The organism is Microbispora siamensis, from assembly GCF_016863095.1.
Taxonomy (GTDB): Bacteria; Actinomycetota; Actinomycetes; order Streptosporangiales; family Streptosporangiaceae; genus Microbispora; species Microbispora siamensis.
Genome location: NZ_BOOF01000002.1, coordinates 1 through 112515, shown reverse-complemented (window position 1 = coordinate 112515; position 112515 = coordinate 1). Strand labels below are relative to the sequence as shown.

Annotated in this window: 113 protein-coding genes and 2 riboswitches (1 of these 115 only partly in view); of the genes, 72 read left to right on the top strand and 41 right to left on the bottom strand. The window is 72.2% G+C overall.

Annotated elements, in window-relative coordinates:
- On the bottom strand, positions 1-1055 hold the 5' portion of the coding sequence (locus Msi02_RS02295) for a bifunctional adenosylcobinamide kinase/adenosylcobinamide-phosphate guanylyltransferase (protein ID WP_204046830.1). The gene continues 7 nt to the left of window position 1, outside the view; the window shows 1055 of its 1062 coding nt (coding positions 1-1055); the start codon lies at positions 1053-1055; its stop codon lies off the left edge, out of view.
- A gap of 165 nt (positions 1056-1220) precedes the next feature.
- Between Msi02_RS02295 and Msi02_RS02290 the strand changes: the two genes are divergently transcribed.
- A complete protein-coding gene (locus Msi02_RS02290; RefSeq protein ID WP_079313380.1) occupies positions 1221-1427 on the top strand; it encodes a hypothetical protein in 207 nt (68 codons plus the stop codon).
- Between the two features lie 104 nt (positions 1428-1531).
- Here the strand turns inward: Msi02_RS02290 and Msi02_RS02285 are convergent, their stop codons facing one another.
- The gene (locus Msi02_RS02285; RefSeq protein WP_204046829.1) at positions 1532-2530 is read right to left on the bottom strand and encodes an aldo/keto reductase family protein; all 999 of its coding nucleotides are present in this window, start codon (positions 2528-2530) and stop codon (positions 1532-1534) included.
- Between the two features lie 64 nt (positions 2531-2594).
- Here Msi02_RS02285 and Msi02_RS02280 point away from each other — a divergent pair, with 64 nt between their 5' ends.
- Positions 2595-3764, top strand: a complete 1170-nt coding sequence (locus Msi02_RS02280; protein WP_204046828.1) for an SMI1/KNR4 family protein — start codon at positions 2595-2597, stop codon at positions 3762-3764.
- Positions 3765-3792: 28 nt separating this feature from the next.
- Here Msi02_RS02280 and Msi02_RS02275 read toward each other — a convergent pair whose 3' ends face one another.
- A complete protein-coding gene (locus tag Msi02_RS02275; RefSeq protein WP_204046827.1) occupies positions 3793-4428 on the bottom strand; it encodes a DUF3043 domain-containing protein in 636 nt (211 codons plus the stop codon).
- A gap of 147 nt (positions 4429-4575) precedes the next feature.
- Here Msi02_RS02275 and Msi02_RS02270 point away from each other — a divergent pair, with 147 nt between their 5' ends.
- The 5 genes from Msi02_RS02270 to Msi02_RS02250 are packed head-to-tail and all read left to right on the top strand — an operon-like array spanning position 4576 to position 7871.
- Positions 4576-5376, top strand: coding sequence for a PspA/IM30 family protein (locus Msi02_RS02270; RefSeq protein ID WP_204046826.1), 801 nt, complete (start codon positions 4576-4578; stop codon positions 5374-5376).
- On the top strand, positions 5373-5651 hold the full coding sequence (gene pspAA, locus Msi02_RS02265) for a PspA-associated protein PspAA (protein WP_204046825.1): 279 nt from the start codon (positions 5373-5375) through the stop codon (positions 5649-5651). The genes Msi02_RS02270 and pspAA overlap by 4 nt, the downstream gene beginning before the upstream one ends.
- On the top strand, positions 5651-6541 hold the full coding sequence (gene htpX / locus Msi02_RS02260; RefSeq protein ID WP_079313361.1) for a zinc metalloprotease HtpX: 891 nt from the start codon (positions 5651-5653) through the stop codon (positions 6539-6541). Before pspAA ends, htpX begins: the two co-directional genes overlap by 1 nt.
- 13 nt (positions 6542-6554) lie before the next feature.
- Entirely contained in the window at positions 6555-7103 is a 549-nt protein-coding gene (gene pspAB, locus Msi02_RS02255; protein ID WP_204046824.1) for a PspA-associated protein PspAB, read from the top strand.
- A 15-nt stretch (positions 7104-7118) separates the two neighbouring features.
- Complete coding sequence (locus tag Msi02_RS02250; RefSeq protein ID WP_204046823.1) at positions 7119-7871, top strand: maleylpyruvate isomerase family mycothiol-dependent enzyme; 753 nt, start codon at positions 7119-7121, stop codon at positions 7869-7871.
- Positions 7872-7933: 62 nt separating this feature from the next.
- On the opposite strand, the gene Msi02_RS02245 is transcribed toward Msi02_RS02250, so the two are convergent.
- Positions 7934-8377: a nuclear transport factor 2 family protein gene (locus tag Msi02_RS02245; protein ID WP_204046822.1), complete on the bottom strand. Its 444-nt coding sequence runs from the start codon at positions 8375-8377 to the stop codon at positions 7934-7936.
- A 235-nt stretch (positions 8378-8612) separates the two neighbouring features.
- On the opposite strand from Msi02_RS02245, the gene Msi02_RS02240 reads away from it, so the two are divergent.
- Both Msi02_RS02240 and Msi02_RS02235 read left to right on the top strand, forming a co-directional pair.
- Positions 8613-8786, top strand: a complete 174-nt coding sequence (locus Msi02_RS02240) for a helix-turn-helix domain-containing protein (RefSeq protein ID WP_204046821.1) — start codon at positions 8613-8615, stop codon at positions 8784-8786.
- A 71-nt stretch (positions 8787-8857) separates the two neighbouring features.
- On the top strand, positions 8858-9607 hold the full coding sequence (locus Msi02_RS02235; protein ID WP_204046820.1) for a LysR substrate-binding domain-containing protein: 750 nt from the start codon (positions 8858-8860) through the stop codon (positions 9605-9607).
- On the opposite strand, the gene nadA is transcribed toward Msi02_RS02235, so the two are convergent.
- Entirely contained in the window at positions 9604-10758 is a 1155-nt protein-coding gene (gene nadA, locus Msi02_RS02230) for a quinolinate synthase NadA (RefSeq protein WP_204046819.1), read from the bottom strand. The two genes, Msi02_RS02235 and nadA, sit on opposite strands and share 4 nt — an antisense overlap.
- Positions 10759-10953: 195 nt before the next feature.
- Between nadA and erpA the strand changes: the two genes are divergently transcribed.
- Together erpA and Msi02_RS02220 are read left to right on the top strand one after the other, a co-directional pair.
- Positions 10954-11307 carry an iron-sulfur cluster insertion protein ErpA gene (erpA, locus tag Msi02_RS02225; protein ID WP_079313357.1) on the top strand — a complete coding sequence of 118 codons (354 nt, stop codon included), beginning with the start codon at positions 10954-10956 and terminating at the stop codon, positions 11305-11307.
- A 179-nt stretch (positions 11308-11486) separates the two neighbouring features.
- Positions 11487-12473, top strand: a complete 987-nt coding sequence (locus Msi02_RS02220) for a carbohydrate kinase family protein (protein WP_204046818.1) — start codon at positions 11487-11489, stop codon at positions 12471-12473.
- Positions 12474-12483: 10 nt separating this feature from the next.
- Here the strand turns inward: Msi02_RS02220 and Msi02_RS02215 are convergent, their stop codons facing one another.
- Together Msi02_RS02215 and Msi02_RS02210 are read right to left on the bottom strand one after the other, a co-directional pair.
- Positions 12484-12798, bottom strand: a complete 315-nt coding sequence (locus Msi02_RS02215) for a sulfurtransferase TusA family protein (RefSeq protein WP_139578195.1) — start codon at positions 12796-12798, stop codon at positions 12484-12486.
- Complete coding sequence (locus Msi02_RS02210; RefSeq protein ID WP_204046817.1) at positions 12798-13931, bottom strand: cysteine desulfurase family protein; 1134 nt, start codon at positions 13929-13931, stop codon at positions 12798-12800. The genes Msi02_RS02215 and Msi02_RS02210 overlap by 1 nt, the downstream gene beginning before the upstream one ends.
- A gap of 187 nt (positions 13932-14118) precedes the next feature.
- On the opposite strand from Msi02_RS02210, the gene ctaC reads away from it, so the two are divergent.
- From ctaC to Msi02_RS02190, 4 genes are all read left to right on the top strand, one after another.
- Entirely contained in the window at positions 14119-14949 is an 831-nt protein-coding gene (gene ctaC / locus Msi02_RS02205) for an aa3-type cytochrome oxidase subunit II (protein ID WP_079313355.1), read from the top strand.
- Positions 14946-16610, top strand: coding sequence for an aa3-type cytochrome oxidase subunit I (gene ctaD / locus Msi02_RS02200; protein WP_239108040.1), 1665 nt, complete (start codon positions 14946-14948; stop codon positions 16608-16610). Before ctaC ends, ctaD begins: the two co-directional genes overlap by 4 nt.
- Positions 16607-17002 (top strand): cytochrome c oxidase subunit 4, encoded by a 396-nt coding sequence (locus Msi02_RS02195; protein WP_079313353.1) that lies wholly within the window; start codon positions 16607-16609, stop codon positions 17000-17002. Before ctaD ends, Msi02_RS02195 begins: the two co-directional genes overlap by 4 nt.
- A gap of 141 nt (positions 17003-17143) precedes the next feature.
- Entirely contained in the window at positions 17144-18313 is a 1170-nt protein-coding gene (locus Msi02_RS02190; protein WP_239108039.1) for a L,D-transpeptidase, read from the top strand.
- 97 nt (positions 18314-18410) lie between these two features.
- On the opposite strand, the gene Msi02_RS02185 is transcribed toward Msi02_RS02190, so the two are convergent.
- From Msi02_RS02185 to ctaE, 6 genes are all read right to left on the bottom strand, one after another.
- Positions 18411-19601, bottom strand: a complete 1191-nt coding sequence (locus Msi02_RS02185) for an acyltransferase family protein (protein ID WP_239108038.1) — start codon at positions 19599-19601, stop codon at positions 18411-18413.
- On the bottom strand, positions 19591-20661 hold the full coding sequence (locus tag Msi02_RS02180; protein WP_239108037.1) for an alpha/beta hydrolase: 1071 nt from the start codon (positions 20659-20661) through the stop codon (positions 19591-19593). The genes Msi02_RS02185 and Msi02_RS02180 overlap by 11 nt, the downstream gene beginning before the upstream one ends.
- A 186-nt stretch (positions 20662-20847) precedes the next feature.
- Positions 20848-22479, bottom strand: a complete 1632-nt coding sequence (qcrB, locus tag Msi02_RS02175) for a cytochrome bc1 complex cytochrome b subunit (RefSeq protein WP_204046816.1) — start codon at positions 22477-22479, stop codon at positions 20848-20850.
- Complete coding sequence (qcrA, locus tag Msi02_RS02170; protein ID WP_204046815.1) at positions 22476-23555, bottom strand: cytochrome bc1 complex Rieske iron-sulfur subunit; 1080 nt, start codon at positions 23553-23555, stop codon at positions 22476-22478. Before qcrA ends, qcrB begins: the two co-directional genes overlap by 4 nt.
- Positions 23552-24361, bottom strand: a complete 810-nt coding sequence (gene qcrC / locus Msi02_RS02165; protein ID WP_079313377.1) for a cytochrome bc1 complex diheme cytochrome c subunit — start codon at positions 24359-24361, stop codon at positions 23552-23554. The genes qcrA and qcrC overlap by 4 nt, the downstream gene beginning before the upstream one ends.
- Before the next feature lie 17 nt (positions 24362-24378).
- A complete protein-coding gene (ctaE, locus tag Msi02_RS02160) occupies positions 24379-24996 on the bottom strand; it encodes an aa3-type cytochrome oxidase subunit III (protein ID WP_079313376.1) in 618 nt (205 codons plus the stop codon).
- 162 nt (positions 24997-25158) lie between these two features.
- Here ctaE and Msi02_RS02155 point away from each other — a divergent pair, with 162 nt between their 5' ends.
- The 3 genes from Msi02_RS02155 (at position 25159) to Msi02_RS02145 (ending at position 27758) form a co-directional block, all read left to right on the top strand.
- Complete coding sequence (locus Msi02_RS02155; RefSeq protein ID WP_079313344.1) at positions 25159-25554, top strand: response regulator transcription factor; 396 nt, start codon at positions 25159-25161, stop codon at positions 25552-25554.
- 252 nt (positions 25555-25806) lie between these two features.
- Positions 25807-26856 (top strand): anthranilate phosphoribosyltransferase, encoded by a 1050-nt coding sequence (trpD, locus tag Msi02_RS02150; protein WP_204046814.1) that lies wholly within the window; start codon positions 25807-25809, stop codon positions 26854-26856.
- Positions 26857-26954: 98 nt separating this feature from the next.
- Complete coding sequence (locus Msi02_RS02145) at positions 26955-27758, top strand: sensor histidine kinase (RefSeq protein ID WP_204046813.1); 804 nt, start codon at positions 26955-26957, stop codon at positions 27756-27758.
- An 18-nt stretch (positions 27759-27776) separates the two neighbouring features.
- On the opposite strand, the gene Msi02_RS02140 is transcribed toward Msi02_RS02145, so the two are convergent.
- From Msi02_RS02140 to Msi02_RS02130, 3 genes are all read right to left on the bottom strand, one after another.
- On the bottom strand, positions 27777-28064 hold the full coding sequence (locus tag Msi02_RS02140; protein ID WP_079313341.1) for an Lrp/AsnC family transcriptional regulator: 288 nt from the start codon (positions 28062-28064) through the stop codon (positions 27777-27779).
- A gap of 66 nt (positions 28065-28130) precedes the next feature.
- Entirely contained in the window at positions 28131-29858 is a 1728-nt protein-coding gene (locus Msi02_RS02135) for a DEDD exonuclease domain-containing protein (protein WP_204046812.1), read from the bottom strand.
- 72 nt (positions 29859-29930) lie between these two features.
- Positions 29931-30500: a GNAT family N-acetyltransferase gene (locus Msi02_RS02130; protein ID WP_204046811.1), complete on the bottom strand. Its 570-nt coding sequence runs from the start codon at positions 30498-30500 to the stop codon at positions 29931-29933.
- 331 nt (positions 30501-30831) lie between these two features.
- Between Msi02_RS02130 and Msi02_RS02125 the strand changes: the two genes are divergently transcribed.
- Positions 30832-32148 carry an NYN domain-containing protein gene (locus Msi02_RS02125; RefSeq protein ID WP_204046810.1) on the top strand — a complete coding sequence of 439 codons (1317 nt, stop codon included), beginning with the start codon at positions 30832-30834 and terminating at the stop codon, positions 32146-32148.
- 149 nt (positions 32149-32297) lie between these two features.
- Positions 32298-33260, top strand: a complete 963-nt coding sequence (locus Msi02_RS02120) for a C40 family peptidase (protein ID WP_239108036.1) — start codon at positions 32298-32300, stop codon at positions 33258-33260.
- Positions 33261-33351: 91 nt separating this feature from the next.
- Here the strand turns inward: Msi02_RS02120 and Msi02_RS02115 are convergent, their stop codons facing one another.
- Complete coding sequence (locus tag Msi02_RS02115) at positions 33352-33534, bottom strand: hypothetical protein (RefSeq protein WP_204046809.1); 183 nt, start codon at positions 33532-33534, stop codon at positions 33352-33354.
- 40 nt (positions 33535-33574) lie between these two features.
- A riboswitch (cyclic di-AMP (ydaO/yuaA leader) is annotated at positions 33575-33729 on the top strand.
- 74 nt (positions 33730-33803) lie between these two features.
- Here Msi02_RS02115 and Msi02_RS02110 point away from each other — a divergent pair.
- The 3 genes from Msi02_RS02110 to Msi02_RS02100 all read left to right on the top strand — a co-directional run bounded on the left by Msi02_RS02110 (position 33804) and on the right by Msi02_RS02100 (position 36636).
- On the top strand, positions 33804-34376 hold the full coding sequence (locus tag Msi02_RS02110; RefSeq protein ID WP_239108035.1) for a C40 family peptidase: 573 nt from the start codon (positions 33804-33806) through the stop codon (positions 34374-34376).
- A gap of 103 nt (positions 34377-34479) precedes the next feature.
- On the top strand, positions 34480-35394 hold the full coding sequence (locus tag Msi02_RS02105; RefSeq protein ID WP_204046808.1) for a gluzincin family metallopeptidase: 915 nt from the start codon (positions 34480-34482) through the stop codon (positions 35392-35394).
- A 132-nt stretch (positions 35395-35526) separates the two neighbouring features.
- Complete coding sequence (locus tag Msi02_RS02100; RefSeq protein ID WP_204046807.1) at positions 35527-36636, top strand: glycosyltransferase family 4 protein; 1110 nt, start codon at positions 35527-35529, stop codon at positions 36634-36636.
- 12 nt (positions 36637-36648) lie between these two features.
- On the opposite strand, the gene Msi02_RS02095 is transcribed toward Msi02_RS02100, so the two are convergent.
- From Msi02_RS02095 to Msi02_RS02080, 4 genes are all read right to left on the bottom strand, one after another.
- Positions 36649-37947 carry an Nramp family divalent metal transporter gene (locus tag Msi02_RS02095; RefSeq protein ID WP_239108034.1) on the bottom strand — a complete coding sequence of 433 codons (1299 nt, stop codon included), beginning with the start codon at positions 37945-37947 and terminating at the stop codon, positions 36649-36651.
- A 219-nt stretch (positions 37948-38166) separates the two neighbouring features.
- A complete protein-coding gene (locus Msi02_RS02090; RefSeq protein ID WP_204046806.1) occupies positions 38167-39066 on the bottom strand; it encodes a manganese catalase in 900 nt (299 codons plus the stop codon).
- A gap of 252 nt (positions 39067-39318) precedes the next feature.
- Positions 39319-40152 (bottom strand): SAM-dependent methyltransferase, encoded by an 834-nt coding sequence (locus Msi02_RS02085; RefSeq protein WP_204046805.1) that lies wholly within the window; start codon positions 40150-40152, stop codon positions 39319-39321.
- A 303-nt stretch (positions 40153-40455) separates the two neighbouring features.
- Positions 40456-42255 carry an AMP-dependent synthetase/ligase gene (locus Msi02_RS02080; RefSeq protein WP_204046804.1) on the bottom strand — a complete coding sequence of 600 codons (1800 nt, stop codon included), beginning with the start codon at positions 42253-42255 and terminating at the stop codon, positions 40456-40458.
- Positions 42256-42492: 237 nt separating this feature from the next.
- On the opposite strand from Msi02_RS02080, the gene Msi02_RS02075 reads away from it, so the two are divergent.
- The 7 genes from Msi02_RS02075 (at position 42493) to Msi02_RS02045 (ending at position 48470) form a co-directional block, all read left to right on the top strand.
- The gene (locus Msi02_RS02075; protein ID WP_204046803.1) at positions 42493-43260 is read left to right on the top strand and encodes a metallophosphoesterase family protein; all 768 of its coding nucleotides are present in this window, start codon (positions 42493-42495) and stop codon (positions 43258-43260) included.
- A gap of 14 nt (positions 43261-43274) precedes the next feature.
- Positions 43275-43712 carry an SRPBCC family protein gene (locus Msi02_RS02070; RefSeq protein ID WP_204046802.1) on the top strand — a complete coding sequence of 146 codons (438 nt, stop codon included), beginning with the start codon at positions 43275-43277 and terminating at the stop codon, positions 43710-43712.
- The gene (locus Msi02_RS02065) at positions 43709-44869 is read left to right on the top strand and encodes an ArsA family ATPase (protein ID WP_204046801.1); all 1161 of its coding nucleotides are present in this window, start codon (positions 43709-43711) and stop codon (positions 44867-44869) included. Before Msi02_RS02070 ends, Msi02_RS02065 begins: the two co-directional genes overlap by 4 nt.
- On the top strand, positions 44866-45303 hold the full coding sequence (locus tag Msi02_RS02060; protein WP_204046800.1) for a DUF5304 family protein: 438 nt from the start codon (positions 44866-44868) through the stop codon (positions 45301-45303). The genes Msi02_RS02065 and Msi02_RS02060 overlap by 4 nt, the downstream gene beginning before the upstream one ends.
- Positions 45304-45429: 126 nt before the next feature.
- Positions 45430-46371, top strand: coding sequence for an ROK family glucokinase (locus Msi02_RS02055; protein WP_204046799.1), 942 nt, complete (start codon positions 45430-45432; stop codon positions 46369-46371).
- Positions 46349-47128, top strand: coding sequence for an endonuclease/exonuclease/phosphatase family protein (locus tag Msi02_RS02050; RefSeq protein ID WP_239108033.1), 780 nt, complete (start codon positions 46349-46351; stop codon positions 47126-47128). The genes Msi02_RS02055 and Msi02_RS02050 overlap by 23 nt, the downstream gene beginning before the upstream one ends.
- 142 nt (positions 47129-47270) lie before the next feature.
- Entirely contained in the window at positions 47271-48470 is a 1200-nt protein-coding gene (locus Msi02_RS02045; protein ID WP_204046798.1) for a beta propeller repeat protein, read from the top strand.
- A gap of 93 nt (positions 48471-48563) precedes the next feature.
- On the opposite strand, the gene Msi02_RS02040 is transcribed toward Msi02_RS02045, so the two are convergent.
- Positions 48564-49073 (bottom strand): hypothetical protein, encoded by a 510-nt coding sequence (locus tag Msi02_RS02040; protein WP_204046797.1) that lies wholly within the window; start codon positions 49071-49073, stop codon positions 48564-48566.
- Positions 49074-49085: 12 nt separating this feature from the next.
- The gene (locus Msi02_RS02035; RefSeq protein ID WP_079313328.1) at positions 49086-49850 is read right to left on the bottom strand and encodes an alpha/beta hydrolase; all 765 of its coding nucleotides are present in this window, start codon (positions 49848-49850) and stop codon (positions 49086-49088) included.
- Positions 49851-49968: 118 nt separating this feature from the next.
- On the opposite strand from Msi02_RS02035, the gene Msi02_RS02030 reads away from it, so the two are divergent.
- Together Msi02_RS02030 and Msi02_RS02025 are read left to right on the top strand one after the other, a co-directional pair.
- On the top strand, positions 49969-50667 hold the full coding sequence (locus Msi02_RS02030) for a lysophospholipid acyltransferase family protein (RefSeq protein WP_079313327.1): 699 nt from the start codon (positions 49969-49971) through the stop codon (positions 50665-50667).
- A gap of 181 nt (positions 50668-50848) precedes the next feature.
- Entirely contained in the window at positions 50849-52387 is a 1539-nt protein-coding gene (locus Msi02_RS02025; protein WP_204046796.1) for an MDR family MFS transporter, read from the top strand.
- Positions 52388-52433: 46 nt separating this feature from the next.
- Here Msi02_RS02025 and mmuM read toward each other — a convergent pair whose 3' ends face one another.
- From mmuM to Msi02_RS02010, 3 genes are all read right to left on the bottom strand, one after another.
- On the bottom strand, positions 52434-53288 hold the full coding sequence (gene mmuM / locus Msi02_RS02020; RefSeq protein ID WP_079313325.1) for a homocysteine S-methyltransferase: 855 nt from the start codon (positions 53286-53288) through the stop codon (positions 52434-52436).
- Positions 53289-53643: 355 nt separating this feature from the next.
- Positions 53644-56223 carry a VIT domain-containing protein gene (locus tag Msi02_RS02015; RefSeq protein WP_204046795.1) on the bottom strand — a complete coding sequence of 860 codons (2580 nt, stop codon included), beginning with the start codon at positions 56221-56223 and terminating at the stop codon, positions 53644-53646.
- Complete coding sequence (locus tag Msi02_RS02010; protein ID WP_204046794.1) at positions 56220-57215, bottom strand: MerR family transcriptional regulator; 996 nt, start codon at positions 57213-57215, stop codon at positions 56220-56222. The genes Msi02_RS02015 and Msi02_RS02010 overlap by 4 nt, the downstream gene beginning before the upstream one ends.
- Before the next feature lie 404 nt (positions 57216-57619).
- On the opposite strand from Msi02_RS02010, the gene Msi02_RS02005 reads away from it, so the two are divergent.
- The gene (locus tag Msi02_RS02005; protein WP_204046793.1) at positions 57620-58759 is read left to right on the top strand and encodes an alkaline phosphatase PhoX; all 1140 of its coding nucleotides are present in this window, start codon (positions 57620-57622) and stop codon (positions 58757-58759) included.
- Between the two features lie 117 nt (positions 58760-58876).
- Here the strand turns inward: Msi02_RS02005 and Msi02_RS02000 are convergent, their stop codons facing one another.
- Together Msi02_RS02000 and Msi02_RS01995 are read right to left on the bottom strand one after the other, a co-directional pair.
- Positions 58877-59620, bottom strand: coding sequence for a trypsin-like peptidase domain-containing protein (locus Msi02_RS02000; RefSeq protein ID WP_204046792.1), 744 nt, complete (start codon positions 59618-59620; stop codon positions 58877-58879).
- Between the two features lie 39 nt (positions 59621-59659).
- On the bottom strand, positions 59660-60568 hold the full coding sequence (locus Msi02_RS01995; protein ID WP_204046791.1) for a bifunctional helix-turn-helix transcriptional regulator/GNAT family N-acetyltransferase: 909 nt from the start codon (positions 60566-60568) through the stop codon (positions 59660-59662).
- Positions 60569-60831: 263 nt separating this feature from the next.
- On the opposite strand from Msi02_RS01995, the gene Msi02_RS01990 reads away from it, so the two are divergent.
- The 4 genes from Msi02_RS01990 to thiI all read left to right on the top strand — a co-directional run bounded on the left by Msi02_RS01990 (position 60832) and on the right by thiI (position 65366).
- Entirely contained in the window at positions 60832-61857 is a 1026-nt protein-coding gene (locus Msi02_RS01990; RefSeq protein WP_204046790.1) for a 6-phosphofructokinase, read from the top strand.
- A 185-nt stretch (positions 61858-62042) separates the two neighbouring features.
- Positions 62043-63281 (top strand): MacS family sensor histidine kinase, encoded by a 1239-nt coding sequence (gene macS, locus Msi02_RS01985; RefSeq protein ID WP_204046789.1) that lies wholly within the window; start codon positions 62043-62045, stop codon positions 63279-63281.
- A gap of 107 nt (positions 63282-63388) precedes the next feature.
- Positions 63389-64039, top strand: coding sequence for a response regulator (locus Msi02_RS01980; RefSeq protein ID WP_204046956.1), 651 nt, complete (start codon positions 63389-63391; stop codon positions 64037-64039).
- 130 nt (positions 64040-64169) lie between these two features.
- Complete coding sequence (gene thiI / locus Msi02_RS01975; RefSeq protein ID WP_204046788.1) at positions 64170-65366, top strand: tRNA uracil 4-sulfurtransferase ThiI; 1197 nt, start codon at positions 64170-64172, stop codon at positions 65364-65366.
- Between the two features lie 88 nt (positions 65367-65454).
- On the opposite strand, the gene aroF is transcribed toward thiI, so the two are convergent.
- Complete coding sequence (gene aroF / locus Msi02_RS01970; RefSeq protein WP_204046787.1) at positions 65455-66507, bottom strand: 3-deoxy-7-phosphoheptulonate synthase; 1053 nt, start codon at positions 66505-66507, stop codon at positions 65455-65457.
- A gap of 250 nt (positions 66508-66757) precedes the next feature.
- Here aroF and Msi02_RS01965 point away from each other — a divergent pair, with 250 nt between their 5' ends.
- Both Msi02_RS01965 and Msi02_RS01960 read left to right on the top strand, forming a co-directional pair.
- Positions 66758-67378, top strand: coding sequence for a sulfite oxidase-like oxidoreductase (locus Msi02_RS01965; RefSeq protein ID WP_204046786.1), 621 nt, complete (start codon positions 66758-66760; stop codon positions 67376-67378).
- Between the two features lie 27 nt (positions 67379-67405).
- The gene (locus Msi02_RS01960) at positions 67406-68548 is read left to right on the top strand and encodes a sensor histidine kinase (protein ID WP_239108032.1); all 1143 of its coding nucleotides are present in this window, start codon (positions 67406-67408) and stop codon (positions 68546-68548) included.
- A 54-nt stretch (positions 68549-68602) separates the two neighbouring features.
- Here the strand turns inward: Msi02_RS01960 and Msi02_RS01955 are convergent, their stop codons facing one another.
- Positions 68603-69970, bottom strand: coding sequence for a sensor histidine kinase (locus Msi02_RS01955; protein WP_204046785.1), 1368 nt, complete (start codon positions 69968-69970; stop codon positions 68603-68605).
- 215 nt (positions 69971-70185) lie between these two features.
- Between Msi02_RS01955 and Msi02_RS01950 the strand changes: the two genes are divergently transcribed.
- On the top strand, positions 70186-70914 hold the full coding sequence (locus Msi02_RS01950; RefSeq protein WP_204046954.1) for a LytR/AlgR family response regulator transcription factor: 729 nt from the start codon (positions 70186-70188) through the stop codon (positions 70912-70914).
- Between the two features lie 47 nt (positions 70915-70961).
- Here the strand turns inward: Msi02_RS01950 and Msi02_RS01945 are convergent, their stop codons facing one another.
- A complete protein-coding gene (locus tag Msi02_RS01945; protein WP_079313314.1) occupies positions 70962-71543 on the bottom strand; it encodes a TetR/AcrR family transcriptional regulator in 582 nt (193 codons plus the stop codon).
- 78 nt (positions 71544-71621) lie between these two features.
- Here Msi02_RS01945 and Msi02_RS01940 point away from each other — a divergent pair, with 78 nt between their 5' ends.
- Together Msi02_RS01940 and Msi02_RS01935 are read left to right on the top strand one after the other, a co-directional pair.
- Positions 71622-72566 carry an ATP-binding cassette domain-containing protein gene (locus tag Msi02_RS01940; RefSeq protein WP_239108031.1) on the top strand — a complete coding sequence of 315 codons (945 nt, stop codon included), beginning with the start codon at positions 71622-71624 and terminating at the stop codon, positions 72564-72566.
- Complete coding sequence (locus Msi02_RS01935; protein WP_308441777.1) at positions 72563-73414, top strand: ABC transporter permease; 852 nt, start codon at positions 72563-72565, stop codon at positions 73412-73414. The genes Msi02_RS01940 and Msi02_RS01935 overlap by 4 nt, the downstream gene beginning before the upstream one ends.
- Positions 73415-73897: 483 nt before the next feature.
- Here the strand turns inward: Msi02_RS01935 and Msi02_RS01930 are convergent, their stop codons facing one another.
- Positions 73898-74737 carry a deoxyribonuclease IV gene (locus tag Msi02_RS01930; protein ID WP_204046782.1) on the bottom strand — a complete coding sequence of 280 codons (840 nt, stop codon included), beginning with the start codon at positions 74735-74737 and terminating at the stop codon, positions 73898-73900.
- A gap of 148 nt (positions 74738-74885) precedes the next feature.
- On the opposite strand from Msi02_RS01930, the gene uraD reads away from it, so the two are divergent.
- From uraD to alc, 9 genes are all read left to right on the top strand, one after another.
- Positions 74886-75359: a 2-oxo-4-hydroxy-4-carboxy-5-ureidoimidazoline decarboxylase gene (uraD, locus tag Msi02_RS01925; RefSeq protein WP_204046781.1), complete on the top strand. Its 474-nt coding sequence runs from the start codon at positions 74886-74888 to the stop codon at positions 75357-75359.
- Complete coding sequence (gene uraH / locus Msi02_RS01920) at positions 75356-75703, top strand: hydroxyisourate hydrolase (protein WP_079313309.1); 348 nt, start codon at positions 75356-75358, stop codon at positions 75701-75703. Before uraD ends, uraH begins: the two co-directional genes overlap by 4 nt.
- A 1-nt stretch (position 75704) precedes the next feature.
- Positions 75705-76577 (top strand): factor-independent urate hydroxylase, encoded by an 873-nt coding sequence (gene pucL / locus Msi02_RS01915; protein WP_204046780.1) that lies wholly within the window; start codon positions 75705-75707, stop codon positions 76575-76577.
- 3 nt (positions 76578-76580) lie between these two features.
- Entirely contained in the window at positions 76581-77438 is an 858-nt protein-coding gene (locus Msi02_RS01910) for an FAD binding domain-containing protein (RefSeq protein ID WP_204046779.1), read from the top strand.
- Positions 77435-77941 (top strand): (2Fe-2S)-binding protein, encoded by a 507-nt coding sequence (locus Msi02_RS01905; protein ID WP_204046778.1) that lies wholly within the window; start codon positions 77435-77437, stop codon positions 77939-77941. The genes Msi02_RS01910 and Msi02_RS01905 overlap by 4 nt, the downstream gene beginning before the upstream one ends.
- An 86-nt stretch (positions 77942-78027) precedes the next feature.
- Entirely contained in the window at positions 78028-79392 is a 1365-nt protein-coding gene (locus Msi02_RS01900) for an 8-oxoguanine deaminase (RefSeq protein ID WP_239108030.1), read from the top strand.
- 43 nt (positions 79393-79435) lie between these two features.
- Positions 79436-80605 (top strand): glycerate kinase, encoded by a 1170-nt coding sequence (locus Msi02_RS01895; RefSeq protein ID WP_204046776.1) that lies wholly within the window; start codon positions 79436-79438, stop codon positions 80603-80605.
- A gap of 10 nt (positions 80606-80615) precedes the next feature.
- On the top strand, positions 80616-81929 hold the full coding sequence (gene allB / locus Msi02_RS01890; protein ID WP_204046775.1) for an allantoinase AllB: 1314 nt from the start codon (positions 80616-80618) through the stop codon (positions 81927-81929).
- Positions 81926-82891 carry an allantoicase gene (gene alc, locus Msi02_RS01885; RefSeq protein WP_204046774.1) on the top strand — a complete coding sequence of 322 codons (966 nt, stop codon included), beginning with the start codon at positions 81926-81928 and terminating at the stop codon, positions 82889-82891. The genes allB and alc overlap by 4 nt, the downstream gene beginning before the upstream one ends.
- Before the next feature lie 142 nt (positions 82892-83033).
- Here alc and pknB read toward each other — a convergent pair whose 3' ends face one another.
- The 4 genes from pknB to thiO form a co-directional block, all read right to left on the bottom strand.
- Positions 83034-85040: a Stk1 family PASTA domain-containing Ser/Thr kinase gene (pknB, locus tag Msi02_RS01880; RefSeq protein WP_204046773.1), complete on the bottom strand. Its 2007-nt coding sequence runs from the start codon at positions 85038-85040 to the stop codon at positions 83034-83036.
- A gap of 198 nt (positions 85041-85238) precedes the next feature.
- Positions 85239-86003, bottom strand: a complete 765-nt coding sequence (locus Msi02_RS01875) for a thiazole synthase (protein ID WP_204046772.1) — start codon at positions 86001-86003, stop codon at positions 85239-85241.
- Positions 86004-86005: 2 nt separating this feature from the next.
- Positions 86006-86206: a sulfur carrier protein ThiS gene (gene thiS / locus Msi02_RS01870; protein ID WP_079320013.1), complete on the bottom strand. Its 201-nt coding sequence runs from the start codon at positions 86204-86206 to the stop codon at positions 86006-86008.
- A complete protein-coding gene (thiO, locus tag Msi02_RS01865) occupies positions 86203-87339 on the bottom strand; it encodes a glycine oxidase ThiO (protein WP_204046771.1) in 1137 nt (378 codons plus the stop codon). The genes thiS and thiO overlap by 4 nt, the downstream gene beginning before the upstream one ends.
- Positions 87328-87438, bottom strand: a riboswitch (TPP riboswitch). It overlaps the preceding gene by 12 nt.
- Positions 87439-87548: 110 nt before the next feature.
- Between thiO and Msi02_RS01860 the strand changes: the two genes are divergently transcribed.
- From Msi02_RS01860 to thiE, 4 genes are all read left to right on the top strand, one after another.
- Complete coding sequence (locus Msi02_RS01860) at positions 87549-88091, top strand: dihydrofolate reductase family protein (RefSeq protein ID WP_239108029.1); 543 nt, start codon at positions 87549-87551, stop codon at positions 88089-88091.
- A 111-nt stretch (positions 88092-88202) separates the two neighbouring features.
- The gene (locus tag Msi02_RS01855) at positions 88203-89381 is read left to right on the top strand and encodes an NAD(P)/FAD-dependent oxidoreductase (protein ID WP_204046770.1); all 1179 of its coding nucleotides are present in this window, start codon (positions 88203-88205) and stop codon (positions 89379-89381) included.
- Between the two features lie 43 nt (positions 89382-89424).
- The gene (locus Msi02_RS01850) at positions 89425-89799 is read left to right on the top strand and encodes an Rv2175c family DNA-binding protein (RefSeq protein ID WP_079320015.1); all 375 of its coding nucleotides are present in this window, start codon (positions 89425-89427) and stop codon (positions 89797-89799) included.
- A gap of 28 nt (positions 89800-89827) precedes the next feature.
- On the top strand, positions 89828-90481 hold the full coding sequence (gene thiE / locus Msi02_RS01845; RefSeq protein WP_373308228.1) for a thiamine phosphate synthase: 654 nt from the start codon (positions 89828-89830) through the stop codon (positions 90479-90481).
- A gap of 69 nt (positions 90482-90550) precedes the next feature.
- Here the strand turns inward: thiE and Msi02_RS01840 are convergent, their stop codons facing one another.
- Positions 90551-91618 (bottom strand): polyprenyl synthetase family protein, encoded by a 1068-nt coding sequence (locus tag Msi02_RS01840; RefSeq protein WP_079320016.1) that lies wholly within the window; start codon positions 91616-91618, stop codon positions 90551-90553.
- 140 nt (positions 91619-91758) lie between these two features.
- Here Msi02_RS01840 and metF point away from each other — a divergent pair, with 140 nt between their 5' ends.
- Positions 91759-92688 carry a methylenetetrahydrofolate reductase [NAD(P)H] gene (gene metF, locus Msi02_RS01835; protein ID WP_079320017.1) on the top strand — a complete coding sequence of 310 codons (930 nt, stop codon included), beginning with the start codon at positions 91759-91761 and terminating at the stop codon, positions 92686-92688.
- 14 nt (positions 92689-92702) lie between these two features.
- Here the strand turns inward: metF and Msi02_RS01830 are convergent, their stop codons facing one another.
- Both Msi02_RS01830 and Msi02_RS01825 read right to left on the bottom strand, forming a co-directional pair.
- On the bottom strand, positions 92703-93272 hold the full coding sequence (locus Msi02_RS01830) for a GNAT family N-acetyltransferase (protein ID WP_079320018.1): 570 nt from the start codon (positions 93270-93272) through the stop codon (positions 92703-92705).
- Between the two features lie 44 nt (positions 93273-93316).
- The gene (locus tag Msi02_RS01825; RefSeq protein WP_373308226.1) at positions 93317-93793 is read right to left on the bottom strand and encodes a YbaK/EbsC family protein; all 477 of its coding nucleotides are present in this window, start codon (positions 93791-93793) and stop codon (positions 93317-93319) included.
- A 126-nt stretch (positions 93794-93919) separates the two neighbouring features.
- Here Msi02_RS01825 and Msi02_RS01820 point away from each other — a divergent pair, with 126 nt between their 5' ends.
- Complete coding sequence (locus Msi02_RS01820; RefSeq protein ID WP_239108028.1) at positions 93920-94789, top strand: L,D-transpeptidase family protein; 870 nt, start codon at positions 93920-93922, stop codon at positions 94787-94789.
- Positions 94790-95195: 406 nt separating this feature from the next.
- Entirely contained in the window at positions 95196-95633 is a 438-nt protein-coding gene (locus tag Msi02_RS01815) for an SAV_6107 family HEPN domain-containing protein (RefSeq protein ID WP_079320021.1), read from the top strand.
- A gap of 25 nt (positions 95634-95658) precedes the next feature.
- Here the strand turns inward: Msi02_RS01815 and Msi02_RS01810 are convergent, their stop codons facing one another.
- On the bottom strand, positions 95659-96903 hold the full coding sequence (locus Msi02_RS01810; protein WP_204046768.1) for an arginine deiminase: 1245 nt from the start codon (positions 96901-96903) through the stop codon (positions 95659-95661).
- 147 nt (positions 96904-97050) lie between these two features.
- Positions 97051-97545, bottom strand: coding sequence for a transcriptional regulator BldD (gene bldD, locus Msi02_RS01805; protein ID WP_030508976.1), 495 nt, complete (start codon positions 97543-97545; stop codon positions 97051-97053).
- A gap of 445 nt (positions 97546-97990) precedes the next feature.
- Between bldD and pyrR the strand changes: the two genes are divergently transcribed.
- The 14 genes from pyrR (at position 97991) to metK (ending at position 112451) form a co-directional block, all read left to right on the top strand.
- On the top strand, positions 97991-98548 hold the full coding sequence (gene pyrR, locus Msi02_RS01800) for a bifunctional pyr operon transcriptional regulator/uracil phosphoribosyltransferase PyrR (protein ID WP_079320023.1): 558 nt from the start codon (positions 97991-97993) through the stop codon (positions 98546-98548).
- A complete protein-coding gene (locus Msi02_RS01795) occupies positions 98545-99480 on the top strand; it encodes an aspartate carbamoyltransferase catalytic subunit (protein WP_079320024.1) in 936 nt (311 codons plus the stop codon). The genes pyrR and Msi02_RS01795 overlap by 4 nt, the downstream gene beginning before the upstream one ends.
- Positions 99477-100808: a dihydroorotase gene (locus tag Msi02_RS01790; RefSeq protein ID WP_239108027.1), complete on the top strand. Its 1332-nt coding sequence runs from the start codon at positions 99477-99479 to the stop codon at positions 100806-100808. Before Msi02_RS01795 ends, Msi02_RS01790 begins: the two co-directional genes overlap by 4 nt.
- Positions 100805-101920, top strand: a complete 1116-nt coding sequence (carA, locus tag Msi02_RS01785; RefSeq protein ID WP_204046767.1) for a glutamine-hydrolyzing carbamoyl-phosphate synthase small subunit — start codon at positions 100805-100807, stop codon at positions 101918-101920. Before Msi02_RS01790 ends, carA begins: the two co-directional genes overlap by 4 nt.
- Complete coding sequence (gene carB / locus Msi02_RS01780; RefSeq protein ID WP_204046766.1) at positions 101913-105191, top strand: carbamoyl-phosphate synthase large subunit; 3279 nt, start codon at positions 101913-101915, stop codon at positions 105189-105191. Before carA ends, carB begins: the two co-directional genes overlap by 8 nt.
- A gap of 68 nt (positions 105192-105259) precedes the next feature.
- Positions 105260-106117: a dihydroorotate dehydrogenase electron transfer subunit gene (locus Msi02_RS01775; protein WP_204046765.1), complete on the top strand. Its 858-nt coding sequence runs from the start codon at positions 105260-105262 to the stop codon at positions 106115-106117.
- 21 nt (positions 106118-106138) lie between these two features.
- A complete protein-coding gene (locus Msi02_RS01770; protein ID WP_204046764.1) occupies positions 106139-107113 on the top strand; it encodes a dihydroorotate dehydrogenase in 975 nt (324 codons plus the stop codon).
- Complete coding sequence (pyrF, locus tag Msi02_RS01765) at positions 107110-107808, top strand: orotidine-5'-phosphate decarboxylase (RefSeq protein ID WP_204046763.1); 699 nt, start codon at positions 107110-107112, stop codon at positions 107806-107808. Before Msi02_RS01770 ends, pyrF begins: the two co-directional genes overlap by 4 nt.
- Before the next feature lie 230 nt (positions 107809-108038).
- Entirely contained in the window at positions 108039-108362 is a 324-nt protein-coding gene (gene mihF / locus Msi02_RS01760; RefSeq protein ID WP_030450375.1) for an integration host factor, actinobacterial type, read from the top strand.
- A gap of 122 nt (positions 108363-108484) precedes the next feature.
- A complete protein-coding gene (gene gmk, locus Msi02_RS01755; RefSeq protein WP_079320029.1) occupies positions 108485-109045 on the top strand; it encodes a guanylate kinase in 561 nt (186 codons plus the stop codon).
- A gap of 13 nt (positions 109046-109058) precedes the next feature.
- Positions 109059-109322 carry a DNA-directed RNA polymerase subunit omega gene (gene rpoZ / locus Msi02_RS01750; RefSeq protein ID WP_030508986.1) on the top strand — a complete coding sequence of 88 codons (264 nt, stop codon included), beginning with the start codon at positions 109059-109061 and terminating at the stop codon, positions 109320-109322.
- Positions 109323-109336: 14 nt separating this feature from the next.
- Complete coding sequence (gene coaBC / locus Msi02_RS01745) at positions 109337-110638, top strand: bifunctional phosphopantothenoylcysteine decarboxylase/phosphopantothenate--cysteine ligase CoaBC (protein ID WP_204046762.1); 1302 nt, start codon at positions 109337-109339, stop codon at positions 110636-110638.
- A 69-nt stretch (positions 110639-110707) separates the two neighbouring features.
- On the top strand, positions 110708-111076 hold the full coding sequence (locus Msi02_RS01740) for a hypothetical protein (protein WP_079320031.1): 369 nt from the start codon (positions 110708-110710) through the stop codon (positions 111074-111076).
- A 187-nt stretch (positions 111077-111263) separates the two neighbouring features.
- Positions 111264-112451 carry a methionine adenosyltransferase gene (gene metK, locus Msi02_RS01735; RefSeq protein WP_204046761.1) on the top strand — a complete coding sequence of 396 codons (1188 nt, stop codon included), beginning with the start codon at positions 111264-111266 and terminating at the stop codon, positions 112449-112451.
- Positions 112452-112515: the final 64 nt, after the last annotated feature.

Genomic DNA, 112515 nt, shown 5'->3' with positions numbered 1-112515 from the left:
GGCAGCGGGACGACCCTGCCGGAGACCACCAGGGCGACGTCCTCGGACTCGCGGGCGAGGGCCTGGTTGAGCCGGCCGAGCGCGTCGCGGAACAGCCGTCCGGCGGGGGTCGCCGGGATCACCCCGAGGCCCACCTCGTCGCTCACCGCCACCACCCGGGCGCGGGTGCCGCGCCAGGCGGCCGTCAGCGCGTCGCACCGCTCCGCCACCCGGCCGAGGGCGGCCTGATGGCCGTCCGCGGACGTGCCGTCCGGCCAGGCGGCGCACTCGTCGAACACGGCGGCGAGCCAGGTGCCGATCCCGTCGACGAGGAACGTCCCCGAACCACCGGACAGGACGGCCACGAGGTCGGTCGTCTCCACGGTCCGCCAGTGCGCCGGGCGCCGTTCCCTGTGGGCCCGCACCCGGGCGAGCCAGGCCGGGTCGTCACCGCCTGAGGGCCCCGTGGCCACGTAGGTCACCTCGGGTTCGGCGGCCAGGCGGAGCTCGGCCTCCTCGGACTTGCCGGAACGCGACCCGCCGAGCAGCAGCGTCCGGCGTGGCCGCACCCTGGGTCGCCGAACCCTGAGCACCGCCTCCGCGCTCGCCGTGTCCACGACGGTCCCGTCGGGGACGGCCGCCGCGCCCCAGAACTCGAGGCGGCGGGCCAGCTCGCTCTCCGCCGGGACGCGGTGGTCGAGGTGCACCGCGATGATCCGCGTCGCGGACGTGACCCGCCCACGCCGGCGCAGGTCGCCCAGCCGCTCCGGCCGGTCGGGCAGGTCCATGAGCACCACGTCGAAGGGCGCGTCCGCGTCCCGCCCGGGGGATCCGGTGGCGGGCCCCACGGCGTACAGCAGGCGACCGCCGTCGGGCCCGGTGACCTCGCGGCCGTCGGCCGATTGGCGGACCAGGTAGCCGCCGGGCAGGCGGTCGCCCGCGAGCCGTACGCGGCCGTCGAGCAGGACGGAGGCGGGACGCCGGTGGCCGGGCGCGAGCCGGCCGCAGGACGCGCAGGGACAGTCGGGGACGGGCCAGCCCTCGGGGCCGCCGGTTCCCTCCAGGCGGATCTTCACGTGCCGCTGCCTTTCCGCGTCCGTGTCGCCGGGCGCCCCGCGCCGGCGGGGGGAGTGGACGCCGGGGAGAGAGGATAGGGTCCGGCTGCACGGTCTTTGTGCCGCACCGGCCCGGCGGTGAAGTCCCGGTGCGGGCGCGGCGAGGAACCGAAGGAGCGGGTGCGGATGATTTGGCGGTGGCGTTACGAGGACGCGAACGGCGGCGAGGTCACGGACCGGCCGCTGCCCCGGGAGATCTTCTCCAGCCAGTCGGACGCGGAGTCGTGGCTGGGGGAGAGCTGGCGCGAACTGCTCGAGGCCGGTGTGGAGCAGGTCACGCTGATGGAGGACGAGCGGGTCGAATACTCGGGGATGTCCCTGCGCGCCGAATGAGCCGGGCGGGGGCCGGGACCGCGACGGGCACGGTCGCGACCCCCGCGACGACATTGGTCCTGGGGGACCGGAGACGACGCCGGTCCGGGGGACCGGGGACGGCGTCAGGGACGCGCGGACGGGCTGACGGTCTTGGCCGGGTCGCGCTCGACGACCGGACCGAGCACGTCGTCGATCTTCTTGAGCACCTCGGCGTCGAGCTTCACGCCCGAAGCCTTGACGTTGTCGCGCACCTGGTCGGGCTTGGTGGCCCCGACGATGGCCGACGACACGTTCGGGTTCTGCAGCACCCACGCCACGGCGAGCTGGGCCATCGAGAGCCCGAGGTCGGCCGCGATCGGCTTGAGGTCCTGCACCCGGCGCAGCACGTCGTCGTGCATGAGGCGGCCGATGAACCCCGAGCCGGTGGGGTCGGTGGCGCGGGACCCGGCCGGCGGCGGCTGGCCGGGCAGGTACTTGCCGGTCAGCACGCCCTGCGCGATCGGCGACCAGACGATCTGGCCCAGGCCCTCCTTCTCGCACAGCGGCACGACCTCGGCCTCGATGACCCGCCAGAGCATCGAGTACTGCGGCTGGTTGGACACCAGCCGGTCGAAGCCCATCTCGTCGGCGATCTTCAGGGCCCGGGCGATCTGGTCGGCCGACCACTCGCTGACCCCGACGTACAGCACCTTGCCCTGCCGTACGAGGTCGTCGAAGGCCCGCAGGGTCTCCTCCAGCGGCGTCTCGACGTCGAAGCGGTGCGCCTGGTAGAGGTCGACGTAGTCGGTCTGCAGCCGGTGGAGCGACCCGTTGATCGACTCCATGATGTGCTTGCGGGACAGGCCCCGGTCGTTCTTGCCCTCACCGGTGGGCCAGTAGACCTTGGTGAAGATCTCCAGCGACTCGCGGCGCACGCCCTTCAGCGCCCGGCCGAGAACCTCCTCGGCCCTGGTCCCGGCGTAGACGTCGGCGGTGTCGAAGGTCGTGACACCCTCGTCGAGAGCCGCGCGGACGCACTCGACGGCGGCGTCCTCCTCCACCTGGGACCCATGGGTGATCCAGTTGCCGTAGCTGATCTCGCTGACCATGAGGCCACTGCGGCCAAGATGACGGTATTCCATGGGTCCGACCCTAGGTCATGACACCGCGTCACTCCTCCGGATGGTTCGCGGTAGGGTGCCCGGCGTGCGCCGGTTGATCGCTTCTCGCCCCGTACGGCTGGCTCTGGCCGTCGCGCTGGTCGCCGGTGTGGCCGCCGGGCTGGTCGTCGCCGCCCGCCGGCGCCGTGCCGCCGTGCCGGCACCGGCCGCTCCGCACCCTGCTCGGCCCGCTCCACGCCATGCCTCGCGGGATGAGGGAGACCCGGCCGGGCGCGGCCCCGAGCCCGTGCTCGGCTGGCCTACGAGCGAGGATCTCGAGAGGTACGACCGGCCGGAGGCCGGCGCGCCGATCGCCCGTCTCCTCGACGGGCTTCCCCGGATCGAGCGGCCGCGCGGGAGGAAGGCGCGCCGCTGGACCGCCGCGCTCGTCGCGCTCGGCCTGCTCGTGCTCACGTCGCAGTTGCTGGAAAACGCGGTGTTCCGCCCGGAGGCCGGGACGGCGTCCGGGCGGGCGGCGTACGCGGGAGACCATGCCGAGCCCTGTCTCGCGGACGGTTGCACGGTGGCGGGGTACCGCCTGCCACCGGGCGACCGGCCCTGTCCCGCGTCCGGTTGCGGCGTGGTGGGGGACCCCGCGCCGTCCGCCGATCCCGTCGCCGACATGCCCGCGGTGGGGCCGCCGCCGTCCCGCGACCCCGCGTGCGCGCTCAGGCGGACGGGCTCCACGACCACGGTCGTACGGCCGATCTCCCGCCGGGTGACCGTCGCGGTGAACCGCCAGTGGCGGCGGATAGAGAAGTGGCTGAAGGCGCACGCGCCGAAGACGTACGCCTCGCTGAACAAGCCGGCCGGGCCCCGGCTGGTGGCCAAGGCCGAGGCGAGGATCGGGAGGCCCATCCCCGACTCGCTGCGTGCCTCGCTGCTGCGCCACGACGGCGCACGCGGGCCGGCGGCGTTCCGGTTTCCGCCGAGCCACGCGATCATGGGTGCGCGCGGACTCGTCGTGTCCTGGCCGGAGGCCTGCGAGATGGGCGGAGGCATCCCTCTCGCCTACGAACCCGACTTCGGCGACTACCTCGTGACGAACCCCGCCACCGGCGGCGTGGGCTCGGCGGACTGGGAGACGCCGTACTACGAGGACGAGTGGTCGTCGTACTACGCGCTGCTCAAGAGCACGGCGGACGCCCTCGCCGAGGGCGGCCCGGTGGCCGGGTCGGTCCCCGTGGTGCGCGGGGGCGTCCTGGAGTGGAAGTGAGGCGGCCGAGGTCAGGCGGCCGCGCGGGTCACTTCTTCGCGGCGGCCGTGTTCTTGAGGGCGACCGGGATGCCGCCGGGCAGGACCGCGGGCTTGGGGAAGCGCAGGCGGCGCATCTGGGACGAGCGCATCGCCGCGTAGAAACCCACGCCCTTGAGGTCCTCGCCGGGGAACCTCGCCGCCGCCTCCTTCTTCACCTTCGCTGCCACGTAGAAGGAACTCGCCAGCACGAGCACCATCACGACCGGCAGGGACAGCGTGTAGACGAGGAGAACGGCCGAGCGGACCGGGATCGGGAACGGCACCATCGACAGCAGCATGATGACGAACACGACGGGCAGGAAGTACTGCCCCGGCAGCCGCCGCGAGTCCACCCAGTCGCGGGCGAACTTGCGCACCGGGCCGCGGTCGCGGGCCGGAAGCGCCCGTTCGTCGCCGCGCAGCAGGGCCTCGCGTTGCTTGACGCGCAGCGCCTTGTCACGCTCGCGGGCCAGGCGGTAGGCCTCCTTGCGGTTGGCCGGAGCGGTCACCGGGGAGCGGCGGCGGCCCTGCGCCTCGCTCCGCTTCGGGGTGGGACGGCCCTTCCCCGGGGTGCCGTGGGGCTTAGGATCCTCTACAGGGACGGGGGAGTCCTCCGCTGAGGTCTGGGTGCGACGTCGGAACACGTCGCCCAGCCTACCGGGAGTGCAACTTAGTGACGCCCTCGCGCGTTATGCGTAGGGTGAACCCAGGCGGCTACGCCGCCTGACAAGGGGCTTGAGACGGCTGGGATCACCCACGCACAACCTTGGAGAAGGGGACGGCCGACGCGCATGAGCGTGATGAAGAGACTTTCCATGATCTTCAAGTCCAAGGCCAACAAGGCCCTGGACAAAATGGAGGATCCGCGGGAGACGCTGGACTATTCCTATCAGCGCCAGCTTGAGCTGCTGCAGAAGGTCCGCCGGGGCGTGGCCGACGTGGCCACCAGCCGCAAGCGGGTGGAGCTGCAGATCAACCAGCTCGAAGGGCAGGCCACCAAGCTGGAGAACCAGAGCAGGCAGGCCCTGTCCGCCGGGCGCGAGGATCTGGCCCGTGAGGCGCTGACCCGCCGCAACGGTCTCAACGCCCAGATCGCCGACCTGCGCATCCAGTACAACAACCTGCAGGGCGAGGAGGAGAAGCTCACCCTCGCCAGCCAGCGGCTCCAGGCCAAGGTCGACTCCTTCCGTACGAAGAAGGAGACCATCAAGGCCACCTACACGGCGGCCGAGGCCCAGACGCGGATCAACGAGGCGTTCTCCGGCATCTCCGAGGAGATGGGCGACGTCGGCCTGGCCATCCAGCGGGCCGAGGACAAGACCGCGCAGATGCAGGCGCGCGCGGGCGCGATCGACGAGCTGCTGGCCAGCGGCGCGCTGGACGACTTCACCGGGCAGCGCGACGACATCCAGGCGGAGCTCGACCGCATGGGCGCCGGCTCGGACATCGAGCTGGAGCTCGCCAGGATGAAGGCCGAGCTCGGCCAGGGCCCCGCGCCCAAGAACGCCATCGAGGCCGGGCAGCAGGGCCAGTCCGTCCCGTCCAACCAGCAGCACACGCAGCAGCTGCGCCAGCCGGGGGAGGGCCTGTGATCGTCAGAATCATGGGTGAGGGACAGGTCGAGATCGGCGCCGCCGACATCGACGTCCTGAACGAGCTCGACAGCGAGGTGGAAGCCGCGATCGAGTCGGGCGACGAGGACGCGTTCCGCACGAAGCTGCACGCCCTGCTCGACAAGGTGCGGCAGGTCGGCAAGGCGCTGCCGGACGACTCGCTGGAGCCGTCCGAGCTGATCCTGCCGCCGGCCGACGCCTCGATCGAGGAAGTGCGGGAGATGCTCGGGGACACCGGGCTCATCCCTGGCTGATGGCCTCCACGCGGTTCGCCCCTGATCGCGGCCTCACCGTCCGGATGACCGTGACGATGTTCCTGCTCGGGCTGCTCTACGTCGCGTTCGTGGCCGTCCTGGTCGCGGTGGGCGTACGTGCGGTCACCGTGCTCGTGATCGCCGGGGGTCTCCTGCTGGCGCAGTACTTCCTGTCCGACAAGATCGCGCTGTTCGCGATGCACGGGCGGGAGGTCTCGCCGCAGGAGGCCCCCGAGCTGCACGGCATCATCGACCGGCTGAGCGCGATGGCGGGGATGCCGAAGCCGCGGGTGGCGATCGCCGACTCGGACATCCCGAACGCGTTCGCCACCGGGCGCAACCAGAAGAACTCGGTGGTCTGCGTGACCACCGGCATTCTGCGCAGGCTCGACGCGCGGGAGCTCGAAGGGGTGCTGGCCCACGAGATGTCCCACGTGGCCCACCGGGACGTGGCGGTGATGACGATCGCCTCGTTCCTGGGGGTCGTGGCCGGCCTGATGACGCGCTTCGCGCTCTACACCGGTCTGGGCGGCCGGAGGAACGACAACGGCCCCCCGGTCGGCCTGATCATCTTCGCGGTCTCCGGCCTGGTCTACGCCGTCAGCTTCCTGCTGACGCGGGCGCTCTCGCGCTACCGCGAACTGGCCGCCGACCGCGCGGGCGCGCTGCTCACGCAGCAGCCGAGCGCCCTGGCCAGCGCCCTTGTCAAGATCAGCGGCGACATCGGCAGGATCCCGACCAGGGACCTGCGTGAGGCGCAGCCGTTCAACGCCTTCTTCTTCGCGCCCGCCCTGTCGGGCCAGAGCGTCGCCTCGCTGCTGTCGACCCACCCGTCGCTGGAGCGCCGGCTGGACCAGCTCGCCCGGATCTCCGCGGCGCTGGGCCGCTGATGAGGGGGCGCTGATGGGCTGGTTCGACGCCCTGCTCGGCCGTTCCAAGCCCGCCAGGCCCGACCTGGACGCGCTGTTCGCCCTGCCGTCGGCCGCCGTCACGCTGCAGGCCGCCACCGGCTTCGCCCCGGCGGGAACCGGCTCGGTGTGCTTCCGCGCCGCCGAGGGCGGCGCCTTCGCCCGGCTCGAACAGGACATCGAGGCCCTGATGGGCAAGGTCGAGGTCTCCCGGGACTCCTACGGCTACACCTGGCTGCAGGTGCGCAACCCCGACGTCGCCGGGCTCGTGACCGACCTGCACGCCGCCAACTCGTCCCTGGAGTCGGCCGGGTTCGGCCCGTCGCTGCTGTGCTCGCTCGTCACCTTCGCCGACCCCTCCCACAGGAAGCTGGCGATCGTGTATCTCTACAAGCGCGGCACGTTCTACCCTTTCGCCCCCATCGGCGAACCGCGCCGCGACAACGCGCTGGAACTGCAGGTGCGCGGGGTCCTGGACCGCGAGCTCACCATCGAGCCCGAGCTCGCGAGCTGGTTTCCCGTCTGGGGCGCACCCGGCCTCTGACCTACAGGAGCCTTCATGACCGAGTGGACCCACCTGCGGCACACCGAGGCCGCGGCCGCGGAGATCGGCCGGATGGCCGAGGTGGTACGGGGACGGGACGGGACCACGCCCGTGCCGACCTGTCCGGGGTGGGACCTCAGGGAACTGGTCGAGCACACCGGCGCCGTGCACCGGTGGGCCGCCGCGATGGTGCGGGACGCCGCCGACCGCCGATACGACCGCGCCGCGATGGACCACGGGTTCCCCGAGGACTTCGCCGGCCACGCGGACTGGCTGGAGGCGGGAGCCGTCCAGCTCGCCGAGGCGCTGAAGAGCCGCGACCCGGACACCGAGGTGTGGGGATGGGCGGGAGACAGGTCCCGGCGGGCTCGGTTCTGGTCCCGCCGCCAGCTCCACGAGACCGTCGTCCACCGTGTGGACGCCGAGATCGCCCTCGGGATCGCCCCCAAGATGGACGAAGACGTCGCGCTCGACGGCGTGGAAGAGTTCTTCGACCTGCTGCCGTACGCCCGGTGGCGGCCCCTACTCGCCGAGCTGCGGGGCGACGGGGAGGCGATCTCCTGGCGGACCGGGACCGGTCTCGCCTGGCTCGTGCGGCTCACTCCCGAGGGGTTCACCTACGAGAGGTCCGAAGGCCCCGCCGACGTCATCGTACGCACGCCGACGGCCGGGGACCTGATGCTGACGCTGTGGAACCGGCGCGAGCCCGACGCGGTCCACGGCGACGACGAGCTGCTGCGGTTCTGGCGCGAGCGCGCCCGCATCTAGCGCCGATCCCGTGTCCCTCCCGGCGACCGGAACCTTGCCGGTCGGGGCACGGGTGTGTCCGGTCAGGGGGCCTGGACCGTGCGGGCGAGCACGGGGGCCACATGGCCGGGGAAGAGCGCCGCGGCGACGTGCCGGGTGTCGCTGTACTCGACGACGGAGGTGATCTTGCCGTCGCGGACGGTGAAGACACCGATGCAGCGGTTGTCGTAGACGGTGCCGAAAACGGTGTCCGCCTTGGACGTCCACTCGGCGACCACGCGGTCTCCTTCGGCGATAGTGCCGACCAGTTCGATCGTCATGCTGCCCGGGACGAGGATCTGCCCCATGCCGCCGAGGAAGTCGTCGACGATCGCGTCGCGGCCGTGCCAGGTCTTGGAGATAGGCAGGTCGCCCGGGTAGTGCCAGGTGGCGTCAGCGGCGAAGCTGTCGTAGATGACGCCGGCGTCGCCGTCGCGGACGGCCTCGACGTAGCGGACGACGACTGCCCTGGGGTCGGTGGTGGTCATGGTCCTGCTCCTTCGCTCGTACTTCGCCCTTCACCGGCGCCTCGTTCGCACCCGGAGCCGGTTCGGGGACGTCGGCGAGCACGACCGGCTCGGCGGGGTCCCCGGCCGGGATGTACGCCCTCATCGTTGTCGCCTCATCGTGGCGCCTGAGGCAACTTCACCGTTGGGGACGGGGCCGGGCCAACAACGCGTCCACGCGCCCGACAACGCCGGGTTGTCACCTATGCTCAGCGGCATGGATCTTGACCTCGTCCTGGTCCGTGCGTTCGCCGAGACCGCGGAGAGGCTGCATTTCGGGCGTGCCGCCGAACACCTCGGCATCAGCCAGCAGGCGCTGTCCAAGCGCGTCGCGCGCCTGGAGACGCTGCTGCCGTACGTCTGTTCGAGCGTGAGGGCGGCGTCCGGCTGACCGAGGCCGGGGAACGGTTTCTGCCCGCCGCGCGGCGGGCGCTCGCGGCGGGCGAGTACGCGGTCGCGGCGGTGACGGGCGCCCCGCCCGTCGTACGGATCGACACGTGGGGTCATCTTTACGCGCCGATGCGGACCGTCGCCCAGGCGGCGGAGGCGCTCGGCGGGGTGCGCCTGGAACCAGGCCCGGGCCGGGACTGGCCGTCGGTCGCACGGTCCTTACTGAACGGTGACACCGATCTGGGATTCGGGCGAGTGCATCCGCTGCCGGACGGCGGCGACGCGGGTCTCACTCGGCGACTGGTGCGGTTGGAGCCCGTCGACGCGGTGGTCGGCGCGGCCCATCCGCTGGCCGGAGCCGACGAGTTGCGCCCGGCCGACCTGCGCGACAGCACACTGTGGTGCCCGGCGGAGCTGAGCCGCCTGGACTTCCTCCGCCGCTTCGGTGACGAGTTCGGGATCACCCGGCGGCAGGACGGCCCCAACCTGGGCCTGGACCACCTCGTCCGGCGGATCCGCGACGACGCCTCGTGCTTCACGCTCTTCCCGGCGGACGCGCCGCTGCCCGATCATGCGGGCCTGCGCTCGATCGCGCTCACGGCGCCGACCCCGCTGTACGCGTGGTCGCTGGCCTGGCGCGAGTCCTACGGTCACCCGCTGCTCGACGCCCTGTTGCGCGGCTTCGCCGACGCCGGGCGAGCCCGGCGCTGGCTGGAATACACACCCGGCCGGGACTGGCTCCCCGACACCGACCATGCGAGCTTCGCGGCTCATCGGATGGACCGCGGCCGTGCCGGTACGGCCGCGGTCCGCTACGGCTAGGGCAGGGCGAGCATGCGGTCGAGGGCGACCTTGGCCCAGTGGGTGGTGTCCGCGTCGACCGTGATCTGGTTGACGACCTCGCCGTCGGCCAGCGACTCCAGCGCCCACACCAGGTGCGGCAGGTCGATGCGGTTCATGGTGGAGCAGTAGCAGACGGTCCTGTCGAGGAACGTGATGGTCTTGTCGGGGAACCGGCCGGCCAGGCGGCGCACCAGGTTCAGCTCCGTTCCGACGGCCCAGGAGGACCCGGCCGGGGCCTCCTCCAGCTTGCGGATGATGTACTCGGTCGAGCCGACGAAGTCCGCCTTGGTCACGACCTCGTGGCGGCACTCGGGGTGCACGAGCACGTTCACCCCGGGGATGCGGGCCCGCACCTCGTCCACGCACGCCGCGGAGAAGCGCCCGTGGACCGAGCAGTGGCCCTTCCACAGGATCATCTTCGCGTTCTCCAGCTGCTCCCGGGTGAGGCCGCCGTTCGGGCGGTGCGGGTTGTAGACCACGCAGTCGTCCAGCGACAGCCCCATCTCCAGCACGGCCGTGTTGCGGCCCAGGTGCTGGTCGGGCAGGAACAGCACCTTCTCGCCCTGCTCGAAGGCCCAGTCGAGGGCGCGCCTGGCGTTCGAGGAGGTGCACACCGCGCCGCCGTGCCGTCCGCAGAACGCCTTGATGTCCGCGCTGGAGTTCATGTACGTGATCGGCACCACCCGGTCGGCGATGCCGGCGTCCTCCAGGGCGTCCCAGCAGTCCTCGACCTGGGTGAAGGTCGCCATGTCGGCCATCGAGCAGCCGGCGGCCAGGTCGGGGAGCACCACCTTCTGCGCGTCACTGGTCAGGATGTCGGCGGACTCGGCCATGAAGTGGACACCGCAGAACACGATGTACTCCGCCTCGGGCCGGGCGGCGGCCTCGCGGGCGAGCTTGAACGAGTCGCCGGTCACGTCCGCGAACTGGATGACCTCGTCACGCTGGTAGTGGTGACCGAGCACGAACAACCGGTCGCCGAGCCGCTCCTTGGCCACGCGGGCGCGCTCCACGAGGGTCGGATCGGACGCGGGAGGCAGCTCGCCCGGGCAGTCGACGCCGCGTTCGCTGTGCGGGTCGGTGTCCCGGCCGAGGATGAAGAGCGGAAGGCCGGTCTCGGTGATCGTCACGACCACACCCCCTCGGGGACTTATCGTCTAACTGACGACTAATCATTACATATCGCATCGCCTGGTTCGTCGCGCGGTTGCCCGTGGGGCACGTGGAATGTGTAGGGCTTCACGGGTGTTGGTAGCGTCTAGGTAGGACGTCAGAACCAATCGACCGCCCCGAAGGGCGGTTGGCGCAGACGCGGGAGTCAGCACATGACGGTTGAGAGCAGCGAGACCACGCAGCAGGGCCTGATCCTGACTGACGCGGCCGCCGCCAAGGTCAAGAGCCTGCTCGAGCAGCAGGGCGAGGAAGGGCTGCAGCTCCGGGTGGCGGTCCAGCCGGGTGGCTGTTCCGGCCTGCGTTACCAGCTCTTCTTCGACGACCGGTCGATGGACGGCGACGTGGTCTCCACCTTCGGCGGCGTGAACGTCGTCACCGACCGGATGAGCGCGCCGTACCTCATCGGTGCCACGGTCGACTTCGTGGACACCATCGAGAAGCAGGGCTTCACCATCGACAACCCCAACGCGACCGGGTCCTGCGCCTGCGGCGACTCGTTCAACTGACGGCGAGCGCGCGTCCGGCGACGCCGGGCCCGCGTGCGATGGAGCATGCATCGGGCGCCCCGTACGGATTCCTCCGTGCGGGGCGTCGTCATGTCCCGAGACGGTACGCTCAGTAGGTTCGGCGGGATCAACGTCCCCGCCCCTGTCTCCCTGATGCTGACAACGAGGAGAATGACCCCGTGCGCATCGCCGTCACCGGCTCCATCGCCACCGACCACCTGATGACGTTCCCCGGCCGCTTCGGCGACCAGCTCATCGCCGAGCAGCTCGACCGGGTGTCGTTGTCGTTCCTCGTCGACGATCTGCAGATCCGCCGTGGCGGATGCGCGGCCAACATCGCCTTCGGCATGGGCTGCCTGGGGCTCACCCCCATCCTCGTCGGCGCCGTCGGCACCGACTTCGCCGACTACCGCTCCTGGCTGGAGCGCCACGGCGTCGACTGCGACTCGGTGCACATCTCCGAGCTGCACCACACGGCGCGCTTCCTGTGCACGACGGACGAGGACCACAACCAGATCGCCTCGTTCTACACCGGTGCGATGGCCGAGGCGAGGGAGATCGAGCTGGGCCCGATCGCCGAGCGTCTCGGCGGGCTCGACCTCGTCCTGATCAGCCCCAACGACCCGGCGGCGATGCTCCGGCACACCGACGAGGCGCGTCAGAGGGGCATCCCGTTCGCGGCCGACCCGTCGCAGCAGCTCGCCCGCATGCCGGGCGAGGAGATCCGCCAGCTCGTGGAGGGCGCGGCGTACCTGTTCAGCAACGACTACGAGCTCGGGCTGATCGAGCAGAAGACCGGCTGGTCCGGTGAGGAGATCCTCGACCGGGTCGGCGTCCGGGTGACCACCCTCGGGCCCAAGGGCGCCAGGATCGACCGCAAGGGCGAGCCGTCGCTGCACATCTCGCCGGCTCCCGAGCTGGGCAAGGCCGACCCCACCGGCGTCGGCGACGCCTTCCGCGCCGGGTTCCTCGCGGGCCTCGCCTGGGGGCTCTCACTGGAGCGCTGCGGCCAGATCGGCAACCTCACCGCCACCCACGTGCTCGAGCGGGTCGGCTGCCAGGAGTACGAGCTGAGCCAGCGCGTCTTCCTGGAGCGCTTCGCCGCGGCGTACGGCGCCGGCGCGGCCGAGGAGGTCGGCGCCCACGCCCGCTGCCACTACGCCTGAGAACACGCTCTCAGTAGTTGCGGCGCACGTGGATGGACCAGCCGCCCTGGGGCAGCTCGTAGCTCCCCACGTGCTCGTGTGACTTCAACCGGCACCAGGCCGGGACGTCGGTGAACGCGGCGGGGTCGTCGGCCAGCACGGCGACCACGCCGCCCGTCGCCACCTGGTTGATCCGCTCGGCCAGCATGATGATCGGGATCGGGCACTTGCGGCCCAGCGCGTCGATGGTCAGCGCGGGCGGCTCCGCCGGCTGGACCGGCTCGGCGGGCTCGGCCTGAGCCGCCTCGGGAGACCGCCGGGCGCCGCCCGTCCGTCTGCGCCACATCAGTGCACCCCCAAGCTCGACCGGATCCGCCGCACGATGTCCGGGAGCACCGCGAGGAAACGATCGATGTCGTCCTCGGACACGCCACGGGGCAGCGATACCCGCACATTCCCATGCGTAAGCACGCCCATTGCCTCCAGAACGTGCGATGGACGAAGCGTACTCGCCGTGCAGGAGCTGCCGGACGAGACGGCGAAACCGGCCTTGTCGAGCTCGGTCAGCAGCGCCTCGCCCTCGACGTACAGGCAGGAGAACGTCACGACGTGCGGCAGCCGCAGGACCGGGTCGCCGACGACCTCCACGTCGGGCACCAGGCGGGGCACCTCGGCGCGGATCCGGTCGACCAGGGCGGACAGCCGCCGCCCCTCGGCCTCCGCCTCCTCCGTCCGGGCGCGCAGCGCCGCCGCGGCGGCCACGATCGCGGGCACGTTCTCGAATCCCGGCACGCGCCGCCGCTCCCGCTCGTCCTCGGGCAGCGGCGAGCGCCAGCGCACGCCCTTGCGCACCGCCAGCACGCCCACCCCGGCCGGGCCGCCCCACTTGTGCGCGCTCGCGGTGAGGACCGACCAGCCCCCGGGAACCGGCAGGCGGCCCGCCGACTGCGCGGCGTCGACCAGCAGCGGCACGCCCGCCTCCCGGCAGGCCCGCGCCGCCTCCTCGACCGGTTGGAGGGTCCCGACCTCGTGGTTGGCCGTCTGCAGGCACGCCAGGGCCGTGCCGGGCCGCGCGACGGCCTCGGCGAACGCGCCGGCGTCCACCCGGCCCGTACGGCTCACGCCCACGATCTCCACCTCGCCGCCGGAGCGCTCGTGGAGGGCGCCCGCGTGCAGGACGCTGGAGTGCTCGACGGCGCCCGCCACCAGGCGGGTCCCCGCCCGGCGGCGACCGGCCAGCGTGCCGAGCACCCCCAGGTGGACGGCCTGCGTCCCCGACGAGGTGAACGACACCTCGTCGGGCCGCGCGCCGATCAGTTCGGCTACCTCTGCCCTCGCGCGCTCCAGTAACATCTGGGCGCGGCGCGCCGTGCCGTACAGGCGGGCGGGATCGGCCCAGCCGGCGTCGATCGCCGCCAGCAAGGCGTCACGGGCCGCGGGATGGAGAGGTTCGGTCGAAGCCGCGTCCAGGTAGGCCACAGTTAGGACATTAACGGGGGCTGCTCAGAGGGGCGGCGCCGGTCCGCGCTAATGTGTCCCCCAGCGTGAACTCAACCAAGTAAAGGGCAGACCGGCCGCAAGGTTCGCGCCGGTCTCACCCAAGGGTCAATTGGAAAAACCGCCCAGGAGAGGAACTCTTGGGCTTCATCTGTGGGGTAGGCGATCCGTGAGTCCGACCCGCCGTACGACACGGCGACCGTGGGCACGCCGCCGGTTGCCCGGAGCCGCCGCCGTGGCGCTGCTGGTGGCGTCCGGGACGGCGTGTAGCAACCAGGCGATCGATCAGTGGTCCCGTGGGGGCATGCCGGAAGGTGTCACCAAGCAGGCCGGCATCGTCCAGACGCTCTGGAACGGGAGCTGGATCGCGGCTCTCGCCACCGGTGTGGTCGTCTGGGGACTGATCCTTTGGGCGTGCATCTTCCACCGGAAGAAGAAGAACAGCCCCGATCAGCTTCCTCCGCAGGTGCGCTACAACCTGCCGATCGAGATCCTCTACACGGTGGTCCCGGTCATCATGGTCGCGGTCTTCTTCTACTTCACGGCCCGTGACGAGACCGAGATCACGCGGATCACCAAGGCCGCCCCGGTCAAGGTGGCCGTCGAGGGCTACCAGTGGAGCTGGCGTTTCACGACCGAGTACCAGGGCCAGAAGGCCGTGGTCGCGGGCGTGCCGGTGGACCTCAGCAAGCAGAGCGCGGAGAACCCGCAGGGTCCGCAGCTCGTGCTGCCGGTCAACACCCAGGTCCAGTTCGACCTGCACTCGCCCGACGTCATCCACTCGTTCTGGGTGCCGGCGTTCCTGTTCAAGCAGGACGTCTTCCCGGGCAACGTGCACAACCACTTCCAGATCACGACGCTCAACAAGACGGGCGTCTTCGTCGGCCGATGCGCCGAGCTGTGCGGCACCGACCACAGCAAGATGCTGTTCTCCGTGAAGCTCGTCCCGCAGGCCGAATTCGACCAGTACATCAAGAGCCAGGCGGGGAGTGCGCAGTGACCGCCATCCAGGAACCGGCCGGCATCGCCGCGCGGCCGTACACCAAGGGCACGGTCATCGCCAAGTGGCTGTCCTCGACCGACCACAAGGTGATCGGGCACCTCTACCTGATCACGTCGTTCGTGTTCTTCCTCATCGGCGGCCTCATGGCGCTGGTGATGCGGGCCGAGCTCGCGCAGCCGGGGCTGCAGGTCGTGTCGACCGAGCAGTTCAACCAGCTGTTCACGATGCACGGCACGATCATGCTGCTCATGTTCGCGACGCCGCTGTTCGCCGGCTTCGCCAACGAGCTGATGCCGCTGCAGATCGGCGCCCCTGACGTGGCGTTCCCCCGGCTGAACATGGTGAGCTACTGGCTCTACCTGTTCGGCAGCACGATCGCCGTGCTGGGCTTCTTCACCCCGGGCGGGTCCGCCTCGTTCGGCTGGACCGCGTACGCGCCGCTGTCGAACGCGGTGACCTCGCCCGGCCTCGGCAGCGACTTCTGGGTCCTGGGCCTGGCGATGTCCGGTCTCGGCACCATCCTCGGCGCGGTGAACTTCATCACCACGATCCTCACCATGCGCGCCCCCGGCATGACGATGTTCCGGATGCCGATCTTCACCTGGAACATCCTGCTCACCAGCATCCTGGTGCTGCTCGCCTTCCCGGTGCTGGCCGCCGCGCTGCTCGCCCTGGAGGCCGACCGCAAGCTGGGCGCCCACATCTTCGACTCGCCCACGGGCGGGGCGATGCTGTGGCAGCACCTGTTCTGGTTCTTCGGGCACCCCGAGGTCTACATCATCGCACTGCCGTTCTTCGGCATCATCACCGAGATCCTTCCGGTCTTCAGCCGCAAGCCGATCTTCGGGTACATCGGCCTGGTCGGCGCGACCATCGCCATCGCGGGCCTGTCGGTCACCGTGTGGGCCCACCACATGTTCGTGACCGGCCAGGTGCTGCTGCCGTTCTTCTCGTTCATGACGTTCCTGATCGCCGTACCGACCGGGGTGAAGTTCTTCAACTGGATCGGCACGATGTGGCGGGGCCACCTGTCGTTCGAGGCGCCGATGCTGTTCGCGGTCGGCTTCCTGGTGACCTTCCTGTTCGGTGGTCTGACCGGCGTCATCCTGGCGTCGCCCCCGCTGGACTTCCACATCAGCGACACCTACTTCGTCGTGGCCCACTTCCACTACGTGGTCTTCGGCACCGTGGTGTTCGCGATGTTCGCCGGGTTCTACTTCTGGTGGCCCAAGTTCACCGGCAAGATGCTGAACGACAAGATCGGCAAGCTCCACTTCTGGCTGCTGTTCTTCGGCTTCCACCTGACCTTCCTGGTGCAGCACTGGCTGGGCGTCATCGGCTTCCCCCGCCGGTACGCCGACTACTCGCCCGCCGACGGCTTCACCGACCTGAACATGGTCTCCTCGGCCGGCGCGCTCCTGCTGGGCCTGTCCACCCTGCCGTTCTTCTACAACGTCTGGGTGACCTGGCGTAAGGCGCCGAAGGTCACCGTGGACGACCCCTGGGGCTTCGGCGGTTCGCTCGAGTGGGCGACCTCCTGCCCGCCGCCGCGGCACAACTTCCTGTCGCTGCCGCGCATCCGGTCCGAGCGCCCCGCGTTCGACCTCAAGTACCCGCACATCACCGCCAAGCCTGAGCTGGTGGAGGAGTCCCGATGAAGATCCAGGGATGGATGTTCCTGCTCTGCGGCCTCTTCTTCGCCGCCGCGGACGTGGTCTACTGGTTCTGGTCCAAGGAGCCGACCGGCACCACCGCCATGGCGATCTCCGTCGGCCTGGCCCTCATGATCGGCTACTACCTGCTGTTCACCGCGCGCCGCATCGGCGACCAGCCGGAGGACAACAAGGAGGCCGAGATCAGCGACGGCGCGGGCGAGATCGGCTTCTACAGCCCGCACAGCTGGTGGCCGCTGTTCGTGTGCCTGTCGGCCGCGCTGACGTTCTTCGGCTTCGCGGTCGGCTGGTGGCTGTTCTTCATCGGCCTGTTCTGCACGGTCATGGCCATGATCGGGTTCGTGTTCCAGTACTACCGGGGCAACTTCTCGCACTGATCGCGTGAACCCCCCTGGACGGCCGGTCGGCGTTCTCGCCGACCGGCCGTCCGCGTTCTTTGCCGGCCCACGGCCCCCGGACTGCCCGAACGGTACGTCACCCGGGAATAACCCCCGGAAAGCGACGCTAGGGGGACGGACGTGCGTGCTGGTGCGGGGGTGCTGGCCCTTCTCGTGATGGTTGCCGGGTGTTCCACGTCGGGCGGGCGCGACGAGGATCGAGGCTCCGGGACGGCGATCAGCATCAGCCCGCTCGACGGCGCCGCCGACCTGCCGCCCGAGCTTCCGATCCTGGTCGGCGCGGCCGGCGGCAAGCTCACCCACGTGGCCGTACAGGCCGCTGGAAAGCCCGTCGCGGGCGTGTTCAGCCCCGATCACACCCAGTGGCGCAGCGAGCGCCCCATGGCCCCGGGGACGGCCTACAGCGTCGAGGCGACGGCCGTGGGCTCCGGCGGCTCGACGACCAGGACCGTGCGCTTCGCCACGAAACCGGCCGCCAAGACCTTCGGCGTCACCACCCTGCTGCCCAACAAGCAGGACACCGGCCTGACGGTCGGCGTCGGCATGCCGATCATCATCACCTTCGACAAGCCGATCACCGACCGCGTGTCCGTCGAGCGCAACCTGATCGTGCAGGCGTCCAAGCCCATCGACGGCGCCTGGCACTGGCTCGACGACAAGAACGTGGTCTTCCGCCCGGAGAAGTACTGGCCGACGTACACCAAGGTCCGCGTCACCGCGCGCCTGGCCGGCATCAGGGGCGGCGAGGGCATGTACGGCAAGCAGGACTACGTCCGGGACTTCGAGATCGGCCGTTCGCAGATCAGCGTGGCCAACACCCAGACCCACTACATGAAGATCGAGCGGGACGGCAAGCAGATCAAGAACATGCCGATCAGCGCGGGCATGGGCGACGTGCTCCGCCACCACACCACCAGCGGCATCCACGTGGCGATGTCCAGGGAGGACGTCACGGTCATGACGTCTCCGGACGCGGGACCGGGGCAGGCCGGCTACTACCAGACGACCGTGTACAACAGCGTCCGCATCTCCAACTCCGGCGAGTACGTCCACGGCGCCCCGTGGTCCGTCGGTGACCAGGGCAACTCCAACGTCAGCCACGGCTGCGTGAACGTCAGCCCGGAGAACGCCAAGTGGTTCAAGAACAACACCCTGATCGGCGACCCGATCATCGTGACCGGGACGCCGCGCAGGCTGGAGGCGACCAACGGCTGGAGCTACTGGCAGGACTCCTGGCCGGCCTGGCTCAAGCGGAGTCGCCTGCGCGCCGCTCCCGCCGAGATCCTCTGAGCGGCCGTCGGCTACCGCGAGAGAACCCGACGCAGTGAGCGGAGTGAGCGGTGAGGAACGAGCCGCTCGCAAAGCGAACGAGGAGCTGATGAACGAGTCAGGGAACGCGTGGGCCGCGGGGTGCCTCGTGACGGCGGAAGACCGCCCGGCACACCGCCAGGGCCGCCGCGAACGCCGGCAGCCACGCCAGCCGGGCGGCCACCCAGCCGGGGTCGCCCGGGACGGTGTGCAGGCCGGGCAGCGGCCCGCCCGCGAGCCATAAGGCCGCCGTCGTGACCGCGATCAACGCGGTCTGGTGCCACAGGAAGATCGTCATCGCGGAGAGGTTGGCCACCGCCACCGGCGCCCAGGCGCCGGGACGGCGCAGCACCCGCCGCAGCGGCCCGGCCAGCAGCAGGGCCGCCCCGCACTGGGCCAGCCCGAACGCCACGGCCGCCAGTGTGGGCGGGGACTGGTTGGAGACCGGCGCGCCCGGCACGCCGACCATGGACGCCGGATAGCCGGCCCACAGGACGAGACCGGCGGTGGCCGCGGCCCCGCCGAGCAGCAGCGCCCATCCGGTCACCCGGCCGCCCAGCCGCCCGCCCGCCCACAGGGCGCCGAGGCAGTACGGCACGAGCCAGCCGGTCCCCACGTTGATCCAGCCGACCCAGGACGGCCCGTCCAGGCCGAACCTGACGAGATCGGCCACCGCGACTGCGGCGAGCGGCCACACCGGGTGCAGCCGGGCGGCGAGCGGGGTCACCGCGGTCAGCGCCGCGAAGACCAGCAGGAACCACATCGGCGCCAACGCCAGCTTGACCAGCGCGTACACGGTCCCCGGGTCGGCCCCCCAGGCGAGCATCGCGACCGCCGCCGCGCTCCACACCCCCACCAGGGGCACGACCGGGCGGAACAGGCGGGCCATCCGGGCGGCGGCCCACCGGCCGTGGCCCACGCTCCGTCCCCGGGCGCGGCCGTGGCTCTCGACGGCCACCCGCCCGCCCACAAAGAAGAACACGGCCATGGTCTGGAACAGCCAGGAGACGGGCGCGAGCTGCGGCATGTACGTCAGCGGACTGGTGACGCGCAGGACGCCGCTGTCGGCGACGGGTGCGGTCACCAGCCAGTGACCGAGCACCACACCGGCGATGGCGAGGGCACGCAGCGTGTCGACGGCGCGGTCGCGCGGTGTCTCCGAGGCGCGGTTTGGCGGTGCCGCTGAGGCGCGGTCGCGCGGTGTCTCCGAGGCGTGGTCGCGCGGGGTCGGTGTCGTCTCCTCGACGCGCCGCACGAGGTCATGAAACACGGCTCACCTCGGCGGGAGCATGCCCGGAGACGATCCGGGCGATGTTCGCCAGCGCCGGCGATCCGGCTTTCAGATAGTCGCTGTGACCGCCGTCGCCCGCGGCGAAAATCCGGGCGCCGAACCGGGGATCCACGGGATCCTCCCCGAGCCCGATCGTGCCGAAGGGAAGGCGCAGCGCCGCGTGCGGCAGGTGCCCGACCCAGTCCCCGGTGCCGCGGGCGGCCCACACGGCCGCCCGGGTGCGCATCGCCGCCGCGTCGTCCACGCCCGCGCCGGGGCTGCCGCACAGAACGATGTCCGCGACGTCCAGGCCCGGCGCGGCCCTGCCGCACACCACGCCGCCGTACGAGTGGCACACCAGGCTGATGCGGGCGGCGGGCCTGAGCCGGGCCAGGTCGCGGACGAAGGCACGCAGTGCGGGGACGGCCTCGTCCGCGCGGCCGGGAGTCATCGCCTGGAGGCTCACGGTGCTCGGAGTCCGGTATCCGAGCCAGGCGACGACGGCGCCTCGCGGGCCGAGTGCCCGCTGCAGCCGCATCGAGCCGCCCCGCAGGAGCCCGTACGTGTCGAGGCCGGTGCCGGAGCCGGGGACGATCACCGCGATCCGGTCGGCGGCGGCCAGGTCGCCGAACACCTCGGCGGCCCGGCCGCCGTCGCGGCCGTCGAAGGACAGGAAGTGCCGGGTGGGGCCGGCCATCGCCCGCAGCATGGCGGCCCGCCATCGGTGACCGGCCGCCGCGGCGGTCCGCATCGCGGCCTCGACGGCGCCACGGGTGGCGGCGTACCGCTCGGCCAGGCTCGCGGTGGTCGCGGCCCGTAGCGGGGGCAGGGGCGGCGGGACGGGCGCGGGGACCGCCTCGGGACGTGCCGCGCCGGTCACCGGAACGGCGAGCGCGGCGACGACGAACGTGGCGAGCAGCCTCCGGCCCAGGCGGTCGCGGACCGGACTACGCCGAAGGAGCGCGAGCGGGCCGCGGCGTGCGCCCGTGCCGCCACGGGGGAGGGGGAGCGGCGCAGGTGGCAGGTCGTGGGTCTCCGGTGGCTGTGCGGTGTCGATCACCCGGTTCACGGTGCCGTGCGGCGCGTCCCCACCGCATCGGACCGTGAGGCACATTCGCCGCGCCACCGGCCGACCGTGGACGTAGACCCCTGGTCGGATGCCCGCAACAGGGGCACAGAGCAACGGCCCGGCCGGGGGAGTGGTTCCCCCTGCCGGGCCGTTGCGTGCCGGTCAGTCAGGTGCCCGTCAGTGGAGCTCCTTGCGGTCGCCGGCGCCGACGCCCGCGTGCTCCTCCTCGTGGGCCTCCTCGTGGTGGCCGTCGGTCAGCGGGACCCGGTCGGTCCCGTACGCCTGGCTCATCTTGGCGCGGAGCCGGCCGATGGCGCTGCGGGCGCCCTTGGGCGGGATGCCCTCGCCGTCCTCGGCGCTCTCGAGCACCGGGATCTCCTTCTTGCCGCGGATGTGCTCGGCGATGTCCTCCGCCGGCGGCGTGTGGACCTCGATGTACTGGCCGTTCGGCAGCCGCTTGATGACGCCGGACTCCACGCCGTGGGACAGCACCTCGGCGTCCTTGCGCTGGAGGCCGATGCACATCCGGTAGGTGATCCAGTACGCGATGGCCGGGCCGACGAAGACGGCGATCCGCCCGAACCAGGTCGTCGTGTACAGGTCGAGGTGGAAGTTCGCCGAGAGCTCGTCGTTGGCGCCCAGCAGCCACAGGAGGCCGTAGAACGTCATACCCGAGATGCCGATGGCCGTGCGGTGCGGGTTGTTGCGCGGCCGGTCGGCGACGTGGTGCTCGCGGCGGTCACCCGTGATCCACTGCTCCAGGAACGGATACAGCGCCAGGCCCGTCATGACGATGCCCAGTGGCACCAGCGCCGGGATCAGCACGCTCAGCGTCACCGTGTGGTCGAGGAAGTTGATCTCCCACGACGGCATGAGACGGAGCGCGCCCTCCAGGAAGCCCATGTACCAGTCGGGCTGGGAGCCGGCCGAGATGTCCGCCGGGGTGTACGGCCCGAACAGCCAGATCGGGTTGATCTGGGCGAACGTGCCGAGCAGCGCGATGACGCCGAACGTGAACAGGAAGAACGCGCCCGACTTGATCATGAAGGCCGGGTAGAACGGGGCGCCCACCACGTTCTTCTCGGTCCTGTTCTTGCCCGGCATCTGCGTGTGCTTCTGCACCCACATCAGGATCATGTGCGCCGAGACGAGCGCGAGCAGGATGCCCGGGATCAGCAGGATGTGGATCGAGTAGAACCGCGAGATGACGTCGTGGCCCGGGTACTCGCCGCCGAACAGGAAGAACGAGACGTAGGTGCCCACGATCGGGATCGACTGGGCGACGCCCTGGGTGATCCGCAGACCCGCGCCGGAGAGCAGGTCGTCGGGGAGGGAGTAGCCGGTGAGGCCCTCGAGAAGCGCCAGCGAGAGCAGGAGGATGCCGATGATCCAGTTGAGCTCGCGCGGCTTGCGGTACGCCCCGGTGAAGAAGATCCGGAGCATGTGCACCGTCATGCCGCCCACGAACAGCAGCGCCGCCCAGTGGTGGATCTGCCGCATCAGCAGACCGCCGCGGACGTCGAAGCTGATGTGCAGCGCCGAGGCGTAGGCCTCCGACATCTTCACGCCGTACAGCGGGGCGTAGTTGCCCGTGTACGTGACCTCGCCCATGCCCGGCTTGAACCAGAACGTCAGGAACGTACCGGTCAGCAGCAGGATGACGAACGAGTAGAGCGCGATCTCCCCCAGGAGGAACGACCAGTGGTCGGGGAAGATCTTCCTCAGGTTGCGCTTGAGGAAGTTCCCCGCGCCGATGCGGTCGTCGACGAACGTCGAGACGCCTGCGATGGCCTTGGGGGGAGCGTTCATGATGCGTTCTCCCTAGCTTCGGCTTCAGCGTCGCCACGCTCCCAGAAGCTGGGACCGACGGGGACCTTGAAGTCGGACTTCGCGACGAGGTAGCCCTCCTCGTCGATTCCGATGGGGAGCTGCGGCAGCGGCCGGGCGGCGGGGCCGAAGACGACCCTCGCTCCGTCCGCCGCGTCGAAGGTCGACTGGTGGCACGGGCAGAGGATGTGGTGCGTCGTCTGCTCGTAGAGAGCCGCCGGGCAGCCCACGTGGGTGCAGATCTTGGAGTAGGCGACGATGCCGTCGTGCGTCCAGTTCAGGTTCGTGCCGGACTTGATCTCCTCCGGGCGGAACTTGAGCAGGATCAGCGTCGCCTTGGCCAGCGCGTTCAGGTCCTCCTCGTAGCCCTCGGGGACCACGGAGAGGATGCCGCCGGGAGAGTTGAAGTCGGCCGCGCGGATCGGCTGGCCGGTGCCCTCGACCACGAGGCGGCGCGGCTTGCCGTTCTTGGTGGGCTCGCCCCAGACGGTGTGCCTGAGCGAGGTCCCGGGGAGCGGGCCGAGGTCCTTCAGCAGCACCAGCGGGAGCAGGCCCAGCGGAGCGGCGGCCAGCAGCAGCGTGCGGCGCAGCAGCTTGTGCTTGACGAACCCGCTCTCGTCGGCGCCCTGGAGGAAGGTCTCCTTGACGTACTCACGCGTGCCGTCGTCGGAGCGCATCTCGTGGCGCTCCTGGATCAGGTTGTACTTCGGCATGATCTGCCGCACCCAGACCGTGAGGCCCGCGGCCAGCGCCATCAGGGCCAGGGCCAGGGTGCCGCCGAGCGCGAGGTTCGACGTGGCCGTCTTGCTGATCGTGCCGACCTGGAAGATCACGTACGAGGCGATGAACCCCGCACCGGCCAGGAAGGCGATCAGGAACAGCAGCGCGACGAGGCGCTCGGCCTTGCGGGCCTTGACGGGGTCCTGCGGGATCACGCCGGGAACGCCTTCGGGCGCGTGGATCGGGTCGCTGTCGACGATCGGCGCGTCCGCGGGCGGCGTGCCGAGGACGCGCGTCCGCACCCGGCCGCTCTCGGGGTACTCGTTCTGCTCTGTCATGCCGCCCGTCGCTTCTTCGCTGTGATCCAGATGGAGGCCAGGATCAGGAGGCTGAGACCCACGACCCACGCTACAAGGCCCTCGGTGACGGGGCCGATACGGCCCAGACCCGAACCGCCCGGGTCGACCTGCGACCGCACGTGGGTGATGTACGCGATCATGTCGCGCTTCTGCTCCGGCGTGATCGTCGAGTCGTTGAACACCGGCATCGCCTGCGGGCCGGTGGCCATCGCCTCGTAGATCTGCGTCGGCGTCGCCGGGTTCAGCGGCGGCGCGTACTTGCCGTAGGTCAGCGCGCCGCCGGCGCCCACGAAGTTGTGGCACTGGATGCAGTTGGCGCGGAAGAGCTCGCCGCCCTTGGCCGGGTCGCCCTTGGCCGGGTCGACCTGCTCGGCGCTGGGCACCGTGGGGCCGCCGCCCAGGGACTGGACGTACGCCGAGAGCTGGTCGACGGCCTCGTCGGTCGCCCACTCCGCACGCGGCTTGCGCGGCGCCTGGGGACCCGCGTCGGCGGCCGGCATGCGGCCGCTGCTCACCTGGAAGTTCACGGCGGCGGCTCCGACGCCGATGAGCGTCGGAGCCTTCTTGGTGCCCTCGGCGTTCATGCCGTGGCAGCTCGCGCAGTGCGCCACGAAGAGGCTCTTGCCCTGCGCCACGTCGTCGGCCTTGCCGGACGCGATCGCGGCGTCCGCGGTGCTGCCGTTCGGCGCCGCGAGCGCGTAGCCGCCGCCGAGCAGGCCCAGCGCGAGCGCCACGACGGCGACTCGCGCGAGGGGATGGCGCCGTCGGGCGGTGATGGAGTTCACCGAAATCCCCGTTCCGATCATTTGATGATGTAGATGGTCGCGAAAAGGCCGATCCAGACCACGTCGACGAAGTGCCAGTAGTAGGACACGACGATCGCGCTGGTCTGCTGCTCATACGTCAAGCGCTTCGCGGCGTACGTGCGTCCCAGGATGAACAGGAACGCGATCAGACCACCCGTCACGTGCAAGCCATGGAAGCCCGTGGTCAGGAAGAACACCGAGTCGTACGGCGAGTGCGAGAGGACGTGGCCCTCGCGCGCCAGGTTCCCGTACTCGTAAAGCTGTCCGCCCACGAAGAAGGCGCCCATCAGGAAGCTTACGACATACCAGAATCGCAGCTTCTTGACGTCGCCCCTTTCCACAGCCCACACGCCCAGCTGGCACGTGACACTCGACAGGACCAGAACGGTCGTGTTGAAGGTCGCGAACGGGACTTCGAGGTGCGCCTCGGGCCAGTGCGTGCCCTGTCCGAGGCTGACCGACCGGATGGTGAAGTACATCGCGAACAGCGCCGCGAAGAACATGAGCTCAGAGGACAACCACACGATGGTGCCGACCTGAACCAGGTTCGGCCGGCTGGACCCGTGCGGTCTCGTCGTCGTAGTAATTGCGGATGCTGTCGCCACGCCCAGCATTATTGCGGCTCCCCAGGTCGGGTCGCCCCACGACCCCCCGCTAGGGTCCATACGCGCCCACGAAACGGGCATGTCACGGCAATCGCCCCGGGGCTGCGAGCCCTGCAGCCGCGCCGGTAGCATCACGATGACCATACCCCGCGATTCGACAGTGAGCGTGAAATGAGGGTTCTCGTCTACAGCGACGACGCAGGCACCCGGGAGAAGGTGCGGCTGGCCATCGGGCGGCGCCCCGCCGCAGACGTGCCCCTCGTCGAGATCGTCGAGTGCGCGACCCAGCCGGCCGTGATCAAGCACCTCGACTCCGGCGACATCGACGTGGCCGTCCTCGACGGCGAGGCGCAGCCGGCCGGCGGCATGGGGGTCAGCAGGCAGGCCAAGGACGAGGTGCACAACTGCCCCCCGATCCTGCTGCTCATCGCCCGCAGGGACGACCGCTGGCTGGCCAACTGGTCCCGCGCCGACGCCGTCGTCGCTCAGCCCATCGACCCGGTGGTCCTCGCCGAGGCCGTGGCCGACCTCATGCGGCGCCGCCTCAGCCTCACCCGGGCGCACTGAGCCCGGCGTACTGAGCCCGGCGTACTGAGCCCTGCGCACTGAGCTCTGCGCACGCTGAACCGGGTGTATCAGACCGGGCGCACTGAACCGGGTGCGCCCGGCCCGGGGCTCACGCGTCGCCGGGCCCGTCCGGCGGCCGGGTGTCACCGGGCTCTCGCTTCACCCCGGCACGCCTGCGACGCCCGGCCGCACCGCAGAGCCGACCCGCCGACCCGCCGATCCGACCCCACACCGAAACCCGCGGAGCCCACCATGGACACGCGCACCACCTGGCCCTCCACGCTGAACGCCCTGCTGGCGGGCGAGAACCTGACGGCCGACGAGACGGCCTGGGTAATGGGGGAGATCATGTCGGGGGCGGCGACCCCGGCGCAGATCGCCGCCTTCGCCGTCGCCCTGCGGGCCAAGGGCGAGACCGTCGCCGAGGTGACGGGCCTCGTCCGCACCATGTTCGAGCGCGCGACCCCGCTCACGGTCGAGGGGCCGGTGGTCGACATCGTCGGCACCGGCGGCGACCGGGCGCACACCGTCAACGTCTCGACGATGGCCGCGATCGTCGCGGCGGCGGCCGGGGCCCGGGTCGTCAAGCACGGCAACCGGGCCGCCTCCTCGCTGTGCGGCGCGGCCGACGTGCTCGAGCACCTGGGCGTCGCCCTCGACCTGTCGCCGGAGACCACCGCCAGGGTCGCGGTGGAGGCGGGCATCGCCTTCTGCTTCGCGCCCGTCTACCACCCCGCGCTGCGCTTCACCGGCCCGCCGCGCAAGGAGATCGGCGTGCCGACGGTGTTCAACTTCCTCGGGCCGCTGGCCAACCCCGCGCGTCCCGCCGCACAGGCCATCGGCGTGTTCGACGCGCGCATGCTGCCGGTCATGGCCGGGGTCTTCGCCGAGCGCGGCGTGTCGGCGCTGGTCTTCCGGGGCGACGACGGCCTGGACGAACTGTCCACCGCGGCCCCGTCGGCGGTCTTCGTCGTCAGGGACGGCACCGCGACCCAGACGACGATCGACCCGGCCGACCTCGGCATCCCCCGCTCCCAGCCCGGCGACCTGCGCGGCGGCGACGTCGAGTTCAACGCGGCGGCGGTCCGCGACCTGCTGCGCGGCAAGACCGGGCCGGTGCGTGACGCGGTGCTGCTGAACGCGGCGGCCGGTCTGGTCGCCTACGACGGCCCGGGCGACGACCTGGTCGCCGACCTGCGCGCGGCGTACGCCCGCGCGGCCGAGGCGGTCGACTCGGGCAGGGCCGCGCAGACCCTGGAGCGCTGGGTCGAGATCAGCCGCGCGCTCGGCTCCACGGCCTGATCGCGCTCCTGGTCCGGATCGCCTCCACCGCGGGAGGGATCAGACGTCCGCCTTGATGGGGACGTGCCGGGTTCGGCCTGAGCCGTACCGTTCCCGCCATGATGCGCCTGCTCGCCCTTCGCGTCATCCACCGCTGGGCCGCCTTGGCCCGCGGCGGGATGGCCATGCTCGCCGCCGGTCTCCGCGGTGCGCTCTCCGCCGCTTCGCGCCCTGACCCGCTCTCCCCGCAGCGGGACCGCGGCAGGGGCGGACGGCGGGTCCGGGCGGAGGACGGGAACGGCGCGGGGCCCGGGCGTCCCGTTCATCCCGCCGACGAGGAGGACGTCGTCTGGGAACGCCTGCGGATCGCCTCGGAACTGCACGACCTGGTGGCCCACGACCTGAGCGTGATGACGCTGGGCGTGGGAGCGGGCCGGGTGATCATGGACAAGGACCCGGAACGGGCGAGGCAGACCTTCCGCGAGGCCGAGGAGTCGGGCCGCCGGGTCCTGTCCGACCTGCGCCGGATGATGGGCCTGCTGCGCATGGACGGGCAGCGCCGCGGCCCCCAGCCGGGCCTGGGAGACCTGCCCGGGCTGATCGACGACTTCCGCGCGAGCGGGCTCGCCGTCTCGTTCACCGAGGTCGGCGCCCGGGGGAGCGGCCCCACGCTGGAGCTGTCGGCGTACCGCATCGTGGAGGAGGCGCTGGGCAACGCCCTGTGGTACGGCATGGCCCGCACCGCGACGGTCACGCTGCGGTGGCTGCCCGCCGTCCTGGAGGTCGCCGTCCACGACGACGGGCTGCCCCGCGACCGGCTCGTCGGCACCTGGGAGCGCGCGGCGCTGTTCGGCGGCTCGGTCGCCGCGCACCCGCTCCCCGGAGGGTTCGAGGTCCGCGTCCGGCTGCTGCGCCCGGCCTGATCCGCCGCGCCCTCAGTGTCAGTCCGCGTCGGCGAGGCCGATGGAGAAGGCCGCCTCCAGGTCGTGGCGAGAGTAGGTGCGGAAGGCGATGTGCGTCTCGGTGTGGCGCACGCCGGGCACCTTGTTGACGCGGCCGGGCACGACCTCGGCCACCTCGTCGTAGCGGCCGACCCTGACCATGGCCAGCAGGTCGAACTCGCCGGTGATCGAGTACACCTCGCTGACGCCCTCGATCTCGGCGATGGCCTCGGCGACCTCGGGGATCCTGTCGACGTCCGCCTTGATGTGGACGATCGCGGTGACCATTCGCTCTCTCCTGCTGTCTCGCGGCTCGGCTCTGTCGCCCCCGACCTTAGTGCCACTCCCGCCGCGTCACCGCAGGGGCCGTCCCTCACGGCGGTCGCCGCGCTGGTGCCGGTAGGCGCGCTCGATGCGCTCGACCAGCCGCCCCGCGCCGTACGCGGGAAGGCTCCAGGTGCCGTCGACCTGGACGAGGCGCACGCCGGGGGAGTCGAGCCAGCGCAGCACGCACTCGGTCTCCTCGGCGCTGGCGGCCGGGGTGGGGCCGGGACCGGGGATCACCGTCTCCGCCGTGGCGACCAGCGCGTCCACGTACGGCGTGGGGTGGGCGCCCCGGGGCATCACGCCGGCCGCGGCGAGCCTGCCGTACCGGATGACGTGGATGTCCCAGCCGCCGTCGAAGGCGGGACTGGCCGCGACCATCTGCGGGATGCCGGTCAGCGAGCGCAGGCGTTGCATGCGCGCGGCGGTCCTGACGTAGGCCGCGAGCCGGTCCCGGTCGACGGCCGCCTCCTCGTATCGCTGCTCGGCCGACAGGCGCCGCATGCGCGCCTCCATGGCCGAGAAGACCGCCTCCCCGTCGAGCTCCATCGCGTGCCGGGCGCGGCGGACGTGGCGGGCGTAGCCCTCCTGGCTCTCGCGGCCCTCGCAGGGCGCGCCGCAGCGGCCGATCTCGGCGAGCGCGCAGGCGGGGCGCCGCACGCGGGCCGACAGCCGTTCGGTGCACTGACGCAGCGGCAGCGCCTCGTGCATGGCGGTCCGCGCGTCGTCGGCGGTGCGGCTGCTGCCGAACGGGCCGAGGTAGGCCGCGCCGTCGTCCTTCACCTCGCGCACGACGCTGAGCCGGGGGAACGGCTCGTCGGTCAGCTTGAGCCAGACCGCCCGCTCGGGGAAGCGGGACCGTCTGTTGTAGCGCGGCTTGGTCGCCCCGATCATCCGCAGTTCGCGGATCTCCGCCTCCAGCGCGGTGGCGCAGACGATCGTCCTGACCCGCTCGGCGACGCCGACCATCTCGCGGATGCGCGGGCGGGTCTCGCTCGCGGTGAAGTAGCTGCGCACGCGGTTGCGCAGGTTGGAGCTCTTCCCGATGTAGAGCGCCTCGCCCTTGGCGTCCTCGAAGACGTAGACGCCCGGCGCGCCGGGCACGCCGTCGGCGAGGTGGCGTTTGCGCTGCTGCTCCGGGGTGGGGGCGCGCACGAAGCCGCGCAGGTCTTCCAGCGTGTGCACGCCGAGCGAACCGACCCGCGCGATGAGGCCGTGCAGGACGTCGACCGTGGCCTGCGCGTCGGCCAGCGCCCGGTGGCAGGGCTCGGTGGAACTGCGGAAGACCCGCGCGAGGGTGGCCAGCTTGCAGTTGGGGGTCTCGTCGCGGGTGAGCACGCGGCGCGCGAGGTCGGCCGTGTCCACCACCGGGTTGGCCGGCGGCGGGTAACCGTTGACCTGGCACGCCGCCTTCAGGAACGACATGTCGAACGGCGCGTTGTGCGCCACCAGCGCCGTCCCGGCGATGAACTCCAGGAAGCTCGGCAGCACCTCGGAGAACTTCGGCGCGGCCACGACCATCGCGTCGGTGATGCCGGTCAGCACGGAGATGAACGGCGGGATCGGGCCGCCGGGGTCGACCAGCGTGGCGAACTCGCCGATCACCTCGCCGCCGCGCACCTTCACGGCGCCGATCTCCGTGATGGCGTGCTCCGCGGGCGACCCGCCGGTGGTCTCCAGGTCGAAGACGACGAACGTCACCTCCCGCAGGGGAGTGCCGAGCTCGTCCAGCGTGCCCTGTACCGCATCCACGCCCATGACCATAGAAGTCCCGACCGACAATTGCCGCCCCCGCCCCACGGGCAGGCAAAGCAACGGTCGGGTGAGCGGCTACGCGGAGGCCGCTCCCGCGCGCCACTCGCGGGCCAGCATCGCGTAGATCAGTTCGTCGCTCCACGCGCCGGCGAAGAACTCGTTCTCCACCAGGCGGGCCTCCTGGCGCATGCCGAGCCGTTCCATGAGGCGGGCGGAGGGAGTGTTGCGCGCGTCGCAGTTGCCGTGGATCCGGTGCAGCCCGAGGCCCTCGAACCCGATCCGGAGGATCTCGCGGGCCGCCTCGGTGGCCAGGCCGCGGCCCTGGTACGCCGGGTTGAAGACGAACCCGATCTCGCCCTGGCGGTGCTCGCGGCTGCGCAGGAACAGCGTGAGGTCCCCGATCACGGGCCCGCCGCCGGCGAGCGCGGCGGCCACGCTGAGCACGTCGCCGTCCTCCCCGAGCGACGCGCAGGCGATCTTCCGGTCGAGCGCGGCCTTCGTCTCCTCCCGCGTGCGGGCGTCCCAGTAGAGGTATCGGGTCACCTCCGGCAGGGAGTGGAAGGCGTACAGGTCGTCGAGGTCGGCCTCGGTGAAGGGGCGCAGGACCAGCCGGGGGGTCGTGATCGGGTACGGAGGAGTGAACACGCCGCCAAGCGTAGGGACGGGGGGCGGGACGACCGCCAACCGGTTGTGCCCGGCCCGGCCCCGCCCCGCTGCCGCTGAGCACGGTCACAGATCATGAACGCGACATGGACACGGTGCGACGGCCGTACCCTTGAAGGAAGACAAGAACAAGGGAGTGTCTCGCAGATCTTGCCGTGTGAGGGCGATCCGGTGGGCGCGCCGCGAGGGTCACACCTCGCGGACGGCGGGCGTCGGGGACGTTCTCGCACTCGGGGGCGACAGCACCGCGAGGCGCCGCCGGGGCGACCGCAGTGAGCAGAAGATCTGTAGGACACGACCGAGGAGCGACGAGATGAGTTCAGCCGGAGAAGGCCTGTCTCGTCCGTTGCCCGAGCAGGTCCGTTTACACGTGGTGGAGGTCGCGGCGCAGGTGCTGGGCTCGATGCCCGCCGCGGCCGTGCCGCCGCCGCTGCGCAACATCGCCAAGTTCGACCCGCGCAAGCGCGCCCGCCTGGGCAGCGCGCCGATCGCGGCCCAGCTGGAGAACGACAAGGAGTTCCGCGAGCGGGTGGCCGAGACGGTGGAGGCCGCCTGGCCCGAGCTGGTGGCGAGCCTGGCCGAGGGCACGGTGCCCCCCGCGGCCGAGCCGGTGCTGGTCGCGGCGGCGGCCTACCTGACCCGCCCGCCCGGCTGGCCGGACCTGATCGAGCAGGCGCGGGCCGATCTGGAACACGCCGCCGCCGCGGGCACCCAGCGGGAGCAGGCGGAGACGCGGCTGCGCGAGCAGCTCGCGGCGCAGCGCGCCTCCGCCAAGGAGGAGATCGACCGGGTGCGCGAGCAGCTCAAGGCGGCCCGCGCGGAGAACTCCGACCTGCGGCGCAAGCTGCACGACGCCCGCGAGCGGGTCAGGGCCGCCGAGGCGCGGGCGGCCGAGCTGGAGGCGGAGACGGCCGAGGCGCGGTCCAAAGCCGCGAGCGCCAACGGCGCGGCCGAGAGCGAGCTGCGCCGGCTCAGGGAGCGTCTGGCGGACGCCGAGCGCCAGCTGGAGGCCAGCCGCAGGGCCGCCCGCGAGGGCCGCAGCATCGAGGACGCCCGGGTGCGGGTGCTGCTGGACGCGCTCCAGGACGCCGCCGCCGGGCTGCGCAAGGAGCTCGGCCTGCCCACGACGATCAGCAGGCCGGCCGACTACGTGAACGCGGTGCTGCCGGGCGAGCCGGGTGTGACGGCCGTGCCCGCGCGGGCGCTGGCCAACGACGACCCCCAGCTCCTCGACCAGCTCCTGGCCATCCCCCATCTGCATCTGATCGTCGACGGCTACAACGTGACCAAGACCGGGTACCCGTCGCTGACCCTCGCCGACCAGCGGGCCCGGCTGCTGACCGGGCTCGGCGGGCTCGCCGTGCAGACGCGGGCGGAGGTGACGTGCGTGTTCGACGGCGCCGAGCTGAACGGGCCCGTCCAGGTGTCCGCGCCGCGCGGGGTGCGGGTGATGTTCAGCGCGCCCGGGGAGATCGCCGACGACCTCATCCGCACGCTGGTGCGCGCGGAGCCGCAGGGGCGGGCCATCGCGGTGGTCTCCTCCGACCGGGAGGTGGCCGAGTCGGTGCGCCGCATGGGCGCCAGGCCGGTGCCCTCGCTCCTGCTGCTGCGCCGTCTCGGGCGCGGCTGAGGCGCCGTACGAGCGCTCCGGCCCGGCGTCGTCACCGTACGTGATGACTGCCGCGAATACCTGCGAATAGGTTGAAGCATCAAGATCGCCTAGATAGAGTCGCGCCGCAGGTTTCGTTGATCTAAGAGGTTGATCCTCAAGGGGGCTCAGTGCGAGGGCGTGTGCCGGTGGCCGCCGGTCTGGCCGCCGTGGTCCTGCTGACGCCGGTGGCGGGCGCGCAGGCGGATCCGAAGCCCACAGTCGCGCAGGCCAAGGCGAAGTTGAACAAGCTCAACGAGCAGGCCGACAAGCTCGTGGACCGCTACAACGCGGCCAACGAGAAGTGGAAGAAGGCGAGGCAGAAGTACCTCGCGATCAACGACGACTACAAGAAGCAGAACGTCCGGGTCGAGGCGCTCCGCTCCGGGCTGGTCTCGATGGCCGTCAGCAGCTACCAGGTCGGCGAGATGGGGTCGTGGGGCGGCGTCTTCTACAGCGCCGACCCCGATGCCATGCTCAGCGGCCTCGCCACGCTCAACCACATGTCGGCCGAGCGGGCTGGGCGGCTCAGGGAGTACGAGGGCGCGATCAAGGACCTCAAGGACCGCCGCGACCAGAGCAAGGTGGTGTACCAGGAGGCCGCCGACGTCAAGAGCGAGCTCGCCGACGAGAAGGAGAAGGTCGACAAGCTCGTCAGGGAGCAGATGAAGCTGCTGCGCTCGCTCGGGACGTACAACCCCGGCAACCCCAACAGCGCCGGCATCGTCTACACAGGACCGGCGTCCGGCAACGCGCTGGCGGCCCTCCAGTTCGCCTACAAGCAGGTCGGCAAGCCGTACCGCTACGGGGGCACGGGACCGGACTCCTGGGACTGTTCCGGGCTCGTGCAGGCCGCGTGGGCGGCTGCGGGCGTGACGCTGCCCCGGACCAGCTACGAGCAGTGGGCCTGGGGCGCGAGCCGCAGGGTCTCGCTGGACGAGCTCCAGCCGGGCGACCTGCTCTGGCACGCCGGGTACGGGCACGTCGGCATCTACGCCGGCGACGGCAAGGTCGTCCACGCGCCGCAGACCGGCGATGTTGTGAAGATTGTCACACTCGCCGAGTATCACGCCATCGGAGCTGTCCGCCCCTGAGGGCTCGGCCCTCTCTGTGATCTCCTGTGCCTTTTGTGACTCATGTGACTCGGTTTACCCGTTGATGCCGAGATTGTGAGCAGAGTCACACTTAGCCGTTCGCGATGCGGGTAAGCTGCGGTTTCTTCTTCGCCGCCTCCGTTATCCGATCTTTATCCGGCGGGAGGGCTTTGCCGAACGCGGCGAGTCCTCGGTAGCTTCTGGGCCGCGGCGAGCACGCCTCGCCGCGGCGCACCCGGTCCGGCCGGCCGGTCGCGCAGTCATCCACCGTCACCGGCGCTCTCCATCACCCTCCCCCTCGCGGGATCCCTCAGCGCCGGTGGCTGCCGAGTCCGTGCAGTCAGGAGGCACGGAGCCGGGGAACCATCGACCTTCACGCGAAGGTCCGGGGTGAATCGGCGCATCGCGCGCCGTAGGGCGACTTCCCCGCCCGAACCCGTCAGCTAACCCGGTAGGCGTGAGCGGAAGACCCGAGGAGAGATCCTGTCTACCACCCCCTCTAGCCTGTCCCGTCTTGCCCGAATTGCCCTTGGTGGTGCTGCTTTGACGGCATCCGTAGGGGTCGCCGGTGCGCATCCGGCGGCGGCGGACACGGTGACGGTCACGGTCGTCAAGACGGCCACAGCCACGAAGACGACCACGAAGACGGCCACGGCGAAGAGCGCGAACACCGCCGCCCGCAGGGCCGCCGCGAAGAAGCAGCAGACCAAGAAGCGCGCCGCCAAGCGGAAGGTCACCAGGGTCGCGCTCCAGCGGGCCAAGGCCCAGCGTGCGGTGAAGGTGGCCGAGAAGCAGATCGGCGACCCCTACCGCTACGGAGCCACGGGACCGGGCGCGTTCGACTGCTCGGGCCTGGTCCAGTACGCCTGGCGCAAGGCGGGCGTACGGCTGCCGCGCACGACGTGGTCCATCCGCAGCGCGGTCAGGAAGAAGGTGTCCTGGGGGAACTTCAAGCCCGGTGACCTGATCTTCACCAGCGGCGGCGGCCACGTCGGCATGTACGTCGGCCACGGCAAGATGATCCACGCTCCGCACAGCGGCACGCGGGTGCGGATCGACAAGCTGGACGCCTACCGGAGGAGCACCTTCGTGGGTGCCGTCCGCCCGGGCGTCTGACGGGCACCGGTCACCAGCCCCCTCGACCGGCGCCGTCCCTACGGCCCCGTCCACCTCGCCGAGGTGGACGGGGCCGTGGCGTGTGCTGGCTACCATGCACGGCGTGACTGCCACGAGCGGTGTGCCCGGAGGCGTGCCCGGCGTACGCCCCGAGGCCGGCCGGCGCCACCCGGAAGCTCCGCCTCATCGGGTCCGTCCCCGTGCGATCACGGCCGTGGCCGTCGCGCTGGCCGTGCTGCTCGCCGGGCCCGCCGCCGCGGCCCCGCCCGACCCGCTGCTCGCCCTGCGGCTGGATGCCCGGGCCGCCGTGCGGGAGCATCCGGGCATGTGGACCGGCGCCTCCGTCGCCCGCGGCGAGCGCGCCGTCGTCGTCGGGTCGCCCCGGCCGCTGGTCGCCGAGATCGCCGCGCTGTCCGATCGCGCGGGCCGCACGGTGAGGAGGATCTGGGGCGGGTACGGCGGCGCGGTGGTCCTCGTGCCGCGCACCGAGGAGCAGGCCACCGTGCTGGCCGCGCCGGCGAACGTGGACGGCCTTGCGGCCGTCGCCACCGGCGGCCGCGTGATCGTGCAGCCGGCCGCGTTCGCCCGCCTGTCCGCGACCGGCCGTCTGGTCGTGGTGACCCACGAGCTGACGCACGTCGCGACCGCCGGTCGCCGCGCGGTCCCGATGTGGCTCATGGAGGGCTTCGCCGACTACGTGGGCTACCTGGACAGCGGGCTGCCGGTCCGTGCGGTCGCCGCCGAGCTGGCCGCCGACGTGGCGGCAGGGAGGGCGGCGCTGAACGCCCTGCCGGGGCCCGCCGACTTCGCCGCCAGGCCCGCCCAGGCGTACGAGGAGGCGTGGCTCGCCTGCCGCTACATCGCCGCCAGGTTCGGCGAGCGGAGGCTGGTCGCCCTCTATCGAGCCGCGCTGCGCGAGGAGATCGGCGCCGCCCTGCGGGAGGTGCTCGGGCTGACCGCCGACGGCCTGACCCGTGAATGGCGGTCGTACGCGCGCGAGCGGCTCGCCCGATCCTGATCGCGACAGGGCGCCTGCTTTGCACAGGGCCTCTGCTTTGCACAGGGCGACGGTGGCGGCGGTGGCTGCGACAATGCGTTCCCGGGCGGCGCGCGGGCGGACCGCGCGACCACGCCGGCAGCGGGGGTGAGGATGACGAAGCGGACGCTGATCGTCACGAACGACTTTCCGCCCAGACCGGGCGGCATCCAGGCGTTCGTGCACGGCCTCGCCTCGCGTAGGCCCCCCGGCTCTGTGGTCGTGTACGCCCCGCGCTGGAAGGGATGCGAGGAGTTCGACGCCCGCCAGCCGTACGAGGTGGTCCGTCATCCCTCCTCGCTGATGCTGCCGACGCGCTCGGTGGCGAGAAGGGCGGCGGCGCTGGTCGAGGACGGCGCCACCGTCGTCTTCGGGGCCGCGGCGCCGCTGGGGCTGCTCGCCCCCGTCCTGCGCGCAGCGGGCGCGGCGAGGATCGTCATGCTCACCCACGGGCACGAGGCGTCGTGGGCCCGCCTGCCGGGCGCACGCGCCCTGCTGCGCCGTATCGGGGCGGGGGCCGACGTCGTGACCTACCTCGGCGACTACACCCGCCGCCGGATCGCCCGGGTTGTCCCCGCCTCCAGGCTCGTACGGCTCGCGCCCGGCGTGGACACCGCCGCCTTCCATCCGGGGGCGGGCGGCGACCGGGTGCGCGCGTCGCTCGGCCTGGGTGACCGGCCGGTGGTCGTGTGCGTCTCCCGGCTGGTGCCGCGCAAGGGCCAGGACGTGCTGCTGCGGGCCTGGCCGCTCGTCCTGCGGCGGGTTCCCGGCGCGGTCCTGCTCCTGGTCGGCGGCGGCCCCCTGCGGCGGTCGCTGGAGCGAACGGCCGCCCGGGCCGGCCTGACCGGTTCTGTGGTCGTCACCGGGTCCGTGCCCTGGGCGTCCCTCCCGGCCTACTACGACGCGGGCGACGTGTTCGCCATGCCGTGCCGCAGCAGGTTCGGAGGGCTGGACGTCGAGGGCCTCGGCATCGTCTACCTGGAGGCGTCGGCGACCGGGCTGCCGGTGGTCGCGGGCTCCTCCGGCGGCGCCCCCGACGCCGTACGGCACGGCGAGACGGGCCTGGTGGTCGACGGCACCTCGCACACGGCGGTGGCCCGCGCGCTGTGCGACCTGCTGGCCGACCCGGCCCGCGCCCGCGCGATGGGCGAGCGGGGCCGGGCCTGGATCGAGGAGGAGTGGCGCTGGGACCTCGTCGCGGCCCGGTTCGCCGCCCTGCTGTGACGCGACGCCGCCTCAGCCGGTGAACACCTCCACGAGCAGGAAGCCGTTCAGCGCGCTGATCACGGCGGCGACGGCGACGCCGGCGACGGTGGTGAGGCGGCGGTTGACGAGGTCGCCCATCAGCTTCCTGCTGCTGGTGAACGCCACGAGCGGGACCAGGGCGAACGGGATGCCGAAGGACAGCGCGACCTGGCTCAGCACGAGCGCCCGCGTGGGGTCCACCCCGGCGGCCAGGACCGCCATGGCCGGGAGCATCGTGACCAGCCGCCGCGCCACGAGCGGCACGCGGCGGCGCAGGAACCCCGCCATGATCACCTGACCTGCGTAGGTCCCCACGCTGGAGGAGGCCAGGCCGGAGGCGAGCAGGGCGAGCGCGAACGCGACGGCCGCCCCGGGGCCGAGGACCTGCCCGAGACCGGCGTGGATGGCCTGCAGGCTGCCGGGATCGCCGCCGCCGAACGTGGCGGCGGCCACGGTCAGCATCGCCATGTTCACCAGTCCGGCGGTGCCGAGGGCGACGGCGATGTCCATCCGGCTGGCGCGCACGGCCTCCCTGCGCACATCCCCGCGCACGTCCTCCCCGTGCACGTCCTCCCAGGGCCCGCCGTGCGCGCCCTGGTGCTGGGTGAGGGCCGAGTGCAGGTAGACGACGTGGGGCATGACGGTCGCCCCGATGATCCCGGTGGCCAGCAGCAGGCTGTCGGTCCCGGCCAGGCGGGGCACGAAGCCGCCCGCCACACCCGCGAGGGACCCCGACAGCAGCACCTGGTAGGCGAAGCCGGCCAAGACCACCGCGAGCATCGCCGCGACGGTCGCCTCGAACCGGCGGCGTCCGCGCGGCGCGAGCATGAGCAGCAGCGAGGAGACGACGGCGGTGATGGCGGCGGCCGGCAGCAGGGGCACGCCGAACAGCAGGTTCAGGGCGATCGCCCCGCCGATGAACTCGGCCAGGTCGGTGGCGGCGGCGACCAGCTCGGCCTGCACCCACAGCGGCAGGCTCACCCGGCGCGGCAGCTGGTCTCGGCACAGTTCCGGAAGGTTGCGGCCGGTGGCGATGCCGAGCTTGGCCGAAAGCGCCTGCACGAACATGGCCAGCACGTTCGCGAGGGCGATCACCCACAGCAGCATCGTCCCGTACTGGGCGCCGCCCGCCATGTTGGTCGCGAAGTTGCCCGGGTCGATGTACGCCACGGAGACGACGAAGGCGGGACCGCACAGGCCGGCCAGCCGCGCCAGGCGGCCCGGCGCCGCCCGCCCCGCGGTGTGAACGGCGGGCGCGGGCCCGTTCAGAGGACGGCGGGAGTCGAGCACGAAAGCCTCACAGGAAACACGAAAGCCTGACAGGAAAGAGGTCTCACGCCGGCCCGGGCGCGTTCTCCGGCCGGCGGCGGCAGCCCCGCGATGCGGGTACGGCGCATGCGGAACGCGCAGGTGCCGTGAGGTGAGCGTGGCGCGGTGGAATGAGTGGAAAGAGCGGAGGCCGGTGTCCGACCGGCCTCCGCGTGCGGCTCACCACCTCGAGGGGCTCGGTCAGGTGAGCTTGTCCTTGAGCTTGCCGAAGGGGCCCACCTCGGTGCCGAGGGCGGGGCCCTTGGGCTCGCCCATGCTGCCGTCGTAGGTGTCGTACAGCTTCGGGTCGGGCGGCGGCGCCATGGCGAGATCCCCGAGCGGCTCCGGGTTGAGGAGATAGGCGAACTGGTGGCGGCCGTCGGGCTGCGGCCCGCTCGCCCAGCCGCCCGCCTGGGCCTCGGCGCCGTCGGACAGGTCCCAGATCGTCTCCGCGTGCTCGGCGTGCTCCTCGTCGAACAGCGCGTCGGGCACGACGACGTCCTCCAGGCCGTCCGCCTGCAGTTCCTCGATCGCCTTCAGCCACAGGTTCTGGTGCAGGGTGTCGCGGGCCAGGTTGAACTTCAGCATGTCCTTGACGCCCGGGTCGTCCGTCATGTGGTAGAGCCGGGCGGTCTGCAGCCTGCCGTGCGCCTCGGCCGCGACGTTGGCCCGGAAGTCCGCCAGCAGGTTGCCGCTCGCGACGATGTAGCGGCCGTTCCAGGGATAGCCGTTGCTGTCGGCGGGCAGGGGGCCGCCGCCGGCCACGATGGCCTGCTGCGGGTCCATCCCGCCCAGGACCGCGCCGAGCACGGGGTCGGCGGTGGCCATCTTCGTGACCGCGGTGGAGGGCGCGCCTTCGAGGAGGCGGGCGACCATCGTGGCGAGCATCTCGACGTGCCCGATCTCCTCGGTCGCGATGTCCATGATCAGGTCTTTGTACTTGCCGGGCATGCGGCAGTTCCAGCCCTGGAACAGGTACTGCATCGTGACCGTCATCTCGCCGAAGGCGCCGCCGATGAGCTCCTGGAGTTTCCGCGCGTAGACCGGGTCGGGCTTTTCTGGCTTGGCCTCGAACTGCAGGCGGCGGGTGTGCCGGAACATATGACTCCTTGCGTAGGAAAACCACAGGGAGCCGCAGGCCTTACGCGGGCCAAGGGCGCGACCCCGCTGGTACGTGTGGTGGGGGGTCACGCATAAATCCCAACACGTGGCGCAACGGGACCACAGGAGCGACACCTAACGAAGGGTCCAATGGATGGACAGGTGCCGCCCCACACCGCGATTGGGCCTGAAGAACCCGCTGTCCGCGCATATACGACACATCGGTGTGCGCGAGCGGGCCGGAAGAGCCGGTCAGGGTTTGCGGCCGATGCCGCCGGCGACGCAGACGCCGCCGAGGTCGAGGGGGTACCGTACGGGTTCCTCGGGACGCCACTCGGGCACGTGCACCACGCCGGGCTCGACCAGGTCGAGGCCGTCGAAGAACCGCACGATCTCGGGCATGTCCCGGGCGCGGCCGGTGCCGAGCATCTGCAGCAGCACCGCCTCCAGTTCGCGCATCTCCGGCGCGCAGGAGCAGAAGTGGGTGAGCTGCATGTAGCTGCCCGGGGCCAGGCGCGTCTTGTAGGTGTCCACGAGGCCGTTCGGGTCCTCCGCGTCGGCGAGATGGTGGACCACGGCCACCAGCAGCAGGCCGACGGGACGGGAGAAGTCGAGGAAGCCCTCGACCTCGGGGTGGTTGAGGATCACCCCGGGCTCGCGCATGTCCGCCGTGATCACGCGGGTGCGCTCGTCGGTCTGCAGGATCGCCCGCGCGTGGGCCAGCACGATGGGGTCGTTGTCCACGTAGACGACCTTCGCGGCGGGGTTGATCCGCTGCGCGACCGAATGGGTGTTGTCCATCGTGGGCAGGCCCGAGCCGATGTCGAGGAACTGGTCGATGCCCTGCTCGGCCATGTACTTCACGCCCCGGAACAGCATGGCCCGGTTGTTGCGGGCGCCCTCGCCGCGGTCGGGGAAGTGCCGCATCCCCTCCATGGCGACCGCGCGGTCCACCGCGAAGTTGTCCTTGCCGCCCAGGAACGCGTCGTACACCCGGGCGATGCTGGGCTTGGTCGTGTCGATCTCCGGGGGAAGGTAGTCGGGATCGCGGTGCGTCCAGTTCCAGCTGCCGACCCTGTCGCCCATCGCCCGCCCTTCTCCAGTCATCGATCATGGATGCGTCTGGAGCATAACCAAGCGAAGCGCAATATTGCGGACCGATCGCGATATTTTCGGCGGTCCATGAGGTCGATCAGGCATCGGCGCAGGTCGTCTCCGGCCGACGGCGCGGAAGATCCGCACCAATCACTGCGATCCGGTCGCCCTAATCACCCAAGTCACGGGCTGTCCGGCCGGGATCCTCACCCGCGCCCGGCCGCGCTGGAGCGGCGCGCCGAGACGACCGAAAGTTTTAATAGACTTCCGACAGTTTCGGCGCGCCCGGCTCGCTCAGCCGCCGTACAGCTCGTCGATCTGCTTGGCGAAGTCGCGGGCCACGACGTGCCGCTTGATCGACTGCTTCGGCGTGACGTGGCCGGTCTCCTCGCTCAGCTCGATGTCGAGGATGCTGAACTTCTTGATCTGCTCGGCCTTGGAGACCATCCGGTTGGCGTCGTCCACGGCCCGCTGCACCTCGGCGACGACCTCCGGGTCGGAGCAGAGCTCGGCCATGGAGGCGCCCGAGCGGCCGTTGGCCTCCTTCCACTGCTCCATCGCCTCGTGGTCGAGGGTGACGATCGCCCCGATGAACGGCTTGCCGTCGCCGACGACCATGACCTGACTGATCAGGCGGTGCGCCCGGATGGCGTCCTCGAGCGGCGCGGGCGCGACGTTCTTGCCGCCGGCGGTGACGAGGATCTCCTTCTTTCGGCCGGTGATGCTCAGGTAGCCGTGCTCGTCCAGCTGGCCGACGTCCCCGGTGTGGAACCAGCCCTCCGGGTCGATCGCCTCCTTGGTGGCGCGCTCGTTGTTCCAGTAGCCGTCGAAGACGTGGCGGCCCTTCACGAGGATCTCGCCGTCGTCGGCGATGCGGATGCTCACGCCGGGGAACGGCTTGCCGACCGTGCCGATCTTGTTGGCGCCGGGGATGTTGACCGTCGAGGGCGCGCTGGTCTCGGTCAGCCCCCAGCCCTCGAAGACCTCGATGCCGACACCGCGGAAGAAGTGGCCGAGCCGCTCGCCGAGGGCCGAGCCGCCGGAGACCGCCGCCGTCAGCGCGCCGCCCGTGGCCGCCCGCAGCTTGCCGTACACGAGCTTGTCGAAGGCCGCGTGCTTGAGCCGGGCGCCGAGGCCGGCCCCGCCGGAGCTCTCGGCCTTGCTCCACTCGATCGCGGCCCGTACGGCGGCGTGGAAGATCTTGCCCTTGCCCTCCGCGTTGGCCTTCTGCTCGGCGGCGTTGTAGACCTTCTCGAACACGCGCGGCACGCCCAGCAGGAACGTGGGCTTGAACTCCCGCAGGTCGGGGGCCACGTTCTTCATGTTCGGGCTGTGCGCGAGCACCGTGCCGGTCTCGATCAGGACGATCTGGATGAGCCGGGCGAAGCTGTGCGCCAGGGGGAGGAAGAGCAGCGCGGCCCGGCCCTCCACGTCGAACAGCGTCTCCAGCGGCCCGTGCGAGACGTTGCGCGCGGTGAACAGCAGGTTGTCGTGGGTCAGGCGGCAGCCCTTCGGCATGCCGGTGGTGCCGGACGTGTAGATGATCGTGGCGAGGTCGCGCCCGCCGCGGCTCGCCCTGCGCTCGGCGAGCGTGTCGTTGGTCACGTCCGCGCCGAGGCGCTCCAGCTCGGCGAACCCGCCGTCGCCGACGCGCCACAGCAGCGGCAGGTCGGGTACGGCCTCGCGGACGGTCTCCTCGTGCGCGGCCGTCTCCACGAACGCGGCCTTGGCGCCGCTGTCGGTCAGGATCCACTTCACCTGGTCGGCGGAGGAGGTCTCGTAGATCGGCACTCCGACCGCGCCCGCCGCCCAGATGGCGTAGTCGGCGACCGTCCACTCGTACCGGGTGCGCGACATCAGCCCGACCCGGTCGCCGGGCTCGATCCCGGCGGCGATCAGTCCCTTGGCGACGGCCGCCACCCGGTCCCTGAACTGCGCGGCGGTGACCGGCGTCCACGGCGCGGCCGGGTCCTCGCCCTCCTTGCGGCGGATGACGACGGCGTCCGGCTCGTCCACGCCGCGCTGGAACACCACGTCGGTGCAGTTCGCGGACGGAGGCACGTCCACCAGCACGGGAACGCTGAACTCGCGCACGGGTCACTCCTTCGCGCACGGCCGCGCGATCCCCGGAGCGCAGGGCGGGGACCGCGTTGCGGGCATAACTCTTCGTGTCTCACCGGACGCTACCGCGCGAAGTTACGCATGGGTAGGTCCGTCACCCAGGCGTTATCCAGGGACAAATCGACGCTATCAGTGTCCCCCGCGCGGCGGGCCCGACACCTTTCCGTTACCCAAGCGGATGCTAGGTAAAGCGGCCGTTACCATGTCCGCATGCGCATCCACGTCGTCAGCGACGTCCACGGCCGGGCCGACGCGCTCGCCCGTGCGGGCGACGGGGCCGACGCCCTGATCTGCCTCGGCGATCTGCTCCTGTTCATCGACTACGCCGACCACTCGCAGGGAATCTTCCCTGAGCTGTTCGGCGCGGAGAAGGCGAGCGAGTACGTGGGACTGCGCACGGCGGGCCGCTTCGACGAGGCGCGGCGACTGTCCGCCGGCCTGTGGGCCTCGCTCGACGGCGACCCCCGCGACCTCATGGAGGCGGCGGTCCGCCGCCAGTACGAGCGGATCTTCACCGCCATGCCGACGCCGGCCTACCTCACGTACGGCAACGTGGACCTGCCGCGCCTGTGGCCGGACCACCTGCGGCCCGGGCAGCGGGTCCTGGACGGCGAGGTGGTCGAGATCGGCGGGCTGACCTTCGGGTTCGTCGGCGGCGGCCTGCGCACGAAGTACCGCACGCCGTACGAGATCGACGACGAGGAGTACGCGCGCAAGGTCGAGGCGGTGGGCGAGGTGGACGTGTTGTGCTGCCACATCCCGCCCGCCATCCCCGACCTGCTGTACGACGTGGTGGCCCGGCGGTTCGAACGGGGGAGCGAGGCCACGCTGGAGGCGATCAGGAGGACGCAGCCGCGCTTCGCGTTGTTCGGCCACGTCCACCAGCCCCTGGTCGGCCGCACCCGCGTAGGGCGCACGGAGTGCGTCAACGTCGGCCATTTCCGCGGCCGCGGCACGCCGTTCGCCCTGGAATGGTGAAGTACGGTTGGCGCATGGCTGATCGCACTTCGTCGAGCATCACGATCGGCGCCGGCCGGTCGACAATCATGGCCGTCATCGCCGACTTCCCGGCCTATCCGGAGTGGGCCGGCCAGGTGAAGAAGGCCGAGGTCCTGGAGACGGGCGCCGACGGCCGCGCCTCCCGGGTCCGCTTCGTCCTCGACGCGGGCGTGATCAGCGACGAGTACGTCCTCGGCTACGACTGGGACGACGACGCGGGCGTGAGCTGGCGGATGGTCGAGGCAGGGAAGATGCTGTCGGGCCTGACCGGCAGCTACCGCCTGGCCGAGAACGGCGGCGGCACCGAGGTCACCTACGACCTCGCCGTGGACCTGAAGGTCCCGATGATCGGCATGATCAAGCGCAAGGCCGAGAAGGTCATCGTCGACACCGCGCTGAAGGGGCTCAAGCGGCGCGTCGAGAGCCGATGAGGATCCTCCTCTTCACGGGGAAGGGCGGGGTCGGCAAGACCACGGCGGCCGCCGCGACCGCCACGCTCGCCGCCGAGCGGGGCAACAAGACGCTGGTCGTCTCCACCGACACCGCGCACTCGCTCGCCGACGCGCTCGGCGTGCCGCCCTCGGCCGAGCCGGTCGAGGCCGCGCCCGGCCTGCACCTGCAGCAGGTGGACACCCAGAAGTCCCTGGAGCGGCACTGGGGCGAGTTACGCGACTACGCCGGCAACGTGCTGGCGGAGCTCGGCCTCGACGAGGTCACCGCCGAGGAGATCACCGTACTGCCGGGCGCCGAGGAGATCCTCGCGCTGCTCGAACTGCGCGAGCAGGCCCGCACCGGCCGCTGGGACGTGATCGTCGTCGACTGCGCGCCGACGGCGGAGACGCTGCGCCTGCTCGCCCTGCCGGAGGCGCTCGACTGGCACGTCAACCGTCTGCTTCCCACGGGCAGGCGGATGCTCAGGGCGCTGTCGCCGGTCATCCGGCACGTCGCCAAGGTGAGCGTGCCCGAGGGTGAGGTCGTCTCGGCGGGGGAGCGGCTGCACCGCGGCCTGCTGGAGGTGCGCGCGCTGCTCACCGGCGACGACGCGTCCGTGCGGCTCGTGCTGACCCCCGAGGCCGTGGTGGTCGCCGAGGCCCGGCGCACCCTCACCTCGCTCAGCCTGTACGGCTACCGCGTCGACGCGGTGATCGCCAACCGGGTCTTCCCCGCCGAGGGCGCCGACGAGTGGCGGCTCGGCTGGGTGGAGGCCCAGGCCAGGCAGCTCGCCACGGTGCACGAGTCGTTCGCGCCGCTGCCCGTTCTCACCGTCCCCTACCTTCCGGCGGAGCCGGTCGGCACCGTCGCGCTCTCGGGCCTCGCCGCGCGGATGTACGGAGACCGGGATCCCTTCGCGCGTCCCGGCGTCGAGCCGCCGCTGCGGTTCACCACCGACGAGCTCGCGCTGTCCCTGCCGCTCGCCGACCGCGACGACCTCGATCTGGCCCGCAAGGGGGACGACATCATCGTCACCGCCGGGTCCTACCGGCGCGTCATCGCCCTGCCCGCCGCCCTCGCCCGGCGTGAGATCTCCTCGGCCGCGCTCCGGGACGGCCGGCTGCGGGTACGGTTCGAGGCAGGAGGGGCGAAATGACGGATTCCAACGACACCACCACTCCGCGCAGCCAGGACCCGCTCGGGTCGGCGGCGGAGGAGGCGATGAAGCTGCTGGACGCCGTACAGCGGCGGATGGGCCGGGAGTTCGGCAAGGGACTGGTGAAGGGCGGCGTGAGCGGCTTCGGATCCGCCTTCGGCGGCTCCGGCGCGAGCGGCCGGGGCGGCGATGTGTGGAGCGAGGCCGTCTCCGAGGACCACGACGAGTACGTCTGCCGGGCCTGCCCGGTGTGCCGGGTCATCGCGGCACGGCGCGAGGCCGGCGGCGACGTCACCGGCCACCTGATCGCGGCGGGCGGAGAGCTGTTCGCGGCGTTCCGCGAGGCGGTCGACGCCCTGCAGCGCCCCTCGTCGCGCCCGGGCGGAGAGCGGCGATCCGGCGAGCCGAAGGTCGAGCACATCGACCTGGGTTGACGGGCCGGTTAAGCGCGGGAGACGGCGGGATTGCCACAACCCGGCTCGATCGGCTTCAATCGGCGCGGCGTGTGGCTCGGGCGGTGACGACCCGGGCGGAAGCGGATCGGGCGGAAGGAAGACGGCATGGCGCTGACCATCGGCGTGGACGTGGGCGGTACCAAGATCGCATATGGTGTCGTCGACGAACACGGCGCCATCCTCGAGCGCGGCCTGCGGCACAGTCCCGCGGGCAGCCCCGAGAAGATGGCGCTCACGATCGCCGATGCGGTGACCGAGCTCGCGGCCCGGCACTCGGTCGAGGCCGTCGGCATCGGCGCGGCGGGCTTCGTCGACGAGACCCGGTCGATCATCCGCTTCGCCCCCAACCTGGCCTGGCGCGAGGAGCCGCTGCGCGAGAAGGTGGGCGAGCTGGTCGGCCTGCCGGTCGTCGTCGAGAACGACGCCAACGCCATGGCCTGGGGCGAGTACCGCTTCGGCGCGGGCCGGGGCGAGAGCCACGTCGTGTGCGTGACCGTGGGCACGGGCATCGGCGGCGGCATCGTGCTCGGCGGTGAGCTCTACCGCGGACGATGGGGGATGGGCGCCGAGCTCGGCCACATGCAGGCGGTGCCGGGCGGCCGTGCCTGCGGCTGCGGCAACAGCGGCTGCTGGGAGCGGTACGCCAGCGGCAGCGCGCTGCTGATGGAGGCCAGGAACAACGCGCAGGCCGACCCGGCGGGCGCCGCGCACCTGCTGCGGCTCGGCGGCTCGGTCGAGGGCATCCAGGGCGAGCACGTGACCGAGGCGGCGCGCCAGGGCGACCGGGCGGCGCTGGCCGCCTTCGAGTCGCTCGCCGGATGGCTCGCCCAGGGCCTGGCCGACATGGCGGCGGTCCTCGACCCCGGGTGCTTCATCATCGGCGGCGGCGTCTCCGGCGCGGCGGACCTGTTCGTCGACCGGGTGCGCGAGGAGTTCGCCGCGCGGCTGACCGGCCGGGGACACCGCCCGCTCGCCGAGATCAGGGTGGCCGAGATGGGCCCGGCGGCCGGGCTGGTGGGAGCCGGTGACCTCGCCAGGCTCCGCTGACGGCGTGCTGCGGGTCGCGACCTACAACGTCCGGGGGCTGAAGGACGACCGGCGGGCGCTGGTCCGGGTGATCCGCGCCCTGCGGCCCGACGTGCTGTGCCTCCAGGAGGCGCCCCGCCTGCCGGGCTGGCAGCGGGAGCGGCGGGCGCTGGCCCGCGCGGCCGGCCTGTCCGTGGCGGCCGGAGGCCGGGTGGGCGGCACCGCTGTGCTCACCGCCCCGGCCGTACGGCTCCTGGGTGGCCGCGGGCACCGGCTGCGGTGGTTCGCCGGGCTCGAATGGCGCTCCATCGCGCTCGCCGTCGTGGAGAAGACGGTGGACAAGGACCGCGAGAGGTACGCCGTGTGCTCGGCCCACCTCGACCTCCAAGCGGGGGCGCGCCTGAGCCACGCCGCCCAGATCGTGCCGCTTCTCGAGCTCGCGGCCCGGGAGTTCGGGGCCGCGCCGGTGCTCGCCGGTGATCTCAACGAGACCCCCGGCGGCCCGGTCTGGCGTCTTCTCGGGGGCCGTTACACGGACGGTTTCTCCGCCGTGCGGGGCGCCGCGCCGCGGATCGGGGCCGGCGGAGACGACGGCCGGGCCGGCGCGACGTACCCGGCCCGCGTCCCCCGCGTGCGGATCGACGCGATCTTCACGGGCCCGGGCCTGACCGTCGCGTCGTACGGCGGCGCGGACGTCCCGGCCGAGGACCTGGCCGCCGCGAGCGACCACCGGCCGGTCGTCGCCGAGATCGCCTTCACGCCGTCCGTTCGGGCCTGACGCCGCCGCCGGCGGGCCGGGCGGAGGGCTCCGGTTTCCGGCCGGCCGGAGACGGCCCATACGGTCGCGTCCCCGCGTCTCTAGGTAATCGGATTCGCGGCCTGTGTGACGGGGAGTGCCCGATCCCCCGTACGATCGTTTCATGACCCGCCGCCTCATACGGCGTGCGGTGCCGTTGTGTGTGCTGTCCGCCGGCCTGCTGGCCGGACTCCTCCCGCGCGCCACATCGGTCGCGCACGCGCACGCAGGGACCGTCCGCGCCCAGGCGGAGCGCAGCCCGTCGGGGGACGAGGTCGCCCAGGACGCGGGCTCCTCCACCGGACGGCTCCAGCCCGACGGCTCGCTGTCCGACGTGGCCGGCCTGTCGGCCAAGGACGTCTGGGCCGTGGGCCAGCAGAACGCCTGGGACTTCTGGCGCAACCAGGGGATCATCACCCACTGGGACGGCTCCTCCTGGAGCGAGGTGCCGATCCGGGGCGACGCCACCGGCGCCGGCCACCTGCGGTCGGTCGCCGCCGCCTCCGCCGGCGAGATCTGGGCCGTCGGCGACGGCCACGACGGCCTGCCGTACGTCGCCAAGGGCTCGCGCGACGGGTTCGACCGCGTCGGCGTGCCGCAACTGCGCGTGGGGGACTGGCTCGGCGGGGTCGCCGCCTCGTCCGGACGGGTGGTCGCGGTCGGCAGCCGGGACGGCAAGGCGTTCCTGATGAGCAGCAGTGGCGCCGCCAAGGGCACGACCTGGAAGACCGGCCAGGGCCCCGAGGGCGCGATGTACGGCGTGGCGCTCGCGGGCCGGTCGGACGGCTGGGCGGTGGGCGACACCGGCTCCGGGCCCCTGGCCATGCGCCTGACCGGCAGCGGGTGGAAACAGGCCGACCTGCCGGAGATCAAGGGCGGCTTCCTGCGGGACGTGTACGCGGACGGCCGCAAAAGCGCGGTCGCGGTCGGCGGCGTCTACCGGAGCGACGGCGGCATCGCCCCGCTGGTCCTCTCCTGGGACGGCAGGCACTGGAAGCGGATGACGCCGCCGGGGCGGCGCGCCGAACTGTACGGCGTCACCGGGGACGGCGACGGCGTGTTCTGGATCTCCGGGTACGACCCGAGGCACGAGGCGGAGGGCTTCCTGCTCCGGTACGACGGATCGCGCTGGACCACGCTGCGGGGCCCGGCGCCGGCCGAGGACCGCACGGTGCGGCTCCAGGCGGTCGCGCACGTCGGCGACCTCACCTTGGCCGTCGGCCACACGCTGGACGACAAGGGCCGCTACACCGACCTCGTGGAGCGCTTCGGCCCGCCTCCCGCCGACGGCGGCACGGTGAAGGCGGCCTCGGAAGCCGAGTGACAGCAGCGGGGGCGTCCAGCATGGCGGGCTCAGGCGAGCCCCGGGCGTGGATGCGCCCCGGCCGGGTGCGGCGCCGGGGGCGTGCGGCGGGAGTCAGACGACCGCGCCGTCGTCCCAGCCGGAGTCGGCGGGCGGGCCGTCGCCCATGCGGACGACGAGGATGACGAACCCCGCGATGAACGCCGACACCGCGGCGAACACGATCCAGCCGTCCATGGGCCACTCCAGCAGAGCGGCCAGGAGCAGGTAGGCGGGGCCGCCGAACAGCGCCAGCCAGGAGGCCCGGCTGAGGGCGTCGCCGTGCGGAAGCGGCGGAGGGGGCGGCGGAATGTAGTGGTCGTCGTCTTCGCCGACCGCGGCGGGAGCCTGCTCCTCGCCGGTGCGGTCGTCGTCCCGGACCCCGTCCGCGGGAGCCCTGTCTCCGGGAGCCGTGTCGCCGGGAGCCCTGCCGCCGGGGGTGGCGTCGCCGTCGCCCGCGTCGGCCTCCTCGGTGACGTTCTCCCGGTCAGGCCATGGTTGTTCGGCCGAGGCGTCCTCGGCTGTCTCGTTGAACGAGGCGACGATCTGGCGCCAGACCTCGTCCTCGTCACTTTGCGGCGTCACGTCGATCCCGGGTCACAAGTCCTTCGTCAAGGGTACCGAGGCGTGGGAGCGGATGAACTCCAGACTCCCTTCGAAGATCACAGGCGCGTCGTTGTCGAGGGTGGCGACATGGTAGCTGTCCGCCAGCTCCCGGACCTCCAGATTGTTTCCCATTCTCGCCCGAAGGAACGCGACGCTCCCCGGCTTTACCACGTGGTCGTCCCTGCTGTGGAACACCAGCACCGGCTGGGTCACCTTGGCGATGTCGGACTGGACGAGCCTCCACAGCCGGGGGAGCGTGGCGGCGGCCCGGACGGGCGTGCGTGCATAGCCGAGCTCGCTCTCGCCCTCCTTCTTGATGTCGCCCGCCACCCCGGGGATCGAGCGTACGACGTACTTCAGCGCCGGGGCCAGCCGCAGCAGCGGCACGTCGTTGACCACGGACGGGTTGACCACCACGACGCCCGAGACGGCGTCACCGTGAACCTCGGCCAGGCGCAGCGCCATGCAGCCGCCGAGTGACAGGCCCATCACGAACGCCTCCGCGCAGCGTCCGCGCAGGTCGGCGAACGCCTTGTCCAGTTCGGCGTACCAGTCCTCCCAGCGCGTGCGGCTCATCTCCTGCCAGCTCGTTCCGTGTCCTGGAAGGCGCGGCAGGGAGACCGTCAGCCCCGCCCGGGCCAGGTGTTCACCCCACGGCCGCAGGGACTGCGGCGAGCCGGTGAACCCGTGACAGAGCAGGACGCCGATATCGCCGCCCTCGTGGTGGTACGGCTCCGCACCGGGCAGCACTGGCATGGGTGACCTCCGTGAAACGGCGGCGTGTTCCGCCCGATACTCGCACGTTGGTCAGCGTTAGTGCGAGAGGGCTGGGCGTGCGAAGATGACTGCACATCCGAGCCGAGGGGGTGCCCGCGTGTTTTATTGGGTGGTGAAGGCCATCCTCTGGCCGATCCTCCGCTTCGTGTTCCGCCCCTGGGCCGAGGGGGTGGAGAACGTGCCGAAGGAGGGCCCGGCCATCCTGGCCGGCAACCACCTGTCGTTCGCCGACCACTTCTTCGGGGCCGGATTCCTGCCGCGCAAGGTGATCTCTCTGGGAAAGGCCGAGTATTTCACTGGACGCGGGCTCAAAGGAATGGTGAGCCGCGCTTTCTTCTCCGGCGTCGGCACCGTTCCCATCGACCGTTCCGGCGGCAAGGCGAGCGAGGCGGCGCTCCGCACCGGCCTGCGCATCCTCAGGGAGAACCAGGTGCTCGGCATCTACCCCGAGGGAACCCGCTCGCCCGACGGCCGCCTCTACAAGGGCAAGACGGGCGTGGCCCGGCTCGCGCTGGAGTCCCGGGCACCGGTGATCCCGTGGGCCATGGTCAACACGTTCGAGATGATGCCCCCCGGCCGGCCGATCCCCAAGTTCGGCATCCGCCCCGGCGTCCGGTACGGCAAGCCGCTCGACTTCTCCCGCTACTACGGCATGGAAAACGACCGCCTCGTGCTGCGCGCGGTAACCGACGAAATCATGTACGCGCTGATGGAGCTGTCGGGTCAGGAGTACGTCGACAGGTACGCCGCCTCGGCCAAGACGGAAACGACCAGGGCAGCTCGCGAGAATTCCTAATACTTCCGGACCGGAGGGGTAACGTGGCGGTGTCCACCGCGCACGTTGGGACGTTCAGACACGTCCGGATCGGAAGGCGTAGGAGCATGCCAGCACGCAGGCACCGCACATGGGCCCGGCCCGGCGCCGCGAGGCACGGAGCGGGGGACACCGCCCGTGACGCCGCTCGCGGGTGCCCCGCATGAGCGTCCGCGAGGAGCAGCAGGCCGCCCCGGGATATCTGCCGCACCGCCAGATCCTGGTCGTGCTCTCCGGAGTGGCGGCCGGAATGCTGCTGGCCGCCCTCGACCAGAGCATCGTCGGCACGGCCCTGCCGCGCATCGTCAGCGAACTCGGCGGCCTCGACAAGCTGTCGTGGGTCGTCACCGCCTACCTGCTCACCTCGACCGCGGCGACCCCGCTGTGGGGCAAGATCTCCGACCTGTACGGCAGGCGGACGATCTTCCAGACCGCCATCGGCATCTTCCTGCTCGGTTCGGTGCTGGCCGGGCTGAGCCAGAACATCGGCCAGCTCATCGGATTCCGGGCGATCCAGGGCCTGGGCGGCGGCGGCCTGATGGCGCTGGCGTTCAGCATCATCGGCGACGTCATCCCGCCGCGCGAGCGCGGCCGATACCAGGGCTACTTCGGGGCCGTCTGGGGCACCTCCAGCGTCGCCGGGCCGCTGCTCGGCGGCTTCTTCACCGACGGCCCCGGCTGGCGGTGGATCTTCTGGATCAACCTGCCGATCGGGCTGATCTCGCTCGTCGTGACCTCGATGGCGCTGCGGATCCCCTTCACTCGCCGCAGCCACCGCATCGACTACCTGGGCGCGGCGCTGATCGTGGCCGGGGTGTCGTGCTTCCTGCTCTACCTCGACTGGGCGGGCGGCGAGATCGGCTGGACCGCCCCCGGCTCGCTGGCCCTGCTGACCGGGTTCGTGGCGCTCGCGGCCCTGTTCGTGTTCGTCGAACTGCGGGCGGCCGAGCCGATCCTGCCGATGCGGCTGTTCCGCAACAAGATCTTCAGCGTGGGCAACGGCTTCAGCTTCCTCGCGGGCCTGGCGATGTTCGGCGGTATGATCTTCCTGCCGGTCTACCTCCAGGCCGTCCAGGGCATGTCGCCGACCGTGTCGGGCCTGGCGCTGCTGCCGGCCGTCCTGGGCATCTTCTCCACGTCGATCACCTCCGGCCAGATCATGAGCAAGACCGGCCGATACAAGATCTTCCCGATCCTGGGCGGGGCGGTCCTCCTGGTGGCCATGTGGCTGCTGTCCACGATCAAGGTGGACACGCCGTACTGGCAGGTGGCGGTCTACGCGTACCTCTTCGGCGCCGGGCTCGGGTTCACGATGCAGACGATCGTCACGGCGATCCAGAACGCGGTGGAGCGCGCCGACATGGGCGTGGCGACGAGCTCGGCGACGTTCTTCCGGATGATGGGCGCCGCCATCGGTACGGCGATCATGGGCGCGGTCCTCACCAACCGGCTCGCCCACTATCTGGCCGCCGAGTTCGGCGGCAGGATGCCGCCGGGGCGCGTGGACGCCAACAACGTGCAGGCGATCCAGCATTTGCCGCAACCGGCCAAGGATCACGTGCTGGTCGCGTTCACCAGCGCGATCGACGACGTGTTCCTCGCCAGCCTGCCCTTCGTCGCCCTCGCGCTGGTCGTGGCTCTCTTCCTCAAGGAGATCCCGCTCGCCACGCGGAGCACCGAAGGCCCGGCCGCCATGGGCTGACCCCGCGCGTGGCCGACGTCGCCGGGCTCGCTCGCCCGGAGCGGGCTCAGGTGAGGTGGGAGCGGATCTCGCGGATGTGGGCCGGGGTGGTGCGGCAGCAGCCGCCCACGTAACGGGCGCCGAGCGAGGCCCACCCGGCCGCCGCCCTGCCGAACTCGACGGGATCGGCGAGACCCAGCCAGCGCCGGTCGGCGGCGTCCCAGGTCTCGCCCGAGTTCGGGTAGACGATCGAGGCTCCGTGCTTGATCAGGTCGGGGATGAACCGCGGCGCGGTGCAGTTGACGCCCACGGCGACCACCTGGGGGAGGTCCGCGAAGATCGCCGCGCACTCCTCGAACGGCGTCCCGTCGCTTACGTGCTCGCCGTCCCGGCAGGAGAAGGTCACCCACGCCCGCACGGACGGCGTCTCGCGCAGGAGCCTCGCGAGCGCCCGCGCCTCGGCCCGCGAGGGGATCGTCTCGCACGCCAGCAGGTCGGCCCCCGCGCCGGCGAGGATCTCGAAGCGCTCCCGATGCCACTCGGCCAGGCCGTCCTCGTCCAGGTCGTAGTCGCCGGTGTACTCCGCGCCGTTGGCCAGGTAGGCGCCGTACGGCCCCACGCTCGCGGCGACGAGCCCGTGCCCCGCCTCGTCCCTCGCCTGTACGGCAAGCGTCACCGACAGCCGGATGAGGTCGCGGGCCTGCTGGGGAGTGAGGCCGTGCCGTACGAACCCGGGGACGCTCGCCTGGTAGCTCGCCGTGGTGGCGACATCGGCCCCGGCCCTGAAGTAGTCGAGGTGCGCCTGCCGGATGACGCCGGGATCGTCGGCGAGCAGCCGTGCCGACCATAGGTCGTCGCTCAGGTCGCAGCCGAGCGTCTCCAGGTGCGTGGCGAGACCGCCGTCAAGGACGATTGGGTTCATATCGGGCAACACTACGTGGTCGTGGCGGGCAACATCCCGGTGAGGAACCGATCGGCGATCCCAGGCGTTGGCGGCACATGGGGCTGAAAGGGCTCATCAATCGGTTGCTGCGCCGCCGGTCTCCCGTCCCCGCAGGTGGACGCGACGATCGGCCCGACACGGGAGGGGTGAGGGAGCCGCGGCGTCCCGCACCCACCCCGCCGTCCGACGTCATTCGCCTACCCGAACCCTCGTAGGGGCTTCGCCTACAGCGGAACCCGAACCGACGCGGCCGGGCCCGGCTTCCCCGCCGGTGTCCCGGCCGCACTCGATTCAGCCTCGCCACGTCATCTGACGGCCTCCCACAGGTGGCGTCTCACGATCGCTTCCAGAAGGGACGCCGGCCCTCCTTCGCGCCAGGGCCGGGGGACGTGGCACCCGGGGTCGCGGAGCCTGGGGTCGCGGAGCCCGAGGATGCGGGGCCCGTTACGGCGGAACCGGAGCGGCCGGTCAGCGCGGTCAGCAGGTCGGCCGTCCGCCACCAGAGGTCGTCGAGCGAGACCTCGGCCCACTCGGCCCTTTCCAGGTCGGTCGCGAGCGCGGTGAGGTCCGGGTGCCCCCCCACCATCTGGGCGACGACGCGCAGGCGACTGGCGAGATCCGCCAGATAGCGCCGCCGCTCCCGCTCGGGCAGCGACTCCGCCTGGCCCAGCTTCGTGAGCTCCTCGGCCAGCAAAGGCCGGATGCCCTCGAAATCCGTGACCGGTGCGGTCCCCTCGCCGGGATGCGGAAGGAAGCGACCGACGGAGAACCCGCGGGAGGCCCGTCTCGGACCCGGTGCGGGCGCGGCGGCGTACGGCGGGGCGGAAGGCGCGGCAGGAGGCGCGCCGGGCGGCGGGGCCGCTGCGATGGGCCGGTCCGCCGCCGATCCGGAAGCGGCCTCCGGCCCGGCCGTGGTGAAGGCGGCCATCCTCGCCATCATCGGCGCGCCCGCCGCCATCATCGGCACCGCGGTCGGCATCTCCCAGCCGCTCGGCGGTTCGACCGGCTGGATCACCCGATGCTCCGGGCCGCCCTCGCCGGTGACGCGGGTGTCGACGGCCACGAAGGCGGTGAACCGGCACAGCACGCCGAAACGCAGCGAGGCGTCGACGATCCGCTGTTCGAGCGAGTGGTCGCCCATGGCGTACCGGTCTTCCAGAGTGCGCAGATGCGCCCGCGCCCACAGGGCCCGGGCCGCCGGGCCGTGGGCGGGACGGCCCTCGATCCGCTCCTCCCAGGGGCGGCCGTCCGCCGTGCGGCCATGCACGGTGAGGGCTCCGGCGGGCCGCCGTCCCCGGTAACGCCCGCTCACGACCAGAGGGACGCCGGGGTAGAGCGACCCGGCGTGCGTGACGGTGTCCGCCACGAGATCCATGCCTTCCGCCTTCAGCGCGACGTCCGTCACCAGCGGCGAGCCGATGCGGCGGTGGATGTGCTCCATCGCCGCATCGAGCCGGTCCTCCGACTCGACCAGCTCGCACCGGCCCGAGCCGATCAGGGCCAGCCGTCCGAGGAACCCGGCGTTCACCGCCCTGTCGATGCCCACGGTGTGCACCCGGACGCCGTGCAGCCGGGCGCCGACGCGTTCGAGGATCTCGTCCTCGTTGCCCACCTGGCCGTCGGTCACCAGGACGAGAACCCGATCGCGTGCCTGCTCGCCGGACGGACCGGATGCGCTCTGGCCGTCGAGCAGCCGCAGGGCCTCCTCCAGGGGAGCGAGCATCTCCGTGCCTCCGCGGGCGTCGAGCCGGGACAGGTGCTCGACGGCGCGGTATCGGTTGCGGTCGCTCGCGTCCACCAGGCCGCCGGAGAAGGCCCGCTCCACCACCGAATCGAACGAGAGCACGGCGAACCGGTCATTCCGGGTCAGCGTGTCGACGATCCGGGCGGCGGCGCGCCGTGCGGCCACCATCTTCCAGCCCGTCATGCTGCCGGAGCGGTCGAGCAGCAGGACGACGTCACGGGACACGGTCCGGGTGGCGTCGTCCTTCGGCGGCAGCAGGGTCAGCACGAAGGTCCCCTCGGCGTCCGCCGTGTCCTCCGCCGCGTCCTCCGCCGAGCCGCTGCCGTCGGCCGTGCCCTCACCACGTGAGCCGGAGTCTGTGGCGGCGTCCGGGACGAGCGCGAGCGACGAGGAGGCGTCGAACGCCAGACGCAGGATGAAGTCCCGGTCGAGCCGCTCGCCGGGCCGCAGGCTGATCGTGTCTCCCTCCCGGTCGACCTCGTGCAGGCTGGAGCGGACCTCCCGCAGGTCGAGCCCGGCGGGGTCGATCGTCGTCGCGAGCGACAGCCGTACGGGATAGGGGAAGCCGGGAAGCAGGACGGGCGGCGTGATCCGGGAGGCGTCGGGCACGGCGTCGGTGTCGGGCGACACGCCGTCACCGGCCGGAGCCCCGGGCAGCGGAGCCCCGGGGATGTAGCGGGGCGCGACGACCAGCGGGAAGCGGAACTCGGCCGCGCCGTCCTCGTAGGGGAGCGGCTGGCTCAGCATGAGGCGGACGACCACCCGCTCCCCGGGGACGATGTTGCCGACCCTGATCGTGAACACGTCGGGCCGGTCCTCCTCGGCGATCGCGGCACGCCTGCCCTCGGCGAGCGCCCGGTCGTAGTCGGCCCGTGCCTGCCCGCGCTCCTTGAGCACGCCGTCGACCACCCGGTCGTCCGCCTCCATCCGGAAGGCGGTGACCGCGGCCCGCGGCGGCAGCGGGAAGACGTACGTCGCCTCCAGCGACACGTCGAAGGCATTGCGGAAGGTCTGGACGACCTCGACGCCGGCCACCAGTCCGGTGACGTGGGCGGTGACGTCCACGCTCTCCAGCGGAAGGTTGCCCTTCTCGGTCTCCAGCGCTCCGAGCCCGGCGTCCGGCACGGGCCGGCACTCCTCCGGCCGCAGAGGTGTGATGGGAACGGTCATGACGTCATCCCTTCAGCGTCGGAAGCATGTGGATCGAGTGCCGAGGCGTCGTCGGTCTGATGGGCGCCCTCGAACGGCCCGGCCAGGCCGAGCGTGGCGAGGGCCGAGAGGAGCGGCGCCGCGGCCCGGCGCAGCGCGGCCACCTCGTGACCGTCCGGGACCCGGTGGGCCGGGTCGAGCAGGACCGTCACCCCGGGTGCGAGCCGCACACCGTGCACGACGTCCGCGTGCGGGACGTTTCCCCGCGCGGCGCGCGGCCTCTCATCCCGCGGAGGCGCCGCGACCGGCAGGAGATCTCCCGGGAATGCGACGGGATCAGGAGGGGAGCCGGCCGGGCCCGATGCCACGGAAGGCGCGGTGACGGCATCGGCAGGATCGGCCGGGAAGTGGCCGGAGGCCGCTGTGGCGGCGGATGAGGCCGGGCGCACCCAGAAGCGGTCGCGTGCCGCCGGCCGCGCGACGTCCGGAACGGCGGGCGGGGTGCCCTCTTCCGGCCTCGTCCCGCCCCGATCAGGCGCCGGCGGTGTCGCAGTATCGGGCGTGTCCAAGAGGTGGCTCACGGCGGCCGGGGCCGCCGGGCCGCGCGGGGAAGGCGGGACGAGCGGCCGGGGCGCCGGCCCGGATGGCGGCTCGGACGGCGGCCCGGTGAGCCCGGCGGCGCGCTGGAGCATGGCGTCGGTCGCGCCCGCCAGCTCCGCCTGGATGGCGGCGATGGACAGGCCGTCCGCCTGACGGCGCTTCACGGCCACGAGCTGGAGCAGGTGACGGCGGCCATAGAGGGCGACCCGGCCGCGCCGGCCCAGCGGAGGGTCGAGCAACCCGATGGTCGTATACCAGCGGATGAGACGTTCGTTCGGCACCTCGCGGACCCTGCCGTTGACGCGCGACTCCGGACCGCTGTCGCGAGGCTCCTGGCCGTCGTCACGCCGCTCCTGGCCGAGCAGGCCCGCCGCCCGCTCCGCCAGTTCGCCGATCGTCCAGGTATCGCTCATGCCTCCACAATGACACTGTCACGATGACACTGTCAACGTCGTCTCCGTCATGCGGCGCCACGGTTTTCGAAGAGTTCGTCTCGGCGAGGGACGCCGCTTCTCCCGCCGTTCACATGGGACGGGTCGACTGGGCGCCCGCGACGTGTGCGACGTGCCGCCGCGGGAGAAGAAGACGCGGGGCAAGAAGACGCGGGGCGAGAAGACGCCGGACAACGAAGACCCGGACAAGTGGACGCCCGACACGTAGACGTGGGACAGCACGACCCGGTCGTTAGCTCGCCGGGCGGGTAGGGGGAGCGGGCGGCCCCCGCCCGGCCCGGGCTCGGCGGCCGTGCGGAACGAGAGAACGGCCCGCCGGGGGCCGGACCGGCATGACCAGGGGCAGGTCGAGGAGGCGGTCAGCGGTGCAGGGTACTTCCGTCCGATCGGCGGCGCTCTCGGCGCTGCCGGGAGCGTTGTGGCGCGCGGCGTTCGCACGGCCCGGCGACGGGCGCGAGCCGCCCGGCCGGAGCGAGCCGTACGGGCAGGGGGATCCGGACGGTCAGGGGGATCCGGACGGCCCCTTCCCACCGGACGTGCTGCGGGCCCTGCCGCCCGGCTTCGCCGTCCGGATCGTGGCGCGGTCGGGAGAGCGGGCCGGGGGAGTCGTCTGGCACGCGGCCCCGGACGGCGGCGGATGCTTCCCGGACGGGGACGGCTGGATATACGTGTCCAACTGCGCGCTGCCGCTGCTCGGCGGCGTCACGGCGCTGCGCTTCGCGCCGGACGGCGCCCTGCGCGGCGGATATCGCATCCTGTCCGGCGCCGACCGCAGCGGAGCCGGCGCCGCGACACCGTGGCGCACCTGGGTGTCGGGCGAGCGGACGCCGTACGGCCGGGTCTTCGAATGCGACCCGTACGGCCTGCGCGCCCCCATGCCCCGGCTCGCGATGGGCCTGTTCACCCACGGCGGCGTGGCCTGCGACCCCGACCGCGGCGTCGTCTACCTCACCGAAGGGGAGCCGGACGGATGCCTGTACCGGTTCCGCCCGGACGACTGGGGCGACCTCACGACGGGTGTGCTGGAGGTGATGACCGGCGCCCCCGGCGAGGAGTCCGTGGCCTGGGCGCGGGTGCCGATCCCGGCCCTCCCTGACCATGTGCCCCTGCGCGAGCAGGTGAAAGGCGCCAGGAGGTTCGCGGGCGGCGGTGACTGTCACTATGCCGACGGCCTGGTGTGGTTCGTCACCGAGGGCGACGGCCGGGTGTGGGCGTACGACGCCGCCCGCGAGTGCCTGACGGTGTCGCACGACACCGCCCGCCGGTCCGGCGGCGGTGAGAACGGCGAGATCACCCTCCTCGCCGGGGACCGGGCGGTGCCGTTCCTGCGCCTCACGGGAGGCTGGACCGTCGCCGGCCCCTCGATGTCCCCGGCCGGCGACAGGCTCTACTTCTCCTGCCGGCCACCGCGGGATGCCGGCCCAGAACCGCAGGGGGGCAGGCCCGCTCCTGGCGCCGTGACCGTCGAGGTCCGCGGGCCGTTCCGCGATCTCGTCCGCGCTTGAGCCGGCGAACCGGCAGTCGTTCCGGATGCCGGGCATGCTCGGCGGGCGGCACCCGGCCGGGCGACGGGCGCGTCTCGTACCGCCGGACGCGGCAAGGCGCCCGTCGTGCTCTCGCTGTCAGGAGCAGGGGCCGTGCGGCACGGCGGCGGTGGCGTTCTCGCCCGCCGCCGCGACCGCCTCGATCTGGGCGGCGGTGAGCGCGTAGCCGACGTCGGCCCTGTCCATGTCCGCCGCGAAGACCATGCCCATCGCCCGGTCCCCACGGGTGACGAGCGGCGCGCCCGACATGCCGGGTGTGATGGCCGCGCCCTGGAAGCGGTGGACTTGTCGCGACACCCGTCTGCGGTTGTAGATGTCGTACGACTCGGCGGGCTCATCCGGCCGCACCGTGGCGGGAAGCACGGCCGGGGCGGCCGCGCCCTTGCGGTAGCCGACGACCACAGCGGTGGTCCTCGCGGCCTTCGTGAGCCGCAGCGGCCGGGCGGTGAGCCCCGGTGCCCGCAGGACGGCGGCGTCGACCTCAGGGTCGAAGGCCACCACCCGCGCGGCGAACCGCCGCCCGTCGTCGAGGACCACCTCCAGGTCGCGGTCCACTCCCGCCACGGTGTGGGCGTTGAGCAGGATCCTCTCGGGCGCGTAGACGAACCCGGTCGCCTCCGTCCGCCGGCCGCAGGAAGAGGCGAACCCCCAGACCTTCACCACGCTGTGCGCGGCCGGGGCCTGAGCCCCGGCCGTGTGGCCGACGGACGGCGGGTGGGCGGGCGGTGCGTGCTCAGCCGCGGTCGTGCATCCCGCCGTGCTCCCGGCCACGCACACCGCGAGGGCGACCGCTCCCGCGCCCCGCCACACCACTCGCCGCATGGGGATCATGGTACGGACCGCCCGGACGGGCCAGGAAGGTCACAGGTCTCTGGCCCATATCTGCTCGTTGACGGGGATCCCCGATTCCTCGCCCGGGTGCTGCTCCACCAGTTCGAACCCCGCGGCCTGGTAGATCCGGCGGGCGCTCGCGAGCGTGTCGCGGGTCCAGAGCATGATCCGCCGGTAGCCGGCCGCCGTGGCGAAGCGCAGGCACTCCTCGACCAGCCGCCCGCCGATGCCCATGCCGCGCGCGGACGGCTCGACCAGCAGCAGGCGGAGCTGGGCCGTCGTGTCGTCCTTGCGGACGCAGAAGACGCATCCCACCGGCTCGCCGCGTACCTCGGCGATCCAGCCCGCCTCCCTGCGGGGGTCGTGGTTCTCGACGTACTCGGCGACGATCCGCGCGACCAGGGCCTCGAACGCGGCGCCCCAGCCGTACTCCTCGCTGTAGAGGACCCCGTGCCGGTGCACCACCCAGCCGAGGTCGCCCGCCCGCGGCGGCCTGATCACGTACGGCTCGCGCCGCTCGGCGGGCTCGAGCAGGCTCCGCACGGTGCCCATCGCGGAGACGAGCCGCCGGCGTTCGGGATCGGTCAGCTTCGCCAGCAGGGTCTCGATCTCGGCGCCCGAGCGCCGGTCGAGCATGGCGAAGGTGTCGCGGCCCTTGGCGGTGAGCCGTACGACCTGGCGGCGGGCGTCCTCGGTCGACCGCTCCCGGGACACGAGCCCGTCGCTCTCGAACCTGGTGAGGATCCGGCTCAGGTAGCCGGGGTCGAGACCGAGCATGCCGCGGAGGTCGGCGGCGTCGGCCGCCTCCCGGGTGCCGAGTTCGAACAGCACCCGCGCCTCGGTCAGGGAGTAGGGGGTGTCGTGCATTCCCGCCCCGAGCACGCCGATGACGGACGTGTAGAAGCGGTTGAACGCGCGGACTTCCGGAACGATGTCCATTTTTCCCTTGCCTAACTCAAGGAAATGTTTGACGGAGTCAAACATAGGGCCGCGGCGACCGGTTGGGAAGACGCCTCTCACGACGCGTGCGGTCTCGCCGTGCGAGACTGAGTTGGTCTGGTCGGCCGGGTGGCGTAGCCTCTCCTTTTGGTCTAGACCATTGAGATAGGCTCGTGCAGAATGCGGTGCGGTGGAGCGCCGGGGTCTGCGTCGGGCCGGCCGCGCCATTCCACGCGTAATCCCAGATGGAGGAAGAACCCGTCATGCGTATTGGAGTCCTGACCGGAGGCGGCGACTGCCCCGGGCTGAACGCGGTCATCCGCGGCGTCGTCCGCAAGGGCGTCGGCGTGTACGGGCACGAGTTCGTCGGATTCCGGGATGGCTGGCGTGGCCCTCTGGAGGGCGACACCATGCCGCTCGACATCCAGGCCGTTCGGGGCATCCTGCCGCGCGGCGGCACGATCCTCGGCTCCTCCCGCACGAACCCGATCAAGATCGAGGGCGGCGTCGAGCGGATCAAGGAGAACCTCGCCGCGCAGGGTGTCGACGCGCTCATCGCCATCGGCGGTGAGGACACGCTGGGCGTGGCCAAGCAGCTGTTCGACCGCGACGTGAAGGTCGTCGGCGTGCCCAAGACGATCGACAACGACCTCAACGCCACCGACTACACCTTCGGCTTCGACACCGCGGTCAACATCGCGATGGAGGCCATCGACCGGCTGCACACCACCGCCGAGTCGCACCACCGCGCGCTGATCTGCGAGGTCATGGGCCGCCACGCGGGCTGGATCGCGCTGCACGCGGGCATGGCCGCCGGCGCCAACGTCATCCTGATCCCGGAGAAGCCGTTCGACATCGAGAAGGTCTGCGCCTACGTCGAGTCGCGCTTCAAGACCCGCTACGCGCCGATCATCGTCGTCGCCGAGGGCGCCCACCCGCTCGAGGGCCAGATGGCGCTGCAGACCGGCGAGCTGGACGCGTTCGGCCACGTGCGCCTCGGCGGCATCGGCGAGATGCTCGCCAAGGAGATCGAGAAGCGCACCGGCAAGGAGGCCCGCACCACGGTCCTCGGCCACATCCAGCGCGGCGGCACGCCGACCGCCTACGACCGCGTTCTCGCGACCCGCTTCGGCCTCGGCGCGATCGACGCGGTGCACGAGGGCGACTTCGGCAAGATGGTCGCGCTGCGCGGCACCGACATCGTCCGCGTGGCCCTCGCCGAGGCGACCGCCGAGCTCAAGACCGTGCCGGCCTCCCGCTACGAGGAGGCCGAGGTCTTCTTCGGCTGATCGGTCGCGGGCCCGTCACCACGGCCCGCGCACGATCCGGTACGGCTCCCGCGTCGCCCCGCGGGAGCCGTACGCATGCGTGGCCCCGAACGGCGCCATGTGAGCCGCGGGGGCGCGGCGATTGCCTGAGTATGTGAGCGGAGGGCCCGGCCCTCTCGGACTCGATCAGGAGAGGGCGCCGCGCGATGGGCATCGAGGGACCGTTCTGGCGGGCGATCGCGGTCTTCCGCGTGGCGTCGCTCGCGTACGCGGCGCTGCTCGTGCTCAGGGCAGGCGGCTACGCCCGTCCCGCCGTGGCCTGGGCCGTCGTCGGCGTGATGGCCGTCTGGACGGTCGTCATGCTCGTCCCGCGTGCCGCCGCGCGGCGCGGGCCGCTGCTGGCCGCCGACCTCCTCGTCACGGTGGGCTGCCTGCTGGCCACGCCGTACGCGCAGAGCCGCGGCGACATTCTGGCCGGGGCGATCCCGATCACGGCGACCTGGGTGGCCGGGCCCGTCCTGGCGTACGGCGTGGCCCGGGGACGCCGGGCCGGTGCGGTCGCCGCCGCGGTCATGTCGGCGGCCGACCTGTGGCTGCGCAGCGGCAACGGGGTCGACCTCGCCTCGATCCCGGTGAACGGCGCCGTGCTCATGTTCATGGCCGGAGTCGTCGTCGGGCACGTCGCCCGGCTCGCGCGGGAGGCCGAGGAGCGCATGCGGCGCGCCGCGCGGATCGAGGCAGCGGGCCGCGAGCGGGAGCGGCTGGCCCGGGGCATCCACGACTCGGTGCTCCAGGTGCTGGCCCTGGTGCAGCGCAGGGGCGCGGAGATCGGCGGCGAGGCGGCGGAGCTGGGCAGGCTCGCGGGGGAGCAGGAGGCGGCGCTGCGGGCGCTGGTGCAGGCGCCGCCCGTCGCGGACGCGCCGGCCCCCGCCGCGCCGCCCGGTCTTCGCGGCCGGCTCCGGTCGCCGGCGCGGGCTCGCCGTCCCCTCGCCGGCGCAGGGATCCCTCCTCGAACGGACCTCACCGCGGAGTCCGAGGTCGATCTGCGTGACCTGCTGCGGCCGTACGGCACGTCCCGGGTGATCGTGTCCGCGCCCGCGACACCGCTGCCGCTACCGCCGGAGAGCGCCCGGGAGGTGGCGGCGGCCGTCGGCGCGGCCCTCGACAACGTCGTGCGGCACTGCCCCGAGGGCACCCGCGCGTGGATACTCGCGGAGGAGGACGGCGGCGCGGTCGTCGTCACCGTACGCGACGACGGACCGGGCATCCCCGAGGGCCGGCTGGAACAGGCGGCCCGGGAGGGACGCATGGGCGTGGCCCGCTCGATCCGGGGCCGCGTGGCCGACCTCGGCGGCACGGTGGCGATCACCTCGTCGCGGGCGGGAACGGAGATCGAGCTGTCGGTCCCGGTGTGGGCGGACGAAGGGAACGAGAGGCGGTCGTGAGCGGAGACGAACGGCTGCGCGCGAATGATTCCGCGCGCCCGCCCACGCGGGCAGGGGCCGAGGACGGGGCGGTGGCCGGCGGCGGGGAACGCCCGCGGGTGCGGGTCATGGTGGTGGACGACCACCCGATGTGGCGGGAGGCGGTCGCCCGCGACCTGACCGAGGCCGGGTACGACGTCGTCGCCGCCACCGGGGAGGGCCGCCAGGCGCTGCGCGTCGCGGCGGCGGTGCGGCCGGACGTGGTGGTGCTCGACCTGCGGCTGCCCGACCTGCCGGGCGTGGAGGTGGCCAGGGGGCTCGGCGCGTCCGCGGTCCCGCCGCGCGTGCTCGTCCTGTCGGCCAGCGCCGAGGAGGCGGACGTGCTGGAGGCGGTCAAGGCGGGCGCCTCCGGATATCTCGTGAAATCGGCGAGCCGGGAGGAGTTCCTGGACGCGGTCCGCCGCACCGCCGAGGGCGACGCCGTCTTCACTCCCGGCCTGGCCGGGCTGGTGCTGGGGGAGTACCGCAGGCTGGCCCACCGGACGCCCGGCCCCGGCCGGGACGCGGAGCGGGACGGCCCCCGGCTGACCGACCGGGAGACCGAGGTGCTGCGCATGGTCGCCAAGGGCCTGACCTATCGGCAGATCGCCGAACGCCTGGTGCTGTCGCATCGCACCGTGCAGAACCACGTGCAGAACACGCTGAGCAAGCTCCAGCTCCACAACCGGGTCGAGCTGGTCCGCTACGCGATAGAGAAGGGCCTGGCCGAACTCGACTAGGGCTGTCGCGGCGGCGGCATTACAGTGGGGAAGCCCGCATCGCGGTGACGCGTTGTTCCTTGGAGTATGTCGCCCGGCCGTGCCCTCCCCGGCCTGCCGGCCGTCCATGTCCGTCCGGAGGTTTCCACAGATGACCATGACCGCCCTCGGAGAGCCCTCGGTGCTGCTCAAGTTAGGCGAGGTGGTTCTGAAGGGCCGGAACCGCGAGATCTTCGAGATGCGCCTGCGGGCGAACATCAAGCACGCTCTCAAGGACCACCGGGTCGACATCCGCCAGCGGCACGGGGTGATCGCCCTGTTCCTGCCCGCCGGGACCGACGTGGAGGAGGCCGAGACGGTGGCGGCCCGCGTGGCCGACGTGCCCGGGATCGTGCTGGTCCACCTGGCCTGGCGGGTGCCGAAGGACCCCGACTCGATCACCAAGGCCGCGATCGAGCTGATCAGGGACAGCGACGAGGTGGCCCGCAAGGCGCGCTTCGCCGTACGGTCGCGCCGTCGCGACAAGCGCTTCCCGCTGCGCTCCAACGAGCTCGACCGCGTGGTCGGCGGGGCGATCAACGACACCTACGGGCTGCCGGTCGACCTGAGCAGGCCGGAGCTGACCGTGCACATCGAGGTGGACAAGGACGAGGCGTTCCTGTTCACCGGGGGCCGGCCGGGCCAGGGCGGCCTGCCGGTCGGCTCCAGCGGCCGCGCGCTGGCGCTGCTGTCCGGCGGCATCGACTCGCCGGTCGCCGCCTACCGCATGATGCGGCGCGGCCTTCGGGTGGACTTCCTGCACTTCTCCGGCATCCCGTTCACCACCTCCGAGTCGATCTACAAGGCGTACGCGCTGGTGCGCAACCTGGACAAGTTCCAGGGCAAGTCGCGGCTGTGGGTGGTGCCGTTCGGCAAGGCGCAGCAGTCGATCAGGAACTCCGGCCAGGACCGGCTCGCGGTGATCGCGCAGCGGCGGCTGATGCTCAAGACGGCCGAGGAGGTCGCCCACCGCATCCACGCCGAGGCGCTGGTCACCGGCGACAGCCTCGGGCAGGTCTCCTCGCAGACCCTGGCCAACATCACGGCCCAGGACCACGCCGTGGACCTGCCGATCCTGCGCCCGCTGATCGGCCTGGACAAGACCGAGATCATGGCCGAGGCCCGCCGGATCGGGACGCTGGAGATCTCCGAGCTGCCCGACGAGGACTGCTGCACGCTGCTCGCGCCCCGGCAGGCCGAGACCCGCGCGAAGATCGAGGACCTGAAGCAGATCGAGCGGCGCCTGGACGCCGAGGACCTCGCCGCCCAGCTCGCCGACTCGATCCAGCCGTACAAGCTCGACGTCTGAGACGGCGTTCGCCGCCGGCCCGGCCGGGGCCCGGGACCGCCTGACGCGGTCCCGGGCCCCGGCGGGAGGCGATCGGGCGGGGACGGGTTCAGGCGGGGATCGGGGACGCCGTCGCGGTGGACGTGACGGTCGCGGTGCGGCCCACCAGCGGGGGGAAGTCGCGCATGACCGCCGCGAGGTCGTCCAGGTCGCCGTTCACCAGGGCCTGCGGGCCGTCGCACAGGGCCTGCTCAGGGTGGGGGTGCACGTCGACGATCAGGCCGTCGGCCCCGACCGCGACCGCGGCCCGCGACAGCGGCAGCACGAGGTCGCGCCGGCCGCCGGAGTGCGACGGGTCCACGATCACCGGCAGATGCGACAGCCGCTGCACGACCGGGACCGCCGAGATGTCGAGCGTGTTGCGGGTGGCGGGCTCGTAGGTGCGGATGCCCCGCTCGCACAGCACGATGTCGAGGTTGCCGCGCTGGGCGACGTACTCGGCCGCCATCAGCCACTCCTCGATGGTGGCCGTCATGCCCCGCTTCAGCATGACCGGCTTGCCCGCCGCGCCCACGGCCTGCAGCAGCGCGAAGTTCTGCGCGTTGCGGGTGCCGACCTGCAGCATGTCGGCGTACGACGCCACGAGCGCCACGTCGTGGGCGTCCACGACCTCGGTGACGATCGGCAGGCCGGTCTCCTCGCGCACCTCGGCCAGGATGCGCAGGCCCTTCTCGCCCAGCCCCTGGAAGGCGTACGGCGAGGTGCGCGGCTTGAAGGCGCCGCCGCGCAGCAGCGTCGCGCCCGCCGCCTTGGCCATCAGCGCGGCCTCCAGCGTCTGCTCCGGAGTCTCGACCGCGCACGGGCCCGCGATCAGCGTGACGGTGTCCGGGCCGATCGGCACGCCGCGCACCGTCACCGTGGAACGTTGGGGATGGTTCTCCCTGCTCACGAGCTTGTACGGCGTGGAGACCCGCACGACGTCCGCGACGCCCGGCATGGCGCGCAGGTTCAGTGTGGCGAACTGCTCGACGTCGCCGATGAGGCCGATGATCGTACGGTTCACGCCGCGGCTCGCGAACGCCTCCCCTCCGGCGGCGGCGACGAGGTCGGCGATCGCCTCGATGTCGTCCTGCGTGGCCTCGGGGGTCATGACGATGACCATGGTGACTCCTGTTGCTGTCGACGGTGCGGGTCCGGAAAACGACGAAGGCCCCGGGTCCGTGTGGACCCGGGGCCTTCGTTCGCCGTGGCTGTCAGCGCAGCGCATGGAGGCGATCGGTCCTCACGGGTCCGTCGCCATACCAAAACGACCAAGCGGTGCGCATGTGACGCAATATAGCGCACGCTTCCTTGATCGTGCCGCACTCGCACCTCCGGGGTCCGGTGCGGCCGTCCTCGAGGCGGATGGCAGGATGGCACGCGTGCCGGAGAAACCTGAGGAGGAGACGCGCCTGCCGCCGGGCCAGTACGTCCCACGCGGACGGCCGGTCGTCCACTACGGGAGGGTCCCGGCCTTCCGCCCTGAGACCTGGCGTTTCCAGGTGTTCGGCGCCACGGCCTCGGGCCGGGTCCACGAGTTCTCGTGGGAGGAGTTCGCCGCGCTGCCGAGGACGACGGTCGTGGCGGACTTCCACTGCGTCACCAAGTTCTCCCTCATGGGCAACGAGTGGGGCGGCGTTCCCACGTCGGCGCTGCTCGACCGCGTCCCCCCGGCGCCGGGCGTGCGCCACGTCATGGTCTGGGCCGAGTACGGCTACAGCGCCAACATGCGCATGTCCGACTTCGACCGCCCGACCACGCTGTTCGCCACGCACCTCGACGAGAACCCGCTGTCCCCCGAGCGCGGCTACCCCGTACGGATCGTGGTGCCGCACCTGTACGCCTGGAAGAGCGTGAAGTGGGTGCGCGCGGTCGAGTACCTGACCGAGGACCGGCGCGGCTTCTGGGAGGAGCGCGGCTACCACAACGTGGCCGATCCCTGGAAGGAGCAGCGCTACTCATACCAGGAGGACCCGGGCGACGGCCCTCCCTGAGGCCGCCGAGCGGCTACGGTGTCCGGCGTGTCTTCAGCCGTCTGGGTCACGCTGTGCGCGCTCTGCGGGGTCTGCGGCGGCGCGCTGGGCCGCGCCCTCGCCTGTCGCGGGCCGGCTCCCGGCGAACTGCCGGGGGAGGCGACGTTCCTCGCCCTGCGCGTCGCCGGGCTGGCCGCGGGCTCGCTGCGCGCCGGGCTGACCCGCGGTTCCGCCCGCCGCGCCGTACGGCACCTGCGGACGTTGCTCGGCACCGCGGGCCTGGTGGTCGCCACGAACGACCGCGTCCTGGCCAGGGACGGCACGGGTGCGCCGCCGGACGAGGCGGTCCTCGCCGAGGTGCGCGCGGCCATGGCGGGCGGCAGGACGCGCCTCGCCCGCGCCGCGGGCGGCGACGGATGCGGGGTGGTCGTCCCCCTGACCGTGGAGGGCAGGACGGTCGGCGCGCTCGCGGCGTACGACACCGAGATCGGCACCGGCCTGGTGCGCACAGCGGCCGAGGTGGGCCGCTGGATGTCCGGCCAGCTCGAACTCGCCGAACTCGACGCCTCCCGCAGGCGGACCCTGGAGGCGGAGGCGCGGGCCCTGCGGGCGCAGATCTCGCCCCACTTCGTGTACAACTCGCTGACCACGATCGCCTCGTTCGTCCGGACCGATCCCGAGCGCGCCCGCGAGCTGCTGCTCGACTTCGCCGACTTCATCAGGTACGCGCTGCGCCGGGCGGCCGACTTCACCTCCCTCGCCGACGAGCTGAGCTGCGTGGACCGCTACCTGCTGCTCGAGCAGGCGAGGTTCGGCGACCGGCTGCGCTTCACCGTCCAGGTCGCCCCCGAAGTGCTGCGGGTGGACGTGCCGTTCCTGTGCCTGCAACCCCTGGTGGAGAACGCGATCAAGCACGGCATGCCGGGGGAGGTCCGGGTCGTGATCAGGGACGCGGGGCCGGAGGCGCACATCTGGGTCGAGGACGACGGCGTCGGCATGGACCCCGAGCATCTGCGGGCCGCGCTCGCCGAGGAGAGCAGCGGGATCGGGCTGAGCAACGTGGACCTGCGCATGCGCCACCTCTACGGCCAGGACTACGGGCTCATGGTCGAGACCGCGCCCGGCAAGGGGACCCGCATCCGGCTGCGCATCCCCAAGACCCGCCCCCGCGCCGTCCCCGCCCGCTCCTGAGAGGCCGGCTCCCGTCGAGCAGGTGCCGGGGGCAGGCGCCCCGGATCCCTGCGCTCAGCCGGTCAGGAGCGGAAGCCGCAGGACGAACCGGGCGCCGCGCGGGGATTCCTCGACGCACAGGCTGCCCTCGTGCGCGACCGCGATCGCCCGGCACAGGGCCAGGCCGAGGCCGCTGCCGCCGGGATCGAGGCGCCGCCCCGCTTCCAGGCGGGTGAAGGGTTCGAAGATGCGCTCCCTGTCCTCCTCGTCGACGCCGTCGCCGTCGTCCAGCACGACCACCAGCGCCTGGTCGCCGGCGCGCTCGGCGCTCACGTCCACCTGGCCGGTGGCGTGGCGCTGCGCGTTCACCAGCAGGTTCGTCACGATGCTGGCCAACTGCACGCGGTTGCCGAGGACACGTACGTCCGGCTCGGTCCTGGCGTGCACGGGCACGCCCGTGGTGCGCGCCGCCGCCTCGTCGCGTACGAGCGCCCCGAGGTCGACCGGCTCGGACGAGCACGGCGTGTTGCGGAGCCGGGCGAAGGCGAGCAGCTCGTCGATGATCTGCTGCATGCGATCGGCCGCCGGCAGCGATTTGGCGATGGCCTGCCGTGCCTCCGTCTCCGGGTAGAGCAGCGCCTCCTCCAGCCCGGTGCGCAGGCCGGTGAGCGGGGACTTGAGCTCGTGGGAGACGACGGCGGCGAACTCCCGCTGCCGGGTGACCGCCGCCTCCAGCCGGCCGAGCGTCTGGTTCGCGGCGCGGGCGAGCTGCGCGATCTCGTCCCGGCCTGACGGCTGCGGCACCCGCAGGGACAGGTCGTTGGCGGTGATCTCCGACATCCGCTGCCGGATCGCGTTGATCGGCCGAAGGATACGGCCCGCCGCCCGCCAGGTCGTCCACGTCCACAGGGCCGCCAGCAGCGCCCCGCCGGAGCCGACGAGGAACTCCAGCCGGTGCCCGCGCAGGGCGGGGGGCTGGTCCGTGCCGGCGTAGACGAAGTGGGGCTCGCCGCGCCAGAGCTCCCAGGCCTGCAAAGACGGGACCCGGCCGGCGGTGAGCATGACGCACCGCTCGCTCTCGGGGCACTCGGTCACGTCCTGGAAACGGTTCTCCTCGGTCGGCCGGACCGTGCTCAGCGGCCGGTCGCCGGCCATGGGCCCGGCCATCGTCACCCGGCCCCGCGAGTCGACGAGCTGGACGAGCGGGACCCGCGCCGTCGGCGACGGCGGCGGAATCTGCCCGCTTTCCATCAGGCCGATCCACTCGGTGGCGACGCGACGCGTCTCCTTGAAGACCTCGCTCTCGATCCGGTGCCGGATCAGCAGGCACAGGCCGGTCGCGATCACCGCGGCGACGAGTACGGACACCGCCGCCACGGTCAGGGTCACGCGCACCCGGATGGAGTGGGGGAGGGGAAGGAACACGCCCGGCCTGATGCTCATCGAAGTTCCTCGTTCGGCCTGGTCTCCCTGTCAACGGTAGGCAGCCCTGGCGAACAAATAGCCCTTCAGGCGGCAAAAGCCAAATAGCTCTACCTAGTCTTGGCCTGGAGCTTGCCCGGGTACCCACCGCGATGGTGGCGGAGAGTATCGGGAATGTCACCTACCGCTCGGTCACCCCTTGCGCGGAGGGCGGGGAACGCGGCACGGTGGACGCCATGCTGCGTGTCCTCGCGGTGGACGACGAGGTCCCCGCCCTGTCCGAGCTCGCCTTCCTGCTCCGTCAGGACGCCCGGGTGGAGCACGTGAGGACGGCGACCGACGGCGGGGCCGCCCTGCACGACATGGTCCAGATGATCGCCGACGGGGAGCGCCTCGACGGTGTCTTCCTCGACGTGCGCATGCCGGGCCTCGACGGCCTTGACCTGGCCCGGCTCATCGGCGGTTTCCCCGCGCCTCCCCGTCTGGTCTTCGTCAGCGCCCACGACTGCGCCGTCCAGGCGTTCGAGCTGGAGGCCGTCGACTACCTGCTCAAGCCCGTACGCCCGGAACGCCTGGCGGAGGCCGTACGCCGGCTCTCGGCCGCCGTCGCGCCTCCCGGCGCCGAGGAGGACCTGGAGACGATCCCGGTCGAGCTCGGGGGCCGCACGAAGTTCGTGGCCCGGCAGGACGTGTGCTACGCCGAGGCGCACGGCGACTACGTCCGCCTGCACACGGCCGACGCCGTCTACCTCGTGCGCATGTCCCTCGCGGCGCTGGAACGCCGCTGGGCGGGCGCGGGGTTCGTCCGGGCCCACCGCAGCACCCTGGTCAACGCGCGGCACGTGAGCGAGCTGCGCTTCGACGCCGGGCGGGTGGTCCTGCAGGTGGGCGGCGAGACGCTGCCGGTGAGCAGGCGGCACACCCGGCAGGTGCGCGAGCAGCTCGTCCGCCAGTTCCGTCCCTGAGCCTCCACGCGATCACCCGCCTCCGTCGTGGCGGGCCGTACGGCGCCTCAGGGGCGGGCCGGGGACACGACCATGCCGCTCTCGAAGGCGCGGGTCACTGCGGCCGCGACGCCGTGCCGGGGGAGCAGCCCCTTCTCGGCCGCCTCCCAGCCGGTGTAGGTGAGGGCCCACAGCACCTGCTGGATCCACTCGGCGCTGACGCCGGGGTCGAACACGCCCTCGGCCTGGCCGCGCTCGATCAGGCCGACGGTGGTCGGCACCGACAGGTCGGGCTCGAAACAGGCCGTGAACTCCTCGAGCACCCGGGGGTCGCCGAACAGGAACGCCAGGCGGTCCCCGGCGTCCACCAGGGCGGCGATCAGCCGGCGCATCGCCTCGAGCGGCGGACCCTGGTCGATGGCCGCCTCGGCCGTCGATCTCTCCACCACGCGGAAGGAATCGACGACGGCCGCGTTCACGAGGTCCTGCCGGTCGGAGAAGTAGCGGTGCAGCGTGCTGCGGCCGATCTCGGCGGCTTCGGCGATGTCCGCGAGCGTCGCGCCGCGATCGCGGGCGAGGACCGAGGCCGCCGCGGCGAGGATGGCACGGCGCGTGCGGCTGCGCGTGCCCGATTCCCTGGTGTCGGTCACGCCCGGAAGGCTAGCAGCGGCGCTCAATAGGAGACTTCCACGTTTGATACTGGGACGTTGATGTCTCATTATGAGCTTATGAAATCTTACTCCATCGTCGCCGAGGGGCTGGGCAAGCGCTACGGCGACACCAGAGCCCTCGACGGGTTCGACCTGCGAGTCGCCGACGGGAGCGTGTGCGCGGTTCTCGGCCCGAACGGCGCGGGCAAGACCACCGCGGTCCGCGTGCTGACCACGCTGGCGCGGCCGGACTCCGGCCGCGCGCTCGTGGCCGGGTTCGACGTCGTGCGGCAGCCGGCCGAGGTGCGCCGCCGGATCGGCCTGGCCGGGCAGGAGGCGGCCGTGGACGAGATCCTCACCGGGCGGGAGAACCTCGAGATGTGGGGGCGGCTCCACCATCTCGGCGCGGCGGCGGCGCGCCGCCGCGCCGGTGAGCTTCTGGAGCGGTTCGGGCTGTCCGGGGCGGCCGACCGGCGGGTCAGGCACTACTCCGGCGGCATGCGGCGCCGTCTCGACCTGGCCGCCGCGTTCATCCAGGCTCCACGCGTGCTCTTCCTCGACGAGCCGACCACCGGGCTCGACCCCCGCAGCCGCACGGAGGTCTGGCGCAGCGTGCGCGGGCTCGCCGACGCCGGCAGCACCGTGCTCATGACGACGCAGTACCTGTTCGAGGCCGACCAGCTCGCCCGGCAGATCGCGGTGATCGACGGAGGCAGGGTGATCGCGGACGACACCCCCGAGCGTCTGAAGTCGCTGATCGGCGGTGACCATCTCGACCTCGTCGTGCGTGATCCCGCCCGCCTCGGTGACGCCGCCGCCGTCCTCGCGGGCGTCGCGCAGGCCGAGCCCGTGGCCGACGCGGACACGCGCCGCCTGACCGCTCCCGTACGCGATCGCGTCGGCGCGCTCACCACGGTCGTACGCGAGCTGGAGCGGCGCGGCATCGAGGTCGAGGACGTCTCCCTGCGCCGTCCCACGCTGGACGAGGTGTTCCTGAGCCTGACGGCGGAGGCGGCCACGTGAGCGCCCTCGCCGTCCCGGACGCCCCGGTGGACGCCCCGGTGGACGCGCCGCCCCGCTGGGGCGAGCGGCTGCGCTGGACGCTGTCGGACGCGTCGGTCATCGCCCGCACCAACCTCAAGCACTGGGTCCGCAACCCGGCCGCGGTCCTCAACCTGACGCTGTATCCGATCGTCATGGTCGTGCTGTTCGGCTACGTCCTCGGCAGCGCGATGAACGTCGCGGGCGGCGGCGACTACCGCGAGTTCCTGATGCCGGGCATGTTCTCGCAGACGATGGCGATGGGGGTGATGACCACGATGACGGTGGTCAGCCTGCAGACCGCCCGCGGGGTGACCGACCGCTACCGCTCGATGCCGATATCGCGGCCCGGCGTGGTGCTCGGCCGCGCCTTCGCCGACATCGTCAACTCGGTGCTCGAACTGCTGGTCCTGCTCGCGTGCGGCCTGGTCGCCGGATGGAGCTGGCACCGGGGGATCGGCGACGCCCTGGCCGCCGTGGGCCTGCTCCTCCTGCTGCGCTTCGCGCTCATCTGGGTGGGGATCTACCTCGGCCTGGCGCTCGCCCCGGAGGCGGCGAGCGCGGCCTGGCTGCCGCTGCTGCCGCTCACGATGCTGGCCAACACCTTCGTGTCCCCGGCGCTCCTGCCGGGCTGGCTCGGCGCGATCGCGGAGTGGAACCCGCTGTCGGCCACGGTCGCCGCGTGCCGGATGCTGTTCGGCAACCCCGGATGGCAGGGCGGATCCTGGGCCGCCGAACACGCCCTCACGCTGGCGATCGGCTGGCCACTGCTGATCACGCTCGTCTTCCTGCCCCTGTCGGCCCGCCGCTACCGCCGTCTCGGCAGGTGAGCCGTGCACTCTCGCCGGGGGCGCGCGGCTGGGCGGGGGGTGTCTTCGCGCGCCCCGATCTACCGCTCGTCGTCTCCCGGGGCCCGCTCGTCGTGCGGGAGCGGGCCGCATGGCGCTAACTAGAGACCGCTCGTCCGAACGGCCATCCCGCCGCCCGACTACACCTCGTAGTCTTTCGCACGTCGCAAGACACGCGGGGTAATCACAAAGTGAGCAGGTTGTCACCAGGTGGTTACCAAGCGGGGCCCTACTCGGGGGGGAAGGGCCCCGCCCACGCGTATCGGGGGGGTGCGCGGCGATCCGGCCATACGGGGGCGCCGGATCGCCGCGAACGCCCCATTCCTGCTTTTCCCCGCGAGGCCGCTGCCCCCGAACACCCGGCGCCGCCACCCCGGAACGCCCGGCGCCGCTGCCCCGGACGGCGGGTGCTGCCGAGAAACCCCGCTGCGGTGCGGTGTCCGGCGGGCCGGGGAACGCGACCGGTCAGTCGCCGCGCAGCTTCTTGAGCAGTTCGATGTCCTCGCGGTGCTTCTCCACCTTGCCCGGGGTCTCGATGCAGATGGGCACCCCCGCGGCCGTGGGGTGGCGCATCAGCTCGCCGAACGCCTGGGCGCCGATGTGCCCGGCCCCGATGTTCTCGTGCCGGTCGCGCTTCGAGCCGCAGGGGTCCTTCGAGTCGTTGGCGTGGATCAGCTTGAGCCGGCCAGGGGCCACGTCGTTCAGCGCGTCCATCATCTCCTTCACTCCGCCGGGCGCGGCCAGGTCGTGGCCCGCCGCGAAGGCGTGGCAGGTGTCGAGGCAGACGCCGACCTTGGGATGGTGGTCGAGGGCCTCCAGGTAGGGCCCGAGGTCCTGGACGGTCGCACACAGCATCTGGCCCTGGCCCGCCATCGGTTCGAGCAGCAGGTCGGGGCCGTCGTCGGGCAGCTCGTCCAGCACCGGCAGCAGGCGCTCGTGGATCTGGCGCATCGCGGCCTCGCGCGGCTGGCTCACGGCCGAGCCGGTGTGGACGACCACGCCGAGCGCGCCGGTCTCGACGCCCCTGCGCAGGGTGTGCCGGATCACCGCGATCGAGTTCTCCAGGGTCTCCGGCGTCGGCGACCCGCAGTTCACGAGATAGGCGGCGTGCAGGAAGACCGGCACGCCCGACTCGCGCAGCTTGGCGTCCTCGGCGGGGTTCCCCTCGCTGAGCGCCCAGCCCCGCGGGTTGGTGACGAAGACCTGGATCATCTCGGCGCCGATGTCGGCCGCGTACTTCAGCCCGCCCTTGGCCAGGCCGCCGGCGACGAAGACGTGCCCGCCGATGAGATTGGAAGAAGTCATGATGCCCCCAGAGTATTGGCACGGGATGTTGCTGCAGGCTGGTGCCGCCCCCTTTGTCACAACGTACAAAGCGGCCCCCCGAGCAGGGCGTCCGGTTCGGACTTCGCGCCGCTGGACCCGCCTCGGGCCCGGCGGTTGACTGACGGGCATGCGCGAACTCAGCCGGGAGGACCTGCGGTCCTGCTGCGCCTCCGCCAGGTGGGTGGAGGCGGTCGCCGCGCGCGGGCCGTTCCGGGATCTCGACGGGCTCCGCCGCGCGAGCGAGTCGGCTCTCGCGGCGCTGACCTGGGAGGACGTACTGGAGGCGCTGGCGGCGCACCCGCGGATCGGTGAGCGGCCCGGCGGCGGGGGACGCGAGGCCGCGTGGTCGCGGGCGGAACAGTCCGGGACCGCGGAGGCCGGACGCGACGTGCTGGGCGCGCTCCGCGAGGGCAACGCCGCCTACGAGAGCCGGTTCGGCCACGTCTACCTGGTCTGCGCCACGGGCCGGGAGGCCGGCGAACTGCTGACGCTGCTGCGGGACCGGCTCGGCAACGACGAGGAGACCGAGCGCAAGGTGGTCGGGGACGAGCTGTCCAAGATCGTCGCGTTGCGGCTGGCCAAGCTCTGGGAGGGCCGGTGAGCCTTTCGACGCACGTGCTCGACACCGCCGCCGGGCGGCCGGCCAAGGACCTGTCCGTACGGCTGTCGCGGCGTGCCGCGCACGGGTTCGTGCCAGTGGCGGAGGGCCGCACCGACGGCGACGGCCGCATCCGGGAGTGGACGCCCCTGGGCCGGGAGTGGGACCCGGCGGCGGATCCCCGCCCGGGGACCTACCGGCTCGTGTTCGACACCGGCGGCTATCTGGGGGACGAGGCGTTCTTCCCCGAGGTGAGCGTCGTGTTCGCCATCCGGGAGGCGGGCGAGCACTACCACGTGCCGCTGCTGCTGAGCCCGTTCGCCTACTCGACCTACCGGGGGAGCTGACGTGGCCGTTCTGGGGCCCAACAGGTACGGCAAGGCCGAGACGAGGGTCGTGCGGGTGACCCGGCACGGCGACGCCCACCGGATCAAGGACCTCACGGTCAGCACCTCGCTGTCGGGCGACATGACCGAGGTGCACCTGAGCGGGGACAACTCCGCAGTCCTGCCCACCGACACGCAGAAGAACACGGTCTTCGCGTTCGCGAAGAAGCACGGCGTCGGGGCGATCGAGGACTTCGCGCTGCTGCTCGCGCGTCATTTCGCGGACTCCCAGCCCGCGATCCACCATGCGAGGGTCGCCGTCGAGGAGCACGCCTGGGAGCGCAACGGCGCGTTCGGGCACTCCTTCGTCCGCTCGGGCCGGGAGGTCCGCACCTGCGTGGCCCACTACGACGGGACGCGGTCGTGGGTGGTCTCCGGGCTGCGCGACCTCGTCGTGCTCAACACGACCAACTCCGAGTTCTGGGGCTTCGCCAAGGACGAGTACACGACGCTGCCGGAGACCCGCGACCGCGTCCTGGCCACCGCCGTGGACGCGGCGTGGCGGCACGCGGACGCCTCACAGGGCGCCTCGCAGGACTGGGACAAGGCCTACGAGAACGCGCGGGGCGCGCTGCTCGCGGCCTTCGCCGACACCTACAGCCTGTCCCTGCAGCAGACGCTGTACGCCATGGGCACGCGCGTGCTGGCCGAGTGCCCGGGAGTCTGCGAGGTGCGGCTGTCGCTGCCGAACAAGCACCACTTCCTGGTGGACCTGGCGCCCTTCGGGTTGGACAACGACGGCGAGGTCTTCTTCGCCGCCGACCGGCCGTACGGGCTGATCGAGGGCACGGTGCTGCGCGAGGACGCGCCCGCCGCCGGCCCGGCCTGGGAGTAGCCGATGGACTTCCTGCGACCGCGGACCTGGGCGGAGGCCCTGGCACTGAAGGCCGGGCGGCCCGAGGCCACGCCGCTCCAGGGCGGCACCGACGTCATGGTGGAGATCAACCTCGACAAGGGCCGTCCGGCCGCCCTGCTCGACCTCACGCCGATCCCCGAGCTCCGGGAGTGGTCGCGGGAGGGCGTCGAGATCCGCGTGGGCGCGGGCGTGACCTACTCCCGGCTGATCGCCGAGCTCGGGACCGAGCTGCCCGGACTGGCCCAGGCGTCCCGCACGGTCGGGTCGCCGCAGATCCGCAACCGGGGCACGGTGGCGGGCAACCTCGGCGCGGCCTCGCCCGCGGGCGACAGCCACCCGCCGCTGCTGGCCTGCGGGGCGGTCGTGGAGGCCGAGTCGGTGCGCGGCACCCGGCTGATCCCGATCGGAGAGTTCTACACCGGTGTGAAGCGCAACGCGCTCGCCCCCGACGAACTGATCCGCGCCGTGCGCGTCCCGGCCGCCACCGGCCCGCAGTACTTCTCCAAGATCGGCACCAGGAACGCCATGGTGATCGCGGTGTGCTCGTTCGCGGTCGCGCTGCACCCGTCCGGGCGCCGGGTGGGCACCGGCATCGGCTCGGCCGCGCCGACCCCGCGCCACGCCCCGCGGGCCGAGGACTTCGCGTCCGGCGAACTGGACTGGGACGGCCGCCGCCCGCTCGATCCCGGTGTGGCACGCCGATTCGGCGAACTCGTGGCCGCCTCCGCCGCGCCGATCGACGACGTGCGGGGCCGCGCCGCCTACCGCACGCACGCCCTGGCCGTGATGGCGCGCCGCGCGCTCGGCTGGGCGTGGGACGACTTCAGGGGGAACTCATGAGGGTGAACCTCACGGTGAACGGCCGCCCGATGACGGCCGACGACGTGTGGGAGGGCGAGAGCCTGCTGTACGTCCTGCGCGAGCGGCTCGGCCTGCCGGGTGCCAAGAACGCCTGCGAGCAGGGCGAATGCGGCTCCTGCACCGTCTATCTCGACGGCACCCCGGTTTGCGCGTGCCTCGTCGCCGCCGGTCAGGCGGAGGGACGCGACGTGGTGACGGTCGAGGGCCTGGCGACCTCCGGCGGCGGGCCGGACGCCGGGTTGAGCGACGTTCAGCGGGCGTTCGTGGACGCGGGGGCCGTGCAGTGCGGCTTCTGCACGCCCGGTCTCGTCGTCCAGGCCCACGCGCTGCTCGCGGACGCCGAGGGGGTGCCACGGGACGCCGACATCCGGGAGGCCCTGGCCGGCAACCTGTGCCGCTGCACCGGATACGAGAAGATCCTCGACGCGGTGCGCCTGGCCGCCGCCCGCCGCGCGGGTGCCGACTCCGGCTTCCGCACATGACGGGGCCGCACATGAACGGGCCTTCGCACATGACGGGGTCCGTGGATCGTCCGGCCGCGCCCGCATCGTCCACACCGGGAGTCCCGTTGCCCCAGAGCCCACGTCCCGTGGTCGTCGAGAACGCCTACGTCGTCCCGGTCGCAGGGGAGGAGATCCCGTCCGGCCACGTCGTGGTGGAGGGCGGCCTGATCACGGCGGTCGGCCCCGGACCGGCGACGGCCGTGCCCGAGGGGGCGGAACGCGTCGACGGTGCCGGCTGCCTGGTCACCCCCGGACTGGTCAACACCCACCACCACCTCTACCAGTGGGCGTCCCAGGGGGTGACACCGGACGGCACGCTGTTCGAGTGGCTGGTGGCGAGCTACCGGTTGTGGACCCGGATGGACGCCGAGGTGGTGGCGGGCGCCGCGACGGCGGGGCTGGCCTGGCTGGCCCTGTCGGGCTGCACGACCTCGACCGACCACCACTACATCTTCCCCAAGGGCAGGGGAGACCTCTTCGAGGCGGAGATCGAGGCCGCGCGGCGGATCGGGCTGCGCTTCCATCCCTGCCGGGGGTCCATGGACCGGGGCGCCTCGCGCGGTGGCCTCCCGCCGGACGAGGTCGTGGAGGACGTCGACGAGATCCTCCGGGCCACCGACGACGCGATCCGGAAATATCATGATCCGTCGTTCGGGTCGATGCTGCGTGTCGCGGTCGCCCCCTGCTCGCCGTTCTCGGTCAGCGGCGAACTCATGACCCGCTCGGCCGAACTCGCCCGCTCCCACGGCGTACGGCTCCACACGCACGTGGCGGAGACGGCCGACGAGGACGAGCACTGCAGGGAGCAGTTCGGCGTGCTGCCCGTCGAATACCTCGACCGGCTCGGCTGGCTGGGTCCCGACGTGTGGCTGGCCCACTGCGTCCACCTGACCGACAAGGACGTGCGGCGCCTCGCCGAGACCGGCACGGGCACGGCCCACTGCCCGTCCTCCAACGGCCGTCTCGGCGCCGGCATCGCCCGGATCTCCGACCTGCTGGCCGCGGGTGCGCCGGTCGGCCTCGGCGTCGACGGCGCGGCCTCCAGCGAGATGACCCCGCTGGCCGGGGAGATCCGCATGGCCGTGCTCACGCAGCGGGCCAGGTACGGCCCGCGCGCGCTGACCGCCCGCCAGGCCCTGGAGATGGCCACGCTCGGCGGCGCCCGCTGCCTCGGCCGTGAGGCGGAGATCGGCTCGCTGGAGCCCGGCAAGCTCGCCGACGTGGCGCTGTGGCGGCTCGGCGGCTTCCACGCCGCGATCGACGATCCCGTTGTCGCGTTCGCGTACGGCGCCACCCCGCCGCTCGCCCGGCTGCTCGTGGGCGGCAGGACCGTGGTGGACGACGGGGAGTTGCGCACCGTCTCGGGGGCGGAGGCCGCACGGGCGGGGGCCGACGCCCACCGCAGGCTGACCACCATGGATCATGTCTGAGGCGTTCCCGGACACGATCGAAGGGCCACAGGTGAGCCGCACCATGACAGGACACGTCGTCATCGCGCCGGACAAGTTCCGCGGGTCGCTGACCTCGCCCGAGGTGGGCGCGCACGTGGCCGCCGGACTGCGTCTCCCGGGATCGGGGGACGTCCCGGTCGTCGAGCTGCCGGTGGCCGACGGCGGCGACGGCACCGTGGACGCGGTCGTGGCGAGCGGCTTCACCCGGGTCGAGACGGAGGTGACCGGACCGGCCGGCGACCCGGTCACCGCGAGCTACGCCGTGCGCGACGAGCCAGGTGCGCGGGTCGCGGTGATCGAACTGGCCGAGGCGTCGGGCCTGCGCCGGCTGCCGGGCGAGCCGGTGCCGCTGACCGCCACCAGCCGCGGCACCGGCGAGCTGATCGCCCACGCCGTACGGCACGGCGCGACGCGGATCGTGCTCGGCCTGGGCGGCAGCGCCTGCACCGACGGCGGCGCGGGGATGGCCCAGGCCCTCGGCGTACGGCTGCTGGACGCCCACGGAGCCGACCTGCCGCCGGGCGGGGCCGCGCTGCGCGACCTGCACACGATCGACGCCTCCGGCCTGCTGCGCGGGTTCGAGGTGATCGTGGCGAGCGACGTGGACAACCCGCTGCTCGGGCCGTACGGCGCGGCGGCGGTGTACGGCCCGCAGAAGGGCGCGAGCCCGCAGGACGTGGCCGTGCTGGAGGCCGGGCTCGCCCGGCTGGCGGCTGTGGCCGCGCACACCCACGGCCTGGCGGGCGCGGCCGAGCACGACGGCGTCGTGCGCGCGATGGGCGTGGCCGGGCGGCCGGGTGCGGGCGCCGCCGGCGGGGTGGGCTTCGGCGCGCTGACGTTCCTCGACGCGGAGATCCGGCCCGGCATCGGCTACCTGCTGGATCTGGTGGAGTTCGACCGGCACGTGGAGGGTGCCCGGCTGGTGATCACGGGCGAGGGCTCGATCGACGAGCAGACCCTGCGCGGCAAGACCCCGGTGGGCGTGGCCGCCGCCGCGGCCAAGCACGGCGTGCCGGTCGTGGCCGTCTGCGGGCGGCGCACCGTCGGCGACGACGAGCTGAGGGCGGCCGGCATCGAGGCGGCGTACGCGCTGACCGACATCGAGCCCGACGTGAGCCGCTGCGTGGCCGAGGCCGGGCCGCTGCTGGAGCGGCTGGCGGCGCGGATCGCCGCCGGACATCTCATGACATGAGGAGTGGCGCGTGGGGGAACCGTACGACCTGGTGGTGAGGTCCCGGCGGACCGTGACCCCGGAGGGGGAGCGCCCGCTGGCCGTCGCCGTGCGCGGCGGCGTGATCGCGGCCCTGCGCCGGTACGAGGAGAAGGTCGCGGCGGAGGAGTCCGCCGACCTCGGCGACCTGCCGCTGCTGCCCGGGCTGGTCGACTCCCACGTGCACGTCAACGAGCCCGGCCGCACCCACTGGGAGGGCTTCGCGACCGCCACCAGGGCGGCGGCGGCCGGGGGCGTGACCACGATCGTCGACATGCCGCTGAACTCGCTGCCCCCGACCGTGGACGTGGCGGCGCTTGAGGTCAAGCGGAAGGCCGCCGAGGGCCGGTGCCACGTGGACGTCGGCTTCTGGGGCGGCGCGATCCCCGGCAACCTCGCCGACCTGCGGCCCCTGCACGAGGCCGGCGTGATGGGCGTCAAGTGCTTCCTGTCCCCGTCGGGGGTCGACGAGTTCCCCGCGCTCGACCGCGACGGGCTGCGGGCCGCGCTGGCGGAGGTGGCGGCCTTCGACGGCCTGCTGATCGCGCACGCCGAGGACCCCGGGTTTCTGTCCGAGCCCGGCGGTCCCGCGTACGACGACTTCCTGCGGTCGCGCCCGCAGGAGGCCGAGCGCCGGGCCGTCGAGCAGGTGATCGCCCTCGCGGCGGAGACGGGCGCGCGGGCGCACATCGTGCACGTGTCGGCCGCCGCCTGCGTCGAACCGCTGCGCGCCGCCCGGGCGGCGGGAGTGCGCGTCACCGCCGAGACCTGCCCGCACTACCTGACCCTGGCGGCCGAGCAGGTCACCGGGCCCGCCTACAAGTGCTGCCCGCCCATCCGGGAGGCCGCCAACCGCGACGCGCTGTGGCGGGCGCTCGCCGACGGCGTGCTGATGGGGATCGTCTCCGATCACTCCCCGTCGACGCCCGACCTCAAGGTGCCCGACTTCGCCGCCGCCTGGGGCGGGATCTCCTCCCTCCAGGTCGGCCTGCCCGTCGTGTGGACCGCCGCACGCGCCAGGGGCTACGGCCTTGCCGACGTGGCGCGCTGGATGGCCGAGGGACCGGCCCGCCTCGCCGGCCTGCCCCACAAGGGGGCGATCCGGGTGGGCAACGACGCGGACCTCGTCGCCTTCGACCCCGACGCCGGGTTCACGGTGGACGTCGCGGCGCTCCACCACCGCAACCCGGTGTCCCCCTACCACGGCGCGCGGCTGACGGGCGTCGTGCGCACCACCTGGCTGCGCGGCACGCCCGTCGATCTCGCCACGCCGCGTGGCCGGCTGCTGACGAGGAGGGCCCGATGACCGGCTTCACCCACCTGCCCGACCTCGCCCTGCGCACGTACGGCGGGTCGGTCGTGGCCGCCAACGACGAGTCGTTCGCCGAACGGGAGGCCCTGATCAGGCCGGGACCGGCCGAGTTCCGGCCGCACACCTTCGGGGCCAAGGGCCAGGTCTACGACGGCTGGGAGACCCGGCGGCGGCGCGAGCCCGGCCACGACTGGGCGATCGTGCGGCTCGGCCTGCCGGGAGTCATCAGGGGCGTGGTCGTGGACACCGCGTGGTTCCGCGGCAACTACCCGCCGTACGCGTCGGTCGAGGCCTGCGCGGCCGAGGGCCACCTCGCGCCGGACGAGCTGGACGGCTGGGTGGAGATCGTGCCGAAGAGCCCGCTGAAGGGCGACGCGGTCCACGAGTTCGCCGTGACCGACCCCCGCCGCTTCACCCACGTGCGGCTGAACGTCTTCCCCGACGGCGGCGTCGCGCGGCTGCGCGTCCACGGGCGGGTCGTGCCCGACCGGACGTTCCTGGAGGGACTCACCGTCGACCTCGCCGCGCTGGAGAACGGCGGCCTGGTGACGGCCTGCTCCGACGAGTTCTACTCCTCGCCGAACAACGTCCTCGCGCCCGGCCTGGCCCGCAACCAGGCCGAGGGCTGGGAGACCGCCCGCCGCCGCGACGGCGGCAACGACTGGCTCGTCGTCGCCCTGGCCGGGCCCGGCCGGGTGGCCGTCGCCGAGATCGACACGACCAACCTGGTGTTCAACGCCCCCGGCTGGGCGTCCCTGAAGGGCATCGACGCGGACCGGACGCCACTGGAGGACGCGGACGCCTGGTTCCCGCTGCTGCCCAGGACACGCCTGCAGCCCGACACCCGTCACCGCTTCCGTCTCGACGACGACCGCCGCATCACCCATGCCCGGCTCGACATCTACCCCGACGGCGGCCTCGCCCGCCTCCGCCTCCTCGGCACCCTCACCCCCTGAGCCCTGTCGTTACGGCGGACTTGACGATCATGGAGTGCCGTCGACAGACTGGCCGAGGCCGGCCCCGGGCTGGGGCCGCCCGCTGGTCGACAGGATCGAAGCGGCGTGGCGACGGCCGCGGTCGGAATGGCCGGCCTGGGCGTCAGTGCCAGATGGTGATCGTGGTGCCCGGCGGTTGCTGGCCGAGCGGCTTCTCGCCGACGACGCGGTCCGTGCCCACCAGCTTGCGGACGTTGACCTTGAAGCCGGCCGCCTTCAGCTCCACCACGGCGTCCTTGACGGACTTGAACATCACGTCGGGCACGTTGACGACGGCGGGCGGGCTCTGGCTGGGGTCGGCGGGGTCGGTCTCCCACGGCCAGTGGAAGCCCTGGTCCGGGCCGCGCGAGGCCGTCAGGTGGACGGTCGCCCCGGCCACCACCTCGGCGCCTCCGGGAGGGTCCTGCGCGATCACGGTGCCCGGCGGGGCGTCGTCGACGGTCTCGTCGATCTGGACGTTGAAGCCCTTCTCGCGCAGGAACTTCTCCGCCTGGTCGCGCATCATCTGCATGACGTCCGGCATCAGCAGCCCGGCGCTGACGACGAAGTTGACCGTGCTGCCCTTCTTGACGCGCTTGCCCACCGGCGGGTTGGTACGGATGACCTGGTCGCGGGGGATGGTGTCGCTCGCGCTCTTGCTCACCCGCCCGGGGGTCAGCCCGACCTCGGCGATCTTCGCCCGCGCGTCCGTCAGGCTGAAACCCTCGACCTTCGGCACGGGGATCGTCTCCGGGCCGGCCGACGGGATGAGGGTGAGCACCGAGCCCTTGACCACCTCGGCGCCGAGTCCCGGGTCGGTGTCCAGGACGACGTCCTTGGGCACCTTGTCGTCGAACCGTGCCTCGCCGATCCTGACCTCGAAACCGGCCTGCTGCGCCTCCTGCCTGGCGACCGTGACGGGCTTGTTCACCAGGTCGGGGACCTTCGTGTAGCGGCCCTGGGAGAACCACCAGCCGGTGAAGGTGACGCCCGCCACCATGACGAGGGCCAGCGCGGCGACGAACCACACAGGCCTGATCCTGCGTCCTCGCCGCCGCGTCTCGGGCCGGCCCGTCAGCAGCTCAGAGCGCGGCTGGATCATCGTCCGGCCGAGCGGCGACTCGGGCTCCGCGAGCGCGTGCTGCGCGGTGCCGAACGACGAGGCCCCTCCGGCAGGCGGGATGGTCCGGTGCGCGCCCGTCCGTACGCCGCTGTGGGCGCCGGTGTGGGCACCGCTGTCATGGGCCCCGTGGGGGGCGGCGTGCGCGCCGGTGTGCCCGGTCTTCGGCAGCGTACGGTGGATCTCGACCGCGGCGACCAGCATCGCCGTCGCGTCCGCCGGGCGCCCGGCGGGGTCCTTGTCGGTGGCCGCGGCGACGAGCGCGTCGATCGGCGGCGGCACGTCGGGCACGATCGAGGACGGCGCGGGGACGGTCTCGTGCACGTGCCGGTAGGCGATCGACATCGGCGTCTCGCCCGCGTACGGCTGCCGCCCGGTGAGCAGCTCGAACAGCATGATCCCTGCGGCGTACACGTCGCTGCGGGCGTCGGCCGTGCCGGCCGTGACCTGCTCGGGCGACATGTAGCCGATCGTGCCGATCATCATGCCGGTCTTGGTCTGGTTGGTCGCCTCGATCGCGCGGGCCAGGCCGAAGTCCACGACCTTCACCCGGCCGTCGTCGGCGAGCAGCACGTTCTCGGGCTTGACGTCGCGGTGGATGAGCCCGGCCTGGTGGGCCGCGCCGAGGGCGGCGAGCACCGGGATGACCATCTCCAGCGCCTCGCGGGCCGGGAGACGGCCGCGCCGGCGCAGGACGTCGCGGAGCGTCCGCCCGGGGACGTACTCCATCGACAGGTAGACGTGCGCCCCGTCGGTGCCCTGGTCGAAGACCTGCACGATGTTGGGGTGCGAGAGGCTGGCCACCGACTTGGCCTCGCCGATGAACCGCCGCACGAACTGCGGGTCCTCGGCCAGCGAGCGGTGCATCACCTTGACGGCGACCGTGCGGTCGAGCCGGACGTCCAGAGCCAGGTATACGGAGGCCATGCCACCCCGGGCGATCCGGGACTCGACGCGGTAGCGCCCGTCGAGCAACTGCCCCACGAGCGGGTCGGTTAGCGTCGTGTCCACTCGCCAGAGTTTACGGGTGATTTGCCGCCCGGCGTGTTCCCGAATCCCAAACCGAGACCTATTCGGCCGCCTCCCGCGCCGTCCGAAAAGCCGTGCCGATTCCGAAAACCGGGTTTACCAGACGAGGAATGGCGCGCCCTCCCACCCGCCCGCGAAGACGTCTCAGGATGGGGGCGGGGGAGGACGGCTGGTGGCGATTCAGGAGAGGCGGGCGGGGGAGGACGCCTCGGCGTAGCGGCGGCGGGGGATGCGTCCGGCGAGCCGGGCCAGCCGCCCCGCCGTGACCGCCTGCCGCATCGCCGCGGCCATCAGGCCGGGCCGGTGTGCCCGGGTCACGGCGGTCGCCAGCAGCACGGCGTCGCAGCCCAGCTCCATCGCCAGCGCGGCGTCGCTGGCGGTGCCGATGCCCGCGTCGAGGATCACCGGCACCGTGGCGCCCTCGACGATCAGCTCGATGCTGTGCGGGTTGCGGATGCCCAGACCGGAGCCGATCGGGGCGCCGAGCGGCATCACGGCGGCGCACCCGGCGTCCTGGAGCCTGCGGGCCAGCGCCGGGTCGTCGCCGATGTACGGCAGCACCACGAAGCCGTCGGCGACCAGCCGCTCGGCGGCGTCGAAGGTCTCGATCGGGTCGGGCAGCAGGGTGCGCTCGTCCGCGATGACCTCCAGCTTGACCCAGTTGGTCTCCAGCGCCTCGCGGGCGAGACGGGCGGTCAGCACGGCCTCCCCGGCGGTGAAGCAGCCCGCCGTGTTCGGCAGCACCTTGATGCCGCGGGCGCGCAGCACGTCCAGCACCGAACCGCGGGACTCCGGGTCGAGCCTGCGCATCGCGACGGTCGTCATCTCGGTGCCGGACGCCTCCAGCGCCTGGTCGAGCACCTCCAGCGACGGCGCGCCGCCGGTGCCCATGATGAGCCGCGAGGTGAACTTCTCCCCGCCCAGCACGAGGATGTCGTCGGTCATGCTCACCCTCCCTGCACGGCCGTGAGCACCTCGACGCCGTCGCCGTCGGCGACCTGGGTGGAGTCCCAGGCGCTCCGGCTCACGACTTCGCCGTTCAGCGCCACCGCGACCCCGGACGTGAGGGCCGTGAGGGTCCGTACGGCGTCGCCGACCGTGGCGCCGTCCGGCAGCTCGGCCGCGCCTCCGTTGATCGTGACTTTCATCGACTGAATCTCCCTGGATCGCAGAACCGGGCGACCGGGGGCACCTCGTCGCCGGTGAGGAACGCGGCGACGGCGTCGGCCGTGATCGGGGACAGCAGCACCCCGTTGCGTCCGTGCCCGGTCGCCGCGAGCACGCCGGGCGGCCCGGCCGGGCCGATGAGCGGCAGGTTGTCGGGCGTGCCCGGGCGGAAGCCGGCCGTCGTCTCGGCGAGTTCGAGCTCGGTGATGCCGGGCACCAGCTCGCGGGCGTCGCGCAGCAGCTCGTACACGCCTCCGGCGGTGACCCGCGCGTCGTACCCCATCTCCTGGGTCGTGGCGCCCAGGGTGATCTCTCCGTCGCCCCGGGGGACCAGGTAGGCGGGGGAGCCGTGCACCAGCCCCCTGACGCAGCGGGTGAGGAACCCCCGGGGCCCGCGCAGCCGGAGGATCTCGCCCTTGACCGGGCGCACCGGCAGGCCGGGCAGCAGGGAAGCCGACCACGATCCGGCCGCCACGACGACCTGTCCGGCCGCGACGACGCCGCCGGACTCCAGCCGTACGGAGGGAGCGCCCGGCCCCTGGGCGTCGATTTCGGCGACGCGCTCGGTCACCAGCGTGCCGCCCGCCTTCTCGAAGGCGGCGAGGAGGGCGCGCACGACCCTGCGGGGGTTGACCCAGGCGTCGTCGCGGGCCAGCAGCCCGCCGCGTACGGAGGGGGAGAGCATCGGCTCGAAGGAGCGGCACTCGCGCCCGGTGAGCCGCTCGACCCGCAGGCCGAGCGTCCGCTCGAAGGCCGCGAGGTCGTCGAGGAAGGCCATGTCGTCCGCGCCGCGGGCGACCTCCAGCGTTCCCTCGGTCCGGTAGTCGAGGTCGGCGCCGGTCTCGTCCTCCAGCTCCGCCCGGAACGCCGGCCAGGCCGCCAGCGACGCGAGGCCGAGCCGCAGCAGCGGCTCCTCCGTGTAGGTCACCTCGCTGACCGGCGCGAGCATCCCGGCCGACGCGTGCGTGGCGCCGCCTCCGGGCGCGGGGTCGACCACCGCCACCGAAAGGCCCCGCCGCGCGGTGCGCCAGGCCGCGGCCAGGCCCTCCACCCCGCCGCCCACGATCACGACGTCGTAGCCGGGCTGCGCGCCGGATGGCGGTGTGTGGGACACAGCGCTCCCTTCGCCGGCATTACCCGGATCAGGTCGGGGCGGTCGAGAGCCGCACGCTCTCCTCTCAGCCCGGTCCGCCGGGCTCCCGCGCGTCTTACCCCCACAAGGGTAGTACGCCGCCCGAAACGGCCGATCGCCGGATCGGCGGGTTCGGGGCCTCCCGCCGGAGCATGATGGCCCGACGCGGATCGACTCGACGGAGGTATCCCATGGCCACGATGCTGTACTCGGCCACCATGTCCCTGGACGGCTTCATCGCGGGGCCGGGCGGCGACATGTCCTGGCTGACCGAACACCTCGGGCCCAACCCGACCGTGGACGAGCTCATTGGCGACGTCGGCGCGCTGCTCGTCGGCAACCGCACCTTCCGCGGGGACGACCCGTACCGGGACACCCCGCAGGAGGGTGAGCCGTTCGGCGGCGGGTGGAGCGGGCCGCAGTTCGTGCTCACCCACGACGTCCCGGCCGCGCCGGTGCCCGGCGTGACCTTCGTGACGGACCTCGGCGCCGCCGTCGCGGCGGCCAAGTCGGCCGCCGGGGACAAGTACGTCAACGTGCTGGGGGCCGACGTCGCCGCGCAGTGTCTCGACGCGGGCCTGCTCGACGAGATCCTCGTGTGCGTGGCGCCGGTCATGCTCGGCGACGGCGTCCGGCTGTTCTCCCGCGCCGGCGGGGCCCGCGTGCGGCTCGAAAGGACCGGCGTCACGCACGTGCCGCACGCGACGAACATCTGGATGCGCGTGGTGAGGTGACGACGCGGCCGGCTTCACAACGTGGGCCCCCGCGGAAGTGCGCGTCAATTGCCCAACTCGTTATGGGGGGCCCGTTGGCCAGGGCCCCCGTTGACAATCTATGGTCAAGCTGTGGATCACGTCGTGGTGGTGGGTGCCGGCCTGGCCGGCGTGCGAAGCATCGAGGCGTTGAGGTTCCGTGGGTTCACCGGACGCATCACGCTCATCGGCGAGGAACACCATCGCCCCTATGACCGGCCGCCGCTGTCGAAGGCGGTGCTGCTCGGAGAGACCGACTCCACCGTGGTCGACTCCGACCTCGACGCCCTCGACGTACGGCTGTGCCTCGGCACGGCGGCCAAGGGCCTGCGTGACGGCGTGCTGGAGACGACCGAGGGCGAGCTGGAGTACGACGGCCTGGTGATCGCCACCGGCGCCACGCCGATCCGCCTGCGCGGTGAGGGCCGCCAGCACGTGCTGCGCACGATCGAGGACGCGCTCGCGCTGCGCGAGCGGCTGGTCCCCGGCGCCCGCGTGGCCGTCGTCGGGGCCGGCTGGATCGGCGCCGAGGTCGCCACCGCGGCGGCCAGAGCCGGTTGTACGGTGACCGTGGTGGAGGCGGGGGAGAGCCCGCTCGCCGTGGCGCTCGGGCCCGCCGTGGGCAGCCACACCACCGACTGGTACGCCCGGGCGGGCGTCGAGCTGCGCCTCGGCGCGCTGGTCGGCACCGTGGACGCCGACGGCCTCACGCTCATGTCCGGCGCCCGGGTGCCGGCCGACGTGGTCGTCACCGGTGTCGGGGTGCGCCCCGCCGTCGACTGGCTGAAGGGGTCGGCGGTCCGGCTCGACAATGGGGTGGTGGTCGACGAGCACCTGCGCACGTCGCTGCCCAACGTGGTCGCGGTGGGCGACTGCGCGAACTGGTGGTCGCGCAGGTTCCGCACCCGGCTGCGGGTCGAGCACTGGGACACCGCGCTCCAGGCCCCCGACACGGCCGCCGCCACCCTGCTGGGGGAGGAGGCGGTCTACGACCCCGTGCCGTACTTCTGGTCGGAGCAGTTCGGTCACATGGTGCAGTTCGCCGGTCACCGGGAGGCCGGCGACCGCATGGTGCTGCGCGGCGATCCGCGCAGGGACGCGAAGTGGGCGGTGTGCTGGCTGACGGCGGACGACCGGCTCGCCGCGGTGCTCACCGTCGACCGGCCGCGCGACGTGGTGCAGGGCCGCAAGATCGTCGAGAGCGGCCGTCGGCTCGACCCCCTGCGGGTGGCCGATGCGGCCGTGCCGCTCCGCGACTGCATTATGGCGTAATCGAGGTGTTTCCTGGCAGCTCGCCTGTGGTAATGGTGGATCCGTGACGCTTACTGTTGCGAAGATCGACCGGGAGACCGACCAGCTCGTAGGGGAGTGGCTCCCCCTCTCGGAAGCCGCCGAGAAGCTGGGACTCAGCGTCGGCCGCGCCAAGCAACTCCTGAAGGACAAGAAGCTCGTCGGCGTCCGGCGGGGCGGCGGCGAGCCGCAGATCCCGGCGGTGTTCATCGCGGACGGCGAGGTGCTCAAGGGCCTGCCCGGCACGCTCACGGTCCTGTCCGACGCCGGGTACGACGAGGTGGAGTCGATCCGGTGGCTGTTCACCCCGGACGACTCGCTGCCGGGGTCCCCGATCGACGCGATCGTGAAGGGCCGGCACACCGAGGTCAAGCGCAGGGCCCAGGCCCTCGGCTTCTGACCGTACCGCCGCATGGCATTGTGGTCGGGTGAACGACATCCGGCGACAGCGGCTCGCGCAGGCCAGGCTCTACCTCTGCACTGACGGCAGAAGGGACCGCGGCGACCTGGAGAAGTTCCTCGACGCGGTCCTGTCCGGCGGGGTGGACATCGTCCAGCTCAGGGAGAAGGGCCTGGAGGCGCGCGAGGAGCTGGACCTGCTCGAGGTCTTCCGCGCGGCCTGCGACAGGCACGGCGCGCTGCTGGCGGTCAACGACCGGGCGGACGTGGCCTACGCCGCCCGGCCCGACATCCTGCACCTCGGCCAGGACGATCTCCCGGTCCCGGTGGCCCGGGAGATCCTCGGTCCCGATGTCCTCATCGGCAGGTCCACGCACTCGGCGGCCGAGGCGTCGGCCGCCGCCGTGGAGCCGGGGGTGGACTACTTCTGCTGCGGGCCGATCTGGCCCACGCCCACCAAGCCCGGCCGCCCGGCGCCCGGCCCCGCGCTGCTCGAGCACGCCGCGCGCCTGGGCGCCGACCGGCCGTGGTTCGGCATCGGCGGCATCGACCTGGGCAACCTCGACGAGGTGATGGCGCACGGCGTGCGCCGCGCCGTGGTCGTCCGGGCCGTGACCGAGGCCGACGACCCCGGCGCCGCCGCAGCCGCGCTCAAGGCCCGGTTGTCCGCCGTCCCGCTCTGACCGGAACGCCTCCTCCGGGCCCGTCCCGCCGGCCCGGTGGCGGGCGGCGGTCCGGGCCGCGTGGTCTCGTCAGGTGCGGCGGGACGTGGCGGCGACGGCCAGGGCGGCCAGCGCCTTACGGGCCTCCTCCTCGATCGGCGCCTGCTCGAGGGCGTGCAGCGCGTCGTCGAGGTAGCGCTTGATCATGCCTTCGCACGCGGCCAGCGCGCCGGTCTCCTCGATCACCGTACGCAGCCGCCCGACCCCCTCGGCGTCCAGCCCGGGGTCGCCGAGCAGGGCTCGTACGACCTCCGTCTGGGCGGGGGTGGCCGAGGCGAGCGCGCGCGCGATCAGGACGGTCCGCTTGCCCTCGCGAAGGTCGTCCCCGGCGGGCTTGCCGGTCTCCGCCGGGTCGCCGAAGACGCCGAGGATGTCGTCGCGGAGCTGGAAGGCGATGCCCACCTGCTGGCCGTACTGCACGCAGAGCCGGTCGATCCAGGCGTGCCGGGCCCGGGCGGCGAGGACGAGCCCGAGCCGGAGCGGCTGTTCGACGGAGTACTTGCCGCTCTTGTACAGCGCCACCCGCAGGGCGCTGTCGAACGTGCTCTCGCCCTGCGCCTGTTCGAGCAGGTCGAGGTACTGCCCGCACATCAGCTCGGTGAGCATGTAATCGTGCAACGGCTGGGCGGCGGCCATCGCCTCGGGCGCCAGGCCGCTGGTGCGCCACATCTCCCCGGACCACACCAGCAGCAGGTTCCCCAGCAGCACGGCCGAGCCCTCGCCGAACTGCCGGGCGGAGCCGTGCCAGCCCGCCTCGGTGTGCATCCGCTCGAACCGGCGGTGCGCCGACGGCATGCCCCTGCGCACGTCGCTCGCGTCCATGACGTCGTCGTGGATGAGCGCGCTGGCCTGAAGGAGTTCCAGCGAGGCGGCGGCGGTGTGCAGTCCCGGGTCGTCGCCTCCCCCGGCGGCGCGCCATCCCCAGTGGCAGAAGGCGGGACGCAGCCGTTTGCCGCCCGCCAGGAAGTCCTCCGCGGCGGACAGCAGGGCGGCCAGATGAGGGTCACCGAAGTGTGGTCGCTGCCGGTCGAGGAACTCCCGGAGTGCGCGGTCCACCTCCGTACGGATGGAATCGAGCGAGGCGGCGGAAGCGGTCATGCTCTGAGACTAACCGGGGTTGATCCGGACACCCAGCATCAGATCCCCTTCAAGTGGGTTAACTCACTCTGTTAGGGAAAACGTCCACATAGCAAGACCGCGGGGGCCGCGAAAACCGTCCTCGCTGTACCCTTGCCGGTATGGCTCTCGGTCTGCCCTCGCGGCTTCCTGATCGCGTCCCGACGGTCCGCGAACTGCTGGCGGCGGGCGAGCGCTCGTTCTCGTTCGAGTTCATGCCTCCGAAGACGGACGAGGGGGAGCGCCAGCTGTGGCGGGCGATCCGTGAGCTGGAGGCGCTGCGGCCGACGTTCGTCTCCGTGACCTACGGCGCCGGCGGCTCGACCCGGGATCGCACGGTGGACATCGTCGAGCGGCTGGCGCACGAGACGACGCTGACCCCCGTCGCCCACTTCACCGCGGTCGACCACTCGATCCGCGAGCTGCGCCATCTCGTCGGCAGGTTCGCCGACGCGGGCGTGCGCAACATCCTCGCCGTACGCGGCGACCCGCGCGGCGGCAACCCCCTGGACGAGTGGGTCAAGCATCCGGAGGGCGTCCTGTACGCCGAGGAGCTGGTGCGGCTGATCCGCCAGGCGGGCGACTTCTGCGTGGGGGTGGCGGCCTTCCCGTACAAGCACCCCAGGTCGGCGACCATCGAGTCGGACACCAGGTATTTCGTGCAGAAGTGCCGGGCCGGCGCGGACTACGCGATCACGCAGATGTTCTTCAGGGCGGAGGACTACCTGCGGCTGCGCGACCGCGTGGCGGCCCACGGGTGCGACACCCCGATCATCCCCGGCATCATGCCCGTCACGCAGATGAGCACGATCGCCCGGTCGGAGCAGCTGTCCGGCGCGCCGTTCCCGCCGGAGGTGGCCGAGCGGTTCGAGGCCGTCGCCGACGACCCGGCCGCGGTCCGCCGCCTCGGCATCGAGCACGCCGTCGAGCTGTGCCAGAAGCTTCTCGACGAGGGCGCGCCCGGCATCCACTTCATCACCTTCAACCGGTCGAGCGCGACCCGCGAGGTGTTCCAGGCGCTGCACAGCGTGCCCGCCGCCGTCGCCGGCTGAGCCGGCCGGTCCCGTCAGCCCTCGCGTGCCGCGCGCTCGGACAGCGGCAGCCGTACCCCCGCGATGACGTACTCCTCGTAGCCGCCGGGGAAGACGAACCGGGTCATCAGGTCGGCGAACCCGACGTCCCGGTAGAGATGCCGGGCCACCGTGGGGGCGTCGTGCGTCGACAGCACGGCCGTACGCTCAGGGCGGCCCTCGCACAGCGTGTGGATCATCCGCCGGCCGATGCCCTGGCCCTGATACTCGGGGCGCACGTGGACCTCGGCGATCTCCAGGGCGTCGCCGAACCAGTCCTCCGCCACCACCGGCCCGGCCCGGTCCTGCAGCGCCCCGCGTACGACGTCGTGCCACCACTGCCCCTGGCCGCCGTGGAAGCCGTACGCGAATCCGGCGATCCCGGAGGCCTGCGTGTCCTCCGCGAGCACGCAGTCGAAGTCGGGATAGGTGGCGTGGTTACGCATGATCGCCATGCGGCCCGCGAGCTGGTCCGACGGCGGGCGCATGGCGACCGTGTAGATCTCCAGCACCGTGTCCAGCACCGCCCTGAATTGGTCGGGGCCCACCCGTCGCAGTCGGATCACGCGTCGCACACTAGCAAAACGGCGCCCGGCCGGTCCGGCAGGCGTCACTCCACCTCGGCGGCCGTGCCCCCGGTGATGCGCAGCAGCTCGTCGTAGGACGTGGGGAAGACGGTGTGGGGATGCCCCGCGGCCGCCCACACGACCTCGTGCTTGCTCAGCCAGCTGTCCACCAGCGTGCGTACGGGCGCGGGGTGCCCGACCGGGGCGACGCCGCCGATGGGCTGCCCGGTGTGCTCGCGGACGAACTCCGGTGTGGCCCGCCGCACCTTCGCCGCGCCCACGAGCCGCGCGACCAGCTCGGTGTTCACGCGGTGGGCGCCGCTGGTCAGCACCAGCAGCGGCGCGCCGTCCGCGTCGAAGATCAGGCTGTTGGCGATCGCGCCGACCTCGCAGCCCAGCTGGGCCGCCGCCGTGGCGGCCGTCGGGGCGGCCTCGCCCAGCACGACGACCTCGCCCGCCACCGCGTGGGCTCGCAGGGCCTCCTGGACCCGGACGACGTTGGGATGCAACTTTTCTGCCACCTGGTCACTCTAAACGGATTGCCAGGACATACGCGGCCGATTATGGCCACTTACGATCACGCGGCGCACAATCGGACCGTAAAGTGAGTCCTTTGATCGAGTAACGGGCTTATGAGGGGGTTGGTCATGATGAGGAGTCGACGGCGACTGCTCCTCGCGGTGGGGGCCGTGACGTTCGCGACGGGCTTCGCGGCGACCGGCGTCGCCGGCACGGCGCAGGCGCGCACCGCCGCCCCGGCGGGGGTGGTGACCACGGGGACCGTGCTCCCGGCGTTCTCGGTGTCCTCGGCGCTTCCCGCGCTCCCGGCACGAGGCGCCGTCCCCGCCCGCGCCACCGGTTATCCGCAGTTCGCCGCCCCGGGCAAGACGCTCAAGCTCGGCGCCAAGGGCTCCGCCGTGAAGGCGTTGCAGGCCAGGCTCAAGGAGCTCGGGTATGTGCCCGGCAGCGTCGACGGCCGGTACGGCGGCACCACCATGATGGCGGTCTGGGCGTTCCAGAAGGTGCAGGGGATCAAGCCGACCAGCACGGTCGCCGCCCGCACCTGGAAGGCGCTGGAGAACCCCCGGGCGCCCCAGGTCCTGGTGCCCAGGGGCAAGGCGACCCGCGTCGAGGTGAACCTGACCAAGCAGGTGATGGTTCTGTACCGGGGCGGCGCGCCGGTGCTGATCAGCCACATCTCCAGCGGCAGCGGCATCCCCTACACCGAGTACGCCACCTGGAACGGCAAGCGGCAGCGCTTCTCCGGCAGCGCCCGCACGCCGACCGGCGACTACGCGACCACCTGGCGGGTCAAGGGCTGGCACCGGTCCTACCTCGGGCAGCTCTACAACCCGATCTTCTTCAACGGCGGCATCGCGCTCCACGGCGCGCTGTCGGTGCCGCTCTACCCGGCGTCGCACGGCTGCGTGCGGCTGCCGATGAACGTGGCCGAGATCCTGCCCGGCATGCTCGGCAAGGGCGTCCCCGTGCACGTCAGGGGCGCCTTCAGGCGCTGATCCCGTCCCCCCGGAGGGGCCCCGCGCGAGGTGTCGCGCGGGGCCCCTCCGTCGTCTCGTGCCCGTGTTTCGAACGCGGTCCTCGAACACGTATTCGTTGACAGTCTTGACAGAGGACATGATCGAATCTATGTTCGATGGAGTGGGCGTGGGACTCGCGGCTCGCGCCCACCCCGTTGGATTCGTGCCTTCGTCGTCGGCGGAGACGGATGCGGCACGGCCCGCGGCGTGGGCCGGACGGGGAGAGGGGAAGCTCCTCGTCCGGCCGCCCACGGGAGCCTGAGAAAGCGTCGGGCGATCTCGAGCGGTTCACGGGATCTCCCGGCCGGCGAAATTGTCGGTGCGATCTGCGACTGTGAGGTCACCGGCGACCTTCGCCGGAGTGCCACGACTCAAGGAGGCGGGCATGACTGAGCAGAACGACGATCAGAAGAGCGGGCCCCGGCTCTCGCAGGCGGTTCTGGCACACCTCGCGGACGCCAGGGCATGCCTCGCCGACGCCACCGTCGGGCCCACCCCCGCGGACCGCTACGTGTCGGCCCATCTGGCGGCCCTCCGCGCGGCCGCCGGAATCCTCGCGGCCCGTCCACGGCCGATGGACGGCCGCAGGCGGCGGCTGCGCAGCGCCTGGGAGCTGCTGCCGGAGGCCGAGCCCAAGCTCGCGGACTGGGCGGCCTACTTCGCGGTGACCGCGACCAAGCGCGCGGCGGCCGAGGCCGGAATGGTCCGGGCCGTCACGCAGAACGACGCAGAGGAGATCATAGCGGAGGCGGACAGGTTCGTCGGCGAGGTCGAGTCGATCCTCGGCCTGCCCGGCCGCCCCACGCTGCCCATGGCCGGCTGACCTCCGCCCAGACGCCGTCGCGTGGTCAGACGGGGTCGCGCTCCAGCGGGCAGGTCATGCACCGCGGCCCGCCGCGTCCGCGGCCGAGCTCGCTGCCCCGGATCGTGATGACCTCGATTCCGTGCCTGCGCAGATGGTTGTTGGTCGTGGTGTTGCGCTCGTAGGCCACGACCACGCCGGGTTCCAGTGCCAGCACGTTGCAGCCGTCGTCCCACTGCTCGCGCTCGGCCGCGTGCACGTCCTGCGTCGGCGTGAGGACCTTGATGTCGTCCAGGCCGAGGGCCCGCGCGATCGCCTTGTGCATGTCCTCCGGCGGGTGGTCGGTGACCTTCAGCTCCTTGTCGGTGTCGCCCGGCTCCACCGTGTACGACGGGAGCATGCCGAGCCCGGCGTACTTGGTGAACACGCCCACGTCGACGTTGGTCATCACGGTGTCGAGGTGCATGAACGCACGGGTCTTGGGCAGGTCGAGCGCCACGATGCGGGTCGCCGACCCCGCCCGGAACAGGTTGGTCGCCAGCATCTCCACGGCCTGCGGCTGGGTGCGTTCGCTCACCCCGACGAGCACGACGCCGTTGCCGAGCACCAGGACGTCGCCGCCCTCGATGGTGGCCGGGGCCATGCGCACGCCCTCGTACCAGACGTTGAACCCGCCGCCGTCGGGGTTGCCGTACCCCGCGGCGAACAGCGGGTGCCACCGGTAGACCGCCTCGTAGTTGACGGTCTCCCGCCTGCGCGCCTTCTTGCGCATCGGGTTGATCGACACCCCGTCGTACACCCAGCAGGAGGTGTCGCGGGCGAACAGGTGGTTGGGCAGCGGCGGGAGGACGAAGTCGTCCAGACCGAGCGTGTGGAAGGCGATGGAGCCGGGGTCGCAGCCCAGCTCCATGATCTCGCGTTTGGTGATCCCGCCGGTCAGCAGCGGCGCGAGCGTGTCGGCGTCGAGGGCGTCGAGCGTGTTGCGGATCGCGTCGGCGGCCAGCGGGCCGAACCAGTGCTCGTCGACGCTGCCGTCGAGGATGTGCTTGCGCGCGTCGGGGATCTCGATCACCTCCCGCAGGAGGTCGCCGAGGTGGTGCACCTCGACGCCGCGCCCGGCGAGCACCTCGCACCACTCCCGGTGCTCCTCCAGCGCGCGGTGCACCCAGAGCACGTCGTCGAACAGCAGGCCGTCCTTGTTGCCCGGGGTGAGCCGCTTGAGCGCGAGTTCGGGTATGTCGACCAGGACCCGGCGCAGCCTGCCCACCTCGGAGCCCACGTAAAACGTCATGTCCTGCCTATCCCCGCGTGGCGGGAATCACTCGTACGGGCGGCTCCCCGTTGCGGCGGCGCCGCCCGTGACGAGAGGGTGTCTGACACGACGTGGGCCGGAGGCCGGACATCGTCACGGGGAGCCGCGTACGAACCGGGTGGGAGGTCAGAAGGACTCGACGGCGCGGCGGGCCTCCGCGTCGAGCACGCCCCAGTGGATGAACTCCTCGGTCAGCTCGACCGGCGACTTGTCGTAGATGACCGCGAGTGAGCGCAGGTCCTCCTGCCGGATGGACAGCACCTTGCCGTTGTAGTCGCCGCGCTGGCTCTGGATGGTGGCGGCGTAACGGGCAAGCGGGCCGGCCTTGTCCTTCGGCAGCTGGGACAGCCGCTCCAGGTCGATGACCAGCTTGGGAGCGGGCGCAAGAGGGCTGGGGGCGGCTCCGCCCGGAAGAAGCTCCGACACCGGCACTCCGTAGAAATCCGCGAGCTCGGCGAGCTTCTGCACGGTCACCGCGCGGTCGCCCCGCTCGTAGGAGCCCACGACGACGGCCTTCCACCGCCCACGGGACTTCTCTTCCACACCGTGCAGGGACAGCCCCTGCTGGGTCCGGATGGCGCGCAGGCGCGCGCCCAGCGACTTGGCGTAGTCAGACGGCATCGTGTGGCCCCCGGCTTTCTATGTCTCTTCTCACTTGATTGTGCGTCCTTGTCCTAAGCGTTCCGAACACCGGGGCTGGTGCCGTGCCCGGCACCTTCGGTGACCGCTGCGTCGGGTTTTACCCAGGAAGGTCGCGTGTTGTGGTTACGGACAGTGACGGTAAAGCCGACACTCCCAAAGGTCAAGCTGATTGGAAAAAAGAGCGCCAAACAGTGCTCTCACCGAAATCACCGACACCCGGTGCGATGCGGCTTCCGATCCCCGGCACGCCCCTCGCCCGCCCCGGGAACGGGCCCGGCGCGACTCCGTCACGCCGGGGGCGGACGGTCCCTCCTGGGCATCACCCCTGGCGGGAGGGGGGTTCGCAGACGGCCCTGATACTCTAAGCAGACCCGACACCCTTTTAAGACCCGTCCCGTGAGGCGGGAAAGGTGGTGACTTTTTCATGTCTGATGCCCAAAATCAGGCCCGTGCCGTCCTGGAGGGGCCCGACATCCATCGGGCGCTCACCCGGATCGCGCACGAGATCCTCGAACGCACCAGAGGCGCGGAGAGCGTCGTCCTGCTCGGCATCCCCACCCGCGGCGCCACCCTCGCGCACCGCATCGCCGGGCGCATCGCGCAGTTCGAGGGGATCAAGGTCCCCGTCGGCGCCATCGACGTCACGATGTACCGCGACGACCTTCGCCTGCGGCCCGCGCGCCCGCTCGGCCGCACCGAACTGCCCCCGGACGGCGTGGACGGCAGGACCGTCGTCCTCGTGGACGACGTCCTCTACTCCGGCCGCACCGTGCGCGCCGCGCTCGACGCGCTGAACGACGTGGGCAGGCCCAGGGCCGTCCAGCTCGCCACGCTCGTGGACCGCGGCCACCGGGAGCTGCCGATCCGCGCCGACTACGTCGGCAAGAACCTGCCGACCTCCAAGAGCGAGAAGGTCAAGGTCTTCCTGGAGGAGACGGACGGGCGCGACGCGGTCGTGCTCATCAAGGAGGACGACCGATGAAGCGTCACCTGATCTCGACCGGCGACCTCACCCGCGACGACGCGCTCCTCATCCTCGACACGGCCGAGGAGCTGGCGCGGGTCTCGCAGCGGTCCATCAAGAAGCTGCCGACGCTGCGCGGCCGCACGGTGGTGAACCTCTTCTTCGAGGACTCCACCCGGACCCGCATCTCCTTCGAGGCCGCGGCCAAGCGCCTGTCGGCCGATGTGATCAATTTCTCGGCCAAGGGGTCGAGCGTGTCCAAGGGCGAGTCGCTGAAGGACACCGCGCTCACCCTGGAGGCCATGGGCGCCGACGCCGTGGTGATCCGGCACAGCGCCTCGGGCGCGCCGCATCGCCTGGCCACCTGGGTGCGCGGCAGCGTGGTCAACGCCGGGGACGGCACCCACGAGCACCCCACCCAGGCGCTGCTCGACGCCTTCAGCATCCGCCGCCGGCTGGGCCGGCTGGAGGGCCTGAAGGTCGCCGTCGTGGGCGACGTGCTGCACAGCCGGGTCGCCCGGTCCAACGTGCTGCTGCTGCACACGCTCGGCGCGGAGGTGACGCTGGTCGCGCCGCCGACCCTGCTGCCGGTGGCGGTCGAGACCTGGCCCTGCCAGATCTCGTACGACCTCGACGCCGTGCTGCCCAAGTCGGACGTCGTGATGATGCTGCGGGTCCAGCTGGAGCGGATGAACGCGGCCTACTTCCCCTCGGCACGGGAGTACAGCCGCCGCTACGGCCTCGACCGCGACCGCTTCGCCCGCCTGCACGACGACGCCATCGTCATGCACCCCGGCCCGATGAACCGCGGCATGGAGATCTCCGCGGAGGTCGCCGACTCGCCGCGCTCGACGATCGTCGAGCAGGTCGCCAACGGCGTGACGGTCCGGATGGCCGTCCTCTACCTGCTGCTCGGCGGTTCCGAGCCCGCGATCGGAGGCGCCGAATGAGCACGTACGACCTTCACGAGGGGACTGTGACCACCATCCTCATCAGGGGCGCCCGGATCCTGGGCGGCGCCCCGAGCGACATCCTGCTGCGCGACGGCGTCGTGGCCGAGACCGGCGACCTCGCGGGCGCGAAGGCCGGCCAGACGGTCGACGCCGACGGGCTGGTCGCCCTGCCCGGCCTGGTCGACCTGCACACCCACCTGCGCGAGCCCGGCCGGGAGGACGCCGAGACCGTCGAGACCGGCACCCAGGCCGCGGCGCGCGGCGGCTACACCGCCGTCCACGCCATGGCCAACACCTCCCCGGTGGCCGACACCGCCGGCGTGGTGGAGCAGGTCTGGCGGCTCGGCCAGGAATACGGCCACTGCGACGTGCAGCCCGTGGGCGCGGTGACCTCCGGCCTTGAGGGCCGCCAGCTCGCCGAGCTCGGCGCGATGGCCGACTCCGCGGCCCGCGTGCGGGTCTTCTCCGACGACGGCAAGTGCGTCTCCGACGCCGTGCTGATGCGCCGGGCGCTGGAGTACGTCAAGGCGTTCGACGGCGTCGTCGCCCAGCACGCCCAGGAGCCCAGGCTGACCGAGGGCGCCCAGCTCAACGAGGGCGAGGTGTCGGCCAGGCTCGGCCTGACCGGCTGGCCGGCGGTCGCCGAGGAGGCGATCATCGCGCGCGACTGCCTGCTCGCCGCGCACGTCGGCTCCCGGCTGCACGTCTGCCACGTCTCCACCGCGGGCTCCGTCGAGATCATCCGCTGGGCCAAGTCGAAGGGCTGGGACGTGACCGCCGAGGTCACCCCGCACCACCTGCTGCTGACCGACTCCTGCGCGGAGAGCTCGCCGCTCGGGCCGTACAACCCGATCTACAAGGTGAACCCGCCGCTGCGCACCGACGAGGACGTGCGGGCGCTGCGCGAGGCGCTGGCCGACGGCACGATCGACTGCGTGGCCACCGACCACGCGCCCCACCCGGTCGAGGACAAGGAGACCGAGTGGGCCGCGGCGGCCATGGGCATGATCGGCCTGGAGACGGCCCTGTCCGTGGTCCAGGAGGCCATGGTCGAGACCGGGCTGCTCGACTGGGCCGGCGTCGCCGACCGCATGTCCGCCCGGCCGGCCAGGATCGGCCGCCTGGCCGGGCACGGCCGCCCGATCGAGCCGGGCGCCCCCGGCAACATCACGCTGTACGACCCGTCGGTCCGGCAGCCCGTGGACCCTGCCGCGATGGCGTCGAAGAGCCGCAACACCCCCTACGAGGGGCTGACCCTGCCCGGCCGCGTCGTCGCCACGTTCCTGCGCGGCCGTCCCACCGTTCTCGAAGGGAAGCTCGTATGACAGCCCTGCTCGTGCTCGAGGACGGACGCGTCTTCGAGGGAACGCCGTACGGCGCCGTGGGCGAGACGTTCGGCGAGATGGTCTTCAACACCGGCATGACCGGCTACCAGGAGACGCTGACCGACCCCTCCTACCACCGCCAGATCGTGGCGATGACCGCCCCGCACATCGGCAACACCGGTGTCAACGACGAGGACCCCGAGTCCCGCAGGGTCTGGGTCGCGGGCTACGTGGTGCGCGAGCCGTCCAGGATCCCGTCGAACTGGCGCTCCCGCAGGACACTCGACGACTACCTGCGCGACCAGGGCGTGGTCGGCATCGCGATGCCCGGCACCCGCGCCCTCACCCGCCACCTGCGCGAGCGCGGCGCGATGCGCGCGGGCATCTTCAGCGAGGGCGGCGAGATCGCCGACCTGGTGGAGCGGGTGCGGCGCTCGCCCGGCATGGAGGGCGCCGACCTGGCCCGCGAGGTCAGCACACCGGAGCCGTACGTCGTGCCGGCGGTCGGGCGCAAGCGCTTCACCGTCGCCGCGGTCGACCTCGGCATCAAGGCCATGACGCCGCAGCGGATGTCCGAGCGGGGCTGCGAGGTGCACGTGCTGCCCGCGACCGCCAAGGCGGCCGACATCCTCGCCCTCGACCCCGACGGCGTCTTCTTCTCCAACGGCCCCGGCGACCCCGCCGCGGCCGGGTACGCGGTCGAGTCCCTGCGCGAGGTGCTGGATGAGAGCGTGCCGTTCTTCGGCATCTGCTTCGGCAACCAGATCCTCGGCCGGGCGCTCGGCCTCGGCACCTACAAGCTGCGGTACGGCCACCGCGGGGTGAACCAGCCGGTGCAGGACCGCAGGACCGGCAAGGTCGAGATCTCCGCGCACAACCACGGCTTCGCCGTGCGGGCGCCGCTCGACGGGCCCTTCGAGACGCCGTACGGCGCGGCCGAGGTGAGCCACGTCAACCTCAACGACGACTGCGTGGAGGGGCTGCGCCTGCTGGACCGCCCCGCGTTCAGCGTGCAGTACCACCCCGAGGCGGCCGCGGGCCCGCACGACGCCGCCTACCTGTTCGACGAGTTCTGCGAGCTGATGGACAAGAAGGGGGCCAAGGGTGCCTAAGCGTACGGACATCAGGTCCGTCATGGTGATCGGCTCCGGCCCGATCGTCATCGGACAGGCGTGTGAGTTCGACTACTCCGGCACCCAGGCCTGCCGCGTCCTGCGCAGCGAGGGCTTCCGGGTCATCCTCGTCAACAGCAACCCCGCCACGATCATGACGGACCCGGAGTTCGCCGACGCCACCTACGTCGAGCCGATCACGCCGGACATCGTCGAAAAGATCATCGCCAAGGAGCGGCCCGACGCGCTGCTGCCCACGCTGGGCGGCCAGACGGCGCTCAACACCGCGGTGGCGCTGCACGAGGCGGGCGTGCTCGACAAGTACGGCGTCGAGCTGATCGGCGCCGACATCGACGCCATCCAGGCGGGGGAGAACCGCGAGCGGTTCAAGGAGATCGTCGCCAAGGTCGCCGCCGAGCACGGCCTCAACGCCGAGTCGGCGCGCAGCGTGATCTGCCACACCATGGACGAGTGCCTGCGCGCGGCCGGCGAGCTGGGCTACCCGCTCGTCGTCCGCCCGAGCTTCACCATGGGCGGCGCGGGCTCCGGCTTCGCCCACGACGAGCAGGAGCTGCGCCGCATCGCCGGCGCCGGCCTCGACGCGTCCCCGACCACCGAGGTGCTCCTGGAGGAGTCGATCCTCGGCTGGAAGGAGTACGAGCTGGAGGTCATGCGGGACCGCAACGACAACGTGGTCATCGTCTGCTCCATCGAGAACATCGACCCGATGGGCGTCCACACCGGAGACAGCGTGACGGTGGCACCCGCGCTGACGCTGACCGACCGCGAGTACCAGAACATGCGCGACGTCGCGATCGCGGTCATCCGCGAGGTCGGCGTGGACACCGGCGGCTGCAACATCCAGTTCGCGGTCGACCCGCAGACCGGCCGGATGATCGTCATCGAGATGAACCCGCGCGTGTCGCGGTCGTCGGCGCTGGCGTCGAAGGCCACCGGCTTCCCGATCGCCAAGATCGCCGCCAAGCTCGCGATCGGCTACACGCTCGACGAGATCCCCAACGACATCACCAAGGAGACCCCGGCGTCGTTCGAGCCGGCGCTCGACTACATCGTGGTCAAGGTGCCGAGGTTCGCGTTCGAGAAGTTCGCCGGGGCCGACGAGACGCTGACCACCCACATGAAGTCGGTCGGCGAGGCGATGGCGATCGGCCGCTCCTTCCCCGAGGCGCTGCAGAAGGCGCTGCGGTCGCTGGAGAAGAAGGGGTCGTCGTTCAGCTGGGCGGGCGAGCCCGGGGACCTGGACGAGCTCCTGGAGGCCTGCCGCAAGCCGCACGACGGACGGCTGCGCACCATGCAGCAGGCCATCAGGGCGGGCGCGACCCCCGAGCAGGTCCACGAGGCCACGTCGGTCGACCCGTGGTTCGTCGACCAGCTCTTCGCGATCGACGAGGTCGCCCGGTCGATCACCGCGCTCGACCGGCCCACCCTCGACCTGGCCAAGCGGCACGGCTTCAGCGACGCGCAGATCGCCGAGATCCTGGGCGTGGCGGAGCCCGAGGTGCGGGCCAAGCGCCACGAGTTCGGCATCAGGCCCGTCTACAACACCGTGGACACCTGCGCCGCCGAGTTCGCCGCGCGCACGCCGTACCTCTACTCGACCTACGACGAGGAGACCGAGGTGCCGGTGGGGGACCGGCCCAAGGTGATCATCCTCGGCAGCGGGCCCAACCGCATCGGCCAGGGCATCGAGTTCGACTACGCCTGCGTGCACGCGTCGTTCGAGCTGGCCAAGGCCGGCTACGAGACCGTGATGGTCAACTGCAACCCCGAGACCGTCTCGACCGACTACGACACCTCCGACCGGCTCTACTTCGAGCCGCTCACGCTGGAGGACGTCCTGGAGGTCGTGCACGCCGAGCAGGAGACCGGGCCGGTCGTCGGCGTCATCGTGCAGCTCGGCGGCCAGACGCCGCTCGGGCTCGCCCAGGCGCTCAAGGACGCGGGGGTGCCCGTGGTCGGCACCTCGCCCGAGTCGATCCACCTCGCCGAGGACCGGGGCGCGTTCGGGCAGGTCCTCGCCGAGGCCGGGCTGCCCGCGCCCAGGCACGGCACCGCGACGACCGTGGAGGAGGCGCGGGCGGTCGCCGAGGAGATCGGCTACCCGGTGCTCGTGCGGCCGTCGTACGTGCTCGGCGGCGCCGGCATGGCCATCGTGTACGACGAGGACACCCTCGGGGCGTACATGGAGAGGGCGGCCTCCGAGCACCCGGTGCTGATCGACCGGTTCCTCGACGACGCCATCGAGATCGACGTGGACGCGCTGTTCGACGGCGAGGAGCTGTACCTCGGCGGCGTCATGGAGCACATCGAGGAGGCCGGCATCCACTCCGGCGACTCGGCGTGCGCCCTCCCGCCGATCACGCTGGGCGGCTTCGACATCAAGCGGATCCGCGCGGCCACCGAGGCCATCGCCCGCGGCGTGGGCGTGCGCGGCCTGCTGAACGTCCAGTACGCGATGGCCGCCAACGTGCTGTATGTCCTGGAGGCCAACCCCAGGGCCAGCCGTACGGTGCCGTTCGTGTCCAAGGCCACGGCGGTGCCGCTGGCCAAGGCGGCGGCGCGGCTGATGCTGGGCGCGACGATCGCCGAGCTGCGCGCCGAGGGCATGCTGCCGGCCGACTACGACGGCGGCACGCTGCCGCTGGACGCGCCGGTCGCGGTCAAGGAGGCGGTGCTGCCGTTCAACCGGTTCCGCGGCGTGGACACCGTCCTCGGGCCGGAGATGCGCTCGACCGGCGAGGTCATGGGCATCGACGAGTTCTTCGGCACGGCCTTCGCGAAGTCGCAGTCGGCGGCCTACGGCGCGCTGCCGACCAAGGGACGGGCGTTCGTCTCGGTCGCGAACAAGGACAAGCGGGCCATGATCTTCCCCGTGAAGGCGCTGGCGGATCTCGGCTTCGAGATCCTGGCCACGGAGGGCACCGCCGAGGTGCTGCGCCGTAACGGCGTACGTGCCAAGATCGTGCGCAAGCACAGCGACGGCACCGGTCCCGACGGCGAGTCGACGATCGTGCGGCGCATCCTCGACGGGGAGGTGGACCTCATCGTGAACACTCCGTTCGGCAGCCCCGGCCAGTCCGGGCCGCGCCTGGACGGGTACGAGATCCGCACCGCCGCCGTCAACCGCGGCATCGCCTGCATCACGACCGTCCAGGGCCTGGCGGCCGCCGTGCAGGGCATCCAGCACATCGTCAGGGGCGACATCGACGTGTGTTCTCTCCAGGAACACGCCAGGAGGCTGCGAAGCTAGCCCAGGGAAAGCGGAGGGCGCCCGGAGCCGCGCGAGCGGAGCGAGCGCCGGAAACAGGGAGGAAGGGAGTGGCCGGCAGTCCGGTTCAGGTCACGGGAACGGTGCTGACGACGCGCCGCGTGGACGCCTACCATGCGCTCACCGTCGTCGCGCCGGGCATCGCCGACCGGTTCCGGCCCGGCCACTTCGTCACGGTCGCCGTCGGAGGCCGCAACTCCTCGATGCTCACCCGGCGGGCCTTCACGATCCACGACGTGAAGCCGGACTACGGTGGCACGGTGGAGCTCGTCTTCGGCGTGCGCGGTGCCGGGACGGCCTGGCTCGCCGACCTGCGGGCGCGCGACACGCTCGACCTGGTCGGACCGCTCGGCCGTCCCTTCCCCCTGCCCCGCGACCCCTGCACCTGCGTACTGGTCGGCGACGAGCACGGCGCGGCGCCGCTGTTCGCGCTGGGGGACGCGCTGCAGCAGCGGGGCTGCCGCATCGACTTCGTGCTGGGGGCGCCGTCGGCCGACCGGGTCTTCGGGGCGCTGCGGGCCCGCCGGATGGGCGAGACGACCACGCTGACGACCGAGGACGGCTCGCTGGGCATGCGCGGCAAGGTGACCGACGTGCTGCCCGGCGTCATCGCCGACGCGCGGGCCGACGCGGTCTACGCGTGCGGGCCGATGGAGACGCTGCGCGGCGTCACGGCGGTCGCCGTCGAGTTCGACATCCCCGTGCAGGTGGCCGTGGAGGAGTCCATGGCCTGTGGCATCGGCGTCTGCATGACGTGCGTGGTGCCGGTCATCGGCGACGACGGCGTCACCCGCATGGTCCGCGCCTGCACCGAGGGGCCGGTGTTCCGGGGCGAGCGGGTGCGGTTCGACGACGTCGGGACGATCCCCTTCGACGCGCTCGGCGCGCCCGGCGGACGGCATGCCTGAGCCGGGGCGGGGGAGGCGGCCGTGACCGCCGACCTGCGGACCTACCTGGCCCACGTGGAGCTGCCCAACCCGGTGCTGACCGCCTCCGGCTGCGGCGGGACCGGCCGCGAGCTGGCCCAGTTCTCCGACGTCCACCGGCTGGGCGCGTTCGTCACCCGGTCGATCACCATGGCCCCCCGCGCGGGACGGCCGACGCCGCGGATGGCCGAGACCCCCTCCGGGCTGCTGAACGCCGTGGGCCTGCAGGGCCCCGGAGTCGAGGCGTTCCTGGAGCGCGAGCTGCCCTGGCTGGCCGAGCGCGGGGCCCGCACCGTCGTGTCGATCGGCGGCGGCACCGTGACCGAGTACACCGCGCTGGCGCGGCGCCTGGCCGGCGTCGCGGGCATCACCGCCGTGGAGGTCAACCTGTCGTGCCCGAACGTCGAGGACCGCGGCAGGGTGTTCGCCCGTGACGGGGCCGCTGCGGCCGAGGTCGTGGCCTCGGTGCGCGCGGCCACGCCGTACGAGGTGCCGGTGATCGCCAAGCTGTCCCCGGACGTGGCGGACATCGTCGCGGTCGCCCGCGCCTGCGTGGACGGCGGCGCCGACGCCCTCGCGATGATCAACAACCCCGTCGGGATGAGCATCGACGTGGACACGATGCGCCCCGCGCTCGCGGCCGGCACCGGCGGCCTGTCCGGCCCCGCCGTACGGCCCCTGGCGGTGCGCTGCGTCTGGCAGGTCCACGCCGCGCTGCCCGGAGTGCCGATCGTGGGCATGGGCGGCGTGACGACCGGCAGGGACGCCCTTGAGCTCGTCCTGGCGGGCGCCTGCGCCGTCGCCGTGGGCACGGCGCTGTTCCACGACCCCTACGCCTGCCCGCGCGTCCTGAGAGAGCTTGAGGAGCTTCTGCAGGAGCGCGGGTTCGACCGGCTCGCCGACGCCGTGGGCCTGGCCCACCGGCCGGCGGGCGCGCAACCACGTTCGCGATCAGATCTCGAGGAGAGTTCGCTTTGACCACGCCCGCTCCCATCGCCGTCGCCCTGGACGCGCCCGACCTGGAGACCGCGGCCCGCTGGGCCGGCCTGGTCACCCCGCACGTCTCCACGGTGAAGGTGGGGCTGGAGCTCTACCTGCGGTACGGGCCCGACGTGATCGCCTCGGTGCGCGGCGCGAGCGGGGTGCAGGTCTTCCTGGACCTCAAGCTGCACGACATCCCGAACACCGTCGGCGCAGCGGCCCGGGCGGTCGCCCGGCTCAAGCCGACGTACCTCACCGTGCACGCCGCCGGGGGGCACGCCATGGTCAGGGCGGCCGTCGAGGCGGCCCCCAACACCCAGATCGCGGCCGTGACGCTCCTGACGTCGCTTTCCGAGGCCGATCTCCGCGAGATCGGTATCCAGGGACCCCCCGAGGACGTCGTGCGCCGTATGGCCGCCGTGGCCGTCGGCGCGGGCGCCCAGGCCCTCGTCTGCTCGCCCAGGGAGGTCGCCGCCGTACGCGCGGAGGTCGGCCCGGACGTGACGCTCATCACCCCGGGCGTACGGCCCGTCGGCGCCGACACCCAGGACCAGGCCCGGGTGGCCACCCCGGAGGACGCGATCGCGCAGGGGGCCGACCTCCTCGTGATCGGACGGCCCATCACCGGGGCGCCCGACCCGGGCGCGGCGGCCGCCGGGATCGCCGCCGCGCTGCGCCGCGTGAGCCCCTGAACGGGCTCTCGGCGGGCTCCGGGCGGGCTCGGGCGCCGTCACCATGCGTCATCCCGCTCCGGGCCTGCTGAGGCGGTTTTGATCTACGAAGAGTGACTTTTCCAATACCAAAAGTAGTAAAATCAATTTTGTAGTCCGAGAAACCGCCCTTGACGTTGCCGTTACGGCCAAGACCAGCTAGTTTCCCCTCCCGTCCGAGTACATCGACAAGAAATTCGAGGTGACCCGGCGTGGCTCTTCCTCCCCTGACCCCCGAGCAGCGCGCCGCAGCTCTTGAGAAGGCTGCCAAGGCACGCAAGGAGCGTGCCGAGGTCAAGAACCGGCTCAAGCACGGCGCGGTTTCTCTGGCTGAGGTGCTGAAGGATGGGCAGACCGACGACGTCATCGGCAAGATGAAGGTCTCGGCTCTGCTGGAGTCGCTCCCTGGCGTCGGCAAGGTCCGCGCCAAGCAGCTCATGGAGCGCCTTGGTATCGCCGAATCCCGCCGCGTGCGGGGTCTCGGCGCCAACCAGCGCGCCTCCCTTGAGCGTGAGTTCGGCGGCGCCGAGAGCTGATCTCGGCGGCGTACGAGCGAGTTTCACGGGGGTACGGAGTGACCGACACGTCCCGGTCCGCTGGAGATCGGGCCCAAGAGGCAGTCGCGACCAGCGGGTTCAGGACACGCGGCGGTGACTCCATGCCTCGCCCGCGCCTGACGGTCCTGTCCGGTCCGTCGGGTGTGGGGAAGTCCACGGTCGTCGCCGAGCTCCGGCGGTCCCACCCAGAGGTGTGGCTGTCGGTCTCGGTGACAACCAGGAAGCCCCGTCCGGGGGAGCAGCACGGCGTGGAGTACTTCTTCGCCGGCAACGACGAGTTCGACGAGCTCGTCGCCTCCGGCGAGCTTCTGGAGTGGGCCGAGTTCGCCGGCAACCGGTACGGCACGCCCAGGCGGCCGGTGCTGGAGAAGCTGGCGGCGGGCGTCCCCACTCTGCTGGAGATCGACCTGCAGGGCGCCAGGCAGGTGCGTACGACGATGCCCGATGCCCTGCTGGTGTTCCTGGCCCCGCCGAGCTGGGAGGAGCTGGAGCGGCGGCTGCGCGGCCGCGGCACCGAACCTCCCGACGTGATCGCCCGCCGTCTGGAGATGGGCCGGATCGAGCTGGCGGCGGAGAAGGAGTTCGACCTCACGATCGTCAACACGTCCGTCAAGGACGTGTGCCACCGGCTGATAACCTTGATGGGAAACTCACCTAGCTAGGGGAATCACTGACGTGGCAAGCAGCTCCGCCTACGCGGAAGGCATCACCAACCCGTCGATCGACGCGCTTCTCGACATCGTCGACAGCAAGTACAGCCTTGTGATCATGGGTGCGAAGCGGGCGCGCCAGATCAACGCCTACTACTCTCAGCTCGGCGAGGGCCTGCTGGAGTACGTGGGGCCCCTCGTGGAGACCCACGCCCAGGAGAAGCCGCTGTCCATCGCCCTGCGCGAGGTCTCCGAGGGCCTGCTCACCTCCGAGCCCATCGAGGGCTGAGCGCGCCACCGTCGATGACGTCTGTCGTGCTGGGCGTGAGCGCCGGTATCGCGGTCTACAAGTCCTGCGAGCTGCTCCGCCTGTTCACCGAGTCGGGCCACGACGTGCGCGTCGTGCCGACCCGGGACGCTCTGCGGTTCGTGGGCGAGCCGACCTGGGCGGCGCTGTCGGGCAATCCGGTGACCACCGAGGTGTGGGAGTCGGTGCACGAGGTGCCGCACGTGCGCATCGGGCAGTCCGCCGATCTGGTGGTCGTCGCCCCCGCGACGGCGGACGTGCTGGCGCGGGCCGCGCACGGCATGGCCAACGACCTGCTCACCAACACCCTGCTCACGGCGCGCTGCCCGGTGGTGTTCGCGCCCGCGATGCACACGGAGATGTGGGAGCACCCGGCCACGCGGGCGAACGTGGCGACACTGCGCGAGCGTGGCGCGATCGTGATCGAGCCCGCCGTCGGCAGGCTCACCGGCGCCGACACCGGTCCAGGGCGGCTGCCGGACCCCGCCGAGATCTTCGAGGTGTGCCGCCGCGTGCTGGCGGGCCGGCGCGATGACCTGGCCGGCCGGCACGTCGTCGTCTCCGCGGGCGGCACCCGCGAGGCGATCGACCCCGTGCGCTTCATCGGCAACCGGTCCTCAGGGCTGCAGGGATACGCCCTGGCCCGTACGGCCGTCGCCCGGGGCGCGGAGGTCACGCTCGTGGCGGCGAACGTGACGCTGCCCGATCCCGCGGGCGCGAAGGTCGTGCGGGTGGAGTCGGCGCGGCAGTTGCGCGACGCGGTCCTGGCGGCGGCCGAGCACGCCGACGCGGTCGTGATGGCCGCCGCGGTCGCGGACTTCCGGCCCGTACGGCAGAGCGAAACGAAGATCAAGAAGTCGTCCGCCGAGCCCGATCCAATCCATCTGGTGAAAAATCCAGACATCCTGGCCGAGCTGGGGGAGACCCGCCGGGCCAGGCGGGAGGCGTACGCCGCGGGGGACGCGCCGGCGCACGACGCGCCGGCGGGCCGCGGGCGCGACGCCGGGAACGGCTCGGACGCCGCGAGGGAGGCCGGAGCGGGCGGGCCGCGTCCCCGGGTCATCGTGGGATTCGCGGCGGAGACCGACGACGTCCTGGCCAACGGCAGGGCCAAGCTCGAACGCAAGGGCTGCGACCTGCTCGTGGTGAACCAGGTCGGGGAGAACCTGGCGTTCGGCACGCCGGACAACGCGGCCGTCGTCCTCACGGCGGAGGGCGGATCCGTGGAGATTCCGAGGGGTCCCAAAGAGGATCTCGCCGACGTAGTGTGGGATTTGGTGGCGCAGCGTCTCGCCTGACCTTCGCGTGGTGCCGGCGCGGGCGCCCGCCCCGCCCCCCACAGGCCGTGCGTCGAGGGAGCGATCGCCATGCCGGTGTCCGCCACGATCAGGGAGCGCTGCCGGGCGATGCTCGGTCCCGGCGAGGACATCCGCTACGTGTTTCCCGCGGTGGCCCTGCCGCCTCCCGCCACGATCGGTTTCCTCGTCGTGGTGACGGACCGGTCGATCACCCTGTTGTCCACCAAGATGTTCAGCAGGGACGAGCCGTCGGGGGTGTGGGCCCGCTACCCCCGCCGCACCCGCCTCGGGCCGGTCGAGTTCGGGTCGGGCCCCCGCATCGAAATCGGCGGCATGACCCTGGAGGTCGACGACGAGTACGCCGCCGTGGTGGCGGCGGCGGACGCGGAGGCGTTCTCGCCCGGTGACCTGCCCAGAGACCCCCTGCCCGACCTCTGACCCGCCGTCCGCGGACGTGGCGGGTCGTTTCCGCGGGCCGCATAGCGGACGACCCGAACCCGGATGGCTTCGCGGCTCCGCAGCGCCTAGGGCTAGACTCGCGTGAGCATCGAGTGGCCGCGGTAGGGCTCGGCTCTACCGCCGGTCACTCATGGACGTCAGCAGCCGCTGCATGAGGAGCCCTGAGTTGTCCCGTCGCCTGTTCACCTCCGAGTCGGTCACCGAGGGCCACCCGGACAAGATCGCCGACCAGATCAGTGACGCGATTCTCGACGCCATGCTCAAGGACGACCCCAAGAGCCGGGTCGCCGTCGAGACGCTGATCACTACTGGCCAGGTCCACGTCGCCGGTGAGGTGACGACGGAGACCTACGTCGACATCCCCGCCCTGATCCGCGAGAAGATCCTCGAGATCGGCTACGACGCCTCCCACAAGGGCTTCGACGGCGCCTCCTGCGGCGTGTCGGTGTCCATCGGAGCGCAGTCGCCGGACATCGCGCAGGGCGTGGACGACGCCTACGAGCACCGCGAGGGCGAGGGCTCCGACGACTTCGACCGCCAGGGCGCGGGCGACCAGGGCCTGATGTTCGGCTACGCCTGCCGTGAGACCCCCGAGCTGATGCCGCTGCCGATCCAGCTCGCGCACCGGATGGCCCGGCGCCTGTCCGAGGTGCGGAAGAACGGCACGGTTCCGTACCTGCGCCCGGACGGCAAGACCCAGGTCACCATCGAGTACGACGGTGACCGGCCGGTCCGCCTCGACACCGTCGTCGTCTCCACGCAGCACGCGCCGGAGATCGACCTGCGGGAGATGCTGACGCCCGACATCCGCGAGCACGTGGTCGAGCCGGTGCTGGCCGACCTGGAGATCGAGACCGAGGGCTACCGCCTGCTGGTCAACCCGACCGGCCGCTTCGAGATCGGCGGCCCCATGGGCGACGCCGGGCTCACCGGCCGGAAGATCATCATCGACACCTACGGCGGCATGGCCCGCCACGGCGGCGGCGCCTTCTCGGGCAAGGACCCGTCCAAGGTCGACCGTTCGGCCGCCTACGCCATGCGCTGGGTCGCCAAGAACGTCGTCGCGGCCGGTCTGGCCGAGCGCTGCGAGGTCCAGGTCGCCTACGCCATCGGCAAGGCTCAGCCGGTCGGTCTGTTCGTCGAGACGTTCGGCACCGAGAAGGTGCCGGTCGACGTGATCCAGGAAGCGGTGCTCCAGGTCTTCGACCTGCGTCCTGCCGCGATCATCCGCGACCTCGACCTGCTGCGCCCGATCTACTCCGAGACCGCCGCCTACGGCCACTTCGGCCGCGAGGGCTTCTCCTGGGAGTCCACGGACCGGGCCGACGCCCTGCGCGAGGCCGCGGGTCTGTGACCCGCGCCTGAGGAGCACTGGCGACCACCGTCGCCCACGGCGGCGCCCGCCCCTGACGGCGGGC

Coding starts and splice junctions, on each gene's coding strand:
- Msi02_RS02290 (WP_079313380.1), top strand. CDS start 1,221: ATGATTTGGCGGTGGCGTTACGAGGACGCGAACGGCGGCGAGGTCACG.
- Msi02_RS02285 (WP_204046829.1), bottom strand. CDS start 2,530: ATGGAATACCGTCATCTTGGCCGCAGTGGCCTCATGGTCAGCGAGATC.
- Msi02_RS02270 (WP_204046826.1), top strand. CDS start 4,576: ATGAGCGTGATGAAGAGACTTTCCATGATCTTCAAGTCCAAGGCCAAC.
- htpX (WP_079313361.1), top strand. CDS start 5,651: ATGGCCTCCACGCGGTTCGCCCCTGATCGCGGCCTCACCGTCCGGATG.
- pspAB (WP_204046824.1), top strand. CDS start 6,555: ATGGGCTGGTTCGACGCCCTGCTCGGCCGTTCCAAGCCCGCCAGGCCC.
- Msi02_RS02250 (WP_204046823.1), top strand. CDS start 7,119: ATGACCGAGTGGACCCACCTGCGGCACACCGAGGCCGCGGCCGCGGAG.
- Msi02_RS02245 (WP_204046822.1), bottom strand. CDS start 8,377: ATGACCACCACCGACCCCAGGGCAGTCGTCGTCCGCTACGTCGAGGCC.
- Msi02_RS02240 (WP_204046821.1), top strand. CDS start 8,613: ATGGATCTTGACCTCGTCCTGGTCCGTGCGTTCGCCGAGACCGCGGAG.
- erpA (WP_079313357.1), top strand. CDS start 10,954: ATGACGGTTGAGAGCAGCGAGACCACGCAGCAGGGCCTGATCCTGACT.
- Msi02_RS02215 (WP_139578195.1), bottom strand. CDS start 12,798: ATGTGGCGCAGACGGACGGGCGGCGCCCGGCGGTCTCCCGAGGCGGCT.
- Msi02_RS02195 (WP_079313353.1), top strand. CDS start 16,607: ATGAAGATCCAGGGATGGATGTTCCTGCTCTGCGGCCTCTTCTTCGCC.
- qcrB (WP_204046816.1), bottom strand. CDS start 22,479: ATGAACGCTCCCCCCAAGGCCATCGCAGGCGTCTCGACGTTCGTCGAC.
- qcrA (WP_204046815.1), bottom strand. CDS start 23,555: ATGACAGAGCAGAACGAGTACCCCGAGAGCGGCCGGGTGCGGACGCGC.
- ctaE (WP_079313376.1), bottom strand. CDS start 24,996: ATGCTGGGCGTGGCGACAGCATCCGCAATTACTACGACGACGAGACCG.
- Msi02_RS02155 (WP_079313344.1), top strand. CDS start 25,159: ATGAGGGTTCTCGTCTACAGCGACGACGCAGGCACCCGGGAGAAGGTG.
- trpD (WP_204046814.1), top strand. CDS start 25,807: ATGGACACGCGCACCACCTGGCCCTCCACGCTGAACGCCCTGCTGGCG.
- Msi02_RS02145 (WP_204046813.1), top strand. CDS start 26,955: ATGATGCGCCTGCTCGCCCTTCGCGTCATCCACCGCTGGGCCGCCTTG.
- Msi02_RS02140 (WP_079313341.1), bottom strand. CDS start 28,064: ATGGTCACCGCGATCGTCCACATCAAGGCGGACGTCGACAGGATCCCC.
- Msi02_RS02135 (WP_204046812.1), bottom strand. CDS start 29,858: ATGGGCGTGGATGCGGTACAGGGCACGCTGGACGAGCTCGGCACTCCC.
- Msi02_RS02125 (WP_204046810.1), top strand. CDS start 30,832: ATGAGTTCAGCCGGAGAAGGCCTGTCTCGTCCGTTGCCCGAGCAGGTC.
- Msi02_RS02100 (WP_204046807.1), top strand. CDS start 35,527: ATGACGAAGCGGACGCTGATCGTCACGAACGACTTTCCGCCCAGACCG.
- Msi02_RS02090 (WP_204046806.1), bottom strand. CDS start 39,066: ATGTTCCGGCACACCCGCCGCCTGCAGTTCGAGGCCAAGCCAGAAAAG.
- Msi02_RS02085 (WP_204046805.1), bottom strand. CDS start 40,152: ATGGGCGACAGGGTCGGCAGCTGGAACTGGACGCACCGCGATCCCGAC.
- Msi02_RS02075 (WP_204046803.1), top strand. CDS start 42,493: ATGCGCATCCACGTCGTCAGCGACGTCCACGGCCGGGCCGACGCGCTC.
- Msi02_RS02070 (WP_204046802.1), top strand. CDS start 43,275: ATGGCTGATCGCACTTCGTCGAGCATCACGATCGGCGCCGGCCGGTCG.
- Msi02_RS02065 (WP_204046801.1), top strand. CDS start 43,709: ATGAGGATCCTCCTCTTCACGGGGAAGGGCGGGGTCGGCAAGACCACG.
- Msi02_RS02060 (WP_204046800.1), top strand. CDS start 44,866: ATGACGGATTCCAACGACACCACCACTCCGCGCAGCCAGGACCCGCTC.
- Msi02_RS02055 (WP_204046799.1), top strand. CDS start 45,430: ATGGCGCTGACCATCGGCGTGGACGTGGGCGGTACCAAGATCGCATAT.
- Msi02_RS02045 (WP_204046798.1), top strand. CDS start 47,271: ATGACCCGCCGCCTCATACGGCGTGCGGTGCCGTTGTGTGTGCTGTCC.
- Msi02_RS02035 (WP_079313328.1), bottom strand. CDS start 49,850: ATGCCAGTGCTGCCCGGTGCGGAGCCGTACCACCACGAGGGCGGCGAT.
- Msi02_RS02025 (WP_204046796.1), top strand. CDS start 50,849: ATGAGCGTCCGCGAGGAGCAGCAGGCCGCCCCGGGATATCTGCCGCAC.
- mmuM (WP_079313325.1), bottom strand. CDS start 53,288: ATGAACCCAATCGTCCTTGACGGCGGTCTCGCCACGCACCTGGAGACG.
- Msi02_RS02015 (WP_204046795.1), bottom strand. CDS start 56,223: ATGACCGTTCCCATCACACCTCTGCGGCCGGAGGAGTGCCGGCCCGTG.
- Msi02_RS02010 (WP_204046794.1), bottom strand. CDS start 57,215: ATGAGCGATACCTGGACGATCGGCGAACTGGCGGAGCGGGCGGCGGGC.
- Msi02_RS02000 (WP_204046792.1), bottom strand. CDS start 59,620: ATGCGGCGAGTGGTGTGGCGGGGCGCGGGAGCGGTCGCCCTCGCGGTG.
- Msi02_RS01995 (WP_204046791.1), bottom strand. CDS start 60,568: ATGGACATCGTTCCGGAAGTCCGCGCGTTCAACCGCTTCTACACGTCC.
- Msi02_RS01990 (WP_204046790.1), top strand. CDS start 60,832: ATGCGTATTGGAGTCCTGACCGGAGGCGGCGACTGCCCCGGGCTGAAC.
- macS (WP_204046789.1), top strand. CDS start 62,043: ATGGGCATCGAGGGACCGTTCTGGCGGGCGATCGCGGTCTTCCGCGTG.
- Msi02_RS01980 (WP_204046956.1), top strand. CDS start 63,389: ATGGTGGTGGACGACCACCCGATGTGGCGGGAGGCGGTCGCCCGCGAC.
- thiI (WP_204046788.1), top strand. CDS start 64,170: ATGACCATGACCGCCCTCGGAGAGCCCTCGGTGCTGCTCAAGTTAGGC.
- aroF (WP_204046787.1), bottom strand. CDS start 66,507: ATGGTCATCGTCATGACCCCCGAGGCCACGCAGGACGACATCGAGGCG.
- Msi02_RS01965 (WP_204046786.1), top strand. CDS start 66,758: ATGGCACGCGTGCCGGAGAAACCTGAGGAGGAGACGCGCCTGCCGCCG.
- Msi02_RS01955 (WP_204046785.1), bottom strand. CDS start 69,970: ATGAGCATCAGGCCGGGCGTGTTCCTTCCCCTCCCCCACTCCATCCGG.
- Msi02_RS01950 (WP_204046954.1), top strand. CDS start 70,186: ATGCTGCGTGTCCTCGCGGTGGACGACGAGGTCCCCGCCCTGTCCGAG.
- Msi02_RS01940 (WP_239108031.1), top strand. CDS start 71,622: ATGAAATCTTACTCCATCGTCGCCGAGGGGCTGGGCAAGCGCTACGGC.
- Msi02_RS01930 (WP_204046782.1), bottom strand. CDS start 74,737: ATGACTTCTTCCAATCTCATCGGCGGGCACGTCTTCGTCGCCGGCGGC.
- uraD (WP_204046781.1), top strand. CDS start 74,886: ATGCGCGAACTCAGCCGGGAGGACCTGCGGTCCTGCTGCGCCTCCGCC.
- Msi02_RS01910 (WP_204046779.1), top strand. CDS start 76,581: ATGGACTTCCTGCGACCGCGGACCTGGGCGGAGGCCCTGGCACTGAAG.
- Msi02_RS01905 (WP_204046778.1), top strand. CDS start 77,435: ATGAGGGTGAACCTCACGGTGAACGGCCGCCCGATGACGGCCGACGAC.
- Msi02_RS01895 (WP_204046776.1), top strand. CDS start 79,436: ATGACAGGACACGTCGTCATCGCGCCGGACAAGTTCCGCGGGTCGCTG.
- alc (WP_204046774.1), top strand. CDS start 81,926: ATGACCGGCTTCACCCACCTGCCCGACCTCGCCCTGCGCACGTACGGC.
- Msi02_RS01875 (WP_204046772.1), bottom strand. CDS start 86,003: ATGACCGACGACATCCTCGTGCTGGGCGGGGAGAAGTTCACCTCGCGG.
- thiS (WP_079320013.1), bottom strand. CDS start 86,206: ATGAAAGTCACGATCAACGGAGGCGCGGCCGAGCTGCCGGACGGCGCC.
- Msi02_RS01860 (WP_239108029.1), top strand. CDS start 87,549: ATGGCCACGATGCTGTACTCGGCCACCATGTCCCTGGACGGCTTCATC.
- Msi02_RS01840 (WP_079320016.1), bottom strand. CDS start 91,618: ATGACCGCTTCCGCCGCCTCGCTCGATTCCATCCGTACGGAGGTGGAC.
- metF (WP_079320017.1), top strand. CDS start 91,759: ATGGCTCTCGGTCTGCCCTCGCGGCTTCCTGATCGCGTCCCGACGGTC.
- Msi02_RS01820 (WP_239108028.1), top strand. CDS start 93,920: ATGATGAGGAGTCGACGGCGACTGCTCCTCGCGGTGGGGGCCGTGACG.
- Msi02_RS01815 (WP_079320021.1), top strand. CDS start 95,196: ATGACTGAGCAGAACGACGATCAGAAGAGCGGGCCCCGGCTCTCGCAG.
- Msi02_RS01810 (WP_204046768.1), bottom strand. CDS start 96,903: ATGACGTTTTACGTGGGCTCCGAGGTGGGCAGGCTGCGCCGGGTCCTG.
- bldD (WP_030508976.1), bottom strand. CDS start 97,545: ATGCCGTCTGACTACGCCAAGTCGCTGGGCGCGCGCCTGCGCGCCATC.
- pyrR (WP_079320023.1), top strand. CDS start 97,991: ATGTCTGATGCCCAAAATCAGGCCCGTGCCGTCCTGGAGGGGCCCGAC.
- Msi02_RS01795 (WP_079320024.1), top strand. CDS start 98,545: ATGAAGCGTCACCTGATCTCGACCGGCGACCTCACCCGCGACGACGCG.
- Msi02_RS01790 (WP_239108027.1), top strand. CDS start 99,477: ATGAGCACGTACGACCTTCACGAGGGGACTGTGACCACCATCCTCATC.
- carA (WP_204046767.1), top strand. CDS start 100,805: ATGACAGCCCTGCTCGTGCTCGAGGACGGACGCGTCTTCGAGGGAACG.
- gmk (WP_079320029.1), top strand. CDS start 108,485: ATGCCTCGCCCGCGCCTGACGGTCCTGTCCGGTCCGTCGGGTGTGGGG.
- coaBC (WP_204046762.1), top strand. CDS start 109,337: ATGACGTCTGTCGTGCTGGGCGTGAGCGCCGGTATCGCGGTCTACAAG.
- Msi02_RS01740 (WP_079320031.1), top strand. CDS start 110,708: ATGCCGGTGTCCGCCACGATCAGGGAGCGCTGCCGGGCGATGCTCGGT.